The organism is Brucella sp. GW823-FHT04E01 (assembly GCF_058796175.1).
In genome coordinates, this window is the sequence record NZ_JBXAIK010000006.1 from 57,991 (window position 1) to 172,317 (window position 114,327).

Below are 114,327 nucleotides of genomic sequence, written 5' to 3' on the forward strand. Positions count from 1 at the left end.
CTCGAACCCGCGACCTCCGGCGTGACAGGCCGGCACTCTAACCAACTGAGCTACACCCGCGCATTTCTCGGCAACCTTGCGGCTGCGTCGCACCGGCGTTTCCGTCCGGTGTGAGCGGTCGTTTAAGGGGTTCTCGAACAAGTGTCAAGCGCGTGTTTGGAGAAGAATTGCGATATTACAAAAATCATTCACAGGGCATTTCAATGCCCGTTCACGATCAGCAATTCTGGCTTGAAAGAAGCAAAAACGGCGGTAGGCGCCACTTTCGTGTCAACGTTCAATCTATCGATTTGTTGAGAGGAAAGTGGCGCGAGTGACGGGGCTCGAACCCGCGACCTCCGGCGTGACAGGCCGGCACTCTAACCAACTGAGCTACACCCGCGCATTTCTCGGCAACCTTTCGGTTGCGTCGCACCGGCGTTTCCGTCCGGTGTGAGCGGTCGTTTAAGGGGTTCTCGAACAAGTGTCAAGCAAGGGTCACGAAGAAAGAATAAGAATTTTCGATTTTGCTGCAGAACACCCGATTTCCGGGCTTTTTCAATGACATCAAACTTATCCACAAACCCGGCCCTGTACTCGAATCCAAACCAGCTTTCAGAATCATCCGCATCGCGATCACCGACAGCCCTCCCCGCAGCAAATAGTGATACGTCAATTGGTCGCTTGATTTCATACCAACCAGTTGGTATTGTATATCAAGGAGTACGATTATGGCACGCAAACAAAATCCAATGACCCGGTCCAACCTGCTTGATGCAGCATTAAGCGTTATTCGCACCAAGGGTTATGCCGCAACGACGGTCGATGACATCTGCAACAAAGCGTCCTTATCCAAAGGTGCTTTCTTTCATCATTTTTCCAGCAAGGAAGATCTGGCCGTTGCTGCCGCGAATTACTGGTCGGAAATGACCGGCGCGTTCTTTGCGGAGGCCACCTATCATGCTCCCGAAGACCCGCTTGAGCGCGTGCTGGCCTATGTCGAGTTGCGTAAGCAGCTGATTCAAGGCGAGTTGCCTGATTTCACCTGTCTCGTCGGCACCATGACACAGGAGGTCTACGAGACCAATTCCGTGATCCGCGATGCCTGCTGGGACAGCATTTCAAGCCATGCAGACACGCTTGTTCCGGATATCGCAGCCGCGATGGAACGCTATCCGGTTGCAGGTGAGTTCACCGCTGAAAGCCTGGCTCTGCATACGCAGGCGGTCATTCAAGGCGCTTTCATCATCGCCAAGGCAAGCGGTGATCCGCTGCGTGCGGTGGAAAGTGTCGACCATCTCAAGCGGTATATAAGCCTGCTCTTCAAACACCCCGCCAATACCCATTGAACAGAAAACCGACAAAGGGAGGAAACCATGCCCAGCACTATTCGCCTGCACCGTGTATTTGCCACCAAGCCGGAGAAGGTTTATCGCGCATTCGTCGAGCCGGATGCGGTGGCCAGCTGGTTGCCGCCATATGGCTTCACTTGCACCGTCTATGAACTGGACGCAAAGGTCGGCGGCAAACACAGAATGTCGTTCCGGAATTTCACAACCGGCCACAGCCATTCCTTTGGCGGCACATATGTGGAACTCGTTCCGGGAGAACGGCTGGTCTATACGGACAGTTTCGACGATCCGAACCTGCCCGGCGAAATGAAGGTCACGATAACCTTGAAAGCCGTTTCGGTCGGAACGGAAATCAACATCGAACAGCAGGGCGTCCCCGATATAATTCCGGCTGAAGCCTGTTATCTCGGCTGGCAAGAATGTCTGGACAAGCTGAAGAAGCTCGTCGAGCCTGAAATCAACCAGTAACGCTGTTTCGGCGATGACGCATGGCTTGTTGCCGACCGTGCGTCATCGATCCGATAATCCCTACACAGCCTGTGGCTGCCTCACCGAAGAGAGATGGCGAACCACAACCGGCACCAGCAGCAGCAGCCCCACGATCGACGAGTAAATCTCCGGCGCGACCAGAAGAATGGCTGCAAAAATCATCAGGACATTTTCCCAGGCCTTGGTCCGCACCAGGAAGAAACCTGACAATGCGGCACCGAGAGCGGTGATACCTATGGCGCAACCAAGGAACGCCACCAGGAAATCCGGCCAGTTGAAGTCCGATGTAACCAGCAGGAGTGACGGAGAGAAGACGAAGACAAACGGCACGAGCACCTTGCCGAGACCGAGCCGGAAGGCCGTATTGCCTGTCTTGAACGGATCGGCGCCCGCCATACCTGCCGCCGCATAGGCGGCAAGCGCAACAGGCGGCGTGATATCCGCCAGCACCCCGTAATAAAAGACGAAGAAGTGAGCCACAATGGGCTCAACACCCAGCAGCCCCAGCGCGGGCGCGGCAATTGTCGCCATGATGATATAATTGGCTGTCGTCGGAATTCCACAGCCCATCAGAATGCAGACAATCCCCGTCATGACGAGCGTGAAAAGCAGCGTCAGTGTCTGCGGACCGAACCAGGCGGCAGGCAGAATGGTACCGAAATAGGTGGCAAGCTGGCCTGCAGTCGACGTCACGATATAGGAAATCTTGAAGCCAACGCCGGTAAGCGTCACCACGCCGACAATAATGCCGACGGTCGCCGCCGCAGCGCCAACGGCGAGCGCATATTTGGCGCCGTCGCGCAGTCCGTCAAAAATCTCGCCTATCGACATGCGCTTGCGCGGATTAAGCAATCCCACCGCAATACAGAGCGTAATGCCCCAGAACGCAGCCAGATAAGGCGTATAACCCGACAGCAGAACACCGATCAGCACGATCAGCGGAATAACGGTCGGCCAGTCGCGCTTGAATGCTTCCTTCAGGTCAGGCAGTTCTTCCTTCGTCATGCCGCGCAAGCCGTTGCGCTTGGCTTCGAAATGAACCTGCATCAGAACGCCGAAGAAATGCATGAAGGCTGGCACGATGGCTGCCAGAATGATCGTCGTGTAAGGCAGGTTCAGAAATTCGATCATCAGGAACGCCGCAGCGCCCATGATCGGCGGCGTGATCTGCCCGCCTGTCGATGATGCTGATTCCACGGCAGCGGCAAAGTGGCGTTTATAACCGAGCCGGATCATCGCCGGGATCGTCAGCGAACCGACTGTCACCGTATTGGCGACCGATGAGCCCGAAATCATGCCGAACAAGGCGGAGCCAAAAATGGAGACCTTTGCCGGACCGCCCGCGAAACGGCCTGCTACCCAGGCCGCGCAGTCCAGAAACAGCTGACCGAGACCGATGCGGGTTGCAAAAACCCCAAACAGCACGAAATGGAAAACATAGGTCGCGACCACACCGAGCGCGATACCGTAGATACCTTGTGTCGTCAGATAAAGATGATCGACAAGCTGGCTGACCGTTGCACCGGGATGCACGAGAATGCCCGGCATATGCTGCCCATAGAGCGCATAGAGCATGAACAGGACCGATATGATCGGCAGTGGCCAGCCGACGGAGCGTCGCGTCGCTTCCAGAAGAACCAGAATGAGAAGTCCACCGAGAACGACATCCGTGGTCGTCGGATTGCCGACGCGGAAAGCCAGATCGTCGAGCGGTATCATTGGAACGTGGGCGACGGACACGACCGCGATGATTGCCAGCGCCCAATCGATAATGGAAATGCCAAGCGGTCTCAGCCACGACGATGTGGTGGGCTTGTCGTATCCCTTGCGGGAAAACGGGAAAACAAGAAAGACGAGACCGAGTACGAAGGAAAGGTGAATACCGCGATGCACCATTTCCGACAGAAGGCCGAAACCCGCAGTGTAATAGTGGAAGATGGAAAGTGCGATCAGCAGCGCGCCAACGATGCGGGCTGCGAGCGGCCCCAGCGGGCGAAAGCGAATCTCGGAGTCGAATTTCTCTTCTAGCTCGCGCGCCTTGGCTTCATCCAGTTCCATGGGCGACAGTTTCGCCTCTTGCTCGCTCACCATACTGGCCTCTCCATCCAGAGCGCAGCTGATCCACTTGAATCAAAAAACACTCTAATCGCTTGTTTTAAAATGCTTATATACCTGAAAGATGCTTTGTACCGGACTGGAAGCAAATGCACGGAGTTCCGGTGAAACTCCGTGCAACTTGTTCATCCGAACCGGAATGGTCGGCTTATTTCAGAACGCCTGCTTCCTTGTAGAAGCGTTCTGCGCCGGGATGTAGCGGAATGCCAAGGCTGGTCGTTGCCGTATCAAGCTTGATGAGCTTGCCCTTTGCGTGCCCGGCATCGAGTGCTTTCCGGCTGTCGTCGTTAAACAGGGTTTTGGTGATGTTGTAGACGAGTTCATCCGGTTGCTTGGCGCTCGTCACCCATTGCGCCGCGACTGCCAGAGTCTCGGTCTGACCGACATCCTTGTAAGTATCGGCAGGAACAGCATCCTTCGAGAAGAACGAGTATTTCTCAAGAATCTTCTGCGCTTCCGGACCGGAAATCGGAACCAGCGATATGCCGTTCGATGTGGCAAGCTCCGAGATTGCGCCGGTCGGATAGCCGCCAACGAAGAAATAGGCATCGAGCGCGCCGTCCTTCAGACGCTCTCCTGCAGGTCCCGGCTTCAGATGTTCAGCCTTGATGTCGCTTTCGCTCAATCCATACGCTTCCAACACGATGCGGGCATCAACGATCGTACCCGATCCCGGTTCATCGATGGAAACGCGTTTTCCCTTGAGATCGGCAACGGATTTGATTCCTGCATCCTTGCGGGCGACCAGATGAATGGTTTCGGGGTAGAGCGTAGCAATCAGGCGCAGATCTTCGACCTTGCCCTTGCCGTCATAAAGACCGGTGCCGGTATGCGCCCAGTAAGCCACGTCCGACTGGGTGAAGCCGGATTCCAGCGATCCGGACTGAATAGCGTTGATATTGGCGACCGAACCGTTCGATGAAACCGCCGTCGCCACCAGACCGGGAACGCCTTTATCCCCTGCCCCGGAAATCGCGTTGGCGATCAAGCCACCGATCGGATAATAGGTGCCCGCTGTTCCTCCGGTGCCTATACGAAAGAAGGCGGGAGCCTGTGCAAGAGCGATGCTGGCTCCGACAGCCACAATTCCTGCAAATGCAGCAACCACACCGCGCCGGGTGAACTTTCCCATTGTCATATCTGCTCTCCGTTCCCAGAATAATTTTGTTCAAATTGTGTCGCCGAGCATGGAAAGCTGGGCGCGGCTTGTCAAGCGTCCAGTCCGCCATTGGCCAGACCTGCTGAATTTTGATATAATCTCAAAGCTCGAAGCGGTATTCTATCAAAATTACAACCTCGATAAACAAGAAATAACAAGATTTATAAAACTACAATATGATAAATCATCGAGTAATTTAAATAAAAATCAAAAACTATACATATTTACTTGTAACACCACATAAATACCGTCAGAAATCGAATTCCAACTCCATAAACGACTTGAAAGCGCAGAATTTGTCGCTATCTTGGCTTCATGGCGTGTGCTGCGTGCGCCCAGGGATTACCCTGAATACGGAGACTGTTTTTAACCGTTTCTGTCAGGGAGCTGCCATGGCTGGTCGCATTCAAAATACTATACGCAATTTTCTTGATAGTGAGTCGTCAGGCGGCCTGCTGCTTATAGCTTCTGCAGCAGCGGCATTGCTGGTGGCGAACTCGCAGTTTTCAGAAGCTTATTTTGGCGCCCTTCATGCCTATCTCGGACCGCTTTCTGTCCAGCACTGGGTCAATGACGCGCTGATGGCAGTGTTCTTCCTCATGGTCGGGCTGGAGATCAAGCGCGAGATGGTTGACGGCCACCTTTCGTCATGGCCACGCCGCATTCTGCCCGGTGCAGCAGCAGCGGCAGGTATGGCAGTGCCGGCGCTCGTCTACCTTGCCTTCAATCTCAATAACGGTGCTGCCCATGGTTGGGCGATCCCGGCTGCGACCGATATCGCGTTCGCGCTCGGTGTTATTTCCTTGCTGGGGCCAAGAGTTCCGACATCGCTGAAGGTGTTTCTTGCAGCTCTTGCCATCATTGACGACCTCGGCGCAGTGATTGTCATCGGATTGTTTTATACAACCGGCGTTTCACTGATGGACCTTGGTTTGGCTGCAGCAGTCGTCGCTGCCCTGGTCGCCTTGAACCTGAGCGGCGTTAAGCGTCTGACACCTTATCTTCTGCTGGGCCTCGTGCTGTGGTTCTTCACCTATCGCTCGGGCGTTCACGCGACCATTGCAGGCGTTTTGCTTGCGCTGACCATTCCGATCAAACGCACCCCCGCGAAGCCTGAAGCGACCGTCTCCGAAAGCCCGCTGCATCTGCTCGAGCATAGCCTCATCAAGCCGGTTTCGTTCATCATCGTGCCCATATTCGGTTTCGCCAATGCAGGCGTCAGCTTCTCCGGTCTCGGCATGGAAGCCTTCTTCGCACCGGTGACGATGGGTGTTGCCGCCGGTCTGGCCATCGGCAAGCTTGTCGGCATATTTGGCGCGGTGTTGCTGCTGGTGAAAACCGGAATCGTCGGCCTGCCCGCCGGGGCAAGCTGGCCGCAAATGCTGGGAACGACGCTTCTGTGCGGTATCGGCTTCACGATGAGCCTCTTCATCTCGCTTCTCGCTTTCGATGACGTGTTGCTGCAGAACGAGGCGAAAATCGGCATATTGATTGGTTCGCTCGTTGCCGGTCTCGCCGGGTTCATCGTGTTGCGTTTTTCAAAACGTGCCGATGGACGGAATTTCAGCCAGTAAGTCGGATACAAACAATGCCCGGATGCTGAGCATCCGGGCATTGTTTCATTACTCCACCTGAACTTATCGAGGGTCTGCTATCCTCGTTTCGCGTTGAGCGTTTCGTCGGATGGCTTCCAGATTCTATAGCGGATTTCAAAGCCATCTTTCGCATAGATGACGATCGGAAGCCGGCTGTTGTAGCGGAGCATGAAGTTCTCACCCCGAACCGGCACGAAGTCGGTTCGCTTGCTGTCCTCCGGACAAGCCATGAGCGTACCCGACATGCGGTCGCTTGCCGCCAGAGTGAAATAATCAAAGCCCCAGCCCTCGACGGTGCTCGGCGTTAAACTTCCACCAAACCAGCTGATATTGCAGTCCACGGTTGCGTTGCGGCCCGCGATAATTTCAACCTTGGCATCCTGTTCTTTCTCCAGTGGCGGAAGATGGATGACATAACGGTAAGAGCCCGACGGTGCTGCCGGGAAAGCTTCGAGATTCCGTTCAGATTCGGTCTTGTCCTGAGCGCTCGCGCCATTTGGAACGCCGAAGCTGACGGCGACCAGTGCTGTCAGTAAGAAATGTCTGACCTTCATGTTCATGCTCTCATCTGTTGCAGGTTTTATTGCGCTTATTCGGCCAAACCACCGGTTCCGGTGGCGGTTGCGCTATCAAATAAGAGGAAGACGATCGGCGTGCCCGGCTCGCATGAGGCATCGGTACGCCTGGCACCGACTTTGCCCGCCACGGGCGCGGAATATTCAGCCACGACTTCCCCAAATGAATTTCTCTGACTAGCCACTTTTTGTCCCGCTTGCACCTGCTCATTGAGTTCAACGTGATGTTCGATAAACCCGCCATGTGTCGTCAGAACCGGCGCCATTCCATCCGCAGCGAAGAGACCGGAATCCTTGCTGGTTTTACCTATATTGCCTTCAATGACCTTATGGTGTTTGAGAACATTCATGGTGCCTTCGACAAAAAGGGCAATCATCGCATGATCGAAGATACGCGGTCGGCCTATTTCTGGCGTGAAGGCTGGAATACCCTCATCGATCAGTGCATTTGCGAGAAGGCCGTGGGCGCCGAAATTGTCGAAAATCTGCTCTATCGGATAAAGCTCAGCCATCGCCCGAACCTCCGGCAGGTCCATTCGAGCCAGATGAAATGAGGCCATATCCATACCGGTGGCTGCGGTATGAAAATCGATCCCGTAGTCGAGATTCGGTCGCAGCAGGCGATTGAACACCAGCCAGGCGTGGCGTGCCGCCGCTTCCGGTGCGTTCTCGTTACCCGGAAACAGCCGGTTGATGTCGACAAGATCAATCCCGCGTCCTGAACTCGGCCATCGCCTTGCCATTGCTTCAAGCGCCGGGCGAGACAGATCGAAGACAGCGACAACAGAGCCGGACATTTTTTGCGGGTCGAGCTGATTCACGATGGTGTGCAATGTGTGCACTGGGCTCATTTCGTCGCCGTGCACGCCACTGATCAATCCGATCCGCTTGCCGGGCGACTTGCCCTTCATCACCGTGACCGAAACATGCCAATGCTGGCCCGTCGGCATCTGCACGCCCTGGAAATAGAAATTGTGCCGCTTGCCCGCTTCCAGATCGGAAATATCGAGAAAGGAAATCACGCGCTTACCGTCTATGACATCACCGGTATAGACCGTGCCTGAACCCTTGCCGTCGGTATCCGGTTTTGCATCACCCGTCTGGGCCTGTGCCTGCCCGGATGCGAGCGCAACGGACCCTGCTGCCGCAATGGATGCGAGCATGAAATCGCGCCGGTCGATGCTCTGTGATTTTGTCTCGGTCATTCAGTTCCCCAGTATCGGACAATAGGTCGAAGACTCCGTGAGGCTTCACTCATGTACTGTTTCAGATGCGGTATCCTTTTTCTCATCCGTTTGCCGTCCGAGACGCTCGCTCAGACGCTGGATGACGAAGTAGAGACCGGGGGTGAGAATCAACCCAATCGTAGTCGCGGCAAGCATTCCGCCGAAGATCGTCACACCGACAGCCTGACGTGCACCGGCGCCCGCGCCCGAAGACAGCATAAGGGGAAGAATACCAAGGATGAACGATACGGCCGTCATCATGACGGCGCGGAAACGCTGCTCCGCTCCTGTACGGGCCGCTTCTGCGGCTGTCAGGCCGGCCTCGCGTTTTTCCTTGGCGAACTCCACGATCAGGATCGCATTCTTTGCCGCCAGCCCGATCAGCAACACCATCGCGATCTGGACATAGAGGCTGTTCTGCAGTCCGAAGAATGTAAGAGCGGCAACAGCACCGAGCAGCGCGGCACCCAGCGAAAGGATAACCACCGCTGGCAATGCCCAGCTTTCATATTGGGCAACAAGGAAGAGATAGGCGAAGAGGAAGGCAAGCGCGAAGACGATTACCTCCTGACCGCTGCTTCTGCTTTCCTGGAAAGACAGTCCCGACCACTCGTAACCATAGCCATCCGGGAGAGCTTCCGAAGCGACCTGTTCCATGGCCGCCATGGCCTGTCCGCTACTGGAGCCGGGAGCCGGGACAGCATTCACCTGCGCCGAAACCGAGAGGTTGTAGCGAGTGATGACGAAAGGCGCCAATACCGTGGTCAACGACACCACGCTCCGCAATGGCACCATGGTTCCGTTGCGACTTCTGACATGAAGTTTCAGAATATCCTCGCTATGCGCGCGGAAATCGGAATCGGCCTGAAGATTGACCTGAAACACACGGCCATTCAGCGTGAAATCATTGACATAGCGCGAGCCGAAATTCGCACCGATAGAGGCATAGATATCCGACACACTAAGGCCAAGGGCTTCCGCGCGGGCACGGTCCACATCGACATAGATCTGCGGCACATTCGCGTTGAACGTGGTTGCCGCACCACCGATTTCCGGTCGCCGGTTGAAGTAACCGAGCAAAGCGCTGGTCACCTGCGCTATTTCCTGCGGAGGCTGGCCCTGCAAGGCCTGCAGACGGAAATCAAGACCGCCAACAGCACCGATGCCCGCAATTGCAGGCGGTGCAAATACCGAGATATTTGCGCCCGGCACCTGCGAGAACTGCGCGCGCAAGGTGTTGATGATGTTGTTGAGCTGCAGCGCCTCCGTCTCACGATCTTCCCATGGTGTAAGAGCGGCAACCGCCATGGCGCCGTTGGGCGTGCTGGTCGACTGCAGGATGCTGAACCCGGCAACCGTTATGACATCCTGAACGCCTTCGGTCTCGCTCAGAACCTTACGCACATTCTCGACAATCAGGTTTGTGCGGTCGAGCGAGGCCGCACTTGGCAGCTGGATGTCGACAAAGAGCGCGCCCTGATCCTCGTCGGGCAAAAACGTCGCGGGAAGATTGACGAAAACGAAATAGGCCAACGCGAAACAGGCGACGATGCCGGCAACCGGCACTATCCAATATTTCACCAGAAAGCCGACGATCTTGCCGTAGCCGTTGCGGGTTTTCTCCATGAAGCTTGAAAACCAGGCCAGAGGACCGCGCTTGTAGCCTCCCTGACCGCGCTTGAGCAAAAGTGCCGCAAGTGCCGGACTGAGCGTCAGGGCCACGAATGACGAAAGGATCAGCGCCGACGAGATCGTGACTGCGAATTGCCGGTAGAGCTGCCCGCCAATGCCTTCCAGAAACGCCGTGGGCGTGACCACAGCCAGCAGAACCAGCGTTGTGGAAATAATCGGCCCGGTGATCTGGTGCATCGCCTTGCGCGTGGCCTCGATGACCGAGATATCGGGCGTATCATCCAGCACGTGCTTGACGTTTTCCACGACCAGAATTGCGTCATCCACCACAAGCCCGATGGCGAGGACAAGCGCCAGCAGGGAAATCATGTTCAGCGAATAGCCAACGGCGAGCAGCACCGCGACCGCACCCAACATCGAGGCCGGAATGGCAAGCGCTGAAATGAGTGTTGCCCGCCAGTCCTGCAGAAAGATGAATGTAACCACGAGCACGATCACGAAAGCTTCGAACAATGTTCGCGCAGTCAGTTGCAGGCTGGCCTCGACAAACCGGGTCGCATCGTAGACGACATGATATTGCAGTCCCGAAGGAAATCTGGACGACAGACGTTCAAGCTCTGCCTGCACGGCAGTCGCGGTCTGGATCGCATTGGCATCGGGCGACTGGTTGATCTGCAGCATGGCCGACTCATGACCGGCAAAACTTGCGCGCGACGCATAGTTACGTGCGCCAAGTTCAAGACGTGCAATGTCGCGCAGAAACACTTTTGCTCCGTCCGCCCCGGTGCGGATGACAATGCCTCCAAATTCATCCGTATCGCGAAGCCGCCCTTGTGCCACCAGCGTATATTGTAGTTCGGTGCCCACCCGCATCGGCGGCGCACCAGCCTGCCCCAGCGTTGCCTGAATATTCTGACGCTGGATTGCCGCCGACACTTCATCGACGGTTATGCCCAGCGCATCCATTCTTTGCGGGTTGAGCCAGACGCGCATCGAATATTCGGATGCGCCCACAACACTCGCCTCGCCGACGCCGGGCACGCGCGAGATTGCATCGACAATTGTAGTCGTGGTGAAATTGGTGATCTCAAGCGCGTTGAGGCTATCGTCCGGCGAATAGAATGCAATGCCCAGCACGAAATCGGGCGAACGGGAACGGACCGACACGCCTTGCTGCGCCACTGCCGCGGGCAGTCGGGAAATCGCCAGTTGCGCCCGGTTTTGAACATTGATCTGCGCCAGTTCGGGATCAGTCCCGACTTCAAAAGTGACCGACAGCGAATACTGCCCGGCGTTGGAGCTGGTCGATGACATATACATCATGCCATCCACGCCATTGATTGCCGTTTCCAGCGGGCCACCGACAACGTCGGCAATTACCTCCGCACTCGCACCGGGATAGACCGCCGATACGTTCACTGTCGGCGGCGTAATCTGCGGATACTGCTGGATGGGCAATGAAAAGATCGCAATCGCACCGGCGATGGAAATGATGATCGAGATGACGATTGCGAGGCGGGTTCGTCGTATGAAGACTTCAGAAATCATTGCCCCACCCCTGCAGTACCGGAGATCGGGTCACGCGGGGATACGGCCTGCCCATCGGCGATGCGTTGCAAGCCCTCGACGACAATCGTTTCACCAGCCTTGAGGCCATCTGTAACCGACCAGCCATTGTCGATACGCGTGCCGGTCACGATCGCACGCCGGGAAACCGTATTACCCTCGTTGAGAACATAGACATATTTGCCCTGCCGGTCCTGCAACACGGAAGACATGGGAACTATCGGCAACTCACCAACCGTTTCATCCAGCAGATTGACGGCAACCACCTGCCCCGGAACCAGAATATGGTTGGGATTGGCGAACAGGGCGCGCACCGCCACTGTGCCGGTCTGCGCGCTCACTTCATTGTCGATGAACTGGATGTTTCCCCGCTCGCCATATTGCGTACCGTTGGCCAGCATCAAAGTCAGCTTGAAGCTTTCGGGATTGACCGTCCCGCCTCCTGCTTCCTTCTGGCGAATAGCAATCAGAGCGCGGTCCGTGATCGAAAACACAACACGCACGGGATCAAGCTGCACAATGCGCGCGAGCGGTCCCATGCCCGGGCCAACGAGGTTGCCGACGGTAAAGAGCGAGCGCCCTATTGTCCCGTTGATTGGTGATCTGACCTGCGTATAGGAGAGATTGAGCCGCGCATTGTTAAGCGCGGCTTCTGCGTTCCGCACATCCGCAGTCGCGATATCAAACGCTGCCTGTGCATCGTCGAGGGAAGCTTGCGAAGCGGTGTTACGGTTGGCGAGCGTCCGCGTTCGCGACAATGATTGCCGGGCAGCATTCTGGGCGGCTTCGGCACGTGCAACCTGTGCCTCAGCAGACATAACTGCCGCCTGCATCTGGTCCGGCTCAATTTCAAAGAGGAGATCGCCTGCCTTGACCGCAGCCCCCTGCTCGAACGCCTTTTCCTTCAGGAAACCGGTGATCCGCGCCTGAATATCAACAGCTTCAATCGCCTCGACCTGCCCGTTGAAACGAAGCGGTGCGGTCGCAGGTGCCAGTTCCACCTGGCGCACGATCACGGGAGGCGCTGCGCCAGTTGGAGCTTGCTGAGCCAGACTTGGCTGCAGAAGCAAAGGCGACAACACGGCTACAAAGGCAGCGTTCAAAGAACGACGAACGAGAGTCTTCTTCAATTGCGTGTCCTCCCTCCGGTCGGAAATCGACCGATCACTCACGCATTTCGGGTACTCAAGGCTATTCCGATATAGGCGACACCAGCGATCAGCAGTGCAATTCCCGCAATCGATCCTGATGGCAGGTCACGCGTCCAGGGCCATTTTACCACCAGTGCCGCGCTGGCAGTCCAGGCGATCAGGCCGGAAAGCGTAAACCACCACCAGCCGCTTGCCGGTTTGATTTTCCAGGATAGCGCCAGCTGAAGGAAACCATGCACAAACACCACGATGGCAATCAACAGAGTGATGGCAAGGGCACCCTTGAGCGGGTTCAGATAGATCATGATCCCGCCGACAAGCTCCACTGCTCCGGACAGTTCCTGCCAGACAAAGCCCGCCCAGCTTTTGACCCAGAGCGACTGGATTATCTTGACGACGCCGATAGCCACAAGGACGAGGCCAAACATCGTGCTGGCTGCGAATTCAGAGAACACAGGCAAGAACAGGCAAAGTATTCCGCCCGCCATAAGCAAAGCGCCGATCCCGAGAAAACCTTTCCATTTTCTCTGTTCGACAGTTTTGCGTTCCAATACCTGCAGTTGCTGAACGTCCATTATAGACCCCTCTATGTTAAAAGGGATGCGTTACTGCGAATGCGAAAGTATGTGCATGTTTCGATATAATAGTACAGCCCGAAGGCAACAAATTTAGTGGGCTACCGACCAATCGCCATCTTCCAGTTTCAACCAGCTTGTAGACGTGATGCTGGAACGCAAGCAGAGTTGCGCTACCAGCCCTTCGACCAGACGATCGTCTTCCTTGCCGGCGAATAGCGTCGCCTCGACCTCGACTTCATCGCTGCCTTCTATGTGGTGGCTTCGGATCGCGTGGAACCGGAGCTTCTTCAGATCTAGTATCTGGATTAGCAACGCCCTCACAGAAATCTCGCTTTCCGCAGGACATCGGAACTTCACAAGATAGAATTGTTCGATTTCCGGCTCGACAAAGGAATAGCGGTTCACGAGAACCGCAATTTTTGGCAGCGAAACATTGAGGCAGACAATGAAAAATGCCGTCTCCACGGCAAGAAGCCACAGTCCATAACCGGTAAGAACGCCAACTGCCCCCGTGCTCCAGATCGTAGCTGCAGTACTCAGTCCCTTGATGCTTGCGCCATCCTTGATAATCAGCCCGGCACCGAGAAAGCCAATCCCCGTAACGACTTGCGAGCCCATTCTGAGATCGCCTTCAAGTCCAAGAGCGTAGGGTAGAGAAGCATAGGCTGCCGCGCCCAGCGCCACGAGGCCATGTGTGGCGAGACCGGAATGACGTTGTTTGATCTGACGTTCCAGCCCGATTGCAGAACCGAGCAGGAGTGCCAGACCGAGATTGACCATGATGGATGGGATTACGACGTCCGGCATGCAGTCCTCTTTATGCCTCGGACGACCAGGCGAGAAATCGCGCGGAAGCCACAAAGCTGAAAGCGATCACGATATTTTAATTGGCGTTACACTTGAGTGACGCAACCAAAGCCATTGTAGTAAACAGATGGCAGTATAGACATTATTTGGGGAGGTTAGGAAGTCTTCTCACATCAGCCTCATCATATTTTATTATAGTACTTGAATTATTTCATCTAAAGTAGTTTCATCAGTAAATTCCGTACGCATTCTTTCCTACATCGACTGAGGGGTCAGATAGCATGGGTTTGCTTGGAATACTGCTCGGACTAGCTCTACTCATGTGGTTTGCCTATCGCGGCTGGAGTGTGCTTCTGCTTTCTCCTGTAGCAGCACTGCTCGCCGCGCTCATTTCCGGTGAACCTCTTCTGGCGAACTGGACATCGACCTTCATGGGCGGGACGGCCAGTTTCGTCGGCCGATGGTTTCCACTCTTTCTGCTCGGTGGCATTTTTGGAAAGTTGATGGACGATAGCGGCTCCATCACGTCCATCGCGAAGTATCTGACTGAGAAACTGGGCGTAAAACGCACCATGCTTTCCGTCGTGCTTGCATCGGCAGTCGTCACCTATGGTGGTGTCAGCGTGTTTGTCGCCTTTTTCGTGCTGGTTCCCATGGCACGTGAAATGTTCAAGGCGGCCAATATTCCTGCGCGGCTGATGCCAGCCGCCATCGGGCTTGGTGCTTTTACTTTCACCATGTCGGCAATGCCGGGCACGCCCTCCACGAACAATGCTATTCCGATGCCCTATTTTGAAACCACGACCTTTGCGGCACCGGGGCTTGGGATCATCGCATCCATCATCACACTGGCCTTCGGCATGTGGTGGCTGCAGCGCGCCGAAGCTAAGGCGCGGGCCGCAGGCGAAAACTATGTCGACGACACTGGCGATCTCGAAATCACAGAGAAAGTTAGAGAACAATCAACATTGTCGGGCGATTTCGATCCGGCCGAATTCGAACACGGCGCACGTCCCGACAATCAGCCGCCGTTTTTCTTTGCGGTTCTGCCCCTGCTTGTGGTCATCGTCGTCAATTTCCTGATGGCGCTCATCATCCTGCCCCGTATCGATTTCTCGTTTCTGGAACAGGAACCATGGGGAATCGATGTTGGCTCCTCGATCGGCCTGTGGGCAGTTCTGATCGCACTGGCAGCGGCTATCCTGACCCTGATAGCAGTCAATTTCGGGCGACTGCGGGCAATCCGGGAAAGCCTCGACGCAGGCGCCAACTCCTCAGTTCTGCCGATCCTCACCATTGCAAGCCTCGTCGGCTTTGGCGCAGTCGTGGCGGCAATGCCTGCTTTTGCGGTGGTTCGCGACGCAGTGCTTGAAGTACCGGGCGGCCCGCTTGTGTCGCTGGTCGTCGCCATGAACGCGCTCGCAGCCCTCACCGGAACGGCATCCGGCGGCATGGCCATCGCGCTCAATGCGCTGGGTGAAGAGTATATGCGGCTCGCGATCCAGTACGGGATCAATCCAGAACTCATGCACCGCCTGACCGTCATCAGCGCCGGTACGCTGGATGCGCTGCCGCATAATGGAACGGTGCTGCTACTTCTACAGATCAGCAAACAGACCCACGCATCGAGCTATTTCGACATGGTCATGACCGTGATTGTCGGTGTGATCATCTCGCTCGTCGCGGTTTTCGTGCTGGGATCAATGTTTGGTTCCTTCTGAGCATGGCCATTGTTGTTGAAAGGAAGTTGAAATGAAAAGGACTTCTCTCCTGATTGCCGTCCTGCTCTCCTTGATGGCGAGCCCTGCATTCGCGCATCTCAATCCCGCAGAGCACGGTTCGTTCGCCGCAGGGTTTACACATCCCCTCTCCGGTGCCGATCACATACTTGCAATGGTTGCCGTCGGTCTTTGGGCTTCAATGCTTGGTGGACGCGCACTCGTCGTCGTTCCCTTGAGCTTTGTCGGTGTCATGCTTCTGGGATTCGTGGCAGCGCTTGGCGGAGTATCACTCCCCTATGTCGAACCGGTCATCCTTGCGTCAGTGATAGTGCTTGGCCTCCTTGTCGCCATGGCATTCCGCGCATCGACCCTGACGGCGACACTTATCGTCGGCTTCTTTGCATTCTTCCATGGCTATGCTCATGGCGGAGAAATCGGCAGCGCTGCGTTTCTTTCCTATGGCGCCGGGTTTGCTCTTGCGACGGCATTGCTCCACGCGGCAGGCATTGGTGTCGGTCTTGCAGCAGGTCGCCTGCTGCAGGGGCGCACGGGACAGATAGTGATGCGAATAGCTGGCGGCTTTGCTACCCTGAGCGGACTCTACCTTATGGCCGGGTGATGTGAGCATCATCTTGCTGGATCATTCGAAGAGACACGCTGAAGCTGATATTGAACATGATGGGTCAGTGCCGGAAATGCCTATGCATTCTCCGGCGCTGCCTATGCTGCATCTCATGCGGCTTGTCAGTCCCAGCCAGCCAGTTGGCGCGTTTTCCTATTCGCGCGGCCTCGAATGGGCCGTGCATACGGGAACAGTGACGAACGAGGAAAGTTGTGCCGGGTGGGTTTTCGGCCTTCTTGAACACAGTTACGCTGCGCTTGATGGCGCGATTTTCTGGCGCATGATTTCGGCTTTGATGCGAAACGATGACGCCGAATTCTGCCGCCTGAATGACTGGCTTGGAGCAAGTCGCGAAAGCAGCGAACTTGAGCTTGAAGATCGCCGCATGGGCGAATCCCTGCTCACTCTACTGTCGGAACTTGGTGTCGAACGGGCCCGTAGTTTCGCTTCGGAACAGCGAGCCACCTATCCCGCAGCTTTCTCCATTGCAGCATGTCACTGGAATATCGACCCCGTCGATGCGCTACGCGGTCTCATGTGGAGCGTGGTTGAAAGCCAGATCATGGCTGCAATCCGTCTCGTCCCGCTTGGCCATACGGCGGGCCAGAGGATACTTATCGCCGGAGCAGCGAAGATTGAACGGGCCGTCGAAAAGGCCCGGACGCTGAATGACGACGAAATCGGTAATACGGCTCCCGCGCTGGCCATGGCCAGTGCCTGGCACGAGACACAATATAGCCGCCTATTCCGGTCGTGAGTGAAGCGTTTCACGGTATCGCTTGAGATTGTCCTCTGCCGAAGTCGCATCAGCCGGCGCGACCGGCACCAGCGCCTTGAAAGCATACTGACCGATCAGCATGACCCAGGTGACGAGCACGAATGTCGAGGTCAGCACCGGCATTCCAATCGGCTTCAGGAATATGGCGACCGAAGCCCAAAGCCATGTGGCCACGATGGCGCCGAAGATTGCGTAAAGAAAACTGCTCCAGCTGAAAACAAGGAAGAAGCCGCCGAGCGCAATTGCCGTCAACGCCGCGTTATAACCGAAGAGCCCATCGCGAATGGCGCCTTCCGGACCACCGAAGGCGGCGGCAACCACAGCTCCGGTTACGGCTCCCAGAAGCCCCATCAATGCGCTTATTCGCGAATGGATCGCGATACCGGCAAGGATGATGTAACCGGTGATCCAGTTATCCTGAAAGAATATCTGCCCGATGGCAGTGCCGATGCCCATGTACCAGGTCGGAAGCACATAAGGGACGGCGTAGGAAAACTGTTCCGGCGATACCGGCTTTGCCATCGGACCGGCATCTATGGCATCGAATTTGAGTATCGCGAACAGAAAGAGCCAGCCGACGAGTACGAATGGCATTGTCAGGGGTGCCACCTTGTGCGGCCCCAGAAGCGTAGCGATACTGGCGAAAGCCATGGTGGAGAAAGCGGCGCCACAGATGAGATAGATCGTCATGGCGGGCGACGGCAGTGCGCCGCTGCGGAAATCCGCACTGGTAAACGCTATCAGCGCAAGGGCGACCAGAGCGCCGTTGAACCCGAACAAGCCATCCCGGATCAGCCCCTTGTCAGCCTTGAGGATGATTGCCGTCAGCGTGCTGGCAACAACGCCAAGCACGCAGATGAAAGCATAAATCCAGGAATTGACCAGAATGGCGAACAAAATGACCAGCCCCGACAGAGGATTGTTCTGGAACACCACCTGCCCGATACCGCGCAGCGTCCAATCAACAAACCCCAGAGAAGGATGATCCTGCAAGGCATTGAGCTGCATGGATTTATTCCCCGTCTTTCGTGATCTATTTTCCGCTGACTAGAGCATTTTCTGTTTTGATTGAATCACCGGAAAAACTCTATCTCTTTGTTTTTACGTATGTCTCCCGAAACCGGTTCCCACTTTCGGGAGACATGCTCTAAAACAGAAAATAACGCTGCGCCATCGGCAGAACGTCAGCCGGTTCGCACGTGATCAGTTCACCGTCCACCCGCACCTGATAGCTCTGCGGATCGACCTCCAGTTTGGGTGTAAGCCCGTTATGGATCATGTCCTTTTTGCGGATCGACCGGATGCCCTTCACCGCAACCAGTTGCTTGCTGAGTTTCAGCTTCTCGCCGATGCCGTCATCCAGCGCCGCTTTCGAGACGAAGGTGACGCCGGTGGAACCAAGCGCCCGGCCCGATACCCCATACATTGGCCGATAATGAACCGGCTGGGGCGTCGAGATCGATGCGTTTGGGTCGCCCATCGGTGCAATCGCAATCATGCCGCCGATCATGACGAGGCTCGGTTTCACGCCGAAGAATTCCGGCTTCCACAACACCAGATCGGCCCGTTTTCCGACTTCGATTGAGCCGATCTCATGGGCAAACCCGTGTGTGATTGCAGGATTGATCGTATATTTGGCGACATAACGTTTGGCGCGGAAATTGTCATTCCGGCTGCTGTCCTGGCTCAGCGGGCCTCGCTGCACCTTCATCTTGTGAGCAGTTTGCCAGCAACGCAGCGTCGTTTCACCGATACGGCCCATGGCTTGAGAATCCGACGACATCATCGAAAACACGCCCAGATCATGGAGAATGTCTTCGGCGGCGATGGTTTCGCGCCGGATGCGGGATTCCGCGAATGCCACATCCTCGGGGATTTTCGGGCTGAGATGGTGACAGACCATCAGCATATCGAGATGTTCATCGACCGTGTTGATGGTGTAGGGGCGGGTCGGATTGGTTGAGGACGGCAGGATATTTTCTTCGCCCGCCGCTGTGATGATATCCGGCGCATGGCCGCCACCTGCACCTTCCGTATGGAAACTGTGGATGGTGCGGCCTTTCATGGCAGCAAAGGTATCCTTGACGAACCCGCTCTCGTTCAGCGTATCCGTATGGATAGCCACCTGAATGTCTTCCTCATCGGCAACGTTCAGGCAATTATCGATGGCGGCTGGCGTGGTTCCCCAGTCCTCATGCAGCTTCAGGCCGACAGCACCGGCTCTGATCTGCTCGCGAAGCGGTTCCGGCTTGCTTGCATTGCCTTTGCCGAGCAGTCCCACATTGATCGGAAGCGCTTCGACGGCCTCAAGCATGCGATGGATAGCCCATGGCCCCGGTGTAACCGTGGTTGCTAGCGTGCCGACCGTCGGCCCCGTTCCGCCGCCAACCAAAGTCGTTGTACCGCTAGCCAGAGCTTCTTCGGCCTGTTGCGGCGCAATGAAGTGAATATGGGTGTCGATACCGCCAGCGGTGAGAATCTTGCCTTCGCCTGCAATGACGTCGGTCGCCGGTCCGACGATAATGTCGACGCCGGGCTGAATATCGGGATTACCGGCCTTGCCGATCCCTGAGATACGACCTTCCTTGATGCCGACATCGGCTTTGATGATGCCCCAATAGTCAAGAATGATGACATTGGTGATGACCAGATCGGCGGTTTCGGACGAGGGTCGTTGCCCCTGCCCCATACCGTCGCGAATGACCTTGCCGCCGCCGAAGGTTACTTCTTCGCCATAGATGCAGCGATCTTCCTCGACCTCGATGATGAGCTCTGTATCGGCCAGACGCAAACGGTCACCCTTGGTCGGGCCATACAGTTCGGCATAGGCCTGTCTTGAGATCCTTCCCATCTGTCCCTCCTAGAGTTTTCCGTCGATTTTTGCGTTGAAGCCATACACTTCCCGGTTGCCATCCAGCGCTACCAGTTCGACTTCTCGATCCTGTCCCGGCTCGAACCGCACCGCAGTTCCGGCCGGAATATTGAGCCGGAAACCTCTCGTCTGCTCCCGGTCGAAGGCAAGCGCTTCGTTCGTTTCATAGAAATGATAATGCGATCCAACCTGTATCGGCCTGTCGCCCGTGTTCTCCACGGCGATGGTGCGCGTTTCGCGACCATTGTTGAGGTCGATCGACCCGTCTTCGATGAAATATTCACCCGGTATCATGATCGTCTCCTGAGACGCATCCCGAAAGACGTGAAACGTTTCGGACAAGATGCGCATAAAAACAAAAACTCAGAGCGTTTCCGAAGATTTAGGGAATGCTCTACGGAATTGGGTTGTGAACGGTCACAAGCTTGGTGCCGTCAGGAAAGGTGGCTTCCACCTGAATGTCGTGGATCATTTCAGGCACACCCTCCATCACCTCATCGCGGGTGAGAAGCGTGGCACCGTAGGACATGAGTTCCGCAACTGTCTTGCCGTCACGGGCCCCCTCCAGAATTTCGGCGGAGATGTAAGCCACGACTTCCGGGTAGTTAAGTTTCACCCCTCGGGCTCTCCGTCGCTCCGCAACCAATGCTGCGGTGAAAATCAGAAGTTTGTCCTTTTCACGTGGCAATAGTTCCATTTGTAGGCCCTCTCCAAAGTGAGTTATGTTGCCCAGATGCGTGGCGCAGCTGCCGGTTTCCCCAGTCCGGTTTCGCGCAGAACTTCCCAGGCTTTTCGAAACAGTGTCTTGGCTTCCGTCATGCGCCCGCCGAGATAGCGACAGACGATCACCCGCTCGAGCCGCGACACCGAGAACAGATTTCTGGCTGCATCGCCGACCGCTTCGCGAATAGCGTGAAGCGCGCTTTCATCTGCCGGACCGGCATAAACCATCGTCGCGACAATCGGTTTTGCGCAGAAGGCAAAAGCGGCATTCAGCGCCGGGTCGGCGCCATGAAGGCGAAACTGCTCGAACCAGATCGGCTTGCCATCCCTGAATATTTCGACCCTTTGACGGACTTCGCCAGTGTCAAAACTTTCCTGACAGGCCGGCCGTCCAAGACTGATAATGTCCCACCCCAGATAGACCGCATCTCCACTCAGGAATACTTTCGTGCCTATGGAAGCCTTTGCGCCATCAAAAACGATTGTTTCCTGCGGGAGATATTCGCATATGCCGCCCTCACCCACATCGATCCTGGTCGTCTGGGTACTCTGGCCCCTCTCGCTGCGATAGAATTTGGTAGCGCCGGGCGTCGTTAGAACGGTTCTGGCGCCACGTCCTAAAAAACAAGAAATATCAAGGACATCGTCACCAGCCACGCCACCGGGTGGATGAAGAAGATAGACGTGCGCACTGCCATCCTTTTCAGGATAGAACGGTTGTTGCACCGCAAGTGGCCCCACATGGCGTCGCCGCATGAGCCGCGTCACTTCGCGATTATGCTCGAACCGCAGTTCAAGCTCGGCATGCCAACCCGTGCTCATCGACGATTGCCACCTCTATGTTCTCAGGGAACTACGATGCGTTATCGATACCGAACAATAAAACCAAGGCAGGATGAAATATTCAGGCAGATTAACTCGCTGGATCACTATAGACAAGTTCAATTATAGACTTGAGTGATGCACCATCAACTTGTTCAGTCGTGAGCCGCACAAGAATCTTAACCTAGTTTATCATTGAGGGTCCACTGTGACGGTGTGGTGCCCCTATCGTGAACCCAGGCGATCAATCACACGTGCAGGCAGATGAAGGGCCAGCGAGGCCTGTTCGAATGTACCCTGCCCGGCGGCGATGAAAGTATCATCCATGCCTGCATATTCATCTGTAATAAGTCGGCGCAGCAGATAGCCCGAACCCAGAAACTTGATCAGCGTGTTCGAGCTGGCAAACAGACTATGACCACCGCTATCAACCTGAGAAATATCAAGAACCTGAATATTCTTGTTCTGCAGGAAAGCTATATCAAAGCCGCTACCGACCCGCGGCGCCCCACCTGCCAGTCTGCGCGAGATATCGAGAGCCCGATCACGCCGGGATACGACAATCGTGAAAGGCTGAGGCAAATAGTCGATATCATCAATCTGGCTGCGAAAAAGATCCGGATCGAGATCGGGAGCTGCAAGCAGCACCCCCTTGATGCGCTTCAACACGTTAAGGCGTTTATCTGCAGACAGTGTGCGCAAGGCTTCCATAACGACGACAGCGCCCATCGAATGGCCGACAATGACGATGCCGTTGGCTTTTGTCTGTGCTGCAAGTTCGAGTGTTTCCGCCAGTCCCCTACGCGCGATGATCGCACTGTCGCGATCGTAGAGATATCGCGTAAATGCCGCAGCGGATGCCCATGAAAAATGAACAGGCACCGAGGAGACATCATAGTCGTGGACAATCTGCGCATTGCGGAAAAGTCCCTCGGCAAAGTTGTTGTTATAGCCGTGGACGAAAACGAATATCTCACGCTGTGCCGCCGGGCGGCTTGCAAGACGCCGGTTCAACTCCCGGATCATGGCTTGTCGATCAGGCAACGGTGCATAGTTTGAGGCTATGAAATTCCTTCGGGGATCAGGTTTGCCCGACGCAGTCTCTACATTTCCCGGACGGTGCGTTTCCGGGATGTGCACGTCAATCGTCGAGAAGTTCAGTACTTGAGACCTGTCGCGCGAATAGGCGATACTGGGATCGTCTATTCGCTCGCGTACGGTCGCAACCGTAAACGGAACCACCACTTTGGAAAGGGTCTGGTCAGACACATCCATTCCCAGACCAGTGACAGCCCTGTTTCCGGCGCATCCCACTGCGACAAGCAGAACAAATGCGAGGATGAAAATCTGCTTCAAATCATGCCCTCGCTCGATAATCGAGGCAAAACGGCCACGTTGTCGCGATGGTGTCGCATCGCCGGTTTCTGGGCAACACCGCATTTATGAGGTTGTCGGCAACGCTCCCTCGAGTGCTTCCTTGAGGCGCTTTTCCTGTTCTAGAGACAAGGACGTTTTCAGGACCCTGCCGCGCAGGTCAGGGAAATCGGCCATTACCCTATCCCACTGGATTTTGCGCAGGAGAACGAACAAGGCGGACGAATTCTCCGGGATGGTTTCGCCAAGAGACACGATGAACTTGTCATCGATGCCGTAATCGGCGAGCGAACCCGACAAGGCTCCGGCGCCTGCCCCTACAGCGCCACCAAGCGCCATGCCGGCAAGCGGATTGAGGAAAATAAGCCCTACCAGCCCGCCCCAGATCGCTCCGGAAAGCAGCCCCGATCCAGCGCCCATGGCGGGCAGATTATATTTCTGCTTGAGATGAACCTTGCCCTGTTCATCCCTGACGACAATCACGGCGTCCTCAAGATCGACGAGATATTCCTTCTGAAGCTGATTGAGTTTCAAAAGAACAGCATCCGCCTCTCCTACCGTATCAAATCCAATAACAACCAGTTCTGACACAACCGTGCTCCTTTCCTCGACAAGTCTGAAATGAGGATATCACATGGATCAGCGACGCCATCTCACCGTGCGAACATTGGTAATTCTGCCGTCTCTGGCCCGAACCGTTACATCGTAAGTTCTACGAGACCGATCAGCCCGATACAGAAAATGACTCCCGCGGCAATCGAGTGCGCGAACATTGCGAAAACCGCGCATTCTCAGCAATCGGACACCTTCGGAACACCGTATCCTGTGTCCGTTGTTGATCCGCACGCCCACTGTAACCGAATAGCTCTGGCTGAAAGCCGGAACCGTCTCGGCAACGGTTCCAATCGTAAAAATGGCAGTGAATGCAAGAATAGCCCCGATCGAATGCAGCTTCATGTCCCCTCCAAAGTAACAAAGAACCACAACTCACAAGCCGAACCTGTTCGCCGGTTTCATGATTGGCGACAGGCATAAAAAGTCCCGAAGCGGATGAACAGGTTCGGGAAAATGTCATGAAAACAAACTTTTGGAGCGCCTATCTGATACAATCAGATCGAGAGACGCTCCAGATATCCAATGCATAGATGCGGCACAGCCGCATCAGGACCGCAAGTCTCTATTCCAAAACCGGTTCCCGCTTGCGGGAGACATGCTCTAGCGGCAACGTGCTTCGTAAATACGGCCGTGCTGATCGCGATAGCGGCAGTACTGAACGCCATTACGGGTCTGTGCGACGCCTACGAGCGTACCTGCGGCTGCACCGATGGCTGCGCCGGTGAGCGCGCCACGCGTGTCACCTCCAATGGCAGCTCCGGCAAGCCCGCCAATCGCGGCACCGCCAACACCATAGCCGGCTGTTCTTCTTTCGTCGGTTGTGCACCCGCTCGCAGTGGCGCCAATTACGGCCATCGTCAAGACACTGTACAGGATCATTCTCATAGAAATATCCTTCCCATTTTGATTATGCCCATTCCCAGATATTACATAGGCTGCATCTTGAAAGGTCAAGGCACCCGCTTGAGACCCGATTACTGGTTCTTCCATCGTAAAACTTTCAACGTTATTCGCGGGAAAAGCCGAATATTTCGGCAAACCAGCTGGTAGCGGAATATCGCGCGCAGAAAGTCAGGGCGACGATTGTGATCGGCACGCCGATAAAAGCTCCGAAGACACCCCAGAGCGAGCCCCAGGCGAACACGGAAAAGAGCGTTGCAAACGGCGACAGGGAAATTGTCTTTCCCGTCAATCGAGGCTCTATCACGCTTCCGATGACAGATTGTATGATGTTCAAACCGACAAAGACCGCGAGCACCCATTGCCAGCTGGCAAAGTGTGTGAAGGCAAACGCGGTAATAAAGAGCGTGGCGACCAGCGGGCCGAGGAAAGGGATGAAATTCAGGATGAACGCGACAAATCCCCAGGTTTCGGCAAATGGTAAACCGATCAAACGGGTTAGAAGCCAGACAAACGAACCAGTCGCAAGGCTCATCAAAGCCCTAAGCAGCATATAGAACCGGATTTTTGTAGCTGCTGACTGGCTGGCACGCAGGAATGAATTTGCAGCCTCCCGATTTTTCAGCTGCTTGATCCGCGCGCGAAACTCATCGGTTTCGGCAAGCCCCAACAGGACATAGACCAGAGCCACGAGCCAGAAACTGAATGTATTGTTGAGGCGGCTTCCTATCGATTGAAGCATCCGCAAAGTCCAGCTTACGCTGAAATTCTCCGACCACAGAACTGAAGCCGCGATACCATGCCCCTCAAGCCAGATTTTAAGCTGCTCATAGAGGAGCTGATACCGAACTGCATCGATCAATATGCGGCGACCGACCTGCCCGACTGTCCACGCGAGCAGCCAGCCAAAACCGAGCAGAAGGAAAACCACCAGAAGAAAAGTGATCACCAATGCAAGATAGCGCGACATGAGCGATGAAAGTCTGCGCTGGACCGGCCAGACGAGCATAATGATAAACAATGCAAAAACGACCGGCGCAAATACCGCGCCGCCGTAATGGAGCAATGCAATCAGGACGCATCCTGCAATCAGGATCAGGGTTGCATTGCCAGCCTTCAGCATAAAACCTCCCCATCCCCAGCCAAGAAATCAACTCATGATTTCAGGGTATTCTTGTGAATTTGACCGTCTTTCATGACGACCGCCAGCGTCTGTTCCGGCTTTTCAAGCACATGAATATCATCTAGCGGATTTTCGTTCAGAACCAGAAGATCGGCGAAAGCGCCCGGTTCCACGAGGCCGAGCTTGCCGGGATAAGGATTGCGCAGATTGGAAAGGGCGAGCAATTCCGCATTGACCGATGTAGCCGCACGAAGCACTTCCGCATTTGAATACCACTGGCTCAAATGGGTCAGCATGAAATTCTGGCGCGGGGTCAATGCGGGTGAGAACAGAACGTCTGAACCCCAGGCGGTCTTTATCCCGTATTTGCGCGCGAACTCGTAAATCCTTGGCGTGCCTGCGAAAAGCTGCTGAATCCGTTCGGCGCCTGGCCCTGTCTGTGACGCCGCATCCTCCATCGTCAGGAAAGGCTGCATGCTCAACCAGACACTCTTTTCCGCAAACATGCGCGCAGTTTCCTCATCCATCAGGTGCGCATGTTCGACACATGCAACACCAGCTCTGATAGACCGCTGGACCGTATTCGACGCATAGGCATGGACCGTGACATAGGTGTTCCAGTCCTTTGCCACATCGACCGCCGCGCGAATTTCGTCCTCACTGAATGTCGACATGTCAAGCGGACTGCGCGGCGAGGACACACCGCCGCCAGCAACGATCTTGATCTGCGAGGCGCCCTGCAACAGCTGCTCGCGCACACGAAGCTTCAAGCTGCCTGAATCATCGACGATTGCTGAAGCCCCCATCAATTCACCAGTGCTGAGTTTGCCTCCGTCGCGCGGAATTTCCGTTGGCAGCCTCAGATCACCATGACCGCCGGTCGTCGTTATCATCGCACCTGCGGGAAAGATGCGCGGGCCGGAGATGATCCCCGTATCGATCGCGCGCTTGAACGAGAAAGTCGGCCCGCCCATATCGCGCACCGTCGTAAAGCCGCGCAGAAGTGTGCGTTCTGCTTCTGCCGTAGACGCTGCGAAAATTATACCCAGATCTCCCTCCAGAAGCACCGGCAGCGGCACCGCCGCATAAACGGCGTGCCAGTGCGCGTCGATCAGACCCGGCATCAGCACGCGGTCGCCGCAGTCGATGACCGTCGCGCCTTCGGGCGGAGCACTGTTTGTCGTATCGACAGCAGCGATGCGATTGCCCTCGACCAGAACCTGCACACCGGATTTCAGAGTGTCCGCCTTGCCGTCGAAAAGCCGCGCCCGCGTCAGGAGAATTTTAGGAGACTGTGCGAAAGAGCGATCCGCGATCATCGTTGCCGCAGCTGTCGCCGCCGCTCCTGCAAGAAAATGTCTTCGCGACAAGCGATCCAGACGCCGGGAAACCTGTTGCAACATGGGGTTGGAACAACCGCAGCTGTCACCGTGAATGAAATGCTGATATTTTCCACCCAGTCTAAACATGGCAACTCCCGATTGAATCAGTTATTCAAACCAACTATTCGACTATCTTGAAGTAATATACGTCGATGAACCTTCCCCTGACGTCGTTTTCGACACGACCCCGAATTTCAATTTTGTTCTTGGTGTTTATTTCTCTTCCGCGCCAGACTTCTCTTTCGATCCGAACTCTCGTTCGTCCAGTGCGATCCTGAAAAACATACTGAGCCCTCCTGACATTGCTTTTGATCGAACCGGTGAGCACCACACGGGTTCCGACCGGCATCCGGGTAATGGCATCAGCCGTTATTGTATTTCGGGCTTTGAAAGCATCGAGAAATTGTGCACGGGAAACATCAATAGAGCCCAGAGAGAAAAGGCCCAGCATCAACGCAAACTGAATCATATACTGCTTTATCGAGGTCATGGATTTTCACCTCCTCATAGCAATGATTGAATTTCTTCTTCCGTATCAAATAAACTGCTGTCGATGATTAGCTGTATTAGGGGAAGACACAAGACATATTCCCCATGAAATTTCAAAATCGCAAGTACCGGACAGGTAACACCCCAATTTTGGGCACTTGTCACATCAGGCTCAGAGCAACCCGTTGCGCAACTTAAAGCGCCGGAAACCGCCGACATTGACGCTACGGCCCCGATTGAGCAACTCGCGCATGATGGGCTCGCGCTGCTGAGCAGGCATATAGTCCAGAATGCGTGCGCAATCATGTTCGAAAAGAAGACCGCGAAGAAGCAGATCACGCTTGATCAGCGGACTATCCATCGTTCTGTGAAACAGCCCAAAACCATAGTGAACCTGACTGCCATTCATGACGATCCCCATCATGTGATTGACCAGGACCTCTCGCCTCACCTGTTCGCCGACAAGCCTGCCCCGGTCGTCAGCGGGCGATGTGTCAACACGTCCCTTCATCGCCTTTGAATATTGGCTGATGGTTGGCGTCAGGTTCATCTCATCGATAGCCGCAGGCTTTGCGTTCCGCTTACCGGAGCGTTTGGAAAGCATTTTACCGGTATAGATCGCGCCAGCCAGAAGCGGCTCAAGTTCATAGCTGCGAAAAGCGCCATTTGGCAGATAGCGAAGATTGGATACGATATCCGGCATCGCCATTCTGTCGAGTTTGAGAGCCAGCTTGTCAGTGGAGTACAGCACATCGATGTTGTAACCGCAGCGCACGAAGCATTCTGACAGAGCCACCTCACCCTTTCTGATGGCATGAGGTCTGATATCGTATGGGCGATATCGCGACCAGAAACGCCGCACCGCAGCATCGTTGAATACTTTGCCGGAAACGCTGAAGGCATAGCTGCCAACATGGTGGATGAATTCGTGATTCTCGTTCGTGCCGACGACATCATACGCACTATCGGCAAGCGATGCGATCATGTTTCGAAGGCCAGCACCGGGAACATACATGATGCTGTCGTTGAAATAGAGCAGTCGCCGGAGTTGCAGCCCTTCAGCAGCAAGAAGCAATGTAGCTGCGCGATAGGCGCCAAAATCGCGGCCGATATTCTGGCGGACGAGAACGCGTTGGGCCACGGCTTTGATTGCGTCATGCTCCGGTTGCGACAGTCTGCCATTGCAAACAACAATGGGATTGATGTTCTGATGACGCAGTTCATTCAGGAGATGCAGAAAATCGGGCGTAACACCAAACTTGTTATACTTGACGACGATTGCATAGAGATCGCCGTTCGGCTGGCGTGTTGTTTCATCCGATAGAAATCGCGGCGTTTTTTCCATGAAAATATGCGGCGCCTGAACAAGCTTGGCGCTACGTATATAAGCGCGCACAGCCAACCAGTTCATTGCTTTTCCAATGCGCATTCCTGCCCCCCCGGCTCAATTTCTTTGTGAATAACACCGGGCCTCGCTAAAATAAATGGCTCGGATGCGATATTCAGAGAAGATATAATAAAGGGGGCAGGCTATTCATGGATTTCCGGGAGCTGATCAGAAATGAAGTGGGAAAAAACTCTCGCGGCATAGAAATAGGTGCATCTTATGCTCCGATTTTACCAAAGAGAGACGGCTTCAGGACGCTCGTCATAGACCATACCGACACGCAATCCTTGCGTCTCAAGTATAATGGTATGGGCGTCGACACTTCCAGGCTGGAAACCGTCGATGCAATTGACGATGGCGGCGAGTTCAGCGAGCTGGATCTGACCGGGGATGGGTTTGACTTCATCGTTGCCAGCCATGTTTTCGAGCATCTGACAGACCCCATTCATTTCCTTCAGCGTTGTGAGCGCGCGCTCAAGCCCGGCGGCAAGGTTTATCTTCTCGTGCCGGACCGACGTTATACTTTTGATTATCTGCGTCCGAGCACCACAGCAGGTCATATGCTGGCTGCCTACCTCGCGGAACAAAAGAGACATGGAACAGCTGTCCTCTTCGATCACCATGCCTCCAATGCAACACGCGGCGGCATACAGGTCTGGATGGAAGGGCATAAGGGCGATTTCGCTTTTGCCGGCACACCATCGTCCGGCTACGCGAGCGCGACGAGCAAGAATGACGAATACGTCGATTGCCACGCCTGGGTTTTCACACCCTCAAGTTTCCGTCTCGCCATGCAGGATTTGTACAATGCTGGCGTTCTGGGTCTCAAGGAAGAGCTGTTTCACCCAAGTTTCGGCTGCGAATTCTATGTGGTGATGAGCCGCAATCCATCTGTAACGACGCAGCCGGACAGACTTACCCTTGCACTGAATGCGATCAAGGAAGCAGGCCCGGAGGAGCCTTCGTCGGCAGCGGCAACTCCCCCGCAAATTGACATTACGCCGGGCTATGAAAGCACAGCACCTTCGGCACAGAATGCCATGGACATATTCAAGGGTGGCTGGGTATCGGCCTTTCCTTCAGAGACAGGCCTGCGGGCGGGCACCAATGCCCTGTTTGCGGACCCGAGAATCCTCTGGCTCACCGCACAGTTGAAGGATTGGTTCAAAGGAAAAGACGTCCTCGAACTAGGGCCCCTGGAAGGTGCCCATACTGCAACCTTGCTTTCAGAAGGCGCTGCATCCGTTACGGCTATTGAGGCAAAACGGGATTCTTATCTTCGCTGTCTGGTAACGAAAGAAGTTCTGCAACTGCACGGCGCATCTTTCCAGCTGGGTGATTTCCTCCCCTATCTGGAAAGAGAGAAAACGCAATGGCCGCTGATCGTCGCCAGCGGCGTGCTGTATCACATGTCGGACCCGATCCGTACGCTCGAGCTTCTTTCCAGCCGTACTGATCGGCTATATCTCTGGACGCATGTTGTCGATACGGATGCCATGCGTCCCGGTGATCCACGCCTGGATGCCCTCGGCGATCCGGAATTGCGCGACTGGAACGGACGACTGATCAAGCTCCACAAGCGGCCCTATCTGGAACAAAAGGAAAAGACCTTTTGCGGCGGCATGGAGGCGGAACCACGCTGGATCAACCGGGAAGATTTGCTCTGGCTTCTGGCCCAGCTCGGCTTTGACGAGATCATTACCGCACACGATAAGCCCGATGCCGAACATGGACCATCTCTGTCCATCCTGGCTTCGCGCTCCAAAGCGTCTGCTTAGACTGAGCTCTAAAAACGTTGCGTTAAAGCGCCGATCTGACTGGATCAGATCGGCGCTTTAACACTTTGTTTTAACACGCATCCTTGTCTGAAAATCGCATCACATCGGGTAAAGATCATCGCCGAGAGAGGAAAGTGAAACAGGCCAGTCAAGGTTCGTTTCGCCTGTCTTCCTGAAAAAGACCGCTGACATCAAGGCCCCGGTATAGAACTCGCCGAAGCTTGTCGCCAGATTGTGGACTTTCGCCACGATATAGGCGTCACAACCATCAACGGCTTTGATTATTTCAAAGCCCGTTGCGCGATTGAGCAGCGCTTTCCATGAATGGCGCGAGAAGCGGAAGTAATCGCAAGGCTCCTCATGCAGCGGCCAGGTCTGTGGTGCGAGTATGATGCCAATCGCTCCCGGCTTCATCACCCGGTTCATTTCGATGACTGCTTTCCACGGCATCAGCAGGTGTTCAAACACTGCAAATGACATGACGGCGTCGAATTGATTTCTGGGCAGAAAACTGCTCGCTTCGTGGGCATCGCCGACGACGTCGACATTTTCGCCTTCCAGAATATCAAAACCGGTATATTGCCAGGCGGCAGGCAGACGTTCGCGCCACATGGCGCCGGTTCGATTGCGAGAGCCGATTTCGAGCATATGCCCGTTTGAGCACTGATGAATCTCATCGAAGAAACGGTTGACCAGCACCAAAACAGGGTCATGCGGATCCGCTGCGGAAAGCGGCTGTTCCAATCTGGACCCATCAGCCAGGCAAACTTCTATCGTAGCATTCAGCATTTGAGCGGTTTCGAGGCCGGTAAAGATGCGCTCATTGAAACGACATGCTGCCGCCGAGCGCCCATAGACACGGCTCAGGTCCGGGCTTGGCAGGCTGTGCTGTGAGATTACCAGTTCACGCCCGTCCGGCAGTTTGAGATTCAAACCAAGCACTTTGCTGTTTGCCGCGATGACAAATCCGGAAATATGTACAGCGCCCTGGAAACAGGAATTTCGCTCCACGACACAAAGAGGTGCAGCGCCAGTATTCTTTGGACGCAGGTGAAATACTGGATCGAGCGTCATGATGAATGCAGCCGCCCGACTGATGCAGACCCGTTATTGAGCATAGTCACGTGTCCCCCCGAGCGATTCCCCACACCAGATTGCTGTGGCGCCAGCAGTTTTGTCAATCGATCAATATTAGCCAACATCAACAGACCTGACCCACACAAAACCTTCGGCTCATTCATGGATAGCCGCCGCCGACAATATGACGGCAGATTTAGGCATGGTGCCTGCCAAGACGGCATTTTACCGGATGAAGTGCGGCGGGAGATATGACAGCCTCGACGGTCAAGCGGGAACAGAGCAAGACGCAGAACGGAAAAGAAAGTGGGCAAGTCGCAATCGGATGTTCGACTGATTGCACCTGATCACTCACGGAGGTTCTGGACCTGCACTGGCTGTTCGTAGGCAGGATCATCGAAAGGTGACGGGGACGACAAATAATGCGGGGGCGGAACTGAAAACGTTGGAACTGGCTCGAAGTGAGCAAAACTATATGCGTGAATTGCGCAGGGAATTTCATAAACACCCTGAGCTTTCCCTGAATGAGCGACGCACTTCTGCACGTATCAGGGAAGAACTTGATGCAATAGGCATCCCTTATATTTTAGTCGGCGAGTTTGGGATTGTGGCAACAATTGCCGGATCGCAAAGCGAACGGGTTGTCGCCTTGCGCGCCGACATGGATGCTTTGCCAATCGAAGAAGACAACCTTCACCTGGAGTACAGGTCCGGCACGGCTCGCGTCATGCATGCCTGCGGCCATGATGGACATGTCGCCATGCTGCTGGGAGCGGCGCGTATTCTCATGAAATCTCGCGACCAGCTCCATGGAACAGTCAAGCTATGCTTTCAACAAGCCGAAGAAGTTGGCGAGGGAACAGAAGACATTCTGAAAGAACTCGCAAGGCACCCCGTTGAAAGCGTATTGGGCATTCATCTCTGGTCGGAGCTGGAGACCGGCAAAATCTCCATTGAATCAGGCCCTCGAATGGCTACCGGGCAATCAATCGATCTGACAATCCATGGCGTGGGCACGCACGGCGCTTACCCCAACAGAGGTATCGACCCTATCATCGCGACTGCAGCGATCATTTTGAATTGCGCTGCACTCGTCAGCCGTGAATTCGATCCTACGGAACCCGTCGCGCTGACTTTTGGAAGTATCTGCGGCGGCAATGCAGATAATGTCATTCCAGACAAGGTCAGCGTCTCGGGCACGATGCGTGCAACGCGCCCCGAGATAATGAATTATCTCGAAGAAGCGTTGAAGCGGACAGTAACAAGCACGGCCGATGCCTATCGCACCCGAGCAGAAATTAGATTCAGCGGCGGTGTTTCAGCAGTCACTAATGATCCGGCATGCAGCAACGTTGCCCGTCGCGCCATTCAGTCTCTCGGCCTGGAAAAAGACTGCACGAGTTTCAACACGGTAATGGCCTCAGAAAACTTTGCCGATTTCCTTAAAGTCTATCCCGGTGTCTTCGCATTCATCGGCGTGCGAAACGAAGAGATCGACGCCGTCCATCCCCACCACCATCCGAAATTCAATATCGATGAAGATGTTCTTTTCAGGGGTGCAGCCCTCTATGCGCAATATTCTATCGAATACTTTCGATCTGAAAATAAAGAAAAACACAACGGTTAGTATTCTTTCGAACACCTATTTCAATTTCAAACAAAATGGGAGGAAACCATGAAATATTTGAAAACAGCAGCGCTCACACCATCAATAATCGCGATGGCACTCTCTTTAGGAGCGGGCATTGCCCATGGCGAAGAGCCTTTGAAGCTCATCATTGGCACCGAAGGTGCCAATCCGCCGATGAATTATCAATTGGCAGATGGATCGCTTGCCGGTTTCGAGGTTGAAATCGCCAAGGCGCTCTGCGATCAGATGAAGGCGCAATGTGAAATTGTCGCTCAGGATTGGGACGGCGCTATCCCTGCTATCCAATCCGGAAAGTTTGATGCGTTTATCGCTTCCATGTCGATAACCGAGGAACGCAAGAAGCAGGTTGATTTTTCCAATAAGTACTTCAACCCTCCTCCGGGAATGGTGGCATTGAAGGATTCTGACATCAAGGGTGTCACCAAGGACGACCTTGCTGGCAAGACTGTCGGTGTGCAAGGCTCAACGACCCACGCGAACTATGCAGAGGCTTACTTTACCGACAGCACAGTAAAAGCCTATCCGACCTCTCAGGAATTCAAGCTAGACCTGGTGAATGGTCGTCTTGATGCCATTAATGATGACAGCGTGTCGCTGGCAGAGTGGCTCAAGACGCCGGAAGGTGCTTGCTGCAAGATGATCGGCACCTATCCGCCGGTGGCACAATATCATGGCGCCGGTGTTGGAGCTGCTATCAAGAAGGGACGCCCGGAACTGGTTTCAAAGTTCAACGAAGCAATCAAGGAAATCCGGATCAACGGAAAATATAAGGAAATCAACGATAAATACTTTGATTTCGATGCTTTCGGAAATGACGGCTAGTTCAGCTTCGGTGGTGGGAGAAGCACCATCAAGTCTGACTTGAGCGCGGATAACCGCCTCTCGAAATCGTAGGCGATGCGCTATGGGCGACCAACGATCCATAGCGCATTGATTTACCGGGTTCGACGCTGGTGACATTTCGCAAAATCATCTTTCGCTCCATTCTCGCCCAAGTTAACCGACGGCAACCCGATTGACGTTGATTTCAATGGTTCATTCGAGCTTCGGTATCTTGTTAGAAGTGTACCACAAGCCCCAGTATCGGCCCTTTTTGAACCGCATCATAAACGAAACCATCATGACTATAGTCGATACCAAGCGCGCGATAGCCTGCAACAGCAGATAGATTGTTCCTGAACTGATATCTAAGCCTTCCGGCAATATCCCAATCGATCTTGGCTTGCCCCGCCCCCACGACGCCCCAACCACTGAAGAAAACATCATTTGTCAGGAAGTACTTACCGCGTATTCCGGCAACGGCATCGCCCCATGCAGCACTGTCGCGTCCGCTGTGGCCGTCCAATAATCCACCATCAAAAGAGATTTCCGTACTCGCGTACCAGACGCGCGCGCCTGCCACCACACCAAGGCGGCTTCTCCCTTCCTCAAGAAGACTGTAATCCCCGCCGAAAAAACCGGAAAACGTCTCAGATTTAATATCAACGCCGTTGCTCAATACTCCGTAAGGGATCTGACCACCTGTCGATATTTTTGTATAAATGATATCGTTGAACAGACTATAGCGATCATAATGCCCTTCAATGACACCCATGAACGAGAAGTCGAGTTCTTTGAAGAGGCTCCCGAAATCAGATTTCATTTTTGCAGGTGGCAATCCAAATTGGCCCGCAGTGCCACCGATACCAGCTGCACAGAAATATGGGCTTGCACTAAAGCGCCATCCATCCGGTTTGACTTCTTGACTTACAGGCTCTGAGACAGTGGATGCGAACGGAATATCAGCGGCGAAGGCCATATGCTGACTGCCAATCAAAACAGTCAGCGCAATCGCGAAAAATCTATAGTGACGCATTCCCCCCCCGAAATTCCGCTTCGGTCATCAGTTGAGGGAAAGGGTTGTCATTGCATTTGCTCTGAGAGCGCCTGCTCCTCAACAGTGCAATCGACAGACGGCCTGTTCGCTGATTCCAATTCCTTGCGCGCGGCCTGAACATCAGCAAGGAATTCGGGATTGCTGTGCAGTTTGGCGACTGTCGCGGCCCCCATAATGCGTCCCGCATCGACATCGCTTTGCCAGTGCGCGTTACAGATCACCCGGCTTTGTCCAAACGACAACCCGCGCTTGAACAGATCATCGGCGCGCTTTGGATTGACTTCCGCCAATGTGAGCGACCGTGCCCAAATCCTAGCTTTGCTCAACGATGGGGAAGCCTGGTCGAGTTCGGCATTGGCGCTCGCCTTGAACGTGAGCCCACGTACGGTGCAGCGAGCACTCGAAGAGCTTGCTCGCGCTGGCATCGGCCGGCATCTGAACTTTTACGCCCACATTCATCGCTTGACCGGCAGACGCCGGATCAGGCTTACTTCAACGCACTGACACCAATGATGGCGGGCGGCATAATCGAGGCGGAAATCCACTTAGCGAAACGCCCGAAACTGTTCAGACAAACCGAGCCACTTCTCAAGTACAGTTTTTAGTTTTTTGTAACAGTCCATCACAGTCTAGGAAGCGTCTACTGAGGGGCAAGGAGGGGCCGGCCATCTACCCGTTCCAGTCGTTAAAGGCCGAAGATTGCCGATTGGCAATTATGTAATGAGGATGGCAGTGCGAGGTGGAAGCCATTCATTCTGTGACCTAAACTAGTTGCGTCCCGCGCGTTTAGACACAATGCAAAGTCGAGAAAATTGTCGAATAATTCTATTGAGCCATGGTGGTCAGCGATAAAAGCGGCGCATTGACTCCTCTTAAAAACTGGCTATAACCATAAATGCAGACTGAAGATTTAAGACCATCTGCAAGGATGGTCTTATTACGTCTGGAATCCGGATAAGTCCTCTTGCAGATGTCTTAACGACGTTGGGAGGACGCCGTAATGCACGGAAGCAAGATAGCCCTGAGGGGCGTGCCGGATATTATTTCCTACATTGATGCGAATGACGGTATTCGAGGTCGCGCCGGTATCATCTGGTGGCTTGCACTCGGCGGCCTGTTTCTTGATGCCTTCGCCAATTCGGCGCTGAGCGCAGGGCTTGGGCCTATGACACGGGATCTGGGGCTGGATGCGGCGCAGGTTGCGCTTATGACGTCTTTCGCCTCGTGGGTATCGATCGCATTCAATCCAATCGGCGGCTGGATCGCCGACCGCTGGGGCCGTATGCGCCCGCTGATCTTCGCAAAGCTCATTGCGCTCATCGGTGCAGTGCTGGTGATGACGGCCCATTCCTATGAAGTCATCCTCATGGGGCGTTTCTTCGTGGGCGCCGCCTACGGTATCGATTTTGCTATCGCTATGGCCGTACTTGCCGAATTTACGCCTGCGCGCCTGCGCAGCCGCCTCAATACGTGGCAGGGCATCTGGTACACCGCCGTTTGTACAAACGTGCTTCTGGCCATGCTGTTCTACAGCTGGGACGTGGGTGACTCGATTTGGCGCTATTCTGTTGCCGCAACGGGTGTGTTCGCCTTCGCCATCATGATTCTTCAGGCGGTATTCATGGTTGAAAGCCCGATCTGGCTCGCCCGCAAGGAGCGGCTGGAGGATGCTGCCCGTGCGATGACCCGCATCTATCACCGCGATTTTGTTGCCGCCGTGCCTGAAGACCGTTTGCCGGTTCTCAATCAGGCCCGTCGCGGCATCGCCAATGTTGCCCTCATTTTCCGTGGCATCTATCTGCCGCGCACGATTCTTGCCGCAACCGTCCAGATCGGACAGTCGATCCAGTATTTTGCCGTGGGCTGGTATCTGCCGCTTATCAGCGCGGCGTTGTTCGGCAAGGACTTCCTCTACGCCATGATGGGCACGCTGGTGTTCAACGTGTTTGGCATCATCGGTGGCTTCTCTTCGCCAGTCATCGGACGCGTACTCGGCTTGCGCAAGGCTTCCGCCATCGGCTTCGGTGCAGTCTTTGTCATGCTGCTGATCATGGGCCTGTTCCATGACACCATGCCGACCTGGCTTGCGGTGATCGTGCCGTCGCTGTTCATCCTGTTCCATTCCGGCGGTCCCGGTGCGAACGGCAAGAGCCTGTCGTCACTCTCGTTCCGCAGCGAACTGCGTGCTGGCGCCAACGGTGTCATCGGTGCGCTCGGTGCCATGGGTGCGGCTCTTGGCCTGCTGGTCTTTCCGATCTTCCGAGAGACCTACGGTCTCGGCACGACATTCCTGATCCTATCGGTCGTTCCACTGATTGCCTGCATCATCTGCTCGATCATTCAGTGGGATCCGACACGCACCAAGATCAGCCCGGATGACGAGCCGAATGCGCCGCAGTTCGAAGGTGACCGGTAATAACGGAGGATAATGTGAACGGACGCAGACAGGCCATTCTGGCAATTGATGAAGGAACGTCCGGAACCAGGGCCGCGCTTGTCGCGGCCGACGGTTCGGTCTCCGCCGTCAATTACACGACGCTTACCGTATCTTCGCCGCGTCATAACGTGGTGGAACAGGACGCCGATGTTCTTTTGCAAAAGACCATCGAAGTATGCGGCAAGACGATCGCCACGGCGCGGGATGCGGGCGTGGAGATCGCCGCAATGGCAATTGCCACGCAACGCGCAACCGGTGTTCTGTGGGATACCGAGACGGGTCGCGCGCTGGTCCCGGCCATGGTGTGGCAGGATTCACGCTATGCCGAAGAGCTGAAGCCGCTCGGCGCCATATGGGACGCGAAACTCGTGTCGCTTGCCGGGCGTCCGGTTGGCGGACGGGCGATCTATCTGTGGGCGGCGCGCCATATGCAGGAAACGCCTGCTGTGCGCGAGGCGTGGAAAGCGAAAAGACTTGCCTTTGGCACGGTCGACAGCTGGCTGCTGTGGAACCTGTCCGAAGAACGCAAAGCCGTCACGACGCCGACCAATGCGACCTCTGCCGGTGCCTATATTCTTGGTGAACATCGCTATTTCACCGATTGGGTGGAAGCGCAGGATTTTCCGCTGGAACTGTTGCCCGAGCTGAAACAGGACGCCGATGATTTCGGTTTTACGCGGCAGGACATTCTGGGTATCCGCGTGCCGATCAAGGCGTCCTGCGGTGATCAGCTCGGCGGTCTGGTCGGCCTTGGCTGTCACGATGCGGGTCAGGCCATGTGCGTGCATGGCACGGGAAGCTTCGTTGATCTGGTGATTGGAAAGCAGACGCCGAAAAATCCCGGCCTCTACGAGGCAACTTTCACCATGACGGCCTGGCGGAGCGAGAACCTCTCGCATTTCGCGGTCGAGACCTATGCCGCCACAACCGGCTCGGCGCTCAACTGGCTCTGCAATGAAATGCGCTGGTTCGAGAATGCCAGGGAAATTAGCGAACTGGCTGCGACAGTACCGTCTTCCAACGGCCTTTTCTTCATGCCGACCCTGACGGGATTGCGTCAGCCGAACATCGTACCGGATGGCCGGGCATCGCTGACCGGGCTTTCGATGGCCCACAGCCGGGCGCATCTTGCTCATGCCATTCTGGAGGGCATTGCCCATTCGGTTGTTTCCTGCGCAGAGGCAAGCTCTGAAGTGGCTGGCGTTCCGGTGCGGGAAGTGGTGGCAGGCGGGGGGCTTTCGTCCAGCGATACGCTGCTTCAGCTACAGGCTGATCTCAGCGGTGTTCCTGTGCGGCGCATGGCGGATCAGGATCGCGCGAGCCTTCGGGGCACCGCGTTTCTGGCAGGTAGCGACGGATTGCTCTGGAGCGACCTTGCGGAAGCGCGCGCCACGCTGCCCGAAGGCAATCTCTTCATCCCCAAGACCAGCGAAGCGGAAAGACAAGACCGTAGAGCGCGATGGCACTCCCTCACGGATGAGGAAGTCGCACGCGTTCAGTCGGGTCACTATCATTAAACAGGAGTTGAAATGCTGAATCTGCGCTCCCGGCGCGCGGACAAGGATCGCGCCCGGATGATCCGCACCGAGCCGCTGAGGTTGAACCGGTCGGAACAGGAAGACCGTCTTGCCACTGAAACCTACGACATTCTGATCGTTGGCGGTGGCGTGACCGGTGCTTACTGCGCCTTTGATGCAAGCCTGCGCGGCTTTCGTGTTGCGCTGATCGAGAAGGATGATTTTGCATCCGGTACGTCGTCCAAATCCTCCAAGATGGTGCATGGTGGCCTGCGCTATATCGAGCAGGGCAATCTCGGTCTGGTGCGTCACTCGCTGCTGGAGCGTCAGCGCCTGCGCCGCAATGCCAGCCATCTGGTGCAGCGCCTGCCTTTCCTGTTCCCCATTCTGGAACGGGATGGTGTATTCGATTCCCGCTTCGCCAAGGCATTTGAAGGCCTGCTTTGGACATATGATCTGGCTGGTGGCTGGCGCGAGGGCATCCTGCATCAGAAGCTGACTGCGGCGGAAGTGCTGGCGCATTGTCCGACCTTCAAGGACGAACATCTGCGTGGCGGCCTCATGTATTTTGATGCCCGCGTCGATGATGCGCGCCTGACGCTGGCGCTTGCCCGTTCTGCCGGCTTTTATGGGGCCACGGTCCTCAACCATTCGAAGGTAGCAGAGATCACCCGTAGCTCGGGTCGGGTCGACGGCGCTATTGTTCGGACTGTCGAGGGTAAGGAAATCCAGGTGCGCGCCAAGACCGTCATCATGGCGACAGGCGTGTGGCTGCGCGACTGGATGGGGCTCGGCAAGGATGGGGAAAAACCGTTGCATGTGCGCCCGGCCAAAGGCGTTCACGTGGCAATCCCATGGTTGAAAATTCGCAACGACTGCACCGTGACGGTGCCCGTGCCCGGCCGCAGCCGCCGCGCGACCATCACGCGCTGGGGCAACGTCTCCTATCTTGGCACGACCGATGAGGACTATCAGGGCGATCTTGATGATGTGCATTGCACGCGTCGCGAGCTTGATTTTCTGATCGAGGGCGCGTGCAGCGCACTCAATATCGACCTGACGCCGGATGATGTCGTCGGCAGCATTGCCGGGTGCCGTCCGCTGGTAGCCGCTTCGTCTGGTGGTAGCACCATGGACGTCAAACGCGATCATTCCGTGCATGTTGCACCAGACGGCCTCGTCACGATTGTGGGGGGCAAGCTGACGACTTCGCGTCATATGGCCGAACAGACGGTGGATGCTGCTGCAAAAGTTTTGGGTGATCGTCGCCGCTGCACCACGAAGAAGGCGTTTCTGCTGGGTGCAGCCGGTTATGACGCACAGGCAATCGTGGCTTCCGGTGGCATGGAGGCGCATCTGGGCGAACGCTACGGCACGGAATCGCGCTTCGTCAGCGATCTGATGGCTGCTCGTCCTGAACTTGCCGAACCGGTGGTGGAGGGCCTGCCCTATACCGGCGGAGAAGTCGTCTACGCTGCCCGGCATGAACTTGCCCGGACCATCGATGACGTGCTGTCGCGTCGTATGCGTGCCCGCCTGATGGCGCGCGATGCCTCCGCACGTGCCGCCGCAAAGGTTGGCGCCTTGCTGGGTGAAGAGCTTGGTCTCCCCCAGGCCGAAATCGACCGTCAGGTCGCCGCCTATGTGGCCGCGACCGAAAAAGAAAAATCCATTCTCACAGGAGCGAACTGAACATGATCAGCAAGGAAGCCATCAAGCGCGGTTACAATCGCGGAAATTATGTCGTTGGTGCCCCGACCCAGCCGCATTATGCCGGCAGCATCAACGAAATCGGAACCAAGGCCGATCTGGCTCAGGACGCCGTTTCAGTGGACGCCGCCCTTGTCGCGAAGCTGCAGGGCGTTGCAGACGAAGTTCTGACCGCGCGCGAAGATCTCGTTGTGAATACCCGCGACTGGTGGGCGCGCACGATGGTCGCGGAAACGGGCGGAAAGCCCGCAACGGTTGATGGTGTGTTCGTTCGCGTTTCGACGGTGGAGCAGGTTCAGGCTGTCATGCGCCTTGCGCATGAAGCCAAGGTACCCGTCACGGTTTCTGCCGGGCGCTCCAATGTTACTGGCGCGGCGCTGCCGCTGCGCGGCGGTATCGTGCTTGATGTCTGCAATCTCAACCGTTTTGTCGGCTTCGATGCGGACAGCCAGATCGTCGAAGTTGAAGCTGGCATGTTCGGCGATATTTTTGAGGAAATGATCCAGCGCGACTTTGGCATGACCATGGGGCATTGGCCGTCCTCGTTCGGTATCAGCACTGTGGGCGGCTGGATAGCCTGCCGCGGCGCGGGCCAGCTTTCGACGCGCTACGGCAAGATTGAGGACATGGTCTATGGCATGGAAGTCGTGCTGGCCGATGGTTCGCTGGTGACGGTTGGAAACTATGCCCGCGCGGCAATCGGACCTGATCTGCAGCAGATCTTTATCGGTTCGGAAGGTACGCTCGGCATCATCGTGAAGGCGCGCCTGAAACTGCATCGCCTGCCGGACTACGCTCGTGCGATTGCCTATGGGTTCAAGAGCTTTGCCATCGGTCTGGAAGCCTGCCGCCGCATCATGCAGGGCGGTGCCAATCCGGCAGCGCTGCGTCTTTACGACGAGCTGGAAAGCGGCGTGCAGTTCGGTCTGCCGGAAAGCAACGTGCTGCTGATTGCGGACGAAGGCGCGCAGGAAATGGTCGATGCCGTGATGGCGATCAGCGAGAAGGTTTGCGCTGAACTCGGTGACAAGCTTGATGGTGATACGATTTTCGAGAAGTGGCTCGATACGCGTTATCTGACCGGCAAGAGCGCCGAGGGCTTCAAACGCAGCCCCGGCTTTGTTGCCGATACGCTGGAAATGACCGGCTGCTGGCGCGATCTGCCTGCGATCTACGATGAAGTCGTGGCTGCCATCAATGCCGTGCCGGGTACGCTGGCGGGATCGGCGCATCAGTCGCATGCCTATGTCGATGGCGCCTGCCTTTATTTCTCGCTGCGTGGTGACGTGGACGTGGAAAAGCGCGCAGAATGGTATCGCGCTGCATGGGATGCTGCCAATGCCGTTCTAATCAAGTATGGTGCGGCCTTGAGCCATCATCATGGTGTCGGACTGCTTCGCGCGCCTTACATGAAGGATGCTCTGGGATCAGCATTTCCGCTGCTGGAAACGGTGAAGAAGGCGCTTGATCCAGACAATCTGCTTAACCCCGGCAAGCTCGGACTTTCGCTCGACATGCCAAGAGACGGAAAATGATGGAATGACTTTGGACAGAACGATCGGTGAGCGGCTTTTGCGGGCGCCTGTCATGGCAACGCTTTACGGCGTGGATAATCTTCAGGCCTTTCTGGACAGCAAGGCGGAAGTTGGCATCGTTGCCAATATTGCCCTGCGCCATGTGGCTGAAGTGCTGAACGCGCTCAAGAAAAGCAACAAGCTGATCGTTCTGAACATCGACAGTTGCGAAGGCCTGTCGCAGGACAAGGGGGCCATCGAGTTTCTTGCCGAGATTGGCATTTCGGTGCTGCTGTCGACCCGCGTTCCAACAATTCAGAAGGCTGCGCAATGCGGCCTTCTGACCATGCAGAAGGTCTTCGTGACCGACCGTTCCACCTGGCCCCGCAGCCTGAAAGCAATCTCGCAGAGCGCACCCAATCTGGTGCAAATCATGCCATCGCCGATGCTTGGATACCTGTCTGCAGAAGACAAGCGCCGCCTGCCGCCCGTCGTGGCTTCTGGCTTTATCTGCAATGAGACCGATGTTGCTACGGCAATCAAGCAGGGTGCCATTGCCGTTTCGTCAAGCAATAAGTCGCTTTGGGATTACAAGCGATAACCGGCGCTTGAAGGCTGTTTTCAACATTCGCACCTGACACGCAGTTCGGGAATTCTGGCGTGACTACCAAGGAAAGAGGAAGCTTATCTGCGTGCAATGGCCCGCGACGCCATGAAGCAAATAAGGCTGCTGGTCAACAATCCAAGAGAGGTGAGCGAAGCCGACGCTCTGGCTATTCATAAAGCAGCTTGGGGAAGTCGTTGGTACTATCGGCGGCTCGCATAAGCCATCATTTCGACCTGGCGTTAGATCAAAGACCATTGCGGTAACGCAGCTAGTGACGTGCTCCCGTTAAATTAGGCCATTCAGAACTGGAATTTTCCACTTGTGATCCCTTATTGGGAGAAGGAGATTTTCGTGAAAGCATCGAAGTTTTCGGAAGCGCAGACCAAATCCGCTTTTCAGAAGTCCACACATTGAACTTTCTGGGCAACCACTGCCGAATAGCAGCGCAGAATCTGGATCTCACGGATATCGTTTTTAAATTGGATGATGGCGTTCTGGTTGCAGCGCTACCAGATGCGGTGCAGATCACACATTCACAGGCCGTCGCTGTTCAACGATATGCCGCCAGAGAAGCCAGAAATGCGGAACGAGAACAAGATTGGCGCGAAGTCGTTCGTAGACACAGAGGCGCTGCCGCTGCTATCGTGCTTGATGCTCCCAGGTATGGGATGAAAGATATCCCGGTCGCCAAAGAGCAGATGATCGCGCTGCTTCGGGATAAAGGGCACCGCGTCAATCAGATAAACGAACGCCTTTGGCGTCTGGATGACCGTGCCGCGACGCTCGGTGATCTGATTCAGCTGGCTCGTAAATATGAAGATGGTCTCGTCCTGTTGGCAGCGTAACAGCAACAAAACATTGTAATCGCACAGCAGGATTTCATTGCAATTCGACATAAAAAATAGGCTGCTTCGGCGGCCTTTTTCGTTGGCAATTTTCGAGATGGAGCGGTGCCATGTCACCTATAGGTTACAAATTCAAATCGTCCTGATTTTGCTGACTTGATATGAGTTGCACGCTACTCGGGATGCCTCTTTGAAAATTTCAAAGCCGACGTCGCAAATGCCACCGGCGACGACAATTGCGAGGAAACGTTTTTCGTGGCGGTAAAAACAAAGGTCGCCGAGGCGACCATCTAAATAATTGATATCATTATGAAAAAATGGTGGGCGATGAGAGACTCGAACTCCCGACATCTTCGGTGTAAACGAAGCGCTCTACCAACTGAGCTAATCGCCCGACTGTTTCGCCAAGTGTCTGGCCAGTCGCTGTGAGAGCCGTTTAGGCAATTCGCGCGACAAGCGCAAGTGCAAAAATCAGCCTTCGACGTCTTTCTTGTGTTTTTCTGTCGTCCCTTCCATGCTTCCCTCGATAGAGAAGCCAAAGTGAAGCTCGGCCACCCGAAAGGCGCTACAATATCGGCAAAGCGTACACGTCTGACGCCGACATTTGCCGGAGAAGCAAGTTGTGGGAGCGGCGAACATTCAGCCGCCGCCTTGGATATTATCCAGCCAGTCGTTCGGGCGAACGCAAGATGGATGCACCGCCGGCTGCCTGCACGGCAAGGCTTCCATATTCGATACCGGCAGCAAGTGCTCGGTGAGAATCATGACCTTCGAGCCACGCATCGATGAAGCCGGCATTAAAAGCATCGCCTGCCCCGGTCGTATCGATAACCGGCACGTCCTTTGCCGCCATATGGAGGTCCGCATCGGCAGTGCGCAGCCACGCCCCTTCTCCACCGCCCTTGAGAGCCACGATTGGAAAGTGCTTCGCAAGCGCATTGAGCGCCTTTGCCGGATCGTCGTGGCCAGTGATGGCCTGCGCTTCCTCGCGGTTGGGAAGGAATATATCGACGCCCTCACAGGCCGCGAGCAAACCCGGATCGTAGATCAGCGTTTCATCCCAGCTTGGGTCGAGCGAGACTGAAAGGCCTGCCGCCTTTGCCTGCTGTACGAGCTTGGGGATTTCGTGCAGCGTTGCGAATTCAGCAATGTGCAGATGCCCCGCATCCTTCCATTGCAACGCGGCTTCGAGCGTCGAAGGCAGCGCCGAACCGGCACGGCGCGAGAGGAATGCGCGGTCGTTGCCGATCACGCTTGCCACCGTCACCTGCGGTCCGGCATCGTCGGCACGTTCCAGAAAGCGCAGATCGACACCGTCGATCTTCAGGTCCGGTTCAAGCCCGCGTGACAGGCCGTCAAAGCCGAGACGTGCGACCAGCGCCACCGCCCTGCCCGCATGGGCAAGATGGGCAGCCGAAATGAAGGCCCCTCCACCTGCCGCCATCTTCATGTTTTCGGCAAAAACCTCTCGTCCGGGCTGCGGCAGTGATTGTAGCCCGGTGAAGATAAGATCGCAGTAAATCCGCCCGATACTGAGGACAGCCGGAGACTTGAAATGCCGTTTGAATTGTTGCGGCATCATAGGCGGCCCAGACTTTTCTCGGTCTTGGCATCGAAGAGATACAGGCTTCCGGCAGGCGCGGACACGGAAAGCGTGCCGCCCGTTGCGGGAATGATCTTCCCCGGAGCAGTTGCAATCACCGAGACGCCGTTAACGTCCAAATGAACCAGCGTTTCGGCGCCGAGAGGCTCAACGGCCGTCACAGTGCCCGTGAGCGAAAGGGCATCGGGTGTGCCTTCCTCAACTTTCAGATCATGCGGGCGGACGCCGACTAGAATGTCGCCATCAGGTGCAAGTTCCACGCCTGATCCATTGCGGCGACCCGCAATCAGGTTCATCGACGGGCTGCCGATGAAGCGCGCCGTAAAAACATCGGTCGGATTTTCATAAAGCTCGGTCGGCGTTCCGGTCTGGAGAATGCGACCGTCACGCATGACAACGATACGGTCGGCCATGGTCATGGCTTCAACCTGGTCATGTGTCACGTAAACGGTCGTCGTCTTGAGACGCTGATGCAAGCGTTTGATTTCGATGCGCATCTGCGCGCGAAGCTGAGCGTCGAGGTTTGACAGCGGCTCATCGAAAAGAAAAGCAGACGGATTGCGCACCATGGCGCGACCGATAGCGACGCGCTGGCGCTGACCACCGGACAATGCTGCCGGTCGACGGTCGAGATAGGGTTCCAGCCCAAGCGCCTTGCCGGTTTCCTCGATGCGCTTGTCCTTCTCGGCCTTGGACAGTTTCGACGTGTAAAGCCCAAAACCGATGTTCTGACGCACGGTCATATGCGGATAAATCGCATAATTCTGGAACACCATGGCGATGTTGCGTTGCTTTGGATCGCGTTCATTAACGACCTCGCCACCGATCTTCAGGTGGCCGCCGGAAATATCCTCAAGCCCTGCGATCATGCGCAAAGTCGTGGACTTGCCACAGCCGGAGGGGCCGACAAAAACGACGAACTCGCCGTCCTTGATCTGGAGATCGATTGCCCGGACCGCCTCGACCTTGCCATAACGCTTGACCAGCTTTTCAAGTTCGATGGTTGCCATCAGCGTGCCTCCACAAGTGCACTGAATTTTTCATTGAGTTCGCGGGCAGCCTTTGCTTCAGCGGCTGCATGGTCAAAAGCGACTGCCTTGAAGCGATCAGCTTCCGCCTTATGCCGCGCAAGTGCTGCATTCATCGCTGTCGGTGCCGGACCGCCGAGACGATCACGCACAGCCACGAAATGTTGCGGGGAGACTAGTTCCTCAAACTTTTCGCGCCCGAAGGATGGCTCGCGCCCGGCGGACTCGCGGAAAGCGTCAAGGAAAGGTTCAAACCCATCCTTCTCCAGACCGCCGCCCATGGCGACGACAGCGCGCGCAACCCTGGCTGCGATTTCATGCGCCTGCCGGAACGAAAGACCTTCGATGCGCACCAGCGAATCCGCCAGTTCGGTGATCGTGATGCAGGAGCGACGGATATTTTCTGCCACACGGGCCGGATCGATACGGATCGCGCCGATGAATGCGGCCAGAAGATCAAGCACGCGACCAGCGGAGGCGAATGCCTCGTAGCCCATCTGCTGCGTCTCGCCCTCACTGTCATTCATGTCGGTGAACGGCGTATTGTGCATGACGTCCAGAACGGTGCGGGCACGGCCCATGGTCTGGCTCGCCAGATGGCGCATATGTTCGATCGGAACCGGATTGCGCTTCTGCGGCATGATTGATGAAATCTGCACGAAGGCATTCGGCACGTAAATCTGGCCGACCTCGAAACTGGTCCAGAACTGGAAGTCCTGGATGAGGCGTCCCAGATGCACGAACATCAGCTCCAACGCCGAATAGGTCGAGGTGATGTAATCCACCGCTGCAATGCAGCTGTAGGAATTCGGCAAGGGGGCAGCAAAGCCCAACAGGCTCGCCACTCGTGCGCGATCGATCGGGAAGCCTGAGGTGGTGATGGCCGCCGCCCCCATGGGTGACAGGTTGACGATGGCGCGCGCGGCTTCCATCCGTTCCATATCCCGGATGAGAACCTCGACTGCCGCCGAAAGATAGTGACCGAAGGTCGATGGCTGTGCAGGCTGACCATGCGTATAGGCGACGATCAGTGTCTCCTTTTCACGCTCGGCAGCAGCAATCATCGCATCAAGCACATTGCGCGCCTGCGTCATCAGCGTATCGATACGATCCTTCAGACCAAGCTTGAACAGCGTGTGGTCAATATCATTGCGTGAGCGCGCCGTGTGAAGACGACCGGCGGTGTCGGCACCAATGCGCGCCTTCAGCTCCTTCTCGATGAGGAAGAAAAAGTCTTCCACCTCACCCGTATAAGTGAGCTTCGAAGGATCGATTTCCTTGTCGATAGCTTCCAGCGCACCCGCAATGGCCGCTGCCTGCGCACGGTCGAGAATGCCGGTTTCGGTCAGCATAACGAGATGGGCGCGGTCGATGCGGCGGAAGCCGTCGACATGATGGGTCTTGGCGCCGTCAAAAAGCGGGCGAAGCACGGTTTCCTTGTAAACCGGATCGGGGAAGACGCTTTTATCGGACAGCCGTGGATCGAGATCGGACATGGTTCAACCCTTGAGGCCAGCAAGCATGACACCGCGCACGATGTAACGCTGGAGAAGAAGAAAGACGACGAGCGTGGGAAGCGTGGCGATTGCCGCGCCGGTCATGATCATTTCCCACTGGATGGATTGCTCGACGGCGAAGCTCGAAAGCCCGACCGGCAGCGTGTAAAGCTCCGGGCTGGTCGCAACAATCAGCGGCCAGAAGAATGCGGTCCAGTTGCCGAGGAAGGTGAAGATCGCGAGCGCCGAGAGTGCTGGCGTCACCAGCGGCATGGCAACTTTCCACCAGATTTGGAATTCGTTGAGGCCGTCGACGCGGGCAGCTTCCAGAAAGTCGTTGGGAACTCCTTCGAAGAATTGCTTCATGAGGAACGTGCCAAAGGCAGTCATCATGCCGGGGAACATGATACCCCAGTAGCTGTCCAGCCAGCCGAGCTTGCTCGACATCAGATACCATGGGATCACCAGCATTTCGGTGGGGATCATCAGCGTGGACAGGATGGCGAGGAAGATGAAATAGCGACCGCGGAACTGGAATTTCGCCAGCGTATAGCCGACAAGACTGTCGAAGAAGACATTCGACAAGGTGACCACGACCGCAACGATCATGGAATTCAGGAACCAGCGCAGGAAGCGCCCATCGGCAAGGATAGTGACATAGTTCTGCAATGTCGGCTCTGCCGGGATCAGGCGCAGGTCGTAGACCTGACCTGCCGTCTTGAGCGAGGTGGAGAACATGAAGGCCAGTGGTGTGACCATGATGAGGCCGCCGATGAGCAGCAACGTCCATGTCAGGATGCGGCCGGGCCGCAGATTCTGGAACGGGAGCGGTTTGTTTTGAGCGGACGCTGTCATTTCTTTTCCCTCAGGATCCAGAGCTGCAACAGCGAGACGCAAAGCAGGATGGTGAACAGAACGACGGTTTGCGCGGCCGCATAACCCATCGCATAGGAGGAGAAGGCCGTCTGATAGATCATCAGCACCAGCGGCTTGGTGGAGCCGAGCGGTCCGCCGGGATCGTTCGTAGTCATGTTGTAGACCTGATCGAAGATGCGCAGGAAACCGATGGACGAGAAGACGACGAGGAACACCGTGGTGGGCTTCAGAAGCGGGATCGTGATCTTGCGCAGGATCGCCCATTCGCCGAGGCCATCAATGCGTGCGGCTTCATAAAAAGTGTTGGGAACAGCGCGCAGGCCAGCCATGAAGATAATGATCTGGAAGCCAAGACCGGCCCAGATGGACGTCGCCATGATGGCATAGAGACCCTGATCGACCGAGCGCAGGAACCCCTGCTGCGGGAGCCCCACTGCACTCAGAATATTGTTGATGAAGCCGATGGGTGCGGGCTGATAGAACCAGCGCCAGACCCATGCCATGGCCGCTGCCGTGGTGAGATAAGGCAGGAAATAGAGTGCACGGATAAAGCCGTGCATGATGCGCACGCGATCCAGAAAATAGGCGATTGTAAACGCCACCACGAGGCTTATCGGCGTGCCGACTAGCAGATAGGTGAAAGTGTTCTTGAACACTTTCCAGAATTCCGGATCAGCGAAGAGCTTCTGGTAATTGGCGAAGCCGATGAACTTCGGTGGGTTCATCAGGTCCCAGTCGGTGAGAGAGAGCCAGAAAGCCTCTATCGTCGGGTAAAAGCGGATGACCGAATAGAACAGTATCGGGAGAGCCAGAAAGCTCCACACCCAGATCAACCGTCTTGTGCGCATGGAAAGACGGTCCGTCAGGCGGTTGCCCGAAGGCCCCTTCCCCGCGCCGCCTGTTTCAGCCGTCCCGGCTTCTACAGTGATTGTCATGTTTTAGTATCCTTCGGCTACGGATTAGCCGTGCCGTCAACAGGCAGGAGAAGATGAAGCAGCGGGAGCCGCTTCATCTTTCGCGTTTGCCTTACTTGGCTGCGTCGAGCACATCCTGCTCGGCCTTGGCTGCCTGATCGAGGGATTCCTTGACCGGCTGCTTTTCGAGAATAACGCGATTGGCCATATCGACAGCGATCTGGCGCTGCTTCAGCTCGTCCACGAACATGGTCGTGTGCGCATATTCCAGACCCTTCAGGAACGGGCCGTAGATCGGATCGGCAAGGTTCGTTTCCGTCAAGGCTGCCGAACGGCGCGCAGGCAGTTCGCCAACATCCTTCAACCAGATTTCCATGGCTTCCGGCGAGGAGATGTAGTTCAGGAACTTCTTGGCAGCTTCCAGTTTCTCGCCGCTTGCCTTGGCGCTAATGCCGTTGGCGAAGTAGCTCGCATAGTTGGAACGCACGCCTTCGGCATTGGCCGGAAGCTCGGTCACACCCCATTCGAAGTCCTTGATGGTGCGGAACGAACCGAGACGGAAGGTGCCGTCGATGGTCATGGCCGCCATGCCAGCGCGGAAAGCAGCCTGCCCTTCATCCATGAACTTGACTTCGCCGACCTTATGTTCGGTCTGGAGGCCAGTATAGAAGGCAAGCGCCTTTTCACCGGCGGCGTCGTTATAAGCAACCTTGCGGTCATTGTCGGTATATGGCTGGCCGCCGAACTGGCGCACCAGAACTTCACGCCACCAATGCTGGTCCTGTCCCGGCATGTCGAGCGTGATGCCTTCGGCCAGAAGATTGCCGGAAGCGTCGCGCTTCGTCGTCTTCTTGGCAGCTTCGACCATTTCATCTAGCGTCTTGGGCGGATTGTTCGGGTCGAGACCAGCGTCGGTGAAGAGCTTCTTGTTGTAGAACAGGGCCAGCGAGCGCACAGCAGTCGGCAGACCGTAATACTCATCGCCGCGCTTCATCGCCGAAACAATCGGGAAGAATTCGCTCTCAATCTTGTCATGCGGGAACGTGTCCTGCGGCAGCGGCTGCAGAATGCCGCCAGCCACGAATTTGTCCAGCCAGCCGTAGAAAAGCTGCATCACGTCCGGGCTCTTGCCCGCCATCTTCGCTGCGATTACGCGCGTCTGATAGTCGTCGTACGGGAACGTGACCTGCTTGACCTTGATGTCCGGATTGGCCTTCTCGAAATTCTCGATCAGCTTGTCCATCGCCTTGACGCGTGTCTCGAAGACATACTGCCAATATTCGATTTCGACAGCCTGAGCGGCATTGATCGCAAAGGTGCTGAGCCCCGCAACCAAACCTGCCAATAACAGCTTACGCATTTAAACCTCCCTAATGCCCCGCCCACCGGTTCGAATGCGGTCGCCAGGCACGGCTGCGGCAGTGCTTCGCACAATCCGCATATTCCACCACATGCCGCGCAGATGATGCGCAGCGCCCATTTTTTCCCATGCAGGAACCCACTTCCCCGACATGAGCCAAGGCGGTTCTTCACCACCCTGCCCTTACGGTTCAATGTTGCGAGCGTTTTGTCAATAAGATAATTTAGTTGAATTAATATATTGCTGTTAAAAGCGGCTCGCGTTATCTGTTTTGACGGGAGACAGGAGGGACCATGACATCGAAATCAGATGGGCAATCCGAAGACGGGCGGGCCAATACGCCTGCCGCCGTACAAGGTGGGTCGCTTGCGGTCACTCTGGGCAAGAATCCCGAGCGAATTCGTGACCATAACCGACGTGTAGTGCTTGATGTCGTGCGCCGCCACGGTCCTCTCGGCCGGATGCATATCGCCCGCCTGACGCATCTGACCGCACAGGCCATCGCCAATATCGTCGATGAGCTGGTTTCAGAGAATCTGCTCATGCAGCTGGGGCGACTGAAAACGGGGCGCGGCCAGCCGCCGATCCAGTTTGCCGTCAATCCCGAAGGCGCGATGACCATCGGTGTGGAAATGGGTTCGACGCATATGGTGACGACGGTGCTTGATCTTTCCGGCAAGCCGCGCACGCAGCACGTGCGCCCCATTCAGGATGTCAGCCCCGACAGGCTCTCCACACAATTGCGAAAAGAAGTCGATGCGGTGAAGACTTCGTTTCCCGCGCGCCTGCTCGGCATAGGCGTCGTGATGCCGGGTCCTTTTGACATTGAAGGCATGAGTTCTGTCGGTCCGACCACCCTGCCCGGCTGGTCCGGGATCGATGCAGCGGCGGTTCTGAGCGAAGCCTGCGGCGAATCCGTTCTGGTCGAAAACGACGCGAATGCCGCCGCTGTCGGCGAACGCCTGTTCGGCGCGGGACACGCGATTTCCAATTTCGCCATGATCTATTTCGGTGCCGGTATCGGGCTTGGCATGATTCAGGACGGCGCACCGTTTCGAGGCGCTTTCGGCAATGCCGGTGAAATCGGTCATATCGTCATCACGCCTAATGGGCGCAGCTGCGCCTGCGGCCAGAAGGGTTGCCTCGAAACCTATGCCTCCCTTCATACCTTGCGCGAGAAGCTTCACGCGGCAGGGATTGAGGACACCAATTTCGACGCGCTGGAAAAGCTGCATGAAGGCCGCAACCCAGTTCTGATGGGCTGGGTACAGGAGGCCGCCGACCATCTGGCTCCGATGATTGCCATGATCGAAAACATTCTCGATCCCGAGACGATCATTCTGGGCGGCATGTTGCCCGATGCGATCATCGATGACCTGATCTGGCATATGGGTGGTCTGCCGATTTCGGTTGCTAGCCGCCGCGCCCGTGCGTTGCCACGGGTCATTCGAGGGCAGACGGGACAGTTCACCGCCGCCCTGGGCGCTGCATCACTGCCGATGTTCGAGGCCATGACGCCGAAGCTTGATACCAATTCGGAAATCTGACCATGCTCACCGCCCTTCAGCGCATCGAGCGCCAGAAGTCGTCTCCTGCCCTCGTCCGTCTGCATCGCGCTCTAAGCAGGCTGCGCTCGACCGTCACGCTGATGCATACGGGTGCGCACCCTGACGATGAGCAGAGCGGCCTGATGGCCTATTTGCGGTTCGGACTTGGTATACGGGTGGTGATCGCCTGTTCGACACGCGGCGAAGGCGGGCAAAATGCGCTTGGCCCGGAACGCGGTGGTGCGCTCGGCGTGATCCGCAGCCGTGAGATGGAAGAAGCAGCGCGCATTCTCGATTGCGACGTGCATTGGCTCGGCCATGGTCCAGACGATTCCGTCCACGACTTCGGTTTCTCCAAGGATGGTGACGGTACCTTTGCCCACTGGGGTGAGAAGAAAACCGTCGAGCGGCTCGTACGCGCCTATCGCACCGAGCGTCCGGATATCGTGCTGCCGACCTTTCTCGATGTTCCCGGCCAGCATGGCCACCACCGCGCGATGACACGGGCTGCGGAAACGGCCATAGGTGTCGCCGCCGATCCCGATGCCTTTCCCGAACATTTTGCCGAGGGATTGATGCCGTGGCAGGTGGCAAAATTCTATCTCCCTGCCTGGTCAGGCGGCGGCGACACCTATGATGACGAGCTTCCTCCGCCCGACACCACATTGACCGTTCACGCGGCGGGTCGCGACGCTGCGACCGGTGCCGATTACGACCGTATCGGTGAATGGTCGCGTGCCTGTCACGCCACGCAGGGCATGGGGCGCTGGCCGGAAACGCCCAAGAGCGAATGGCCGCTGCATCTGAAACTGCCGGAAAGCTGTGCTGAAACAACAATTCTTGAAGGTATTCCGGAATCTCTCGCAACACTGGCTGAGGTCGATGGGCTGACACTTGAAACCCGGAAGCAGCTTCTTGACGCTCATTTGTCTGTCGAGCGGACTATTGCGGCTTTTCCTGAGCGCGAAACCATTGTCAATAATCTTCTCGGTGCTGCAAAAAGCCTGAAAACTGTACTGACCGGCGCACCGCAAGGTTTCCTCGTGCAGCACGGGCACAGGCTGGAACGCAAGCAGTGGGAAATCGACGCCGCCTTGATCGAAGCAGCGTCTTTGTTCGAGCGGGCTTATCTGGAAGAAGCCATATTGCCTACAGGTGGAGAAACCCGCCTTGTTGTCGAATACGGCCCCGGAGCGATGGCCGTCGCAATAACAGCCGACCCCATATTGCCAGAAAGCTGTTCGACCGCTTGCGAGTACGTGACGCCCGAGAGGGAAATTCTGGCTGTGTCACTGGCAAAGGAGGCAGCACTTTCCCCGCTTTTTGAACCGGCTTGGCGGTCACTCGGCGGCAACGGACAGGCCTATATCCGATTAAAGGCGCAGTTTGACGATCACCTGGCTGCGTGCAGCTTCGATCTCGAAGAGCCGCTTGCCATTGTTCCATCTGCCTCGTTAAGGATTGATCCGCCAGCAGTCATCATATCGGGCAAGCAGTATCCCTCGCCGATCCGGCTTGTGGTCGATGGCGAGACCGGCCAAGTCACATTCACAGCGCAAAACGGTTGGAGCGTCGGCGTAATCGGGCAGGATGCTGTTCTACACGGGCCTTTCGATCCAGAGCCCGGCTTGACTGCGCTACAGGCCACGATCAACGGACGTCTTGCATGGCAGACGCAGGTAGCCAGCTACCCGCATATCGGTAAAACCGTCTGGCGTGAGCCTGCCGTGCTGCCTGTATTGGCACTCGACGTGAAATTGCCTGATGCGCGTATCGGCTATATCGGCGCTGGGGCAGACAATGTTGGTCTTTGGCTGAAACGCATGGGATTTGATGTCACCGATGTCGAAGCACGCCATCTTTCCGGTGATCTTTCGCAATTCACCACCATCGTGGTCGGTATATTCGCCTTCGGCCTGCACGCTGATCTCGCCGCAGCAACGGACAATCTGCATCGATTCGTCGAGAATGGCGGACATCTGGTGACGCTCTATCATCGTCCATCCGATGGTTGGCATCCGGATCGGACACCACCGCGAAAATTAGCCATCGGTTCCCCGTCATTGCGCTGGCGCGTTACGAATCCCCATGCCGCAGTTACAGTTCTCGATCCAGAGCATCCCTTGCTCGTCGGCCCCAATATTATCAGCGAACGTGATTGGAATGGATGGCACAAGGAACGTGGGCTTTATTTCGCTTCCGCATGGGATGACGACTATCAGCCGCTGCTTTCCATGCATGATGAGGGAGAACAGCCGCTCTTCGGCGCGCTTGTTTCAGCCAGTATCGGTAAAGGCCGCCATACGCATACGAGCCTCGTCCTGCATCATCAGCTCGACAAGCTTGTGCCCGGTGCATTCCGGCTCATCGCCAATCTGGTACAACCTGTGAGATAATTTCGTGCATATCGTTATGTTGAAATATTTATCACGTTTATGTCGCTCCGGACAGAAACTATTTTCGTTATATTTCATTTCACTAATTAATTTTTCTTGAGTTCCCTTCGCCGGAAAATTCGCTCTATCTCAGCGTGTATTTGACTCATGGAGATGAATTATCATGCGCAATCTGGTACGTGTTTCTTTGACCGGTCTTTTCCTCGGTGCAAATCTTACGATGGCTTTTGCACAGGCAACGCCTGAACAGATGGAGATGGCCTATAACGCAGCTCGCAACCAGCTTGGCGTACTCCAGTACTGCCAGGAAAAGGGTTATACCGATGGCGGCGCCATCGAAATCCAGACAAAAATGATTGCGCTGATCCCCGCCCCATCCGACACCACCAAGGCCGACGCTGCCGAAGCAACCGGTAAGCAGGGTAAGGTCTCTGCGATGGGCATGGAACAGGATATTGCCACCAGCGCAAAAGCACAGAATGTCTCCGAGGAGAAGCTCTGCCAGACCATGGCTGATGCCGTTAAGCAGGCTGGCGCCCAGCTGCCGCAGTAAGGCAGATCGCAGCTTCCAAGAAAAAGAGAGCCTCGCGTAAGCGGGGCTTTTCCTTGCCTGAAGATTTATATTCGATATCGCTTAAATACAACGTACGACGCTATTGCAGTTTTCGTTTTTAATTCAGCACTTTATTAATCATATGCGATACTCACCTTCCGTTTACCATGCAACTTAAGAGGGTGCACATATTTGCCGGGTAGTTTGCTCTCAGGTCACAGAGACCACTAAACAAGCAAGAATGATCTCAGGAGCAACACATGACCAAGCTTATTGCACGCTTTCGTAAAAGCGAATCCGGCGCTACCGCCATCGAATACGGCCTCATCGCGGCTTTGATTGCTGTCGTCATCATCGGCGCAACGACGTCTCTCGGCACCACCATCCGCACCCAGTTCAATGCCATTGCGACCGCTATTGGTGGTGCTGGCGGCAGCTAATAGGCTCTGCAAACGCGACAATAATGCCACCGCCCTTCGGGGCGGTTTTGCTTTTTGCGGAGACGTTCTGCCTTCTCAACAGCAACTTTTGAAATCCCCACGCGTTTACTAAGTATGTGTGGAACATATTTCACGGCCTTATGCGGAGGTTTGATCGCAGCTAACCAAGCTAACGCTCTGCAATCTTTATTGATTATGGGCTTCAGATAGAAACGCGCATAATCCCTCTAAATAGTGGTTCGCCGCGTGGTTATTGCGTATTCCAGCGCTGGCCCCGGCTTTTCGGGAGTAGCGAACATGTCATTGAAATCCATTTTACTGGCGCTCGGCATCGGCGCTGCCAGTCTGACGCTCAGCGGTTGTGTCTCCGAGGGCTATTACGGCTCTGGCTATTCTGATCCCTATTATGTTCGCGGCGGTTATGTCGGCACGGGGGTCGTTTATAATAGTGGCGGCTATTATCGGAACTACCCACGTTATCCACGCTACTATAGAGATTCACGCTACTATCGTGACCGTGATTACTATCGTTATCGCGACCGGGACCGTCCACGTCGTCCTGACACCAACAGACCGGATCGTCCGCGTCCACCGCGACCGGACCGTCCGCCATCAGGCAACGATGGTGCAGGTCGTCCTAACCCGGGCAATCTGCCAGTTATCCAGCCGATCAGGCGTGGTCCGCATAACTGAAACAAAAACACCCGCCGAAATTCGGCGGGTGTTTTGCATAGAAGGAACCAATGTCAGAGCTTGATGACATATTCCTTGCGGGTGGTCTCTATGACTTCCCAGCTTCCCTTGAACCCCGGTCGGATGACAAAACTGTCGCCTGCAACGACTTCGCGGCTTTCACCGCCCTCTTCGCTGATGACCGACCGGCCGGACAGGATGTGACAGAACTCCCATTCATCATATTCGATGCGCCATTTACCCGGCGTGCTCTCCCATATGCCAGCAAAGAGCGTGCCCTCGGTATTCTCCTCCAAATTCCACGTGCGGAATTTCGGGGCACCGGAAATAATGCGCTCCGGTAGCGGCGCGCCTTCCTCCGGTTCGATGCCGGTCAGGTCGAAATCGAGAAACCGGCTCATGGATCAGACCTTTGCCAGCGCCTGCTCAATATCGGCAATGATATCGTCCGCATCCTCGATACCGATAGACAGGCGCACCACGTCCGGGCCAGCGCCAGCCGCCACCTTCTGCTCATCACTCAGCTGACGGTGGGTGGTGGATGCCGGGTGGATGACCAGCGAGCGCGTGTCGCCAATATTGGCCAGCAGCGAGAACAGGTCGAGGCTGTCTACGAACTTTACGCCCGCGTCGTAACCGCCCTTGAGACCGAAGGTAAACACCGAACCGGCACCCTTCGGCGCATATTTCTGCTGGAGCGCATGAAATTTATCATGCGGCAGCCCGGCATAATTTACCCACGACACTTTCTCGTGGCCATGCAGCCAGGATGCGACCTTCAGAGCATTGTCGCTGTGACGCTGCATGCGCAGCGGCAGGGTTTCCGCGCCGGTGAGAATCTGGAAGGCGTTGAACGGCGAAATCGCCGGGCCGAAATCACGCAGACCCAGCACTCGGGCAGCGATTGCAAAGGAAATATTGCCAAAGGTCTTGTGCAGTTCCAGACCCGCGTAATCCGGACGCGGTTCGGTCAGAAGCGGATAATTGCCGGACTTCGCCCAGTCGAATGTACCGCCATCGACCAGAATGCCGCCCATGGAATTGCCATGACCACCGATAAACTTGGTCAGCGAGTGAACGACGATATCCGCACCATGTTCGATCGGGCGCACCAGATAAGGCGATGCAAGCGTGTTGTCCACGATCAGTGGCAGGCCGTTTCTGTGCGCAATTTCGGCGATAGCCTCGATGTCCACCACGATGCCGCCCGGATTGGCGAAGCTTTCGATAAAGATAGCACGTGTCTTGCTGTCGATCTGCTTTGCGAAATCGGTCGGGTTGGTGGCATCGGCCCAGCGGACCTGCCAGCCGAAGGACTTGAACGACTGACCGAACTGATTGATCGATCCGCCGTAAAGCTGGCGCGCGGCGACGAAATTGTCACCCGGTTGAAGCAGCGTATGGAAAACAAGCAACTGCGCTGAGTGACCGGATGCAGTCGCTACAGCCGCCGTACCGCCTTCGAGTGCGGCAATGCGCTCTTCCAGAACTGCGGTCGTCGGGTTTGTGATGCGCGTATAGATATTGCCGAACGCCTGCAGGCCGAACAATGAAGCTGCGTGGTCCGCATCTTCAAACACGAACGAGGTCGTCTGATAGATCGGCGTTGCACGGGCACCTGTCGTCGGATCGGGCTTTGCCCCTGCGTGAACGGCAAGTGTTTCAATTCCGGGAGAGCGTTTCGACATCATTTCCTCCTGTGTCCCAAACCCCAAACAGGTCTGGAACCTAGGCTCTACAGCGAGGAAAGCAAAGGAGGATTTTCCGCCAAATACTGGATTCGCAGAAATTAAATCCGAAAGCTCTTATCAACCGATCAGGCGGGGATATTCGATTGCCGGACAGCGGTCCATGATGACGGTCAAACCTGCTTCGCTGGCACGATTTCCAGCCTCTTGGTGCACGACACCCAGCTGCGTCCAAAAGATCTTCGGGCGGTGCTTCATTGCAAGAACTTCGTCCACGATACCCGGCAGCGAATAAGGCTCACGGAAGACATCCACCATATCGACTGGCTCTTCGATATCAGCCAGACGCGCCACGACACGCTGGCCATGAATGTGTTTTCCCACCTGCCCCGGATTGACCGGAATCACGCGGTATCCCTTGGAAAGCAGGAATTCCATCACGCCATTGCTCGGGCGTTCCGGCTTCGGTGATGCGCCAAGAAGCGCAATCGTTTTGACGGAACGGAGGATCTCGCGAATCTGATCGTCGGAAGGGTTTTGCATTTTATCCTCTTCGGTCGCTGGAGCGAGCGCTTGCATGAAGGGTGGCGCTCCCTTTATTGATAAATAAATTTGGGAGGAGCGCATGAATATCAATACCGCGCAGGAGCGGAATGCCGCCATGGTGGCAAGCCGGTCGTTGAGCCCTGTCATGAACATTGAAGAGCTGCGCGCATTCATGAAGCGCGAGTTTCCGCAACTTGGCAACGCTTTCGAGATCACGGCAATTGGTGACGGTTCGGCAACCATGCAGCTTAATGCCGATGCACAACATCTGCGCCCCGGCGGTACTGTGTCCGGCCCTTCGCTTTTTGCACTCGCCGATGTGACGGCCTATGCAGCCATACTGGCCCATATTGGCCCGGTGGCACTGGCCGTGACAACGAACCTGAACATCAACTTTCTGCGTAAACCCTCTCCCGGCACGGTCGAGGCCGTCGCACACCTCCTGAAACTCGGCAAACGGCTTGCTGTACTCGATATCAGTCTGACCGATGGTACAAGTGGCGAGCTGGTGGCCCATGCAACGACAACTTACTCGATCCCGCCGCGATAAAGCATCTAAAAAAGATACGGTATTATAATACCAAACATTTAACATATTGATTTTACTGTGTTTTTAAAACAACGCTCTGAATATAGGACTTGACGCCCACTCGGACATTGTGTATCGACCCGCCAGTGAGTTGAGCAGAAGTTATCTTTTGCCCGCTCGTTCGGGTTGGACACGATCCAACACAAGCAACAAAAAAAGCCCTGATTTTCAAGATCGGGGATTAAGTCAAGGAAGACTTCAATGGCAACTTTCTCTCAGAAGCCGGCTGAAGTGGTGAAGAAGTGGGTGCTGATCGACGCCGAAGGCCTCGTGCTCGGCCGTCTCGCCACCATCGTCGCCAATCGCCTGCGCGGCAAGCACAAAGCAACCTTCACCCCGCACGTTGACGATGGCGACAATGTCGTAATCATCAATGCCGACAAGGTTGTTCTGACCGGCAAGAAGTACACCGACAAGGTCTATTACTGGCACACCGGTCATCCGGGCGGCATCAAGGAGCGCACTGCTCGCCAGATTCTCGAAGGCCGTTTCCCGGAACGCGTCGTCGAAAAGGCCATTGAGCGTATGATCCCGCGCGGTCCGCTCGGCCGTCGCCAGATGAAGAACCTGCGCGTCTATGCAGGCCCGAACCATCAGCAGGAAGCTCAGCAGCCGGAAGTCCTCGACGTCGCCGCGCTGAACCGCAAGAACAAAGGGAATGCATAATCATGGCTGAGCAGCTCAACTCGCTCGAAGAACTCGGCACTGTTGCCAAGACCGAAGCTGCCGCTCCGGTTCATGTCCAGAAGCTGGACGCACAGGGCCGCGCTTATGCCACCGGCAAGCGTAAGGACGCCGTTGCACGCGTATGGGTCAAGCCGGGCACCGGCAAGATCACCGTCAACGACAAGGAATTCGAAAAGTATTTCGCACGTCCGGTCCTGCAGATGATCCTGCAGCAGCCGATCGTTGCTTCGAATCGCGCTGGTCAGTTCGACATCGTTGCCACCGTTGCCGGTGGCGGTCTCTCCGGTCAGGCCGGTGCTGTTCGTCACGGCATCTCCAAGGCCCTCACCTACTACGAGCCGGGCCTGCGCACGGTTCTCAAGAAGGGTGGCTTCCTGACCCGCGATAGCCGCGTTGTTGAACGTAAGAAGTACGGTAAGGCCAAGGCTCGCCGTTCGTTCCAGTTCTCCAAGCGCTAACGCGCTTAGGGCCAGTTCTCCAAGCGCTAGTATCTATCGCTTCAGAGCTTACGGAAAAGCGGACCTTCGGGTCCGCTTTTTTGTTTCATTCAATGCCGGATTTCAGCCGCCCCAACTGCGGATGGACTTGCGGTTGATCTCAAGCTGTTTTTCAGGCGATTGTTTGTAATAATCGGGTGCCAGCCCGGAAACCCAGTCGCCATAGCTCGGATTGGGTAGCATGAAGAACTTCGTCCCGAAGGCTTCGCGATTGGCTTCTACGAATGTGCGTCGCTGCTGATTGTTCTTGTGATAGGTCGCAGCTCCAAAGTCGTTGAGATTGTCACCGACGTAAACGACAACATCAAAGCCATCTGCTTTGACAGCATCGAAACGGCTCTGCTTGTTGGACTGACCGCCATTCAACAAAAGTGTTTTCGCAGATACGCCGGGGAACCCCAGTTTTCTTATGTTTGCTGCCGTTGACTCAAATGACTTCGCATCGCGGTTCGTGACATAGAACATCGTGCCGCCATTCGCGTTGACATGTCTGGCAAACTCCACGGCACCTGCAATTGGACCTGCCTGTTCGGCAGCCATCCAGCGCGCCCATGTCTTCTCCGTGTAGGGCACGCTTTGTTTGACACGCCATCCGGCATAGGCGGTATTATCGATCATGGTCTCATCGAGATCGACGATCACAGCCTTCCGCCTTCCCTTTGTCGGTTTTACTGCATCGAAAGCCTGACGCGCACCGTTGAACGTCTGATAGGCCAGCGCATCATACTCGCCTGACTGCTGCATCCAGTTGATTGCGCTTACATTCTGCTGCTCGAGCTGAAATCTGGCCGTACGCTGATCCGTTGCACAACCCGCAAGGGAAGCAGAACAAGCAACAATGACCGAAATAGTAAGTAAAGTTCTTCGCATAATGTCCCTCTTTGAAAGAGGGACATTAGCGCCGATGAATTCCCGCGCCTCAATCGCCGATATGTGCCCTCAACATTGTGGGCGGCAGTGCGGCTTCATCACAGTTGCAAGCCGGTTCGATAGTCGTCATGAGTATAAAAAAGCTGAAGCCTCTCCGACCACTTTCACGAACGGATAAGCCCATGTCCTCGTCTGCAGCACCAAGCCGCTTTGCGGTCACACCGGAGCCTCCTTATCTGATCGTCACCTTCGCTTCGCAGCGTATCATCGGCGAGGATGATGGCTATGGCGAGATGGCGGTTCAGATGGGAGAACTTGCAGCGAAGCAGCCGGGCTATCTCGGCATTGAAAGCGCGCGCGACGCGGAAGGCTTCGGCATCACCAATTCTTTTTGGGCAGACGAAGCCAGCATCCATGCATGGAAGCGCGAAGTGGACCATCTGGTGGCGCAGAAGCTCGGACGCCAGAAGTGGTATGAAACCTATCGCGTACGTATCGGTCGCGTAGAGCGTGCTTATGGATTTGATGCCAAAAGCGAATGAAACCGCTATAGAAATCTAACCTTATCCGGGTAACAGCCATGCCTTCAAAGACTATCGACCACGCGATTACTGCCCGCAGCCTGACAAGCGCAGCAACGGACCCGACCCACGCCGGTGTATTGTCGTTCATGCGGCGTATGTACACGAAGTCGTTGAAGGGCGCAGACGCCGTTGTCTGGGGTATTCCGTTCGATGCAGCCGTATCCAATAGGCCCGGCGCACGTTTCGGTCCGCAGGCGATCCGGCGGGCGTCGGCGATCTTCGACAATGATCCGCAATACCCTTTCGAGCGCGACCTTTTCGAGAATCTCTCCGTCATCGACTACGGCGACTGCCTGCTCGACTATGGCAATCACACCAAGACCCCTGCCACTATTGAACGCGAAGCTACAAAAATCCTGAAATCGGATGCGTTTCTGCTAACGCTTGGCGGCGATCATTTCATCACATGGCCGCTGCTCAAGGCCCATGCCACGAAATATGGTCCGCTGGCACTCGTTCAGTTCGACGCGCATCAGGATACGTGGTTCGACGATGGCAAGCGCATCGATCACGGCTCTTTCGTGGCCCGCGCGGTGCGCGATGGCATTATCGATCCCGCTCACTCGATCCAGATCGGTATCCGCACGCACGCGCCAGAAGATTGCGGCATCAAGATCATTTATGGCCATGAGGTCGAGGACATGTCGGCGGCGGCGATTGCCGATGAAATCCTGAAACGCTCCGATGGCAGGAAGACATATTTGACATTCGACATCGACTGCCTTGATCCGGCCTTTGCGCCGGGAACCGGCACACCGGTCGCAGGTGGACCGTCGTCTGCAAAGATGCTGTCCATCCTGCGCAAGCTGACGGCTCTTGACTTTGTGGGCGCGGATGTGGTCGAGGTTGCACCGGCTTACGATCATGCCGATATAACAGCAATCGCGGGAGCGACGATCGCAATGTATTATCTGGGCCTTCTGGCTGAGAAGAAAGAACGACGATGAGCCGCTTGTTCATAAATTGATTCAAGCAGCTCGAAAACTGATTCCGAATATTGTCGTAACTTTCTGAATTCAAAGGCAAAATGCATGAAACCTAAAATCTTCATCGATGGCGAACACGGCACCACCGGCTTGCAGATCCGCACCCGTCTGGCCGAACGCGACGATCTTGAAGTGATCTCCATTCCGGAAGCCGAGCGGCGCAACAAGGACTTGCGCGCCGACTATCTGCGCGCAGCCGATATTGCGATCCTGTGCCTGCCGGATGATGCTTCCAAGGAAGCGGTTTCCCTGCTCGAAGGCCATAACTCAACCCGTATCATTGATACTTCGACTGCTCATCGCGTGCACCCGGACTGGGCCTATGGTTTCGCCGAACTGGCCAAGGGCCAGCGTGAACGTATCGCCGGCGCCCGCCTGGTCGCCAATCCGGGTTGCTATCCGACGGGTGCAATTGCGCTTGTCCGCCCGCTGCGCGATGCGGGCCTGCTGCCTGCCGACTATACGGTCAGCGTCAACGCCGTTTCGGGCTATACGGGCGGCGGCAAACAGATGATCGCGCAGATGGAAGACAAGAACCATCCGGAGCATCTTGCTGCAAACAATTTCCTCTACGGCCTGCCGCTCAAGCACAAGCACGTGCCGGAACTGCAATTGCATGGCCGTCTGGATCGCCGCCCGATCTTCAGCCCCAGCGTCGGACGCTTCCCGCAGGGCATGATCGTACAGGTCCCTCTGTTCCTGACCGGACTAGAGGGAACGCCGTCGCTTGCAAAGGTTCATGCCGCACTGACAGAGCATTATGCCGGTCAGGACATCGTTGAAGTCGTGCCACTTGAAGAAAGCACCAGTCTGGCGCGTGTCGATGCGGAAGAGCTTGCCGGCAAGGACGGTATGAAGCTTTTCGTCTTCGGCACTGAAGGCGATGGAGAGGTCAATCTGGTGGCGCTGCTCGACAATCTCGGCAAGGGCGCATCGGGCGCAGCCGTTCAGAACATGAATCTCATGCTCGGCAAAGTCTGATGATGAAGAAGCCGGTATTTCCTATCGAATGGAGTATCGGCTCATTCGAGCCTCTGGCGGATACGCATTCAAGCCTCGTCTGGAAGGTCGAACGCACTGATCATCCAGGCGAGGTTTTTGTCATCAAGCAGTTGAAACCAGCCGGAATGGAAGAGCTGCGCGGCGCGCATTATCTCGACTGGCAGAACGGCCATGGTGCGGCGCGATTATACGACCTCAATGGTACATCAATGTTGCTCGAACATGCGGGCGACTATCACCTTGATGAGCACCTGAAACGCGGCAAGGATGCCGAATGTCTGCTGATATTCGGCGAGGTTCTGAACGCGCTGCATACGCCCTCTCCCGCCCCGATACCGGCTGATTTGCAACCACTGGACAAGCATTTTTCCGGTCTCTTCGCCGTAACGAATGAAAGTCCGATCTATGCGGAAGGCACGGCGGTCGCGAAACACCTGCTGGCAACGCCGCACGAGGCCATTCCGCTACATGGCGATATTCACCATGAGAACATCATCAAGGGACCGCGCGGCTGGCTCGCCATCGACCCGCATGGACTTGTCGGCGACGCAGCGTTCGACGCGGCCAATATCTTCTACAATCCGCTCGACCGGGACGATCTCTGCCTGGACCTTGAACGCGCCCGGCATATGGCCGAGCATTTCGCGCCGATCATCGGGCGCGAACCCGCCTACATTCTGGATTATGCCTTCGCCTATGGCTGTCTCTCAGCCGCGTGGCACCGCGAAGACGGCAATGACGCAGACGAAGCGCGGGAACTGAAGATCGCTTCCGCGCTCAGGCACCTGCGCCAGACGGTTTATCCTTCATAGGCACCTTTGGTTGCACGCCAGTGCGCAACCGCGAAAGCCAGCACGATTAGCGCAAAGAACTGGTGCGTCAGGCCCAGATGCAGTGGAACGCTCATCAGAAGCGTGGCAATGCCGATGACAGCCTGTATGAGAACCAGTCCGACGAGAACGATAGTGCGGCGCGCATGGGTCGTGCCCGGGGCCTGCTTCCAAACCTGCAAGGAATGCAGGACCGTCAGAACCAGAACCGTATAGGCGAACATGCGGTGCACGAACTGCACCGTCTTCGGGTTTTCGAACAGGTTGCGCCACCATGGCGACTGGATGAACAGGTCGGACGGGATGACGGCGCCATCCATCAGCGGCCAGGTATTATAGGTCAGACCGGCATGAAGCCCGGCCACCAGACCACCCAGATAAATCTGCACTAGCACGGCAAACACGATCCATCCGGCAAAGCGCTGGATCGACCTTTCTGCCGGTCGCTCACTGTAGGTGACAAGCCCGCGCGCAATATAGAACACCGCTGTGATGATGATACAGGCTGTCGTCAGATGGATCGCCAGACGATACTGGCTGACACTTGTCAGCTCACTGAGACCGGAAGCGACCATCCACCAGCCGATAGCGCCTTGCAGGCCGCCGAGTGCAAGCAGGCCCAGCATGCGGTATTTGAGGCCACCCTTGAGACGCCCTGTCACCCAGAAGAAGGCCAGCGGAACCGCAACCAGAAAGCCGACAAAGCGCGCCAGCATACGGTGCGCCCACTCCCACCAGAAGATCGACTGAAAGGCTTCAAGGGACATGCCCTTGTTGATCTGCTGGTATTGCGGAATCTGGCGGTACTTGTCGAACTCCTCCAGCCATTCGGCGTGGTTAAGCGGCGGAATGACACCATGAATGGGCTTCCATTCGGTGATCGACAGACCTGATCCCGTCATGCGGGTAGCCCCGCCGACCATCACGATGGCAATCAGCACGACGAACACCGCATAAAGCCAATAACGCACAAGGCGACGGTCGTGGTCCTCTTTCGATGACCTGGAACCCTGTCCTACACGCTGCGCCGTTGCTGCCGTCATGCCATTCACCCTTCAATATTGAGCAGAAGGATACATGCCGCATAGGCGAACCCGTTACAAGTTGCCACCACGCGACATGCCGCCGCGTTTTTGCCCTTTCGCTACCCCTTCTCACGCGCTAGTGATGTGCCGGGAAAAGGAGAACTGCGCCATGCCCGTTCGGCTGAAGAAACTGATCGGTACTTTTTTGCTGGTTTCACTGGTCATCATCTATGCGGTGTTCGCGACCATTATCGCCGTGGCGCATCTCGCTGAATCGAGCGCATGGGTGCACCTCCTTTATTTCTTCGTGACCGGCATTCTCTGGGTTCTGCCAGCCATGGGCATCATCTGGTGGATGGCGCAACCGCCACGCAAGAAGCAACATTAATCCCATTTGAGGATGCTGCAGACGATGGCGGGTGAAGTTGCAGCGTACATTCTTACAGATTTCAGCGATATTAGCCGGCTCTGGAGCGATCCCGCGGCTATTCACGGTGCGCCACAATCGTTCGCATGGATCGATAGTTGGCGCGCAATCGTCAATGCCGACAGTTTCGTCATCGGGCTCTTTGACGGCGATGGTCCAATCCTGCTCGTGCCGCTGGAAGTCGTAAGCCAGAGCGGCGCGAAAATTGCGCGCTATCCCGGCGGGAGCCACGCCAATTGCAATTTCCCGTGGCTGCGAAAGGAATATGACGGCCTCCTCGGACCCGAGATGGTCCGGCAACTGATCGAGAAAATCCGCAAAGCACGGCCCGACATCGACGCACTGTCACTGACACGCCAGCTATCGGAACTGCAAGGCGTGACCAACCCGCTGCTCACTCTTAGAAAAGCGCCCAACCCAAATCCGGTTCTCGCCGCCTCGCTTGGTGGTGGCTTCGATGCCGTGCTTGATCGCGCCAATCGCAAGCGAAAGCTGAAAAAGCATCGCCAGCACAGTCGTCGCTACGAAGAAAGCGGTGGCTGGAGAATTGCTGAGCCTCAGAACCAAGCGGAAGCAAACACGGTTCTCGATCTTTATTTTGCGATGAAGGCCCAGCGCTTCCGGAAGATGGGAATCCGTGATCCTTTCGCCGATGAGAATGTGCGCAATTTCTTCAAAGCTTTCTTCGGCGAAGGATTGGTGAAGGGGCGGAATCTGCATGAGCTGCGCTTTCTTGAAGTTGGCGGAACCCTGCGTTCGATCATCGGAAAGCTGTTTGGCGATGCAGGCCCTACCGTCGAGTTCGCCGCGATCGCAGAAGACGAACTGACTTCCGCCAGTCCGGGTGAATTTCTCTTCTTCGAGGATATCAGCCGCAGTTGCGACGAAGGCCGTTCGATCTACAGTTTCGGTATCGGTGATGAGCCGTACAAGCGCGAATGGTGCGACATCGAGCTCACGATCTATGACACGCTGGTACCGCTTTCCGCCAAAGGAAAGCTTTTCACGGCGCTGCAATCAGTCCGCAATGCCATTGCCGGAAGTCTCAAGCGCAATCCGCGTCTTTGGGGCCTTGCCAAGACACTGCGCAGCAGGTTCGCAAGAAGGTAGAGGTGCTTAGCAATCTGATTCAGAAACAAGGTCTAAGACGCTGTTCCAGAATCGTATTTGGCAATCAGACGGTTTCGTCCATCAGAATGACGACGTCTTCATAACCACCCTGATCGAGATCGAGAGCAGCCAGCGCAACGCCCTTGTCATCCGGATCGACGATACTCATCACGACGGACGCAGGTCCATCGGCAATGCGTCGAATCTGCTCCGAAGATGACGGACCGCATTCCACCACAACGAAATCATAGACCGTTTCCAGCGCATCCAGAATGAGCGGCAGGCGATCAGCAGAACGCATGGCGGTTTCAGGATCGGCCTCGCCCAGCGGAACGACATGAGCCTGCGAGAACCGGTCACTGTGGATGACCTCATTGAAGCGGCGCTCGCCGGACAGAAGCTCGGTAATGCCGGGCAGATGCGTACCGTCCAGCATGGCAAGCCCAACAGTCCCTTGCGCGGTCATATCCACGAGAATTGCACGTTTGCCACGGTCGGCAAATTCACGCAGCAGACGCACCGCTCCCGCTGATGCTTTATCGCCTTCTGGAGACACGACCACGATACGTTTCAGCTTTCCGCCGGACAGCAGATCGGCAACAGCCTCCACACCATTGGGATTGCGTGGTCTCATCTCGCGTTGCTTGGTCTCACCTTGCTTTATCATGGGAAACTCCTCCACGGATTTCCTCGTTTCGGAAACCGGCGGCTTCGCCGCAAACGGCATAGTCCATGAACGGCGTCGCGCCAGAATTGTTTCCTCGGAAACGCCATCACGGCGTTCAGCTCTGGACGGCGGCACGGCAGCCGCTTCAGCGGCAGCAGCAATAACCGGCATTTCGATTTCCTCGACGGCCGCAACCCTTTGACCATCCGTCGTCATGAACGCACGTCCGCTGAACAATTCACGCAAGAGAACGAAAATCGACAGCAAAAGCAGGCCAGCCGCAAAGGTTGAACCGACAATCGGCAATATCATTGGATAATAGGGAACTGCTGGTGCTTCGGCGGAAGAGAAAACCCGAGCATCAACCGGCACATAATTGCGGTCGGTACGCGACGCAGCTTCGCGATAGCGCGTCAGATAGGTTTCCAGAAGCTGGCGCTGTGCCGTCGCCTCGCGCTCCAATGCGCGCAACTCAACTTCCTGATCGCCCGCTTGCGCCGCCTGTGCCTTCACGCGGTTGAGTTCACGATTGAGTTCTTCTTCGCGCAGCTTTGCCGTTGAGACTTCATTATCAAGACTCGCAACGAGCTTGCGGCCTTCAATCCTGATCTGCTGGTCGAGATCGGCAAGCTGCGAGCGTAGTGCCTTGATGCGGGGATGCCCTTCCAGAAGTGTCGTCGAAAGGTCGGCGATCTGGGCGTTGAGCTGAATGCGTCTTTCCGCAAGGCGCTGCATCATGCCGGAAGCAACTACATCCGGCAGCGTATCGATGGGAGCACCGGAGGCCAGCGATTTACGAATGCTTTCCGCCTTTGCTTCTGCGGAAGCGCGGCTGGTGCGGACCCGTGTCAGTTCGGTCGAGACTTCCGAGAGCTGTTGTGTCGCAATCGTACTGTTGCTCTGCCCGGTCAAAAGCCCGCGCGAAGCACGATAATCCGCAACCTTCTTTTCCGCATCGCGAACGCGGTTGCGCAGATCGTCAATCTCGGGTGCGAGCCAGCCGGTGGCATCGTCATTCGACTCCAGCTTCGCGGCCTGCTGAAACAGGATGTATTGATTGGCAAGCGCATTGGCGATGGTCTTCGCCGTCTCAGGACTTGCCGAATTATATTGCACCACGATGACGCGCGAAGCGGTGACGGCAAAAACCTGCATATTCTTGCGAAGCTTCTGTAGAACGCGCTCTTCCGGGGTCAACCGTGCGGGATCGGTCCGCATGCCGAGCATGATGAGAACGCGGGTCCACGGCTTCACTTCCGTTGTCGTGAAGGCTTCGTTGCTGGTCAGCTTGAGTTCGTCGGAAACTTTTTTTAGGAGATCGCCGGAAGAGAACACTTCAACCTGGCTCTTCACGCCTTCGGCGTCGAAGACAGGTCGCTCGGCTGCTGTTTCGCCATTGGGGCGGGTATAGATGGATTCGCGGGCCTCGATCATGATGCGCGCTTCAGCGCGATAATCCGGCGTCAGGAGAAGGCAGATGGCCCACGCTGCTGCCGCCATGAGAAGCGCACCAACGACAATGAACAGCCAGTGACGGCGCAAGCTGGAGAACAGCGCGCCGATATCAATATCTGCGTCCCTTGATAACGGATCGACTTCTGCCATTCCCCATTCTCCATGGACTTCGCGAGTGCGCTTGCGCGCGTGATCGCTCTCGCCCGCGTGGGGTAATGCACCCCCGAATCTGGCCGGAAGGTAAAGGAACAAGGTAACCAGAGGGTTAAGCAGGATAAGTTCCCAACAGTTGGCGAGCTACAAAGATTTTGCGCCGAACCCCGTCTTCTTTACCAGCCATTAACCCTAATCAATCGATAACGCTTGCAACCGATATTCGTAATCGCGCTGTCAGTACCGCGTCGATTGCGTTCGTAAGAAATATTGCTTTTCGGAAGAACCGAGGCGGAAGATGACGGCGAAGACAATTCATAACAAGCGCAAAGGCCACGCTCTGCTCGTGGCGCTAGGCCTTGCCGCCATGACGCTTTCCGCATGCTCCAGCTATCGCCCTGCCCCGCCTGCGTTCCACGAGGCGCTGAACCAGCCTTACATGCTGGATGCTGGTGATCGCATACGTATTACGGTGTTCGAGCAGCCGAGCCTCACAAATACCTATAGCGTCGATCAGGCTGGCTATATCGCCTTCCCGCTCGTCGGCAGCATTCCGGCACGCGGCAAGACGTCCAAGCAGCTTGAAGGCATCATCGCATCAAAGTTACGTGGCGGTTATCTGCGTGACCCCGACGTCAGCGCGGAAATCGACCGCTATCGCCCGATATTTGTGATGGGTGAAGTCGGCGCCGCTGGCCAGTATTCCTATGTTCCGGGCATGACCGCGCAAAAGGCAATCGCCGCTGCTGGTGGTTTCAGCCCACGCGCCAATCAGGAGAATGTCGACATCACGCGCCAGTTCAACGGCAAGGTTCTGACTGGTCGCGTGCTGATTTCCGATCCAATCCTGCCGGGCGACACGATCTATGTGCGCGAACGTCTGTTTTGATGGCGATTGATGGCTGATGACACCAATGCCTCCCCACTGCGTATCATCCACTGTTTCCGCGAACCGACCGGCGGGCTCTTCCGTCATGTTCGCGATCTCGTGGGCCTGCAGGCGGAAAAAGGCCACGCGGTCGGCATCGTCTGCGATGCCACGACAGGCGGCCCGCGCGAAGACGCGCTTCTGGAAGAATTACGGCCAAAGCTCATGCTCGGCCTTCATCGCATTGCCATGCAGCGCCATGTCGGACTGGGCGACGCAGCGGCAGCGTACAAAGCATATCGCATCATCAAGAAATTGCAGCCAGACATATTGCACGGACATGGCGCCAAAGGTGGCGTCTATGCACGTTTGTTCGGCTCAGTCTTACGGGTTTTTAGGTCTCGCGTAGCCCGTATCTATTCACCGCATGGCGGTAGTCTGCATTTCGACCGGAAGACGCGCCGCGGCGGCGCTGTCTTTCTGGTTGAGAGAATGCTGGCTCCTATGACCGATGCAGTGATGTTCGTTTCCAACTTCGAAAAGCGTATCTACGAAGAAAAGGTAGGGCGGCCCTATGGCCTCCACGCCGTCGTTTGTAACGGCCTGGCCGAGGACGAGTTCATCCCGGTTGCCGATGCGCCCGATGCCAGCGATTTTCTCTTTGTCGGCACGATGCGTGAACTGAAGGGACCAGACCTTCTGATCCGTGCCCTTGCACGCCTGCGCGACCAGCACCAGCGCATTTTCACTGCAACGATGGTGGGAGATGGTGCGGAAAAGCCCGATTTCATCAACCTGACCGACGAACTGGGAATTTCCGGACAAATTCGCTTTCTGCCCGGAATGGCTGCGCGAGAAGCTTTTGCTTTGGGGCGAATAATGGTGGTTCCATCGCGTGCCGAAGCATTTCCCTATATCGTGCTGGAAGCGCTCGCCGCCGGAAAGCCTGTCATCGCCAGCAATGTCGGCGGCATTCCCGAGGTGTTCGGACCTCGTTCCTCGGCGCTGGTGGAGCCCGAGGAGGAGGCACTTGCGAACAGGATGCTGGACGCTGCAGATGATCTCACAACGTTTCGAGCCGCGATGCCGGAGGTGACCCGGCTGCACGAGCGCTTCAGCCAGCAATCCATGGCGCACTCGATCGAGACAATCTATTACGAGGCGCATCCGGATCGAGCCATCCCGGAAGACTGACGGATACTTCCCTCAGCCCACCATCGCAGCGAAGGGTTCGGACGCAGATACCGACCGCTCGAACTGTGACCGAAACCCGCCACGCGCCGCAAAATAGATATAGTGGAATGCGTCGGCACGCCCGCCGATGAGCGAAATATCCTCGCGTTGCCATTCCCAGGGTAGCATGTCGAGCTTGTCTTCGAATGGGTCTGATATGGTTGCCGACCAGAAAGCAGCAATGCCATTAGGCTTCAGTGCCCTTTTCACCAGCCTCAGACCGTCATCTTCATAGATTGCGCCATTGGCATCGCGGACGGTAAAATCCGGTCCATTATCCGTGTCCATCAATATGGCATCATATCGACCAGGCTCTGCGCGAAGAACATCCATCACGTCGGCGACCCGAACATCGACACGCGGATCGTTCAATGGATGGTTGGCCAGATGACCGATATGGGTCCGGTTCCACTCCACGATCTCGGGGACGAGCTCGCATACCGTGGCTCTGGCATCGGGTCCAAGCAGATCGAGTGCTGCCCGAAGTGTGAAGCCCATGCCAAGTCCGCCAATAAGCATATGCGACACTTTCCGTCCGTGCAGGCGAAGCGACCTTTCAGCCAGCACGGTCTCGGACTGGAAATTGACGTTGGACATCAATTCCAGGCCGTTATAGCGAATTTCATAGATGTGATCGCGTTTTCGCAACAAAATTTCATCGCCGGCATGATTGCCCGCTCTAGCCAGTTCGGCCCAGATAGTCATGATCAACCCTAGAGCGCCCTCCAAAACACTAGAACGGTTTAGATAAAGCGCTTTAAAACAAACAGTTAATGCGACCTTGAAAGATCGCAGCGTGAATTGCTGTCATCAGGATTTTTTGGGTCGCTGAGCGGTCAGGCGCGCAGCAACCCCATGACATCGTCTGATCTGGTGCCGATCAGGAGCGGAAACAAAGCTGGTCTGTTGGCGGCAACATGTGCCGAACAGTTTGACGGCAAAATGCCGCCCGCAGCTTTATCTTCCAACGGTTTCATATCACCGTCCTAGGCAATATAATGAGACAAGGCAAGCCTTGCACTGGCTTGGCTTGCGACAACTGGCGCGTATCGGTTCCTGCAGCCAATGCTGTATCAATACGGACGGAGATCATGCTATTTTAGCCGTTACTAACAGTAACAGCTTTCAACCGAGTATTTAATTGAGTGTTTACCTAAGTCAAAAGCTTGTCACGCGACATTTATATTCTGCTTAGGATTCTCGGTCTAATTACTACGCTGTCATTTTACGATCAGGGGCAATGTTGTGCGAGATAATGATGCGCTTTCTCCTTTTGGCCGCAAAGCCATAGAAGCCAGCAGCAAGCAGGAGACCGGACAAGATTCCAAGCCGAAAGGCCCGGTGAAGCTTAGCCCACTGGCGCGCCAGATGGCTGAACAATATCAGCACGATACGTTTTCGCCGCTGATGCTGAGCGGCGTCATGCGCATGGTGGAGTTCGGGCTTGTCTTTTGCTCCGGCATTCTGAGCTTTCTGCTTTATGTCGGCATCCGCACACATCTGGTTTTCTACTATCCCCTTATCATGATTGTGGGCGGCGCGCTTTTTGTCCTGCTGATGGAAATCAACGACGGTTACCAGATCAATATATTGCGTAGTCCCGGTCGCTATCTGCGGCGGCTTTTCATTAGTTGGGCAGCCGTGCTTGGTACCCTTGCCATTGCCGGTTTTCTGCTCAAAGCATCGTCCGATTTCTCGCGCGGCTGGTTCCTTTATTGGGCGCTCAGCGCCTGTGTCCTGCTTTTAATTGCCCGTATCTTCGTCGCCTGGAAAATCAAGCGCTGGGCACGCAATGGCACAATGGAGCGCCGCGCTGTCATCGTCGGCGGCGGCCCCAATGCAGAAGCGCTTATCCGCTCGCTCGAACAGCAGCCCGACAACGATATCCGTATCTGCGGCATCTTCGATGACCGCGACGACAAGCGCTCTCCCCCCATCGTTGCTGGCTATCCCAAGCTCGGCAATATCAACGAACTGATCGAATTTGCCCGTATCGCCCACATCGACATGCTGATCGTATCGCTACCGATCAGCGCCGAAGCCCGCGTGCTGGCACTACTCAAGAAGCTATGGGTTCTCCCGGTCGATATCCGGCTGTCAGCGCTCAACAACCACCTGCGCTTCCGCCCGCGCTCCTATTCCTATGTCGGCGCGGTGCCGATGCTGGATATTTTCGACAAGCCTATCAACGATTGGGATTCTGTTGCCAAGCGCATCTTCGACGTTGCCTTCAGCATTGTTGGCATCGTTCTTCTGTCGCCGATCATGATCGGCACGGCGATTGCCATTAAGCTGGACAGCAAGGGCCCTGTGATCTTCAAACAGAAGCGGCATGGCTTCAATAATGAAGTTATCAATGTCTGGAAGTTCCGGTCCATGTACACCGAGATGTGCGACCCCACCGCCAAGCAGGCCGTTACCAAGAACGATCCTCGCGTCACCCGCGTCGGACGCTTCATTCGCAAAGCCTCGATCGATGAGCTGCCGCAGTTCTTCAATGTTCTCGCCGGTTCCCTGTCGCTCGTCGGCCCGCGCCCGCATGCAGTCGCCGCCCATTCGCACAATGTGCTCTATAATGAGGTGGTCGATGGCTATTTCGCGCGTCACCGCGTGAAGCCGGGTGTCACCGGCTGGGCGCAGATCAATGGCTGGCGCGGCGAAATCGACAATGAGAACAAGATCCGCATGCGCACAGAGTTCGACCTTTACTATATCGAAAACTGGTCGCTCTGGCTCGATCTGAAAATCCTGTTCCTGACACCGATGCGACTTCTCAATACGGAAAACGCCTATTGACCAGCATGGCGCAACGGTTTGACGGCAGTTCGCGTCCAGCCCTGATGCTGTCGGCAGATTTGGCGCGCAAACGCGCGCTCAACCGCCTCATCGCCAATATCGCAATCGGCTTCGGCGTTTTTCTGCTCGGCTTCGTGATGAGCGAGCCTGCGCCTTATGAACTCTATATGGTCGGCCTGATTGCGCTGGCACTATTGTTCGGATTGCGGCTGACCCGCACAAGTCTTGTGCTGCTCGCCCTGCTTGCTGTCTTCAATTTCGGCGGCATGATTTCGGTCATGCAGATGGCTGACGTCAAGAAAGCACCGCTTTATATCGCCGTCTCGCTGTTTCTGGCTTTCACATCGGTATTCTTCGCCGCTGTCATCGAAGGTGACCACCGGCGTCTGAAGACCATCTTCAACGCCTATCTTCTTGTCGGCGTGCTTTCTGCCGTCCTTGGCATTGCCGGTTATCTCAGCCTCTTTCCGGGCGCAGAAATCTTCACGCGCTACGGACGTGCGCAGGGCGCATTTCAGGACCCCAATGTCTACGGACCTTTCCTTATATTGCCGCTGACCTGGACGCTTTACCGCATCATGCGCGGGGGCTTTCGCGATATGGCCGTCTATCTGCCTTTCTGCTGCCTGCTGACGCTCGGCGTTCTGGTATCCTTCTCGCGCGCGGCTTGGGCGATGGTTCCCCTCTCCTTTGCCGTTCTGTTTGGCGTGCTCTTCCTGCAAAGCAACAGCAATCGTTTTCGGTTACGCCTGATAGTGATTGGTCTGCTTGCAGTTGTAACAATTACTCTCGCGATCCTGATTATTCTGCAAATCCCCGGCGTCGGCGATTTCTTCCGTGAGCGCGCGCGTCTCGAACAGAGCTATGACAGTGCAAGGCTTGGGCGCTTTGCGCGGCACTGGCTTGGAATGATCCTTGCAACACAGCATCCGCTTGGCATCGGGCCGCTCGAGTTCGGGCCGATGTTCGGTGAGGATACACACAATGTCTGGCTCAAAGCCGTCCTCGACTATGGCTGGATCGGCTTCATCGCCTTTCTGACGCTGACATTCCTGACACTCGGGATCGGTTTCAAGCTTCTGTTTCGCAATCGCCCCTGGCAGCCTTATCTTCTGGTTGCCTACGCAACCTATCTCGGGCATGTCCTGATCGGCAATGTCATCGACACCGATCACTGGCGCCACTTTTATCTGCTATTCGGGATCATCTGGGGTTGTGCAGGGCTGGAATACAAGTATCAGTTTTCGCTCAAACTTGGAGAACGCTCAGGAGAGCAGAAACTTGCAATTCGCGATATACGCCGCAGCAGCCCTCTTTGAAATTGCCGGATGCTTCGCCTTCTGGGCATGGCTGAAGCTCGACAAGTCGCCGCTTTGGCTGGCACCCGGCATGGTGTGCCTCGCATTGTTCGCCTATCTGCTCACCCTGATTGAAAGCAACGTGGCCGGTCGCGCTTACGCAGCCTATGGTGGCATCTATATCATCGCGTCGATTTTGTGGATCTGGTTTGCCGAAGGAGCGCGCCCCGATCGCTGGGATGTGGTCGGCGCATGCACGGCTTTCGCAGGCACATGCATCATTCTTTTCGCACCGCGATCCTGATGCTCAGAACCATGCATGAATGTTATGTGCAATTTGCCAGTTTCGAGAAATTATCCCTTGCGTGCCAAGTCGTTATAATCTACGGCTTTCCCAGGCTCGGAGCGTAGCGCAGCCCGGTAGCGCACTTGACTGGGGGTCAAGGGGTCGTGGGTTCGAATCCCGCCGCTCCGACCATTTTTCTTCCCCAAACCTTTATTTTCATACGATCTTTCCTTTGCACACAACGTGCAAATCGGATTAGCTCTGCCATGAATTGCATGGAGGAGAGTATGAAGAACGCCCTGATCACTGGTGGCAGTCGCGGCATTGGTCGCGCTACCGTTCTGCGCAGCGCAGCGCAAGGCTGGTCTGTGGCTCTGAACTATGCGGGGAACGAACAGGCTGCGCAGCAAACGGTGGCCGAAGCAGCGAAGCTTGGTGCGAAGGCGCTTGCGATCCAAGGCGACATATCCAGAGAACAAGACGTGATCGCCATGTTCGACAAGGCGGAGGCCGATCTTGGTCCGCTGAAAGGCGTTGTCCTGAATGCCGGTATCGTTGCTCAGACCATGCCGCTTGCGGATATGAGTGCTGATCGTCTGAAAATGATGTTCGACGTGAATGTTTACGGCACCTATCTAAGCGCCCGCGAAGCAGCCCGGCGCTTGCAGCCTGACAGTGCCATCGTCATCGTGTCATCGATGGCATCGCGACTTGGATCGCCGTTTGAATATGTAGATTATGCCGGAGCGAAAGGCGCACTTGATACGCTGACCACTGGCCTGTCGAAAGAGCTGGCGCCGAAAGGCATTCGCGTCAATGCCGTGCGTCCAGGCCTGATCGATACCGACATCCATGCCAGTGGCGGCAATCCGGATCGCGCGGCGAGGTTGGGCGCCGGTACACCTATTGGACGCGCCGGCAAGGCAGAGGAAGTCGCGGAAGCCATTTTCTGGCTGCTCAACGACGCCCCCGCCTATGTAACCGGAACATTCATCGACGTTGCCGGTGGGCGTTAGTACTAAACCGCCTCAATCTATTTCTCACGCAGCTGATAGGTTTCCGCAACGTAGCGATAGCCCTCGCCTTCCCGCTTGAGATAGGCCAGTGCCGGAAACGGCATATGATAACCGATGAAAGGAAGCCTGTCGGTGGCGATCATGTCAAACATGCGCTTGCGGGTCTGGACGGCAGCATCCTTGTCGATATCGAAGGAAACGTGCCATTCGGGCCGCTGCAACGTAATGACGAAATGGTTCGCCGTATCCGAGACCAACATCAACGACTTGCCGCCCGTTTCGACCCTGAAAGCCAGATGACCCGGCGTGTGGCCATAAGCTGCCACCGAATGAATACCGGAAATGACTTCGCTATCATCGCCCAGGAACGTCATCTTCTCCGCGAGAGGCTTGACGTTTTTGGCCACCATTTCAGCAACGGTCTTGGCGGGGCTGTCGAGCCGCGCGGGATCGGTCCAGAAGTCGAATTCTTTCTGTCCGGTGACGTAGCGCGCATTGGCGAAGGCTGGCTTGCCGTCTTCCATCAGTCCACCAATATGATCAGGGTGGAAATGGCTCAATACGACCAGAGACACATCGTCCGTCTTGTAGCCCGAAGCTTCAAGAGCACTGGCCAGTTTGCCCAATCCCGCTCCGCGAGCACCTGCTCCCATGCCGGTGTCAAACAGGACAAGCTCCTTACCTGTATTGATGAGCACTGGCGTGAAGCTGTTGACGAAGCGGTCGGCGGGCAGAAGATTTTCCTCAAGAAGTGCGGCAACCACTTTCGGGTCCTGATCGACCGCATATGTCTTTTCGGGCGCTTCGCCTGCTCGGCGCCCATCGGAAAGCGTGGTGATCTCGAAATCACCAAACTGAAAGCGATGGAAGCCCGGATTTTCTACCTGTGAAGGGGTTAGCACTTTAGGACTGCCTGTTTCGGCTGCCGCCTTGTTGAGCTCCAAAGGCGATAAAGCCAATCCGGCCCCGGCAGCAGATGCTGTAACAATGAAATTACGTCTTGAGATGGTCATCAATCGATCTCCCGGCATAATCTATGGATAAGAACGACAGGATACCCGAAAAAGCTCCCTGATCCATGGGATACGCGATCAAGTTTCTGTTGGCGCGATATGGACGACGCCCTCTTGCCTCTCCGTTCAAGAATCACTATTTTCAGGGCCGCGCGGGACGACCCGCGCCAGTGTTCGCATCGGGGACGGCCCCATAGGAGGGTGTCCTATGGCAGGGCCGATCGAACAATTCGCAATCAAGCCCATCGTTGAACTTGGCGAAATCGGCGGTCAGCCGGTTGCTTTCACCAATTCGGCACTCTTCATGGTGCTGACGGTGCTGGGCGCGGCTGCGTTCATGTTCCTATCGTCCCGCAGGGGCACCGTTGTGCCGGGGCGCTGGCAGTCCTCAGCCGAGATCCTCTACGAATTCGTGTCGAAGACATTGCGCGAGAACGCCGGGGAAAAGGGTATGGCTTTCTTCCCCCTCGTCTTCTCGTTGTTTCTGTTCATCCTGTTTGCCAATCTGATCGGCATGTTCCCCTATGCCTTCACCGTGACAAGCCACATCATCGTAACGTTCGCGCTTGCGATGCTGGTCTTCCTGACGGTCACGATCTACGGTCTCGTTCGACACGGGTTCAAGTTCTTCCGACTGTTCATGCCTGCGGGCGTACCGGTTGTGCTGGCGCCGATCATCGTGCCGATCGAGATCATGTCCTATATCTCGCGTCCGGTCAGTCATTCGGTTCGTCTGTTCGCCGTCATGCTTGCAGGACACATTACGCTGAAAGTCTTTGCGGGGTTTGTCATCGGGCTGGGCAGTCTCGGAACGCTCGGCATGCTAACCGCTGTACTGCCGCTTGCAATGACCGTCGCGCTAACCGCACTCGAATTGCTGATGGCAGTTATTCAGGCTTACGTATTTACTATGCTGACCTGCATGTATCTCAATGATGCACTGCATCCATCACACTGATTAGAGCGCCGTGCGCAGTGACTTCGCGGGAAGGACGGCCTTCCCGCTTCTTCAACGAACGGGACGGCCCGTTCAGAACCCTTGTGAGGGAGCATTAGAATGGCATGGATTTATCTGGGACTGGCTGGAATTCTTGAGGTCATCTGGGCCTATTTCATGAAAAAGTCGGAAGGCTTTTCCCTTCTGACACCGAGCGCCATCACCATCGTGACGATGATCGGCAGTTTCATTCTGCTTTCCATCGCCATGCGCAGCCTGCCGCTTGGAACAGCCTATGCGATCTGGACCGGCATCGGGGCAGTGGGTGCGTTTCTGGTGGGCATATTCATTCTCGGCGAAGCTGCAACCTTCTTCCGCGTTGCAAGCGTGACACTGATCCTCGCCGGCATCATCGGATTGAAACTCTCGTCCAGCTGATTCAATCCGCGTACAAAAGCAAAGGGAGGCGAAAGCCTCCCTTTTTCATGCGGTCCGAAATCGATCAGCGCACCTGATCGAGAAGACGCTTGCATTCGAGAAGATCGAACAACGCCTCCTGCAGAAGCGAGCGGTTGTCCTTTGAAGGCCGCTTTCCATCAGCTCCGATGGGGCCATCCTCCTCGCCCTTCAAGAGACCGAAGAGCTTGCGCGCCGGTTGCGGCGCCTTGATGCCGCTCGGCAGAGCCATTTCATTGTCAGCCGCCTCTTCGGCAGCCCGCTTATCAGCGGCAGCCTGCTTCTGGCGCGTAATCGCCTCAATCGCCTGAACGTCGCCATTGCCAAGCGCGATGATAAACTGTGCATTGTTTTCGCGAAGAAGACGCTGCACACCCTTGATCGTATAGCCCTGATCATAGAGCAGATGGCGAATGCCCTTGAGCAATTCGACATCGAGCGGCCGGTAATATCGGCGACCGCCGCCCCGCTTCATAGGCTTGATCTGGGTAAAGCGCGTTTCCCAGAAACGCAGCACATGCTGCGGAAGATCAAGATCATCCGCTACTTCACTGATCGTCCTGAATGCATCAGGGCTCTTGTCCATCCACTTGCCCTTTCCAGTGGTTCAGGTTTCGCCGTTGCGGCGCAACCTCGCCGATCCAGATAGTTCAACTCGCTGCCAACGCGAACGCGTCTGTAACACGAAAGGCGCTTGTTACCATCGGATTTTAGAAGACGGGAGTTAACAAACTCCAGCGTGCGGAAAGACACGGCGCAAACGTCATTCAAAACCGGACGGTGTGCAACACGAACTCTCTCTGAAAAGCCAGCCGCTTTCCAGATTTCAATATCAGCGAAGCGATTCGCTCCACTGAATCCATTATATAATATCAGAGCTTTATAAGCATCCCTTCATGCGAAGCCGAAAGCAGCATGGCCAGTTCGTGGCAAAAGACTATTATGACGGTTGCAACCAACACAAAAAACAGCCGTCCTGCACGCGACCATAAGTCGGGGGCAAAAGCGATGTCAGTTTTACAAGGATGGTGCCAAAACAAAATGCTGCCCGATGGGCAGCATGCTAGTGGTCTGATTCCGACATTTGCATCCCTCGGATATGAGCGCTGAGCAAATGTCGGGATCAAAAAGACCACTGGTAACGTTATGAATCTAGTAGATTTTTCGAGCTTGACGTTTGAAACGTGATTTATATCGGACGGGTATCAAACGTCAAATTCAATCCACTAGCAATTACTTCTGGCTTTTGGTTTCACGCTTCTGATGTTCCTGCAGAATACGCTGCTTGAGAACGTTGGAAGCTTTGAAAGTCATCACACGACGGGGAAGAATTGGAACCTCCTCGCCTGTTTTCGGATTACGGCCAATGCGCTCGTTCTTGTCGCGAACCTGAAATGTCGCGAAAGACGACAACTTCACGGTTTCACCGTTGACGATAGCGTCACAGACTTCATCGAGAATCATCTCGACAAGAGCCGCCGACTCCGTTCTGGAAAGGCCTACCTTCCGGTAAACAGCCTCTGCCAGATCAGCTCGCGTGACCGTCTTACCTCCCATGACCGAACCTGCCTGGTTAGCGTTTGAACAGATAATATCCTTACGTGACAGGACGTTACACAAATAAAAGCGCAACGGTCAAGCCGCGAGTTTCCTCACGGCAGATCAAATTTGTCGCTTACCAGCGCAACAGAACCGCGCCCCACGTGAATCCGCCACCCATTGCCTCCAGAAGAACGAGGTCGCCCTTCTTGATGCGGCCGTCCGCAACGGCGGTCGCGAGCGCCAGTGGAACCGACGCCGCAGACGTGTTGCCGTGGCGATCCACTGTGATGACAACCTTGCCTTCAGCGATATTCAGCTTCTTGGCGGAAGCATCGATAATGCGCTTGTTGGCCTGATGCGGGACGAACCAGTCGATATCCTCGGCTGTAAGGCCGGTTTCCTCGAAAGATGCCTCGATAACGTCCGTAATCATGCCGACTGCATGTTTGAAGACTTCGCGGCCTTCCATGCGCAGGTGACCAACAGTCTGGGTCGTTGACGGGCCGCCATCCACAAAAAGTTTTTCCTTGTGGTTGCCGTCCGAGCGCAGATTGGCGGCGAGAACGCCACGATCCGAGGTCAGCCCGTTACCTTCGGCAGCTTCGAGAACCAATGCGCCGGCACCATCGCCAAACAGAACGCAGGTCGTGCGGTCATTCCAGTCGAGGATGCGCGAGAAGGTTTCCGCGCCGATGACCAGAACGCGCTTCGCCATGCCGCCGCGAATATAGAGATCAGCCGTCGTGATGGCATAGATGAAGCCGCTGCACACAGCCTGCATATCGAAGGCAAAACCCTTGGTGATTCCCAGTTCGCGCTGGATTTCCACGGCACTTGCCGGAAAGGTATGGTTAGGCGTCGAGGTTGCCAGCAGAACAAGATCGATATCAGTCGGCTGCAAGCCGGCATTCTCGATTGCTGCGCGGGCCGCAGCCGTGCCAAGCGAAACCGTGGTTTCGTCATCGCCTGCAATGTGGCGCTCACGGATACCCGTGCGCTGCACGATCCACTCGTCGGAGGTTTCGATAATACCTTCGAAATCGGTATTCTTCATGACCCGCTTCGGCAAAGCCGAACCGATACCCCGCACGACAGATCTTATCATCTCTTATTTCCTGTCCTTACATGCGACCGGCGCGGCGAACATTCACGCGCGCAGTCGAAAATTCTGGCCCTACACATACTCGGTAAAAGTTACTTCACCGCTTCGGCGCCGAAAAATAATCGGCAACCGCAAATCTTGTCGAATTCCGTCTTCCGGATGGCTTTGCCGGAATTATGCCTTTGCAGCCTCGCCACCATCATTCGATACATGCGGATGACTGTGGTGGAAATGCGCCAGATCAGCCTCGATCTTTTCCAGAAGACGATTTCTCACCATGTCATAGCCGACTTCCACTGCCGAGCAGAAGCCTTCTGCATTGGCGCTGCCATGGCTTTTGATGACGATTCCACTGAGACCGAGGAAGACGCCACCATTGACCTTGTTCGGATCCATCTTTTCGCGCAGGCGATCAAACGCACCCTTGGCGAAAACATAACCGATTTTGGCAAGCAGCGTCCGGCGCATGGCCTGACGCAGCAGTTCACCCATCTGGCGGGCCGTACCTTCCGCAGCCTTAAGCGCGATATTGCCGGTAAAGCCTTCGGTCACCACCACGTCCACCGTACCCTTGCCGATATCATTGCCTTCAACAAAACCGGAATAGGCAAGTCCGTCGAGCGGTGTGTCGCGCAGAATCTGACCTGCTTCCTTGATCTCGTCGAGACCCTTTACCTCTTCCGTGCCGACATTCAGGAGCCCGACGGTCGGTTTGCGCACCTCGAACAGGGCCCGCGCCATACCAGCCCCCATAACTGCGTAATCGACGAGCTGGCGCGCATCGGCGCCAATGGTGGCTCCAACGTCAAGCACGATGCTTTCACCGCGCAGCGTCGGCCAGATGCCAGCAATCGCCGGGCGCTCGACGTCCGACATCATACGCAGACAAAATTTGGACATGGCCATCAATGCACCGGTATTACCGGCGGAAATACACGCCTGGGCGTCGCCGGTCTTCACTGCCTCGATGGCCTGCCACATGGAAGATTTACCGCGACCGGCCCGCAGCGCTTGGCTCGGCTTGTCATCCATGCTGATGGCAACCTGGCTCGCGCGGAACTCGGATGCGGCTTTCAGCTTCGGATAACGTGCCAGCACGGGCTCCACCTGTGCGGGGAGACCGAAGAATATGAAACGGATGTCAGGATGGCGCTCAAGCGCCTTCGCTGCGCCGGGGATGACCACTTCAGGGCCAAAATCACCGCCCATCGCGTCAATCGAAATTTTGATCACTCTTGATTGTTCCTGTGCGATCCCTGCCCCTGCTCTGCTTTTTGCAGCAGACAGGTTTTCGGCGAAAATAGTGTTTTTGCGTTTCCGCACAACCAAATTCTGTCAAACCACTCTGAATTACGGCTTCTTTTGCCATTCTGAAAGCTTCGCAAACGGCGAAACGGGCTTCTCTTCACCGTCGTCGTCCCCGAAAACCTTAGGCTCACTCTCGTCCGGCAAACCCGGCTTGCGAGGATAAGGATCGATGGCGAGATCGAAGAATTCCTCGGCAATTGCGCCGACATCGATCCTGTCGCCGACAAAAACTTCCGGAATGTCCGCGCCTTCGGCATCGAGCAGCATTTCGCCGCTTTCATCAAGCTCAATCCGTGCAAGCCTCGAATTTTCCGGCACGAAGATCGTGTCGACGTCTTCGGCAATGCTGTTGGTCAGCGGCTCCAGCGTCACGATGCAGGACTGGACGATTTCCGCATCGATACGACCCCGCACCCGGATGCCGTCCTTTTTCCAGGGTGTAATCAGAAATTCCGCAGCAAAGGCATTTACAGCCTCTAGCCCATGGGCTGCCGCGAGTGCTGCGCGCTCTTTCTCATCCGTGCCTATTTTCACCGTCACGCCCTTTTGCGGCAGGTGAAGAACCGGAACAGGATAGGTGAGCGCCGGTTTGTCAGTCATTCTCATTGGCCTTTTCAGCATTGTTTTTTGGCGCAAAGTCCATTTGATCCGCATCCATATAGGAAATGTCGCCTGCCGCCAAAGCATCGTCCGCAATTTTTTGCAGCCGGTCACGGCATCCCAGAACATATTCACTTAAATGGTGGGCATGCGGCCAGAATTCGAGGTCCGGGCGGATATTTCGCGTGAGTGCGGCAGCCAGCGCGTCTGCATCATTTGCATCCAACGCCTCCCCATAAGCTGCGACCCGACCATAGAACATGCGTGCAAGCTTCTTCATGCGCTTCGGGACGCCCTGGTCACCGATACCGAGTTCGCGCAGCGAATGATCGACATCCTTGAAAAACTCGTCGGCGATTTCCTGTGCCAGATCGGCAAGCGCCTTGTTTTCTCCCCTCATCCGATGCAGGGCGAGGAAAATATGCAGCGAAAGCATTTCATAGCGGCCAAGCGGCGTATCAGGCACCTGAAATTGTGCATAAAACCGTTTTTGCCGCGCCGCCGCCACGATCACCTCGTAAACGCGAAGCATAATTGCCTCGTTTGCTTTCGATTTGCGGCGGAATAGTTGGAGAATCATGTCCGTACGACCGTTCCAGTTGCATAAATAAGCAAGGTGGTTTACCGAAGTTCTCCCGACGGCGAAAGTGCCGCGCTGATTTAGAATGTATGGAGAGGTCTTTGTTGCAGCGAATTTTTCCAAGTGCATCCTCTGGCGTACGCAAGCAGGGTGCCCTTCTCGCAGGCACGGCAATTCTCGTCGCAGTAGCTCTTGCCGGATGTAACACTGCATCCACGCTCAATCCGTCCGAAACGCTGACAGAGGGTTACGTACTCGATCAGGGTGCGCTTGATTCGGTTCCTGTCGGCTCCAGCCGCGAGCAGGTGCTTCTGGCGCTCGGTACGCCGTCCACCACCGCGACCTTCGACAATGAAGTGTTCTACTACATTTCGCAGAAGCGTTATCGCGCCGCGCAGTTCATGAAGCCGAAGATCATCGAGCGGCAGATCCTCGCCATCTATTTCAACAAGGACGGCAAGGTCGAGCATATCGCCAATTACGGCCTGAAGGACGGTAAGCTGTTCGACTTCGTGTCGCGCACCACGCCGACAGGCGGCAAGGACCAGACCTTCCTCGGTCAGATCATTCAGGGCGTTTCCAAGGCCCCGACATCGTTGCCGGGAGCTGCAGGTGGCGCCAGCAACTGATCCGGTCATATCCTGACAAAAAGAAAACCCGCCTTTACGGCGGGTTTTCTTTTTTCACAATGCATGTCCGTCAGGACATATGCGCCAACACAGCCAACAGAAGAAGGGCCACGATGTTGGTGATCTTGATCGCCGGATTGACAGCCGGACCGGCCGTATCCTTATAGGGATCACCAACCGTATCGCCGGTCACTGATGCTTTATGCGCTTCCGACCCTTTCAGGTGCTTCACGCCGTCGGCATCGGTAAACCCGTCCTCGAAGCTCTTCTTGGCATTGTCCCATGCGCCACCTCCGGACGTCATGGAAATCGCGACGAAGAGGCCGTTGACAATAACGCCCAGAAGCGATGCGCCGAGCGCTGCAAAGGCTGCAGCCTTCGAGCCTGAGATAAGCAGCACGCCGAAATAGACCACAATCGGCGCCAGCACAGGCAGGAGCGACGGGATGATCATCTCGCGAATGGCCGCCCTGGTCAGAAGATCGACCGCACGGGCATAGTCCGGGCGCTCCTTGCCGGTCATGATGCCTGGCTTTTCACGGAACTGGCGGCGCACTTCCTGCACGACCGCGCCTCCGGCCCGGCCCACGGCGGTCATCGCCATGCCACCGAACAGATAAGGGATCAGGCCGCCAAAGATCAGCCCCGCAACCACATAAGGGTTGGAGAGATCGAAGGAAACCGGCCCCATATCGGCGAAATAAGGATAGGTCTGTCCGTTGGCGGCAAAGTAGGCCAGATCGTTGGAATAGGCCGCGAACAGCACCAGTGCGCCAAGCCCTGCCGAACCGATAGCATAGCCCTTCGTGACGGCCTTGGTAGTGTTGCCAACGGCATCGAGCGCATCGGTGGCCTTGCGGACTTCCGGGTCGAGACCGGCCATTTCCGCAATGCCACCCGCATTATCCGTGACCGGACCGAAGGCATCGAGCGCAACGATCATCCCGGCAATACCAAGCATGGCAGTGACGGCGATTGCCGTACCGAACAGACCAGCCAGCTGGTAGGTCGAAATAATACCGCCGACAATCACGATCGCTGGCAGAGCCGTGGATTCAAGCGAAACCGCCAGCCCCTGAATGACATTCGTACCGTGCCCTGTTACCGAGGCCTGCGCGATGGAATTGACCGGACGTTTGTTGGTGCCGGTATAGTATTCTGTGATCACAACGATCAGACCGGTAACGATCAGACCGATCAGTCCGCAAATGAAGAGATTGGTGCCGGTAATGCTTTTACCAGCCACAGTACCGATTTCACCCCAGCCAACGGTCAGCGTATTGGCAATAGCAAGACCAACGATGGAAAGCAGGCCCGTCGCTATCAGCCCCTTATAGAGGGCACCCATGATGGAGCCATTGACGCCGAGCTTGACGAAAAATGTGCCCACGATTGACGTGATGACACAGGCGCCGCAGATCATCAGCGGATAGAGCATGACGCTCGAAAGAATGTCCGATCCGTTGAAGAAGATTGCGCCGAGAACCATGGTTGCGACGACTGTCACCGCGTAGGTTTCGAAAAGGTCGGCAGCCATGCCTGCGCAATCGCCGACATTGTCGCCGACATTATCCGCAATGGTCGCTGGGTTGCGCGGATCATCCTCTGGAATACCGGCCTCGACCTTGCCGACAAGATCGCCGCCGACGTCAGCGCCCTTGGTGAAGATACCACCGCCAAGACGCGCGAAGATCGAGATCAGCGAAGCACCGAAGCCGAGCGACACCAGCGCATCGATAACCGTGCGGTCGGACGGCGAATAACCAAGCCAGACAGTGAGAATGAAATAGTAAACGGATACGCCGAGCAGCGCGAGCCCTGCCACCAGAAGGCCGGTAATGGCCCCTGACTTGAAGGCCAGCTCAAGCCCTCCGGCGAGGCTGAGTGAAGCTGCCTGGGCGGTGCGCACATTGGCGCGAACCGAAACGTGCATTCCGATAAAGCCGGTAACGCCCGACAGAACCGCGCCAATCAGGAAACCGATTGCGGCACTGATCGACAACAAATACCAGGCTGCCAGAAAGACCACGACGCCGACAATGGCAATCGTCGAATATTGTCTTGTGAGATAGGCTGAGGCACCCTCGCGGATGGCTTCAGCAATTTCCTGCATGCGCTGCGTCCCCTGATCGGCTGCAAGAACCGAACGGATCGCCCATATGGCGAAAAGAACGGAAACCACGCCGCAGGCAATGACGAGAACTAAGACTGCCACTCCCATTTGCATAAAGGCCAACTCCCATTGAGCTCGCGCTGGCTACCGTCAGACCGCGAGCCGCGATTGTCGGCAGGCACATGCGCAGGTTAGGCCCGAAAACCCCTCCCCGGACCCGATTGAGCGGCATGGAAGTGCCTGAAGCCAATGCAAGATACCGGGCTTCTTCGGTATATTCACGTCTGGAACTTACGCCTAAAGCGGATCGCGATCTTTCAGATTCGCTCTCAGCGCTTTATGTCTCTGATTTCAGGCCTGTCGTTCTCGCAAAACTGCTACGCACTTTTGCGCGACATGCCTGAGAAATCAATCAATTGGCGCGATTCCTTGCATTTCAGCATTCTCAATGCCGCGTACCCAACATGCGAAACGGTTTAACAAACGTCAAGTCGTTCTTTGCCAGCGTACAATGAAAGAAGGGCTGCGATTTCTCACAGCCCTTTTTTCATGATTATTGTCAGGGAAGCCGGATCAGCGCGGTTTCACACCGCGGCTCTCGCCACGAATGACGAATGCCAGGCGATCAAGTACGGCATTGACCAGCTTCGGCTCGTCTTCTGTGTAGAAAGCCTTGGCGATATCAACATATTCCGACACGATAACAGCCGTCGGCACGTCTTTGCGTGTCTGCAATTCCCAGGCGCCAGCACGGAGAATGGCGCGCAGGGTCGAATCGAGACGCGACAGCGGCCAGTCTTCCGTCAGCGCCTGATGGATCATCGGATCGAGCTTCAGCTGTTCATCGACGACACCAGCCACGATTGCGCGGAACCATTGCGGATCGGCATCAAGATACTGCGTGCCATCCACTTCCTTGCCGAGACGGAAAGCTTCGTACTCAGCCACCACTTCCAGAACACCTGTTCCGGCAACATCCATCTGATAAAGCGCCTGGACTGCAGCAAGACGGGCAACACCGCGCTTGTTCGCCGTGCGTGGGAGATTGGGGGTTGGGCGGCCTTCGGTAGAAGAATTCATAATGATCAGACTCCGAACTTCTTGCGCAGGTCGATCATGGTCAGCGCAGCGCGGGCGGCAAAACCGCCCTTGTCCTTGTCTTCACGGCGGGCGCGTACCCATGCCTGCTCTTCGTTTTCGACCGTCAGAATGCCGTTGCCGATGGCGATGCTTTCCTCGACCGAAAGATCGGTGAGTGCGCGGCAGGATTCATTGGACACGATATCAAAATGATAGGTTTCGCCACGGATAACCGTACCAAGCGCAACAAAGCCATCATATTCCTTGCCGCCATTGTCTTCACCATCGAGTGCGAAAGAAATGACCGCCGGAACTTCCAGCGCGCCAGGCACCGTCACCACGTCGTAGGTGGCCCCTGCCTCATCCAAGGCTGCCTTTGCGCCATCCAGAAGCGCGTCGGCGAGATCATCGTAGAAACGCGCTTCAACAATAAGCAAATGCGGCGCATGCGCCTCGTGCTTGGACATGAGAGACTCCATGACAAATTTTGCGGACCGCAACGATTGCGGTCAACGCTTAAAATCGGGATATGCTTTTACAGCCTGGGAATTTAGGCTGTAAGCCTATTTCTGATATTGCGCAAGCCTTGCTGCGTAACGTGCCAGCTGGTCGATCTCGATATTCACCTTGTCGCCTGCTTTCCGCTCGCCCCAGGTCGTGACTTCAAGCGAGTGGCGGATCAGAAGCACATCGAACTCGTTGCCATTGACGCCATTAACCGTCAGCGAGGTTCCATCGAGAGCGACCGAACCCTTCTGGGCGATAAACGGGGCCAGTTCTTCCGGCGCACGCAGGGTGAAGCGCACTGCATCGCCTTCTTCCTTGCGCTCGACGATTTCAGCCTGCCCATCGACATGGCCGGAAACGAGGTGGCCGCCCATTTCGTCGCCAAGTTTCAGAGAACGTTCCAGATTGATGTTCCGTCCGCTCTGCCATTTGGAGATTGTGGTCAGGCGCAGCGCTTCTTCCCATGCCTCGACCTCGAACCAGCGGGCATTCGTGCCTTTTTCTGGCAGCGCCACCACTGTGAGGCAGACGCCTGAACAGGCAATCGATGCACCAAGCTCAATCGTTTCGGGATCATAGGCAGTTTCAATGCGCAGAAGAACGCCTTCATTCAGCGGCTTGATCCGGTCAACCTTGCCGATATCGGTAATAATGCCTGTAAACATCAAGTCTCCTTCGTGCCTGATCCAAAATTCGCCATGTCTTGGCTCGCAAATAGCGGTTTCCTGCGCTTCCGGCGCTCATGTACTTAAGTACACTGCGCTCCGGTTCTCGAAAACCACCATTTTTGCTGCGACCTGACGCTTTTACATTCTGGCACTTACATATTCCGCATAGGCATCGTCGCCGTAGCGAGCCTGCCTTAAGATTTTGAACTTGTCTGCGATATGGGTTTCAAGCCCGTCCACGGCAACCCCAAGTTCTGAGCCGATTTCAACCGGCGAACGGAAGATGGCAAGCCGGTCCACCAGCCCCTCGCCCAGAAAGCTCTTCGCAACACCTGCTCCGCCTTCAACGAGAACCGAGGAAATGCCTTGCGCAGCGAGATCGTCCATCAGTTCGGGCAGAGCGATGCGGCAATCATAAGCTTCGGTCGCGAGAATCCGGCAACCGGCCGCCTGCAACTCGTAGCGCCGCTCCGGCAACGCTTCTTCACCACAGGCGATCCATAAGGGCTGGGCATCAGCGGTCTGTACAAGTTTCGAGGAAAGCGGCAAACGCAATCCGCTATCGAGCACCACCCGAACAGGCGAACGCTGTTCCAGCCCCGGCAGGCGGCAGTTCAACACCGGATCGTCGGCCAGGGCGGTTTCGATGCCAATCAGGATAATATCGGTCTGGGCCCGCAGGATATGCGACTGGGCGCGCGCAACCGACCCCGTTATTGCAAGCTGTCCCTCGCCCCGACGGCCGATCATGCCATCGGCAGAAAGTGCAAGTTTCAGAATCACTTCCGGGCGCTTCTTCGCAGATCGATTCAGATAGCCCGCAAGATCATCGGCAGCCTGTTCGGCAAGAATGCCTGGCACAACCTCAATCCCTGCCTCGCGCAGAATGGCAAAGCCTCTTCCGCTGACCCGTTCGTCCGGATCGGTCGCGGCAACCACGACACGCGCCACACCCGCCCGCACCAGCGCTTCCGCGCAAGGCGGTGTGCGTCCGTGATGCGCACAAGGTTCCAGCGTCACATAAGCCGTCGCGCCACGCGCCGCTTCTCCCGCGTCTGCAAGCGCCTGCGGCTCGGCATGAGGCCTGCCGCCAATTGCAGTCACGCCACGTCCGACGATGACGCCATCCTTGACGATGATCGTGCCGACGGCCGGATTGGTTCCCGTCAGCCCCTTGTGACGCCGTGCATAACGGATCGTCGCTTCCATGAAGCGGACGTCATCCGCAGTTGCATTCGAAGGCGGAAATTTGCTGCCACTCATGCCTAAACGTCCAGATCGTCCTCGGTTTCAGCAACTGTCAGTTCATCAATGACATTGTGGAAATCGACGGCCTTGCTGAAATTGCGATAGACCGAAGCAAAGCGGATATAGGCGATATCATCGATGCCTTTCAGCGCATCCATGGCCAGCCGCCCGATTTCGTCGGACGTCACCTCCGCCTCACCCGAACTTTCAAGCTGGCGGACAATGCCGGAAATGGCGCGTTCCACCCGGTCATTATCGACGTCGCGCTTGCGTAGCGCCACTTCGATAGACCGCGTAAGCTTGTCGCGATCGAAAGGAACTCGGCGCCCGCTTTTCTTCACAACCATCAGGTCACGCAACTGTACGCGCTCAAAGGTCGTGAAACGGCCTCCACACACCGAACAGACACGACGCCGGCGAATGACCGCACCGTCTTCCGCCGGACGGGAATCCTTCACTTGCGTATCTTCAGACTGGCAATAGGGACAACGCATGGAACACTTTCGATTTCAATATCGGCAATTTCAATATCGGCAGCTTTAGCACTGGCGACGAACAGCTCATATGTGGGGACACCCCCGCCAAAAACTCAAGAGCTTTGCCATCGTCAACCGATTCCCGGCGATCATAGCCCATAAGCGGTAAGCTACCTACCAGATGCGACAATGAAAAAGCCCCGCTCAACAGAGTTGAACGGGGCTTCATCTCAATCATGGAAGCAGGCTTAACCCTGATAGCCATACATCGGGAAACGGTCGGTCAAGGCCATGACCTTTTCCTTCACGGCCTGTTCGACAGCGGCATTGCCTTCATCGGAATTGGCAGCCTTCAGACCATCCAGCACTTCGGCGATCAGCGAACCAATTTCCTTGAACTCGGTTACGCCGAAACCGCGCGTGGTGCCAGCAGGCGTGCCGAGGCGGACGCCGGACGTGACAAACGGCTTTTCAGGATCGAACGGAATACCGTTCTTGTTGCAGGTGATGTTGGCGCGGCCAAGAGCAGCCTCTGCACGCTTGCCGGTTGCGTTCTTCGGACGCAGATCGACCAGCATCAGATGGTTATCGGTGCCACCCGAGACGATGTCGAGGCCATTGGACTTCAGTTCTTCGGCGAGCGCGCGCGCATTGTCGACGACGTTCTTGGCATAAAGCTTGAACTCCGGCTTCAGCGCTTCGGCAAAAGCAACAGCCTTACCGGCGATGACGTGCATCAGCGGACCACCCTGAAGACCCGGGAACACAGCCGAATTGATCTTCTTGGCGATGTCGGCGTCGTTGGTGAGGATCATGCCACCGCGTGGTCCGCGAAGCGACTTGTGCGTCGTCGTGGTGCAGACATGCGCATGCGGAACCGGCGAAGGATGGACGCCACCGGCAACGAGACCGGCAATATGCGCCATATCGACCATGAGATAGGCACCGACTTCATCGGCGATCTCGCGGAAACGCTTCCAGTCCCAGACGCGCGAGTAAGCAGTACCGCCTGCGAGGATGAGCTTCGGCTTGTTCTCGCGTGCGAGGCGGGTAACTTCATCCATGTCGAGCAGATGGTCGTCCTTGCGAACGCCATAGGACACGACATTGAACCACTTGCCGGACATGTTGACCGGCGAGCCGTGGGTCAGGTGACCACCCGAATTGAGGTCGAGGCCCATGAACGTGTCGCCCGGCTGAAGAAGCGCAAGGAACACGGCCTGGTTCATCTGGCTGCCCGAGTTCGGCTGAACGTTGGCAAATTCGGCGCCGAAGAGCTTCTTGGCGCGTTCGATGGCCAGTTCTTCCACGACGTCGACATACTGGCAGCCGCCATAATAGCGCTTGCCCGGATAGCCTTCGGCATATTTGTTGGTGAGGATGGAACCCTGCGCTTCGAGAACAGCGCGCGAAACGATGTTTTCCGAGGCAATCAGCTCGATTTCATGGCGCTGACGACCGAGTTCGTTGCGGATTGCTCCGAAAATCTCGGAATCGATATCCTCGAGGCTTGCATTGAAGAAAACGTCGGACGACGCGTTCTTGGCGGCGGCGTTGGCTTGAGACATGTTTCACACCCTCCGGGTTAGCCGGTAAAAGCTATATGGATGAGGCGCATTATCACACTTGAATGCACAAGGCCAATGGTCGCAAAGCGAAAAGCTTATTCCAAAATGCGGCAAACCGATTTGATAAATGCCTTGCAACTAAAAAGCCGCCCGGAACGGGTCCGGACGGCTTTGGAAAATCAAACTCAAGATGAGAATCAGGTGTCGGTGCCAAGAGCGAGTTCGGTTGCGCCATCCATCTTGTAGATGTCGTCGCGGAACTGCACCACGCCGTCGCCGGTAGACCATGCAGTAATGTAAACAAAGTGCAGCGGAACCGGATCGGCGAGCTGGATCGGCGTGTTCGTGCCCGACTTGATCGTGCTTTCGATGTTCTGACGATCCCAGCCTGCGGTGTTCTTCAGCAGCCACACATCGAGGTCGCGCACGTTCTGGACGCGAACGCAGCCCGACGAGTCGAAACGCATGAGCTTGTTGAAATAGCTCTTCTGCGGCGTGTCGTGCATGTAAACGGCGTACTGGTTGTGGAAGTTGATCTTGGTCGAGGACATGGCGTTGATCTTGCCCGGATCCTGACGGAACATCAGCTTCACTGCATCGTCCGTATTCCAGTCGATGCTTTCCGGCGCCACTTCCTGACCGGACTGGTCGTAGAGGCGGATCTTGTTCTTCGCCAGATATTGCGGGTCTTTCCGCATCAGCGGAATGATATCCTTCTGGATGATCGACTTCGGCGCAGTCCAGTAAGGATTGAGAATGACTTCGTGAATCTTCGAATTGAGGATCGGCGTCTGACGGTCGATCTTACCGACAACTGCCGTATGGCGCTGCATGACGCTGCCACCTTCAACGGCCTCGATACGCGCAGCCGGGATGTTGACCATCACGAAACGCTGTTCCTGCAGGCCCTGATTGGCGAGAGGCGAGAGACGCTGCAGATTGGTCTGGAGCTGGCCGAGGCGCGTATTCGCGTCCACATTCATGGCCGCATAGGTGAACTGTCCCATGACGCCGTCGGCCGGCAGACCATGACGGGACTGGAAGCGCTTCACGGCAGCATCGACATAGGTGTCGAAAGAACTGGAAAGCCCGGCTTCCTGTGGCAGATCGCCAGAAATCATGAGGCGCTTGCGCAGTGCCTGGACAGACGGATCGGTGACGCCGATCTGGAGTTTTGTATTACCCGGAACGCTCGGCCAGCCACCGCGACCGGCAATGTCGGTATATTGAGCGATAGCGGTCTGGAGATTGCCAACCGTCTGCGGGCTCAAAACCGGCTGGTTGGTTGCGACCCGCTGGCCACCCGTCGCGCGGGCATCGAACTGGTCAGCCCAGTTGCCGCGACGCGACGATGAGATAACATCGGTCAGAGCTTGTTGAGCGTAAGCCGAGGAAACCATGGCGGAGGCTGCCACGGAAAGGCCGGCGGTTGCCGCGCCGCGCAGGAAACTGCGGCGGTCTACTCTTAAAGTATCGGCTGGTCTGTCGGTCTTGGTCATTTTGCTTAGTCCCAAAAGGCTAACCGCTCACGCGGGATCTTCCCAGAGAATATCAGCAATAGGTCAACAAGGCGATATCCGGACTGCAGGCGATGCAAAGCTGCTCGCTCATCCGAAATTCGATTTCGAGCCCATTCCTGACTGAAGGTGGCACAATATTGCCCGTGCCGCTCTAAAACGCTTATGTCGTTTTTTATGGCTTAATCATGTCGCATGGCCGGAATTTCAAGCCATGCGCCTTACGATTGGGAGCTTCACAGCGCCTTATTCTTCTCAATGGCAGCCTGTTGTGACAGTTCTGCAACAAAGCAGTCAGTCAGTTAACACCGACCCGCTTTCTTTAGAGCCGGTAAGCGATGCTGTCGTTCCAGAAACGGTCGAGACGCTGTAGCGACTTGTTCATCGCCGTGAATTCTTCGACCTGAATACCGCCAACCTGTTCGATCGAGGAGATATGGCGTTCGTAGAGCGAAGCCACCTGATCGGCAATAGCATTGCCCTTGTCCGTCAAGCTGACGCGCACCGAACGACGGTCAACGCGCGAGCGCTGATGATGAATGAAGCCCATTTCGACCAGCTTCTTCAGGTTGTACGAAACGTTTGAGCCGAGATAGTAACCGCGCGAGCGCAGTTCACCGGCGGTCAGTTCCGAATTGCCGATGTTGAACAGCAGAAGCGCCTGCGTCGCATTGATGTCGCTCTGGCCATTGCGGTCGAACTCGTCCTTGACGACATCGAGCAGGCGGCGATGCAGGCGCTCGACCAGCTGGAGCGCTTCCAGATAAAGCGAACGAAGTGCGGTTTCCGGTGTCGTGAGCGGAGCGGATATGTCCGTCTTGCGCTGTGCGTTGATCATTTCTTTTGCCTCTCTGTCGGAGCCGCATTCCATGAAACCATGATGCAGCTCTCTGTCCTGTTTTATGCGGTGTATTGTTTCTCACCGTGTCTTGAGAGGAATTTAGGGGAGATGCATAAAATTCGACTTAAAAGTCAGCCTTAACAGTAACTTACCGGACAGATTGACCATTCAGGCTTAATGTTTGCTTACTCCGCGCCATTTGCGGGACCGCGCCCGGATACATTGTTACAGCGCAAGAATGCCGGTTTTCCGGGCGTTGGAAAGGCCTGCTACATTAAACTTTCGTCATTTGAGAAGTGTCTGGATAGTGGCTAAATACGAGCCATCAACAATCCATTGGAGGGACCATGGCGCTTCGTCTTGCACATTATTTCGTGGTCGGCGGGCTGTTAAGCTTTACCGGCTTTGTGAGTTTCGCTCATGCTGAACCGGTTACCGCGGCTCCGCAAATGATCATGTATAAAGATCCCTATTGCGGCTGCTGCGAGGGCTGGGCTGAACATATGAAAGCTGCTGGCTTCAATGTGACGGTTAAAGTCGAGGAAGCGATGGACACCGTAAAGGCAAAGTATGGCGTTGGTGCCAATCTCGCCTCATGCCACACGGCAGTCGTCGATGGATATGTCATCGAGGGACATGTTCCTGCCGGTGCGGTCAAGCGGCTGCTGGCAGAACGTCCACAGGCAACGGGGCTGACTGCACCCGGCATGCCGATGGGATCGCCGGGCATGGAAATGCCGGGCAGCAAAGCCGATACCTATGATGTTCTGCTTTTCAAAGGCCAGATGACGAAGCCCTTTGCCCGCTATGAGGGTACGCAAGCGCTCTAGAAGCTAGATCGGCAGGCTCGCACGGGCCTGCCGTCTCTTTTCGAAGAAGAGCAGAATACGAAAAGCGATAAAAATGACGATGCAGGCCGCGTTGAAACCAACTGTCAGCGGCTTGTATTCGAAATGCCGGGAAAAAACGGAATAGATGGCGATTTCGCCGAGTGCTGCTACGAACCAGAGCACAGGGCCCCACGGTGCGCGCATCCACAGACCTGTCGCAGCAACGGGCATCAGAACGGCCAGAGCCACAACCGCAGTCTGCCAGGGCCATGGCATCAGATCGAAACGCCATAGAAGTCCCGGTTGAATACCGATCAGCCTGATCCAGTAGAAAACACCACTTGCCAGCGCCACAAGGGCGAGTATCCGAACGAACCATGTGAAGGCCCATTCGGTTCCGCTCGGCTGGGTATGCTGGCGCAGCTCGTTCATATGCATCAGCCGATCCTCACCACAAGGTCAGTTCCTTGTCACCCAGATTTGCAAAATAGACATTGACCTGTTCGGGCTTCACTTCGTCGAGCGTTGCGGGTTTCCAGTTCGGCGCACCGTCCTTGTCTATGAGCAATGCGCGAACGCCTTCATAGAAGTCGTGCGCTTCCAGCATCCGGTTGGCAATGCGGTATTCCATGCGCATGCAATCATCGAGATCGAGCGGACGACCATCGGCAATCTGGCGGAAAGTAACCGCGACACTGGTTGGTGAACGCGTGGCGATCACCTTCACGATGTCCATTGCGGCCTTGCTGCCCGCTTCGGCTTCCTTTTCCAGCGAAGCCATGCAATCGGCAAGCGTTGCGCCGGAAAAGCATTCCGCAATGATCTGGCGCGTTTCAACAGCGGTTTCAAAATCGGGATACTGGCTGCGCGTCAGAGCCGCATCAATGTCGGCGGTTGCGATGATGTCGTCCCGCACATCCTGCAGATCACTTGCGGCGATGGCATGTGTCGCAATCCCGCTCTGCAGGCAATCGCCCCAGCGGATTCGGTTGCCGGTCAGCGCAAGATAATATCCGAAATTGTCGTGCAGATGCGGCAGGAAAGCGCTGCCGCCCACATCCGGGAAGAAGCCGATGCCGGTTTCCGGCATGGCAAACATGGTGTTTTCCGTCACGATGCGGTGCGAACCGTGAACGGAAATGCCCGCACCACCGCCCATGACGATCCCGTTGATCAGCGAGATATAAGGTTTTGGAAACCGGCCAATGCGCGCATTGAGCCGATATTCGTCGCGGAAGAATTCGTAAGCAGGTGTTCCGGCCTGACCGGCCTTGTAGGCGGCAACCACATCACCGCCTGCGCAGAATGCGCGCCCTTCGCCTTCGAGAATCACACAGGCCACTTCAGGATCGTCTTCCCAGGCCTGCAATGCGCGATCCAGCGCCAGAATCATTTTATGCGTGAGCGCATTGAGGGCCTCGGTCCGCGTGAGCTTCACAAGCCCCGCTTTTCCCTTGCGTTCAAAGCTGATTTCGCTGCCGCCGCCGAAGTCAATCTGCATATCGTGTCTCCCGTTCCATCAAATGGGTAGAAAGTGAGACGCCCCGCGTCAATCCTGCACAGGTCAATGTTCTTGGTTTCATCACTTTTCCCATGATAAACGGTGCGCATCCGATATCAGCCTCCAAAATTTGGGAATTAAGGCTTCACTTCTCGGGATTATTCAAATGACCGACCGCCAATCCAAATATCTGCCCACCAATATCAGCCAGCATGTCGATGACGTTACCGGCAGCAGACGTCTGCGCCGTATGCGCAAGGCCGACTGGTCGCGCAGGCTGGTGCAGGAAACCCGGCTGACAGTTGATGATCTCATCCTGCCGTTCTTCCTGACCTATGGAACCGGTGTAGCAGAACCTGTGGAAGCAATGCCTGGTGTCGAACGCTATTCGGTCGATATGGCTGTTCGCATGGCGGAAAAAGCCGCCAGGCTCGGCATTCCCGCCATTGCCCCATTCCCGCGCGAAAAGCTGGAAGTGAAGACTGAGGACGGCGCTTTCGTCGCAAGCCCGGACAATCTGATCAATCGCGCCGTGCGCGCAATCAAGAAGGAAGTGCCTGAAATCGGCATCATCACCGACGCGGCGCTCGATCCCTTCACCACGCACGGCCATGACGGCATTTTGCGGAACGGCGAGATCGTCAACGACGAATCGGTCGCCATGGTGGTTCGTGGTGCGCTTTCGCAAGCTGAAGCCGGTGCGGATATCATTGCCCCGTCCGATATGATGGACGGTCGCGTCGGCGCCGTGCGTCAGGCGCTGGACGAACATGGGTTCTGCCATCTGCCGATCATGTCTTATGCCACCAAATTCGCTTCCGCCTTTTATGGTCCTTATCGCGATGCCATCGGCACGCAGGGGCTGCTGAAGGGCGACAAGAAGACCTATTATCTCGATCCGGCCAATCCGGAAGAAGCCGTGCGCGAAGCCGAGCAGGATATTGCCGAAGGCGCAGATATGCTGATGGTCAAGCCGGGCTTGCCCTATCTCGACATCATCCATCGCCTGAAAAGCGAATTCCGCCTTCCCACCTATGCCTATCAGGTGTCGGGCGAATACGCGATGATCAAGGCCGCCGGGATCAATGGCTGGATCGACGAAGAAAAGGTGATGATGGAGAGCCTTATGGCGTTCAAGCGCGCCGGTTGCGACGGAATTCTTACTTACTTCGCAATCGAAGTGGCTGAAAAGCTTAAGCAACAGGGTTAAACGGCAAGTCCTTTCGGCAGGAAATCTTCAAATTTCCTTGAAACCGCCGGTTTTGGTTACCATGTTGATGACTGTTCCGCTGAGGTAGCGGGACAGCGCCGGTTGTCACACTCCCCCGGACGCTTCCTTGGAAACGACTGGAAGGAAAAATGTCCGACCATATTCTGCACGGCGAAGTCATGGGCCCGCGTTATGAAAGCCGCGCATTCTTTGAAGGCGTGCGCACGCGCCGTATTATGGCTTTTCTTATCGATTACCTGATTGTCTTTCTGCTCTGCATCCCGGCAGCAATCGTCATTGCAATCCTCGGCATCATTACGCTCAGCCTTGGCTGGATGCTCTATGGCATCATGTTTCCAATGGTGGCGTTGTTTTACATTGCACGCACTCTGGGTGGACCGCAGCAGGCCACCAAAGGCATGCAGATGATGAACATCAAGCTCGTCCGGCTCGAAGGCGGCACGGTCGATCCGATGCTCGCAATCGTGCACACGGTTCTGTTCTGGGGTCTCAACGTGGTGCTGACACCGCTGATCCTGCTCGCTTCGCTGGTTCTCGACCGCAAGCGCACGGTGCATGATCTTCTGCTCGGCACGGCTGTGATCCGTTCAGATCGATAAACGCATAGAGTTGAATCAACGCATCGACCCCAAAGTCTATTCGGATTTTCGGGTCGATGCTTCAGATCAAAAAAATTCAGAGCCGGCTGCGCAAAATGCCTATTGACGTTTTGTGCCGTCGGCTCAATCTTTAGAGATAGTATCGTGATGGTTTTGCCAGAGCATTTCCAGCAAAAGTGCGAAGCGGTTTTGTGTAGGAAAACGCGTCAAAGCGAATAAGTTAAGCCATTTCGTGGATATTGAATGACCCATCAACCGCAACAGTCTCCGCAGTTCTTTCTGACAGCTCCGTCGCCTTGTCCCTATCTTGAGGGTCAGATGGAGCGAAAAGTCTTTACGCATCTGGTCGGCGACAAAGCGAACGAGATCAACGATCTTCTGACCCAAGGCGGCTTCCGCCGTTCCCAGAACATTGCCTATCGTCCGGCTTGCGAACTGTGCAGGGCCTGCATATCCGTTCGCATCCTTGCCGGAGAGTTCAAGATGACGCGCAACATGCGCCGCGTCTGGACGCAGAATAATGACCTGATCGGGCGCGTGCACAAGGCACAGCCCAGCACCGAACAATATGCACTTTTTCGCGATTATCTCGACGCGCGCCATCGTTCCGGCGGCATGTCGGACATGACTGTCCTCGACTATGCGATGATGATCGAGGATACGCATGTGAACACGCAGATCATCGAATATCGCAAGCGCGGTCCGGAAAGCTTCATCAGCGCCAAAGGCGACGGCGAGCTGATCGCCGTAGCTCTCACCGACGTGATGGCCGATGGCCTGTCGATGGTTTACTCGTTCTTCTCACCGCATATGCATGACCGGTCGCTTGGAACCTACATGATCCTCGATCATATCCAGCGCGCACACGCCGCCGGTCTGCCGCATGTCTATCTCGGCTATTGGGTCGAGGGATCACGCAAGATGCAATACAAGATCCGCTTTACCCCGCAGGAGCATCTGGGCCCCCGCGGCTGGCAACGGTTTGAGGGTTAGACATAAAAAGCGGCGAAAGCCGCTTTTTTATTGATCCGTTTGCGCAGTGTCTGAATCAAAAAGCGGCAGGCCGTGGTGAAAATGGTGATTTCGAGAACCGCAGCGCAGCGTACATAAAGGTACGTGAGCACCGGAAGCACAGAAATTGCCATTTTAGACCGGCATGGCGACTTTTAGATCAGACACTTAGAACTTGCCTGAACGCGGAAAGCCCTTCGGCACCAGACGGCCCGCAGAGGCGCGTGCGCCGATCCACTCGACAAGCTCTTCCTTGTTGCGATTGAAGGTGCGCTCTGCCGAATCCTGCCAGGAAAGCCCCTCGGCAAGTGCAAAGGTGCGGACATCGGAAACACCGCCATCCTTGTATTTTTGCAGGCGCACGCCCTTGCCGCGTGTCATTTCCGGAATGTCGGAAAGCGGGAAGACCACCATCTTGCGATTCTCGCCGACGACAGCGATATGATCGCCGGAAACGCGCTGGCAAAGCTTTGCCTCGTCCGGCGCCTTGACGTTCATCACCTGCTTGCCCTTGCGGGTGTTGGCGACCGCTTCGTTTTCCGGAACGATGAAACCGTTACCTTCATGGCTGACAAGCAGCAGTTTCGCTGATGGATCATGCACGAAGGCCGTCAAGATATCCTGATCGTTTTCCATGTCGACAAGGATGCGGATCGGCTCGCCATGGCCACGACCACCGGGAAGCGTGTTTGCGCCGATGGTGAAGAACTTGCCGCCCGTCGTGAAGAACAGAAGCTTGTCCGTCGTCTCCGCATGGAAAGCGAGCTTGAGCTTGTCGCCTTCCTTGAAGGCGAGCGTCGAGAAATCGGCCAGATGCCCCTTCATCGCGCGCAGCCAGCCCTTTTCCGAAACCACGATCGTGACCGGCTCACGCTCGATCATCGCCTGATGAATATCTTCCAGATCATGGGTCGGCGCATCAGCAAAGGTCGTGCGACGCGCGCCGAGCTTGGTCTTCGGACCGAACTTTTCGCGCACCGACTTGATTTCGGCGCTGATCTTCTTCCACTGGCGTGTGCCCGAAGCGAGCAACCCTTCGAGATCGGTCTTCTCGACGGTGAGATCGTCGAACTCCTTGCGGATTTCGAATTCCTCGAGCTTGCGCAACGAACGCAGGCGCATATTGAGGATCGACTCGGCCTGAACGTCGGTCAGCTCGAAGGTCCGCATCAGGTCCTGCTTCGGCTCATCCTCCTCGCGGATGATGCGGATCACTTCATCCAGATTAAGATAGGCGATCAGGAAGCCGCCAAGGATTTCCAGGCGTCTTTCGATTTCCGCCAGACGGAATTGCGAACGGCGGACAAGCACTTCCTTGCGGTGGTCGAGCCACTCGCGCAGAACGCTGCCCAACGACAGAACATTCGGCACCTTGCCATGTGACAGCACGTTCATGTTCAGCGAAACGCGGCTTTCCAGCTCGGTCAGCTTGAAAAGCGATTCCATCAGCAGTTCAGGATCGACCGTCCTGTTCTTCGGCTCCAGAACGATACGGATGTCTTCCGCCGACTCGTCACGAATGTCGTCGAGCAATGGCAGCTTCTTTGCCAGCAGCAGCTCGGCAATCTTTTCGATCAGGCGCGATTTCTGAACCTGATAGGGAATTTCGGTGACGACGATCACCCAGGTGCCGCGATTGCCCTCTTCCTTCTCCCAGCGGGCGCGCACACGAAATGCGCCGCGGCCCGTGCGATAGGCTTCCAGGATATTGCCATGCTCTTCGACAAGGATGCCGCCGGTCGGGAAATCCGGGCCACGCACCTTGCACTTCAACAGAGCAGCCGGGTCGGTCTCGGCTTCGCGCTTCAGTTCTTCCCATTGCTCCGGCGAGGTAACGAGTTCCTCAACCGGCGCGTCAGGATGATTGATGATATAGAGCGCCGACGAGCAAAGCTCCGCCACGTTATGCGGCGGAATATTGGTCGCCATGCCGACCGCAATACCCGCCGAACCGTTTGCAAGCAGGTTCGGGAAAGCGCCCGGCAGAACGATCGGCTCTTCGTCCTCTTCATTATAGGTCGGGCGGAAATCGATGGCGTTTTCGTTGATGCCTTCCAGCAGCAACGTCGCCACTTCCGTCATGCGCGCTTCGGTGTAACGCATGGCAGCCGCGTTATCGCCGTCGATATTGCCGAAGTTGCCCTGCCCGTCCACGAGCGGATAACGCACCGCGAAATCCTGCGCCAGACGCACCAGCGCATCGTAGATCGACGCATCGCCATGCGGATGGAACTTACCCATCACATCACCGACGATACGGGCGCATTTTGCATAGGCCTGATCAGGATTGAGACGCAGCAGACGCATGGCGTGCATGATGCGACGATGCACCGGCTTCAAGCCGTCGCGCACGTCCGGCAGCGCACGATGCATGATCGTCGACAGCGCATAAGCGAGGTAACGTTCCTCGAGAGCCGATTTGAGATCGACCCGTTCGATGTGTTCTTCGCCGTCATCCGGCGGAATCAGACTTTTTCCCATGTCTCTCAGTACCAACTGCGCGATTCGCCAGCAAGACTTCAGGAGAACCAATCCAGTACATTAGTGTGTAATAGTCGCAATCCTGCCGCCATTTGTGTCCTATAGAGCTATTGGGGGCAAGTTTCCCCGGCTGCAATCGCAGGCTGAGGAAATCATGTTGTTATTGCGAGTGATTTCCGCCTATGAATGCCGCGCTATATTAGAGATTAGGCAGGAGCTTCGAATGCAGGTTTTCGTCAATATCAAGCCAGCGGCACGTGTTTTGGCTGCAGGTACAGCGCTTTCGCTGATTTTCGGCAGCGCGGCCATGGCAGCTGACGCCAATGCAGTCGCCGAGCGTATCAAGGCACTTTATGCGAAACAGGGCGGCGAACTGAGCTTCGCCAATGTTCAGGCGAACGGCTCCGACATCGTGCTCCAGGGCACCAAGATCAAGCTGCCGACGGTGGGCGAAAAAGAAACCGCCCTCGGCGACGTGACGCTCCAGAACGTTCAGGATGCGCCGGACGGCGGCTACAGCATCGAACAGGTCACCGTGCCCGATCTTGCCTTTGCTGGCGAGGAAGACAAGAACGACAAGGCCGAGATCAAGGGCCTTGCCATGCAGAACGTGCATATTCCGTCGGAAACCGCCAAGGGTCCGCTCGACAGCATGGTCATGTATGACAAGCTGAAGATTGACGAAATCCAGTTCGGCACCCCCGGCACGGATGGCGCCACTGTAAAGGGTTTCGACCTGTCGCTCGACACCTCCAACAAGGCCGAGAAGATCGGCTATGTCTGGACCATCGCCAATATCGACGCGACCTTTGAGAAGGGCGGCAAGAACCCGCTTGCACCGCTCGACATGAACACCTTCAACGGCTCGCTGAACTCCAAGGGCAGCTGGTCGCCGACTTCGGGCGACACATCGCTGGACCAGCTGGAACTTCAGGCCGAGGAACTTGGCAAGATCAACATCACCGGCAGCCTCGGTGGCTATGATCTGGCCTTCCTCGAAGCCGTCCAGAAGACACAGGAAAACATGAGCAAGGCCGACGCAGACAAGGATGCTGCCGGACTTGCAATTCTGGGTCTGGCGGAACAGCTGAACCTGAAGAACCTGTCGATCCGCTTCGACAACGAAACCCTGACCCAGAAGCTTCTCGACTATTACGGCAAGCAGCAGGGCGCGGATGGCAAGCAGCTTGGCGAGCAGATGAAGATGATGGTTCCGCTGATGGCGACACAGCTGAAGAACCCGGATTTTGCCCAGCAGCTCAAGGCCGCATCCGACAAGTTCTTCGACGATCCGAAGTCGCTGACCATCAGCGCATCGCCGGACCAGCCGGTGACCTTCGCTTCCATCGTTGCCACCGCATCGCTGGACCCGACGAAGATCATCCAGCTTCTCAAAGTCAGCGTCGACGCTAACAACTAAAATGAAAAAGCCCGGTGAGAAGACTCACCGGGCTTTTTTCACCTAATAAAAAACCCGGCTCAAGGCCGGGTTTTTACTTTTTATAGAGGTCGTTTAGCTCTTCTGTACGGGAGCCAGACGAATATGCAGGTCGCGCAGCTGCGCGGGCGACACATCCGAAGGCGCGTTCATCAGAAGATCAAGTGCCTGCTGGTTCATCGGGAACAGCGAGATTTCGCGCAGATTCTTTGCACCGACCAGAAGCATGATGACGCGGTCGATACCGGCAGCCATGCCGCCATGCGGAGGTGCACCGTACTGGAACGCACGATAAAGACCGCCGAAACGCTCTTCCACATCCTGCTGGCTCAAGCCAACCTTTTCAAATGCCTTGACCATCACGTCAGGCAGCTGGTTACGGATCGAACCCGAGGCGATTTCAAAGCCGTTGCAGACGAGATCGTACTGGTAAGCCTTGATCGCAAGCGGGTCCTGGTTTTCCAGAGCGTCCATACCGCCCTGCGGCATGGAGAACGGATTGTGTGCGAAGTCGAGCTTCTTGTTGTCTTCGTCCCATTCGTAGAACGGGAAGTCGATGATCCATGCCAGTTCGAAACGATCACGATCGACGAGGTTCAGTTCTTCACCAGCGCGCGTGCGGGCATCGCCAGCGAACTTGTAGAACTTGGACGGCAGACCGGCAACGAAGAAGCAGGCATCGCCGTCTTCGAGACCCATCTGCGTGCGGATCGCTTCCGTACGCTCTTCACCGATGTTCTTGGCAATCGGACCAGCGCCTTCAAGCTTGTCGCCTTCCTTGCGCCAGAAGATATAGCCGAGACCCGGCTGGCCTTCGCCCTGCGCCCAGGAATTCATGCGGTCACAGAATGCGCGCGAACCGCCGGTCTTGGCCGGAATTGCCCAGACTTCGACCTTCCGATCGTTGGAGATCATGTTTGCGAAGACCTTGAAGCCCGAACCGGCGAAATGCTCGGTCACAGCCTGCATTTCAATAGGGTTGCGCAAATCCGGCTTGTCCGAACCATAGGTGCGGATCGCATCGTCATAGGCAATGCGACGGAACTGCTGCGTCACCGGCTTGCCTTCGGCAAACTCTTCGAAGATGCCGCGCATGACTGGTTCCATCGTTTCCCATACTTCTTCCTGGGTCACGAAGCTCATTTCGAGGTCGAGCTGGTAGAACTCGCCCGGCAGACGGTCTGCCCGCGGGTCTTCGTCGCGGAAGCACGGCGCGATCTGGAAGTAGCGGTCGAAACCGGCAACCATCAGAAGCTGTTTGTACTGCTGCGGCGCCTGCGGCAGCGCGTAGAACTTGCCTTCATGAATACGGCTCGGCACGAGGAAATCGCGCGCGCCTTCCGGCGAGGAAGCTGTCAGGATCGGCGTGGTGAACTCATTGAAGCCGATTTCGGTCATGCGGCGACGCATCGCGGCAATGATCTTGGTGCGGCTCATGATGTTCTTGTGCAGCGTTTCACGGCGAAGGTCGAGGAAACGGTACTTCAGGCGGATATCTTCCGGGTAGTCCGGCTCGCCGAATACAGGCAGCGGCAGTTCCTTGGCAGCGGCCAGCACTTCGATTTCGGTTGCGAAGATTTCGACTTCGCCGGTCGGCAGATTGGTATTGACCGCATCGCCTGCGCGGGCCTTCACTTCACCATCGACACGGATAACCCATTCGCCGCGAACGGTTTCGGCAACCTTGAAGGCGGGCGAATCGGGATCGGCCACGATCTGGGTAATGCCATAATGATCGCGAAGATCGATGAAGAGAATGCCGCCATGGTCACGGACGCGGTGAACCCATCCGGAAAGGCGAACGTTCGAACCAACGTCCGTCTTGCGAAGGGCTGCGCAGGTATGGCTGCGGTAACGGTGCATGATTTCTGCCTTTGGAATAATAAGTCAGTCCTTGCTGACGGAAACGCTTTAAATTCTCGCGGAAAAGCGCATTTTGACCGGGTTTTGTCAAGTCTGCATTCCCTGCGGGTTTTGGTGTTAAACCACCTTGACGTAACGTGTCGACAAAAAACACTATGTGCGTATTAAGTGGAGCGCCAGTTCCTGATTATTTCGCGACAAGCGGCAAAGCTCTGTCTCTTTGTTTTGTCGCATTATCCGACGCAAAACCGCTTCGCACTTTTGCTGGAAATGCTCTAAAAGGTAGACATGCATCTGATTACGACAACACAGGCTCTCGAAGAGGCCGTATCCGCCCTCGCCAAATCCGATTTCGTTACAGTCGACACGGAGTTCATCCGTGAAACGACGTTCTGGCCGGAATTGTGCCTTATCCAGATGGCCTCGCCTGACCATACGGCGCTTGTGGATGCGCTTGCGCCGGGGCTCGACCTCGCGCCGTTCTTCCGCTTGATGGCCGACGAGACGATCGTCAAGGTTTTCCACGCAGCACGGCAGGACATCGAAATCGTCTTCCACCTCGGCGATCTCATCCCGTCGCCTGTCTTCGACAGTCAGGTAGCGGCAATGGTTTGCGGGTTTGGCGATGCCATTTCCTATGACCAGCTTGTGCAGAAGGTCACCGGCAAGCAGATCGACAAGTCGTCCCGGTTTACCGACTGGCGCCGTCGCCCGCTTTCAGACAAGCAGCTCGACTATGCACTGGCCGACGTTACCTATCTGCGCGATATCTATCTCTATCTGAAGGAAGAACTTGAGAAAGAAGGTCGCAGCGAGTGGGTGAACGAGGAAATGGCGGTGCTGACTTCCCGTGAAACCTATGACATGCACCCTGACGATGCGTGGCGCCGGGTCAAGGCACGCGTCCGCAAACCGCTGGAACTTGCGATTGTGCAGGCTGTCGCCGCCTGGCGCGAACGCGAAGCGCGCGAGCGCAATGTGCCGCGTGGACGTATCATCAAGGACGACACCATAGCCGAAATCGCACAGCAGCAGCCGCGTGACGCGGAAGCACTGGGCCGTCTCCGCTCGATCCCGAAGGGTTGGGAGCGTTCGGCACAGGCTGCAGGGCTTGTCGCAGCGATCCAGTCCGCGCTTGAAATCCCGAAGGAAGATTTGCCAAAATTGCCGAAGCCGTCGCATTCGCCGGAAGGCAGCGCCGCCGCTGCAGATATCCTCAAGGTTCTGCTCAAGCTTGTGACGGAAGAGCACGGCGTCGCGGCAAAGATCGTGGCGAATTCCGACGACATCGACAAGATCGCCTCGGAAGGCGACAAGGCCAATGTGCCTGCCCTGCATGGCTGGCGTCGCGAGGTTTTCGGTCAGAAAGCCCTCGATCTGATCGACGGCAAGATCGTCATCAAGTTCGAGAACCGGCGGATCAGGGCGGTTGAGTTAGGGGAGTAAGGCAATAGGGCAGTAAGGCAGTGTGTTTAACGCGAGCATTAACATATTGCCTTACTGCCCTACTCACTTACTGCCTTATTCCCGCGTCCCCTCGATGGCTGCATCACCAACCGCGAAATAGATGTTCTTTCCGGTCAGCTTGGAGAGCTGCTGCAAGCGGCCTTCGGGACGATCCGAAATCAGATCGGCCAGGTCTCCCGGTACGACAAGCGCAATGCCGCTTTCTTCCTCACGCCAGATAAGGCGTGGGATGACGCCCGGCATCGAAGCCGACAGAAGGTAGACCACCCGCAGCAAGGCTCCAAGCAGCTTTGCCCGTTCACGCAGGCGCGGCGTGGCGAGCTGCATGATCTCCGGCGCAATCTCGTCTTCGATCAGCCCTTCATGGCGATAATAATTGGCAAGCGCCATGAAGGAACGTCCGGCGTGGTCGATACCGCCGAACGAGCCGTGAGCGATGATGTTCAGCGCCTGCGATCCGCGATAATCGGGATGCGCACGCCAGCTTATGTCGGCCACGAGGCAGGCAGCCTGTCGGTAGCGCGCTTCATCCTCGGTTTCGTCAAACCCGAGGACCGGCAAGGACAATGTTGTCCAGGTTGCCAGTTCGCGGGCATGACGCGGAGAGCGCGAGCGCAGAATGGACAGTTCGTCTGCCGAGGCCAGCAGCGGATCGAGCCGCTGCTCGTTCTTCGGCAGAAGCGAATAAAGATAGCCTTCACGCACGCCGAGCGCCGAGAAAACGATCTTGGAGGGTTTCATCAGACGGATCGTCTCAAGCAGCACCGTGGCGCCATAAGACAAAAGTTGACGGCGGTTTTTCGAAACAGCTTCAATGCCGCGCATCGTGTCGAGATTGCCCTTGGCAACGCGCTTGAGGAAGCTCTGCGCGTCCACCGGATTCATCTCGTAGCCGTGCATGACGTGCAGGGGATAGTTCTTCGCCGTCATATGCAACTTGGCAAGGTTACGCCAGGTGCCGCCGACCGCATAGAAAACCTGGCCCTGATGGGCTTGCAGAAGCGTCGCCTTTGCGAGTTCCGTGCGCGCAATCTTGGTTGCCTCTGGCAGCCGTCCATCGGACATATCCTGCAAGCGCAGGCCACCGAGCGGCAAGGTGATCCCCTCGCCTACCTCGTGGTCGTCCACCGCGATCAGCTCAAGGCTGCCGCCGCCGAGATCGCCCGTGACACCCTTCGGCTGGAAGAAACCGGAAATAATGCCGAGCGCTGAGTAATAGGCTTCTTCCTTGCCGGACAGCACCTCGATGTGCCGGCCGAGAATGGCTTCCGCCTGTGCGATGAAATCCGGACCGTTTTTCGCTTCGCGTGCAGCCGCAGTCGCCAGCGCGTGAATGGAAACCGCGCCGGCCTGTTCGGCCAGAGCGCGAAAACGCTTCAGCGCACGAAGGGCCGCTTCAACGGATTTCTCGTTGAGCTTGCCGGTTTTCGCGAGGCCCTTTCCGAGGCCGCAAAGTATCTTTTCATTGAAAAGCACCGTCGGCGAACGGACGATGCCTTCATAGATGACGACACGGATCGAGTTCGAGCCAATGTCGATGACCGCGACGGGCTTGAGTCCCTTGAGGCGGCCTTGTGCTACAGCTGGACTCATGCAGTCGTTTTTCTTTCCGCCTGCGCGCGCTTGCGATGCGCGATAAGGCGGGGGGCCGAAGACTTCAGCGACTTTCCGCGACCCGACAGGCTAGGATTGGTCATGAAATATTCCTGCGCGTTGAAAGCTTCCTCTCCTGCTTCTTTTTCTATCCGGCGAGAGGTGCCGTCCGCAAGTAGCTGATAGCTCTGTTGGTTATCAATTATGTTGGCAAACATGATTTGCGACAGGATTTGTTGATGCACTGTTGCATTTGTGATCGGAACAAGCGTCTCCACGCGGCGATCAAGATTGCGCGGCATCATGTCGGCGGAACCGATATAGACGATTGCCTTGTCGGAAGGCAGGTCATTGCCATTTCCGAAGCAGAAAATGCGGCTGTGCTCGAGAAAACGTCCGACAATCGACTTGGCGCGAATATTGTCGGAAAGCCCCGGAACGCCCGGACGCAGGCAGCAGATGCCACGCACGACCAGATCAATCTGCACGCCCGCCTGGCTCGCCACGTAGAGCGCGTCAATAATCTGTGGATCAACCAGCGAGTTCATCTTCATCCAGATCGCAGCCGGACGCCCCGCCTTCACATGCGCAACCTCGTCCTCGATGTGCTTGAGGATTCGCGCGCGAAGTGTGAAAGGTGAAATCGCTATCTTCATCTCTTCGGCAGGCTGGGCATAGCCCGTGATGAAATTGAAGATATGCGCCACGTCGCGAGCAATATCCGCGTCCGACGTAAAGAACGACAGGTCGGTATAGATACGCGCCGTGATCGGGTGATAGTTGCCCGTGCCCAGATGCACATAGGAGCGCAGCTTCTGATCTTCACGGCGTACCACGAGCGACATTTTCGCGTGGGTTTTCAATTCGATGAAGCCGAACACCACCTGAACGCCCGCGCGCTCCAGATCGCGTGCCCAACGAATATTCGCTTCCTCATCGAAGCGTGCCTTCAGCTCGACCAGCGCCGTTACCGACTTGCCCGCTTCTGCAGCATCGACCAATGCGCGCACGATCGGGCTGTCATTGGAGGTACGATACAGCGTCTGCTTGATCGCCAGCACATCCGGGTCGGCTGCAGCCTGCCGCAGGAACTGCACCACCACGTCAAACGATTCATAGGGGTGATGGACCACAATGTCCTTTTCACGAATCGCTGCAAAGCAATCGCCGCCATGCTCGCGAATACGCTCCGGGAAACGCGGATTGTAGGATACGAATTTGAGGTCATCCCGCGGGATCGAAACGATCTCCGAAATCATGTTGAGCGCCAGAAGACCTTCATGCACGCTGATGCGGTTTTCCGAAACGCCAAGTTCCGTCGCCACGAAGACGCGCAAGGCTTCTGGCATTTCGCCGTCAAACTCAATGCGGATAACCTGACCGCGACGACGGCGTTTCAGTGCTGTCTCGAAGAGACGAACGAGATCTTCCGCCTCTTCTTCCACTTCGATATCGCTGTCACGGATGATGCGGAACGTACCGGCGCCGCGCACTTCGTAACCGGGGAACAGTCGCCCGATGAACAGGCTCACCGCGTCCTCGATGGTGATGAAGCGGTAGGTGTTTTGCTGGTCTGTCGGCAGCTGAATGAAGCGCTTGAGCGCGACCGGAATACGCAGAAGGGCCGTCATCGGATGATTGTCGGCGCGGCGCGCAAGCTGCAGGGCGATGGAAAAGCCGAGGTTCGGAATGAACGGGAACGGATGCGCCGGATCAATGGAGAGTGGCGTCAGAACAGGGAAAATCGTTTCGAGGAAGTGGTTTTCAAGCCATTCCTTTTCGGGCTTTGAAAGCGCCGACGGGCGAACAATCTCGATGCTGTCCTGTTCCAGTTCCTCGCGCAGCATACGCAGGCGTTCCTGCTGTTCTTCCTGCAAGCGCCCTACTTCGTCCAGAACGAAGTCGAGCTGTTCCTGCGGCGTGCGTCCATCGGCGCTGCGCATCGCCACACCGGCGCGCACCTGAGCGGCGAGACCGGCAATGCGGACCATAAAAAATTCATCGAGATTGGCGGCGGAGATAGACAGGAAGCGCAGGCGTTCAAGCAGAGGCTGCCGCATATTCGCGGCTTCTTCGAGAACACGCCGGTTGAATTGCAGCCAGGAAAACTCGCGATTCACAAAGCGGTCGGAACTTTGCATCAATTCGCCGTTCAAAGCTTTGTGAACGTCAGGGGCTACGTCCACATCGGGAACGACGGTTGGGTTGGGGGCTAGTCCGGCTGTCATTTCGTGTGTCCCGCCTTCAATCGCGTTGGGGGTTTCGCTCGCCATAACGCTGTTTTCGCTCATTTTTCCTGTCCCGACTTCCACCGGAACATTCCGGCTCTGCCTTAAGCCTATGGCTGTCATATGACAGTTTGATAGCAATTAGCTTCAAATGTCCTCAGAATTGATGAAAACGCTTCCGGAAACAAGACTTTCGCGGTACACGCATGCCAATGTCTATGCATGATCCTGTCCGGGACCCGGTTCAGGATCATGCTCATACCGCCCATCGACCAGAACCGGAGCATATTATGTCCGATCACATTATTCCTCACTTTCAGAACGACGCCGGCCATGCGGCCATCGAAATCGGCGTGAAGGAATTCATGTGCGTCGGTGCAAACCCGCCTTTCGATCATCCGCACGTGTTTCTCGACATGGGTGATGAAAGTGAAGTCGTTTGCCCGTATTGTTCGACCCTCTATCGCTACAACGCCAAGCTCCATGCCGACGAAACCGTTCCGGCTGGCTGCGTTTACGAAGCACCCGCCGACAAAGCCGCCTGATCTGGGCAGCCTCACGGGGCTGAATGCCGGATGATCTCATCGACATGAGCAAAGGGCGCATATTGATTGCCGGGGCCGGAGTTGCCGGTCTGTCGGCAGCATTGGAGCTGGCAGCGCGCGGCTGGAATGTCCGGCTTGTCGAAAAGGCCGAGACCCTTTCGGAAGTCGGTGCTGGCCTGCAACTTGCACCCAATGCGATGCGTCATCTGGAACGGCTCGGCGTTGCCGGCCGTCTTTCTGCACAAGCCATAACGCCGGAAGCGCTCTACCTCATGGATGGGCGCAAAGCGCGTCCGCTGATGGAAATGAAGCTTGGCGACAAGGCTTCTCAGCGCTGGCACCATCCCTATGTCGTTTGCCATCGCGCCGATCTGCAATCCGCTTTGCTCGACGCCTGCTGTGAAGAGCCCGGCATCGACATCAGCCTCGGTGCTGAAATCACAAATCATCGCGTCGAAAACGGCGCTGTTGTAGCCACTATCCGCCGTGGCAATTCCGAAGAATCTGTCGACGCTGCATATCTGATCGCCTGCGATGGCGTCTGGTCGGCGGAGCGCTCGAAGGCAGGTTTCAGCAAGGCAAGGTTCAGCGGCCATATTGCCTGGCGCACTACGCTCGCGGCGGATGCCCTCCCCGCATCGTTTTCGTCCGCTGTTGTAACAAGCAACGCAGTTTCAGCATGGCTCGGCAGGCAAGCGCATTTCATCGCCTATCCGGTCAAGGGCGGCAGTTTCTTCAATTTCGTCGCCATCACGACGGGCGAAAACCCCGGCGAAGTCTGGTCCAGAACCGGCGATCCGGCGCGCTTGCGCTCCATCTACGCGGAGTGGGGCGCTCCCGTTCGCGATGTGCTGGCGGCTGCCAATGAGTGGACCTATTGGCCGCTTTTCGAAATGCCAGATGCTCAATTCGTCGGGCCGGACCGGACGATTTTTCTCGGCGACGCTTCGCATGCGGTCACACCTTTTGCTGCACAAGGTGCCGCCATGGCGATCGAGGATGCTGCGGCCATTGCCGAGGCACTGGACAGTGGCGACCACGAAGCAGGGCTGAAGCGCTTCGATACCGTCCGCAAGGAGCGGATTGCTGCGGTTGCCAAGCGCGGCCAGTTGAACAGGTTCGCCTATCACGCCACCGGCATTTTCGCGCTTGGCCGCAACACGCTCTTCGCCATGCGCAGTCCGGATAGTTTCCTGAAGGATCTGGACTGGCTCTATGGCTATGATGCCATTGCGGCAGTGCGGAATTAAGCTGCGTCGCGCGCAGCTTCGAGCGTCGCAACGTCGAGCTTGACCATCTTCATCACGGCATCGGCCACGCGCTGGCGTTGTTCGGCTGTGCCGTTCTGCAGGACATCCAGCAACATCTGCGGCACGACCTGCCACGAGAAGCCATACTTGTCCGTCAGCCAGCCGCATTCCATCGGCGCGCCGCCCTCCATCAGTTTCTCCCAGAACATATCCAGTTCCACCTGATCCTTGCATTGGACGAAAAGCGAAACTGCCGGGGAAAACTTGAAGGTCGGCCCGCCGTTGAGGCCGGATATCGCCTGCCCGTCGAGCGTGAAGTTCGCCACAACCACATCCGTGCCTTCGGGCTGGTGTGCATGCTCAAATCGAATGAAGCCATCGACGGAAGCCGATCTTCCGCAAGCGCGGAAGATCGAGACATAGTGGTTCGCCGCTTCTTCGGCCTGCTTGTCGAACCAGAGACAGATTGTCAGACCTGACATTGTTTCCTCCTCAGCCCATAACCTTCTTGGCTTCTTCCATATCCATCCACATTATCTCCC

General features: G+C 56.1%; 107 protein-coding genes, 4 tRNA genes and 1 pseudogene (2 of these 112 cut by a window edge). 48 read left to right on the top strand and 64 right to left on the bottom strand.

All coding sequences use genetic code 11. The features are described from left to right. Together AC1RHM_RS21160 and AC1RHM_RS21165 are read right to left on the bottom strand one after the other, a co-directional pair. Positions 1–60: transfer RNA gene (locus AC1RHM_RS21160), tRNA-Asp, on the bottom strand; it reaches 117 nt to the left of the window's first position. A 245-nt stretch (positions 61–305) separates the two neighbouring features. Then, positions 306–382 (bottom strand) — tRNA-Asp (locus AC1RHM_RS21165). Between the two features lie 328 nt (positions 383–710). Between AC1RHM_RS21165 and AC1RHM_RS21170 the strand changes: the two genes are divergently transcribed. Both AC1RHM_RS21170 and AC1RHM_RS21175 read left to right on the top strand, forming a co-directional pair. Further along, entirely contained in the window at positions 711–1,328 is a 618-nt protein-coding gene (locus AC1RHM_RS21170) for a TetR/AcrR family transcriptional regulator (protein WP_012092263.1), read from the top strand. Between the two features lie 27 nt (positions 1,329–1,355). Then, positions 1,356–1,799 (top strand): SRPBCC family protein, encoded by a 444-nt coding sequence (locus AC1RHM_RS21175; RefSeq protein ID WP_012092264.1) that lies wholly within the window; start codon positions 1,356–1,358, stop codon positions 1,797–1,799. 60 nt (positions 1,800–1,859) lie between these two features. Here the strand turns inward: AC1RHM_RS21175 and AC1RHM_RS21180 are convergent, their stop codons facing one another. After that, positions 1,860–3,911 carry a TRAP transporter permease gene (locus tag AC1RHM_RS21180; RefSeq protein WP_010661167.1) on the bottom strand — a complete coding sequence of 684 codons (2,052 nt, stop codon included), beginning with the start codon at positions 3,909–3,911 and terminating at the stop codon, positions 1,860–1,862. A gap of 172 nt (positions 3,912–4,083) precedes the next feature. Further along, positions 4,084–5,073 carry a TAXI family TRAP transporter solute-binding subunit gene (locus tag AC1RHM_RS21185; protein WP_010661166.1) on the bottom strand — a complete coding sequence of 330 codons (990 nt, stop codon included), beginning with the start codon at positions 5,071–5,073 and terminating at the stop codon, positions 4,084–4,086. A gap of 413 nt (positions 5,074–5,486) precedes the next feature. On the opposite strand from AC1RHM_RS21185, the gene nhaA reads away from it, so the two are divergent. Beyond that, positions 5,487–6,668, top strand: a complete 1,182-nt coding sequence (gene nhaA / locus AC1RHM_RS21190; protein ID WP_010661165.1) for a Na+/H+ antiporter NhaA — start codon at positions 5,487–5,489, stop codon at positions 6,666–6,668. 77 nt (positions 6,669–6,745) lie between these two features. Here nhaA and eco read toward each other — a convergent pair whose 3' ends face one another. The 6 genes from eco to AC1RHM_RS21220 form a co-directional block, all read right to left on the bottom strand. Continuing rightward, the gene (gene eco / locus AC1RHM_RS21195) at positions 6,746–7,243 is read right to left on the bottom strand and encodes a serine protease inhibitor ecotin (RefSeq protein WP_231771373.1); all 498 of its coding nucleotides are present in this window, start codon (positions 7,241–7,243) and stop codon (positions 6,746–6,748) included. Between the two features lie 35 nt (positions 7,244–7,278). Then, complete coding sequence (locus AC1RHM_RS21200; protein WP_029925028.1) at positions 7,279–8,469, bottom strand: succinylglutamate desuccinylase/aspartoacylase family protein; 1,191 nt, start codon at positions 8,467–8,469, stop codon at positions 7,279–7,281. Positions 8,470–8,514: 45 nt separating this feature from the next. Then, the gene (locus AC1RHM_RS21205) at positions 8,515–11,670 is read right to left on the bottom strand and encodes an efflux RND transporter permease subunit (RefSeq protein ID WP_122241992.1); all 3,156 of its coding nucleotides are present in this window, start codon (positions 11,668–11,670) and stop codon (positions 8,515–8,517) included. Continuing rightward, positions 11,667–12,818 (bottom strand): efflux RND transporter periplasmic adaptor subunit, encoded by a 1,152-nt coding sequence (locus tag AC1RHM_RS21210; protein ID WP_029925030.1) that lies wholly within the window; start codon positions 12,816–12,818, stop codon positions 11,667–11,669. Before AC1RHM_RS21210 ends, AC1RHM_RS21205 begins: the two co-directional genes overlap by 4 nt. 38 nt (positions 12,819–12,856) lie before the next feature. Continuing rightward, entirely contained in the window at positions 12,857–13,414 is a 558-nt protein-coding gene (locus tag AC1RHM_RS21215; protein ID WP_010661160.1) for an HdeD family acid-resistance protein, read from the bottom strand. A gap of 93 nt (positions 13,415–13,507) precedes the next feature. Continuing rightward, positions 13,508–14,224, bottom strand: coding sequence for an MgtC/SapB family protein (locus AC1RHM_RS21220; RefSeq protein WP_122241993.1), 717 nt, complete (start codon positions 14,222–14,224; stop codon positions 13,508–13,510). A gap of 281 nt (positions 14,225–14,505) precedes the next feature. On the opposite strand from AC1RHM_RS21220, the gene AC1RHM_RS21225 reads away from it, so the two are divergent. The 3 genes from AC1RHM_RS21225 to AC1RHM_RS21235 all read left to right on the top strand — a co-directional run bounded on the left by AC1RHM_RS21225 (position 14,506) and on the right by AC1RHM_RS21235 (position 17,324). After that, positions 14,506–15,945, top strand: a complete 1,440-nt coding sequence (locus tag AC1RHM_RS21225; RefSeq protein ID WP_010661158.1) for a GntP family permease — start codon at positions 14,506–14,508, stop codon at positions 15,943–15,945. A 31-nt stretch (positions 15,946–15,976) separates the two neighbouring features. Then, on the top strand, positions 15,977–16,564 hold the full coding sequence (locus tag AC1RHM_RS21230; RefSeq protein WP_151607493.1) for a HupE/UreJ family protein: 588 nt from the start codon (positions 15,977–15,979) through the stop codon (positions 16,562–16,564). A 76-nt stretch (positions 16,565–16,640) separates the two neighbouring features. After that, on the top strand, positions 16,641–17,324 hold the full coding sequence (locus AC1RHM_RS21235) for an urease accessory protein UreF (protein WP_029925031.1): 684 nt from the start codon (positions 16,641–16,643) through the stop codon (positions 17,322–17,324). Here AC1RHM_RS21235 and AC1RHM_RS21240 read toward each other — a convergent pair. From AC1RHM_RS21240 to AC1RHM_RS21295, 12 genes are all read right to left on the bottom strand, one after another. Next, positions 17,310–18,353, bottom strand: coding sequence for an urea transporter (locus AC1RHM_RS21240; RefSeq protein ID WP_010661155.1), 1,044 nt, complete (start codon positions 18,351–18,353; stop codon positions 17,310–17,312). The genes AC1RHM_RS21235 and AC1RHM_RS21240 overlap by 15 nt on opposite strands. A gap of 139 nt (positions 18,354–18,492) precedes the next feature. After that, on the bottom strand, positions 18,493–20,196 hold the full coding sequence (gene ureC / locus AC1RHM_RS21245; RefSeq protein ID WP_151577008.1) for an urease subunit alpha: 1,704 nt from the start codon (positions 20,194–20,196) through the stop codon (positions 18,493–18,495). 9 nt (positions 20,197–20,205) lie between these two features. Then, positions 20,206–20,511, bottom strand: a complete 306-nt coding sequence (locus tag AC1RHM_RS21250; protein WP_029925033.1) for an urease subunit beta — start codon at positions 20,509–20,511, stop codon at positions 20,206–20,208. Positions 20,512–20,611: 100 nt separating this feature from the next. Then, a complete protein-coding gene (gene ureA / locus AC1RHM_RS21255) occupies positions 20,612–20,914 on the bottom strand; it encodes an urease subunit gamma (protein ID WP_010661152.1) in 303 nt (100 codons plus the stop codon). Positions 20,915–20,937: 23 nt separating this feature from the next. Further along, positions 20,938–21,762, bottom strand: coding sequence for an urease accessory protein UreD (locus AC1RHM_RS21260; RefSeq protein ID WP_029925034.1), 825 nt, complete (start codon positions 21,760–21,762; stop codon positions 20,938–20,940). Positions 21,763–21,987: 225 nt separating this feature from the next. After that, a complete protein-coding gene (locus tag AC1RHM_RS21265) occupies positions 21,988–23,037 on the bottom strand; it encodes an alpha/beta hydrolase (RefSeq protein WP_235822930.1) in 1,050 nt (349 codons plus the stop codon). 165 nt (positions 23,038–23,202) lie between these two features. Beyond that, a complete protein-coding gene (locus tag AC1RHM_RS21270; protein WP_010661149.1) occupies positions 23,203–23,727 on the bottom strand; it encodes a DUF1269 domain-containing protein in 525 nt (174 codons plus the stop codon). A 624-nt stretch (positions 23,728–24,351) separates the two neighbouring features. Next, positions 24,352–24,636: a YMGG-like glycine zipper-containing protein gene (locus AC1RHM_RS21275; protein WP_012092279.1), complete on the bottom strand. Its 285-nt coding sequence runs from the start codon at positions 24,634–24,636 to the stop codon at positions 24,352–24,354. A gap of 121 nt (positions 24,637–24,757) precedes the next feature. Further along, positions 24,758–25,774, bottom strand: a complete 1,017-nt coding sequence (locus AC1RHM_RS21280; RefSeq protein ID WP_029925036.1) for an AI-2E family transporter — start codon at positions 25,772–25,774, stop codon at positions 24,758–24,760. Between the two features lie 32 nt (positions 25,775–25,806). After that, positions 25,807–27,243 (bottom strand): metal-dependent hydrolase family protein, encoded by a 1,437-nt coding sequence (locus AC1RHM_RS21285; protein WP_122241994.1) that lies wholly within the window; start codon positions 27,241–27,243, stop codon positions 25,807–25,809. A 34-nt stretch (positions 27,244–27,277) separates the two neighbouring features. Beyond that, on the bottom strand, positions 27,278–27,646 hold the full coding sequence (locus AC1RHM_RS21290; RefSeq protein WP_010661145.1) for a NirD/YgiW/YdeI family stress tolerance protein: 369 nt from the start codon (positions 27,644–27,646) through the stop codon (positions 27,278–27,280). 171 nt (positions 27,647–27,817) lie between these two features. Next, the gene (locus AC1RHM_RS21295; RefSeq protein ID WP_235907510.1) at positions 27,818–29,056 is read right to left on the bottom strand and encodes a rhamnan synthesis F family protein; all 1,239 of its coding nucleotides are present in this window, start codon (positions 29,054–29,056) and stop codon (positions 27,818–27,820) included. Positions 29,057–29,181: 125 nt separating this feature from the next. Between AC1RHM_RS21295 and AC1RHM_RS21300 the strand changes: the two genes are divergently transcribed. Then, positions 29,182–30,810, top strand: a complete 1,629-nt coding sequence (locus AC1RHM_RS21300) for a methyltransferase domain-containing protein (RefSeq protein ID WP_151577007.1) — start codon at positions 29,182–29,184, stop codon at positions 30,808–30,810. Positions 30,811–30,909: 99 nt separating this feature from the next. On the opposite strand, the gene AC1RHM_RS21305 is transcribed toward AC1RHM_RS21300, so the two are convergent. After that, positions 30,910–31,884 carry a methyltransferase domain-containing protein gene (locus AC1RHM_RS21305; protein WP_010661142.1) on the bottom strand — a complete coding sequence of 325 codons (975 nt, stop codon included), beginning with the start codon at positions 31,882–31,884 and terminating at the stop codon, positions 30,910–30,912. Positions 31,885–32,290: 406 nt separating this feature from the next. Between AC1RHM_RS21305 and AC1RHM_RS21310 the strand changes: the two genes are divergently transcribed. After that, on the top strand, positions 32,291–33,514 hold the full coding sequence (locus AC1RHM_RS21310; protein ID WP_235907508.1) for a M20 metallopeptidase family protein: 1,224 nt from the start codon (positions 32,291–32,293) through the stop codon (positions 33,512–33,514). A 48-nt stretch (positions 33,515–33,562) separates the two neighbouring features. Beyond that, positions 33,563–34,360 carry a transporter substrate-binding domain-containing protein gene (locus AC1RHM_RS21315; protein ID WP_036586876.1) on the top strand — a complete coding sequence of 266 codons (798 nt, stop codon included), beginning with the start codon at positions 33,563–33,565 and terminating at the stop codon, positions 34,358–34,360. A gap of 235 nt (positions 34,361–34,595) precedes the next feature. On the opposite strand, the gene AC1RHM_RS21320 is transcribed toward AC1RHM_RS21315, so the two are convergent. Beyond that, a complete protein-coding gene (locus tag AC1RHM_RS21320) occupies positions 34,596–35,393 on the bottom strand; it encodes a hypothetical protein (RefSeq protein ID WP_051517818.1) in 798 nt (265 codons plus the stop codon). A gap of 47 nt (positions 35,394–35,440) precedes the next feature. Beyond that, a complete protein-coding gene (locus AC1RHM_RS21325; RefSeq protein WP_051517819.1) occupies positions 35,441–35,704 on the bottom strand; it encodes a phosphatase PAP2 family protein in 264 nt (87 codons plus the stop codon). Between the two features lie 13 nt (positions 35,705–35,717). Here AC1RHM_RS21325 and AC1RHM_RS21330 point away from each other — a divergent pair. The 7 genes and pseudogenes from AC1RHM_RS21330 to AC1RHM_RS21360 form a co-directional block, all read left to right on the top strand. Continuing rightward, positions 35,718–35,929 (top strand): annotated as a pseudogene (locus tag AC1RHM_RS21330) (HTH domain-containing protein); the annotation flags it as partial. 485 nt (positions 35,930–36,414) lie between these two features. Continuing rightward, a complete protein-coding gene (locus AC1RHM_RS21335) occupies positions 36,415–37,830 on the top strand; it encodes an MFS transporter (RefSeq protein WP_029925044.1) in 1,416 nt (471 codons plus the stop codon). A gap of 14 nt (positions 37,831–37,844) precedes the next feature. Then, positions 37,845–39,368, top strand: coding sequence for an FGGY-family carbohydrate kinase (locus AC1RHM_RS21340; RefSeq protein WP_151607491.1), 1,524 nt, complete (start codon positions 37,845–37,847; stop codon positions 39,366–39,368). A 12-nt stretch (positions 39,369–39,380) separates the two neighbouring features. Next, positions 39,381–41,060 (top strand): glycerol-3-phosphate dehydrogenase/oxidase, encoded by a 1,680-nt coding sequence (locus AC1RHM_RS21345; protein WP_492332614.1) that lies wholly within the window; start codon positions 39,381–39,383, stop codon positions 41,058–41,060. Positions 41,061–41,062: 2 nt separating this feature from the next. Beyond that, complete coding sequence (locus tag AC1RHM_RS21350) at positions 41,063–42,613, top strand: FAD-binding oxidoreductase (RefSeq protein ID WP_122242000.1); 1,551 nt, start codon at positions 41,063–41,065, stop codon at positions 42,611–42,613. Between the two features lie 4 nt (positions 42,614–42,617). Continuing rightward, positions 42,618–43,193 (top strand): glycerol-3-phosphate responsive antiterminator, encoded by a 576-nt coding sequence (locus AC1RHM_RS21355; RefSeq protein ID WP_080692101.1) that lies wholly within the window; start codon positions 42,618–42,620, stop codon positions 43,191–43,193. A 338-nt stretch (positions 43,194–43,531) separates the two neighbouring features. Further along, positions 43,532–44,044, top strand: a complete 513-nt coding sequence (locus AC1RHM_RS21360; RefSeq protein ID WP_036588454.1) for a hypothetical protein — start codon at positions 43,532–43,534, stop codon at positions 44,042–44,044. A 318-nt stretch (positions 44,045–44,362) separates the two neighbouring features. On the opposite strand, the gene AC1RHM_RS21365 is transcribed toward AC1RHM_RS21360, so the two are convergent. From AC1RHM_RS21365 to AC1RHM_RS21395, 7 genes are all read right to left on the bottom strand, one after another. Next, positions 44,363–44,438, bottom strand: a tRNA-Val gene (locus AC1RHM_RS21365). Between the two features lie 264 nt (positions 44,439–44,702). Continuing rightward, positions 44,703–45,626, bottom strand: coding sequence for a carbohydrate kinase family protein (locus AC1RHM_RS21370; RefSeq protein ID WP_036588456.1), 924 nt, complete (start codon positions 45,624–45,626; stop codon positions 44,703–44,705). After that, the gene (locus AC1RHM_RS21375) at positions 45,623–46,657 is read right to left on the bottom strand and encodes an ABC transporter ATP-binding protein (RefSeq protein WP_010661136.1); all 1,035 of its coding nucleotides are present in this window, start codon (positions 46,655–46,657) and stop codon (positions 45,623–45,625) included. The genes AC1RHM_RS21370 and AC1RHM_RS21375 overlap by 4 nt, the downstream gene beginning before the upstream one ends. Continuing rightward, positions 46,657–48,171, bottom strand: coding sequence for an argininosuccinate lyase (argH, locus tag AC1RHM_RS21380; RefSeq protein ID WP_029925056.1), 1,515 nt, complete (start codon positions 48,169–48,171; stop codon positions 46,657–46,659). Before argH ends, AC1RHM_RS21375 begins: the two co-directional genes overlap by 1 nt. A 3-nt stretch (positions 48,172–48,174) precedes the next feature. Beyond that, positions 48,175–49,026, bottom strand: coding sequence for a carbohydrate ABC transporter permease (locus AC1RHM_RS21385; protein WP_010661134.1), 852 nt, complete (start codon positions 49,024–49,026; stop codon positions 48,175–48,177). Further along, positions 49,023–49,895 (bottom strand): carbohydrate ABC transporter permease, encoded by an 873-nt coding sequence (locus tag AC1RHM_RS21390; RefSeq protein ID WP_036564035.1) that lies wholly within the window; start codon positions 49,893–49,895, stop codon positions 49,023–49,025. The genes AC1RHM_RS21385 and AC1RHM_RS21390 overlap by 4 nt, the downstream gene beginning before the upstream one ends. Before the next feature lie 178 nt (positions 49,896–50,073). After that, positions 50,074–51,321, bottom strand: coding sequence for a sugar ABC transporter substrate-binding protein (locus tag AC1RHM_RS21395; protein ID WP_010661132.1), 1,248 nt, complete (start codon positions 51,319–51,321; stop codon positions 50,074–50,076). Between the two features lie 293 nt (positions 51,322–51,614). On the opposite strand from AC1RHM_RS21395, the gene AC1RHM_RS21400 reads away from it, so the two are divergent. From AC1RHM_RS21400 to AC1RHM_RS21420, 5 genes are all read left to right on the top strand, one after another. Continuing rightward, positions 51,615–52,868: an ROK family protein gene (locus tag AC1RHM_RS21400; protein WP_010661131.1), complete on the top strand. Its 1,254-nt coding sequence runs from the start codon at positions 51,615–51,617 to the stop codon at positions 52,866–52,868. A gap of 2 nt (positions 52,869–52,870) precedes the next feature. After that, positions 52,871–55,264, top strand: a complete 2,394-nt coding sequence (locus AC1RHM_RS21405; RefSeq protein ID WP_036588459.1) for a PIG-L family deacetylase — start codon at positions 52,871–52,873, stop codon at positions 55,262–55,264. A 163-nt stretch (positions 55,265–55,427) separates the two neighbouring features. Further along, positions 55,428–55,817, top strand: coding sequence for a pore-forming ESAT-6 family protein (locus tag AC1RHM_RS21410; protein ID WP_010661129.1), 390 nt, complete (start codon positions 55,428–55,430; stop codon positions 55,815–55,817). A 260-nt stretch (positions 55,818–56,077) separates the two neighbouring features. Further along, positions 56,078–56,257, top strand: a complete 180-nt coding sequence (locus tag AC1RHM_RS21415; RefSeq protein WP_010661128.1) for a Flp family type IVb pilin — start codon at positions 56,078–56,080, stop codon at positions 56,255–56,257. Positions 56,258–56,554: 297 nt separating this feature from the next. Then, the gene (locus AC1RHM_RS21420) at positions 56,555–56,950 is read left to right on the top strand and encodes a hypothetical protein (RefSeq protein WP_010661127.1); all 396 of its coding nucleotides are present in this window, start codon (positions 56,555–56,557) and stop codon (positions 56,948–56,950) included. Between the two features lie 53 nt (positions 56,951–57,003). On the opposite strand, the gene AC1RHM_RS21425 is transcribed toward AC1RHM_RS21420, so the two are convergent. The 3 genes from AC1RHM_RS21425 to AC1RHM_RS21435 form a co-directional block, all read right to left on the bottom strand. Next, positions 57,004–57,351: a cupin domain-containing protein gene (locus tag AC1RHM_RS21425; RefSeq protein WP_010661126.1), complete on the bottom strand. Its 348-nt coding sequence runs from the start codon at positions 57,349–57,351 to the stop codon at positions 57,004–57,006. A gap of 3 nt (positions 57,352–57,354) precedes the next feature. Beyond that, the gene (locus AC1RHM_RS21430) at positions 57,355–58,638 is read right to left on the bottom strand and encodes an O-acetylhomoserine aminocarboxypropyltransferase (protein ID WP_010661125.1); all 1,284 of its coding nucleotides are present in this window, start codon (positions 58,636–58,638) and stop codon (positions 57,355–57,357) included. Positions 58,639–58,758: 120 nt separating this feature from the next. After that, positions 58,759–59,181, bottom strand: coding sequence for a CoA-binding protein (locus tag AC1RHM_RS21435; protein WP_029376237.1), 423 nt, complete (start codon positions 59,179–59,181; stop codon positions 58,759–58,761). 82 nt (positions 59,182–59,263) lie between these two features. Here AC1RHM_RS21435 and AC1RHM_RS21440 point away from each other — a divergent pair, with 82 nt between their 5' ends. The 3 genes from AC1RHM_RS21440 to rpsI all read left to right on the top strand — a co-directional run bounded on the left by AC1RHM_RS21440 (position 59,264) and on the right by rpsI (position 60,918). Continuing rightward, positions 59,264–59,734, top strand: a complete 471-nt coding sequence (locus AC1RHM_RS21440) for a PaaI family thioesterase (RefSeq protein ID WP_010661123.1) — start codon at positions 59,264–59,266, stop codon at positions 59,732–59,734. A gap of 240 nt (positions 59,735–59,974) precedes the next feature. Beyond that, on the top strand, positions 59,975–60,439 hold the full coding sequence (rplM, locus tag AC1RHM_RS21445; RefSeq protein WP_010661122.1) for a 50S ribosomal protein L13: 465 nt from the start codon (positions 59,975–59,977) through the stop codon (positions 60,437–60,439). Positions 60,440–60,441: 2 nt separating this feature from the next. After that, the gene (gene rpsI, locus AC1RHM_RS21450) at positions 60,442–60,918 is read left to right on the top strand and encodes a 30S ribosomal protein S9 (RefSeq protein WP_006466519.1); all 477 of its coding nucleotides are present in this window, start codon (positions 60,442–60,444) and stop codon (positions 60,916–60,918) included. Positions 60,919–61,020: 102 nt separating this feature from the next. Here rpsI and AC1RHM_RS21455 read toward each other — a convergent pair whose 3' ends face one another. After that, entirely contained in the window at positions 61,021–61,827 is an 807-nt protein-coding gene (locus tag AC1RHM_RS21455; RefSeq protein ID WP_036588461.1) for a 5'-nucleotidase, lipoprotein e(P4) family, read from the bottom strand. Between the two features lie 182 nt (positions 61,828–62,009). On the opposite strand from AC1RHM_RS21455, the gene AC1RHM_RS21460 reads away from it, so the two are divergent. The 4 genes from AC1RHM_RS21460 to AC1RHM_RS21475 all read left to right on the top strand — a co-directional run bounded on the left by AC1RHM_RS21460 (position 62,010) and on the right by AC1RHM_RS21475 (position 65,211). Next, a complete protein-coding gene (locus AC1RHM_RS21460; RefSeq protein ID WP_029925081.1) occupies positions 62,010–62,369 on the top strand; it encodes an antibiotic biosynthesis monooxygenase family protein in 360 nt (119 codons plus the stop codon). A 38-nt stretch (positions 62,370–62,407) separates the two neighbouring features. Then, a complete protein-coding gene (gene speB / locus AC1RHM_RS21465; protein ID WP_036588464.1) occupies positions 62,408–63,358 on the top strand; it encodes an agmatinase in 951 nt (316 codons plus the stop codon). An 84-nt stretch (positions 63,359–63,442) separates the two neighbouring features. Further along, the gene (gene argC, locus AC1RHM_RS21470; protein WP_036588466.1) at positions 63,443–64,378 is read left to right on the top strand and encodes an N-acetyl-gamma-glutamyl-phosphate reductase; all 936 of its coding nucleotides are present in this window, start codon (positions 63,443–63,445) and stop codon (positions 64,376–64,378) included. Next, on the top strand, positions 64,378–65,211 hold the full coding sequence (locus AC1RHM_RS21475; protein WP_080692102.1) for an aminoglycoside phosphotransferase family protein: 834 nt from the start codon (positions 64,378–64,380) through the stop codon (positions 65,209–65,211). The genes argC and AC1RHM_RS21475 overlap by 1 nt, the downstream gene beginning before the upstream one ends. On the opposite strand, the gene AC1RHM_RS21480 is transcribed toward AC1RHM_RS21475, so the two are convergent. Then, positions 65,199–66,272, bottom strand: coding sequence for a COX15/CtaA family protein (locus tag AC1RHM_RS21480; RefSeq protein WP_036579935.1), 1,074 nt, complete (start codon positions 66,270–66,272; stop codon positions 65,199–65,201). The two genes, AC1RHM_RS21475 and AC1RHM_RS21480, sit on opposite strands and share 13 nt — an antisense overlap. Positions 66,273–66,423: 151 nt before the next feature. Here AC1RHM_RS21480 and AC1RHM_RS21485 point away from each other — a divergent pair, with 151 nt between their 5' ends. Next, a complete protein-coding gene (locus AC1RHM_RS21485) occupies positions 66,424–66,642 on the top strand; it encodes a DUF2842 domain-containing protein (protein WP_010661115.1) in 219 nt (72 codons plus the stop codon). 24 nt (positions 66,643–66,666) lie between these two features. Next, positions 66,667–67,791, top strand: coding sequence for a GNAT family N-acetyltransferase (locus tag AC1RHM_RS21490; RefSeq protein WP_036588524.1), 1,125 nt, complete (start codon positions 66,667–66,669; stop codon positions 67,789–67,791). Between the two features lie 64 nt (positions 67,792–67,855). Here AC1RHM_RS21490 and AC1RHM_RS21495 read toward each other — a convergent pair whose 3' ends face one another. Continuing rightward, a complete protein-coding gene (locus tag AC1RHM_RS21495) occupies positions 67,856–70,063 on the bottom strand; it encodes a GumC family protein (RefSeq protein WP_036588468.1) in 2,208 nt (735 codons plus the stop codon). 301 nt (positions 70,064–70,364) lie between these two features. Here AC1RHM_RS21495 and AC1RHM_RS21500 point away from each other — a divergent pair, with 301 nt between their 5' ends. Beyond that, the gene (locus tag AC1RHM_RS21500) at positions 70,365–70,955 is read left to right on the top strand and encodes a polysaccharide biosynthesis/export family protein (RefSeq protein WP_010661112.1); all 591 of its coding nucleotides are present in this window, start codon (positions 70,365–70,367) and stop codon (positions 70,953–70,955) included. Between the two features lie 9 nt (positions 70,956–70,964). Continuing rightward, positions 70,965–72,128 carry a glycosyltransferase family 4 protein gene (locus AC1RHM_RS21505; protein ID WP_492332615.1) on the top strand — a complete coding sequence of 388 codons (1,164 nt, stop codon included), beginning with the start codon at positions 70,965–70,967 and terminating at the stop codon, positions 72,126–72,128. A 12-nt stretch (positions 72,129–72,140) separates the two neighbouring features. On the opposite strand, the gene AC1RHM_RS21510 is transcribed toward AC1RHM_RS21505, so the two are convergent. Continuing rightward, a complete protein-coding gene (locus AC1RHM_RS21510) occupies positions 72,141–72,872 on the bottom strand; it encodes a spermidine synthase (RefSeq protein ID WP_010661110.1) in 732 nt (243 codons plus the stop codon). Between the two features lie 131 nt (positions 72,873–73,003). Then, on the bottom strand, positions 73,004–73,144 hold the full coding sequence (locus AC1RHM_RS21515) for a hypothetical protein (protein ID WP_155243290.1): 141 nt from the start codon (positions 73,142–73,144) through the stop codon (positions 73,004–73,006). Positions 73,145–73,412: 268 nt separating this feature from the next. Here AC1RHM_RS21515 and AC1RHM_RS21520 point away from each other — a divergent pair, with 268 nt between their 5' ends. The 5 genes from AC1RHM_RS21520 (at position 73,413) to AC1RHM_RS21540 (ending at position 77,563) form a co-directional block, all read left to right on the top strand. Continuing rightward, positions 73,413–74,963 (top strand): undecaprenyl-phosphate glucose phosphotransferase, encoded by a 1,551-nt coding sequence (locus tag AC1RHM_RS21520; protein WP_036588474.1) that lies wholly within the window; start codon positions 73,413–73,415, stop codon positions 74,961–74,963. Then, on the top strand, positions 74,960–76,282 hold the full coding sequence (locus AC1RHM_RS21525; RefSeq protein WP_036588477.1) for an O-antigen ligase family protein: 1,323 nt from the start codon (positions 74,960–74,962) through the stop codon (positions 76,280–76,282). Before AC1RHM_RS21520 ends, AC1RHM_RS21525 begins: the two co-directional genes overlap by 4 nt. Continuing rightward, positions 76,245–76,565 carry a YnfA family protein gene (locus AC1RHM_RS21530; RefSeq protein WP_006466505.1) on the top strand — a complete coding sequence of 107 codons (321 nt, stop codon included), beginning with the start codon at positions 76,245–76,247 and terminating at the stop codon, positions 76,563–76,565. The genes AC1RHM_RS21525 and AC1RHM_RS21530 overlap by 38 nt, the downstream gene beginning before the upstream one ends. A gap of 97 nt (positions 76,566–76,662) precedes the next feature. Then, positions 76,663–76,739 (top strand) — tRNA-Pro (locus tag AC1RHM_RS21535). Positions 76,740–76,834: 95 nt separating this feature from the next. Beyond that, entirely contained in the window at positions 76,835–77,563 is a 729-nt protein-coding gene (locus AC1RHM_RS21540) for an SDR family oxidoreductase (protein ID WP_036588479.1), read from the top strand. A 17-nt stretch (positions 77,564–77,580) separates the two neighbouring features. Here AC1RHM_RS21540 and AC1RHM_RS21545 read toward each other — a convergent pair whose 3' ends face one another. Beyond that, positions 77,581–78,576: an MBL fold metallo-hydrolase gene (locus AC1RHM_RS21545; RefSeq protein WP_010661106.1), complete on the bottom strand. Its 996-nt coding sequence runs from the start codon at positions 78,574–78,576 to the stop codon at positions 77,581–77,583. Between the two features lie 208 nt (positions 78,577–78,784). On the opposite strand from AC1RHM_RS21545, the gene AC1RHM_RS21550 reads away from it, so the two are divergent. Then, a complete protein-coding gene (locus tag AC1RHM_RS21550; RefSeq protein ID WP_010661105.1) occupies positions 78,785–79,534 on the top strand; it encodes a F0F1 ATP synthase subunit A in 750 nt (249 codons plus the stop codon). 99 nt (positions 79,535–79,633) lie between these two features. After that, positions 79,634–79,951, top strand: a complete 318-nt coding sequence (gene sugE / locus AC1RHM_RS21555) for a quaternary ammonium compound efflux SMR transporter SugE (protein ID WP_010661104.1) — start codon at positions 79,634–79,636, stop codon at positions 79,949–79,951. A gap of 64 nt (positions 79,952–80,015) precedes the next feature. On the opposite strand, the gene AC1RHM_RS21560 is transcribed toward sugE, so the two are convergent. The 6 genes from AC1RHM_RS21560 to AC1RHM_RS21585 form a co-directional block, all read right to left on the bottom strand. Further along, complete coding sequence (locus AC1RHM_RS21560; RefSeq protein ID WP_010661103.1) at positions 80,016–80,555, bottom strand: MerR family transcriptional regulator; 540 nt, start codon at positions 80,553–80,555, stop codon at positions 80,016–80,018. Between the two features lie 647 nt (positions 80,556–81,202). After that, complete coding sequence (locus AC1RHM_RS21565; RefSeq protein ID WP_010661102.1) at positions 81,203–81,526, bottom strand: integration host factor subunit alpha; 324 nt, start codon at positions 81,524–81,526, stop codon at positions 81,203–81,205. 118 nt (positions 81,527–81,644) lie between these two features. Then, positions 81,645–82,616, bottom strand: a complete 972-nt coding sequence (locus tag AC1RHM_RS21570; protein WP_010661101.1) for a beta-ketoacyl-ACP synthase III — start codon at positions 82,614–82,616, stop codon at positions 81,645–81,647. 171 nt (positions 82,617–82,787) lie between these two features. After that, a complete protein-coding gene (gene plsX / locus AC1RHM_RS21575; RefSeq protein ID WP_010661100.1) occupies positions 82,788–83,846 on the bottom strand; it encodes a phosphate acyltransferase PlsX in 1,059 nt (352 codons plus the stop codon). Between the two features lie 117 nt (positions 83,847–83,963). Continuing rightward, complete coding sequence (locus tag AC1RHM_RS21580) at positions 83,964–84,521, bottom strand: YceD family protein (protein ID WP_010661099.1); 558 nt, start codon at positions 84,519–84,521, stop codon at positions 83,964–83,966. Further along, positions 84,514–85,101 carry a ubiquinol-cytochrome C chaperone family protein gene (locus AC1RHM_RS21585; RefSeq protein WP_010661098.1) on the bottom strand — a complete coding sequence of 196 codons (588 nt, stop codon included), beginning with the start codon at positions 85,099–85,101 and terminating at the stop codon, positions 84,514–84,516. The genes AC1RHM_RS21580 and AC1RHM_RS21585 overlap by 8 nt, the downstream gene beginning before the upstream one ends. A gap of 101 nt (positions 85,102–85,202) precedes the next feature. Here AC1RHM_RS21585 and AC1RHM_RS21590 point away from each other — a divergent pair, with 101 nt between their 5' ends. Beyond that, entirely contained in the window at positions 85,203–85,730 is a 528-nt protein-coding gene (locus AC1RHM_RS21590; protein WP_029376233.1) for an outer membrane protein assembly factor BamE, read from the top strand. Positions 85,731–85,800: 70 nt separating this feature from the next. Here AC1RHM_RS21590 and AC1RHM_RS21595 read toward each other — a convergent pair whose 3' ends face one another. The 9 genes from AC1RHM_RS21595 to ldtR all read right to left on the bottom strand — a co-directional run bounded on the left by AC1RHM_RS21595 (position 85,801) and on the right by ldtR (position 95,745). Then, a complete protein-coding gene (locus AC1RHM_RS21595) occupies positions 85,801–87,957 on the bottom strand; it encodes a sodium-translocating pyrophosphatase (RefSeq protein ID WP_010661096.1) in 2,157 nt (718 codons plus the stop codon). A 459-nt stretch (positions 87,958–88,416) separates the two neighbouring features. Beyond that, positions 88,417–88,923: a transcription antitermination factor NusB gene (gene nusB, locus AC1RHM_RS21600; RefSeq protein ID WP_010661094.1), complete on the bottom strand. Its 507-nt coding sequence runs from the start codon at positions 88,921–88,923 to the stop codon at positions 88,417–88,419. Between the two features lie 5 nt (positions 88,924–88,928). Next, a complete protein-coding gene (locus tag AC1RHM_RS21605) occupies positions 88,929–89,390 on the bottom strand; it encodes a 6,7-dimethyl-8-ribityllumazine synthase (RefSeq protein ID WP_010661093.1) in 462 nt (153 codons plus the stop codon). 96 nt (positions 89,391–89,486) lie between these two features. Beyond that, positions 89,487–90,095, bottom strand: a complete 609-nt coding sequence (locus AC1RHM_RS21610; protein ID WP_010661092.1) for a riboflavin synthase — start codon at positions 90,093–90,095, stop codon at positions 89,487–89,489. Between the two features lie 141 nt (positions 90,096–90,236). Continuing rightward, positions 90,237–91,361 carry a bifunctional diaminohydroxyphosphoribosylaminopyrimidine deaminase/5-amino-6-(5-phosphoribosylamino)uracil reductase RibD gene (gene ribD, locus AC1RHM_RS21615; protein ID WP_036588481.1) on the bottom strand — a complete coding sequence of 375 codons (1,125 nt, stop codon included), beginning with the start codon at positions 91,359–91,361 and terminating at the stop codon, positions 90,237–90,239. A gap of 2 nt (positions 91,362–91,363) precedes the next feature. Then, positions 91,364–91,840: a transcriptional regulator NrdR gene (gene nrdR, locus AC1RHM_RS21620; RefSeq protein WP_010661090.1), complete on the bottom strand. Its 477-nt coding sequence runs from the start codon at positions 91,838–91,840 to the stop codon at positions 91,364–91,366. Between the two features lie 230 nt (positions 91,841–92,070). Then, the gene (gene glyA / locus AC1RHM_RS21625) at positions 92,071–93,390 is read right to left on the bottom strand and encodes a serine hydroxymethyltransferase (protein ID WP_036588484.1); all 1,320 of its coding nucleotides are present in this window, start codon (positions 93,388–93,390) and stop codon (positions 92,071–92,073) included. A gap of 197 nt (positions 93,391–93,587) precedes the next feature. Further along, positions 93,588–94,889, bottom strand: coding sequence for a L,D-transpeptidase family protein (locus AC1RHM_RS21630; RefSeq protein ID WP_010661088.1), 1,302 nt, complete (start codon positions 94,887–94,889; stop codon positions 93,588–93,590). Between the two features lie 340 nt (positions 94,890–95,229). Further along, positions 95,230–95,745, bottom strand: a complete 516-nt coding sequence (gene ldtR / locus AC1RHM_RS21635) for a transcriptional regulator LdtR (RefSeq protein WP_010661087.1) — start codon at positions 95,743–95,745, stop codon at positions 95,230–95,232. Positions 95,746–96,095: 350 nt separating this feature from the next. Between ldtR and AC1RHM_RS21640 the strand changes: the two genes are divergently transcribed. Beyond that, positions 96,096–96,578, top strand: coding sequence for a DUF411 domain-containing protein (locus AC1RHM_RS21640; RefSeq protein ID WP_036588486.1), 483 nt, complete (start codon positions 96,096–96,098; stop codon positions 96,576–96,578). A 3-nt stretch (positions 96,579–96,581) separates the two neighbouring features. Here AC1RHM_RS21640 and AC1RHM_RS21645 read toward each other — a convergent pair whose 3' ends face one another. Continuing rightward, positions 96,582–97,016 carry a DUF6163 family protein gene (locus AC1RHM_RS21645; protein WP_012092343.1) on the bottom strand — a complete coding sequence of 145 codons (435 nt, stop codon included), beginning with the start codon at positions 97,014–97,016 and terminating at the stop codon, positions 96,582–96,584. A gap of 10 nt (positions 97,017–97,026) precedes the next feature. Next, positions 97,027–98,079: an enoyl-CoA hydratase/isomerase family protein gene (locus tag AC1RHM_RS21650; RefSeq protein ID WP_029925130.1), complete on the bottom strand. Its 1,053-nt coding sequence runs from the start codon at positions 98,077–98,079 to the stop codon at positions 97,027–97,029. Positions 98,080–98,245: 166 nt separating this feature from the next. Between AC1RHM_RS21650 and hemB the strand changes: the two genes are divergently transcribed. The 3 genes from hemB (at position 98,246) to AC1RHM_RS21665 (ending at position 100,902) form a co-directional block, all read left to right on the top strand. Next, positions 98,246–99,289, top strand: a complete 1,044-nt coding sequence (gene hemB / locus AC1RHM_RS21655) for a porphobilinogen synthase (RefSeq protein WP_012092345.1) — start codon at positions 98,246–98,248, stop codon at positions 99,287–99,289. A 149-nt stretch (positions 99,290–99,438) separates the two neighbouring features. Further along, on the top strand, positions 99,439–99,909 hold the full coding sequence (locus tag AC1RHM_RS21660) for an RDD family protein (protein ID WP_010661082.1): 471 nt from the start codon (positions 99,439–99,441) through the stop codon (positions 99,907–99,909). 243 nt (positions 99,910–100,152) lie between these two features. Then, entirely contained in the window at positions 100,153–100,902 is a 750-nt protein-coding gene (locus tag AC1RHM_RS21665; protein WP_012092346.1) for an arginyltransferase, read from the top strand. 186 nt (positions 100,903–101,088) lie between these two features. Here the strand turns inward: AC1RHM_RS21665 and AC1RHM_RS21670 are convergent, their stop codons facing one another. Next, complete coding sequence (locus AC1RHM_RS21670; RefSeq protein ID WP_010661080.1) at positions 101,089–103,401, bottom strand: DNA topoisomerase IV subunit A; 2,313 nt, start codon at positions 103,399–103,401, stop codon at positions 101,089–101,091. 223 nt (positions 103,402–103,624) lie between these two features. Here AC1RHM_RS21670 and AC1RHM_RS21675 point away from each other — a divergent pair, with 223 nt between their 5' ends. Beyond that, a complete protein-coding gene (locus tag AC1RHM_RS21675) occupies positions 103,625–104,821 on the top strand; it encodes an aq_1923 C-terminal domain (RefSeq protein ID WP_010661079.1) in 1,197 nt (398 codons plus the stop codon). Positions 104,822–104,914: 93 nt separating this feature from the next. Here AC1RHM_RS21675 and aspS read toward each other — a convergent pair whose 3' ends face one another. After that, positions 104,915–106,702, bottom strand: a complete 1,788-nt coding sequence (gene aspS, locus AC1RHM_RS21680; RefSeq protein WP_036588488.1) for an aspartate--tRNA ligase — start codon at positions 106,700–106,702, stop codon at positions 104,915–104,917. 288 nt (positions 106,703–106,990) lie between these two features. Between aspS and rnd the strand changes: the two genes are divergently transcribed. Beyond that, positions 106,991–108,148, top strand: a complete 1,158-nt coding sequence (gene rnd / locus AC1RHM_RS21685; RefSeq protein ID WP_010661077.1) for a ribonuclease D — start codon at positions 106,991–106,993, stop codon at positions 108,146–108,148. Between the two features lie 75 nt (positions 108,149–108,223). On the opposite strand, the gene ppx is transcribed toward rnd, so the two are convergent. Together ppx and AC1RHM_RS21695 are read right to left on the bottom strand one after the other, a co-directional pair. Continuing rightward, entirely contained in the window at positions 108,224–109,762 is a 1,539-nt protein-coding gene (gene ppx / locus AC1RHM_RS21690) for an exopolyphosphatase (RefSeq protein WP_036588491.1), read from the bottom strand. After that, the gene (locus AC1RHM_RS21695) at positions 109,759–111,990 is read right to left on the bottom strand and encodes an RNA degradosome polyphosphate kinase (RefSeq protein ID WP_043062647.1); all 2,232 of its coding nucleotides are present in this window, start codon (positions 111,988–111,990) and stop codon (positions 109,759–109,761) included. Before AC1RHM_RS21695 ends, ppx begins: the two co-directional genes overlap by 4 nt. 290 nt (positions 111,991–112,280) lie before the next feature. Between AC1RHM_RS21695 and AC1RHM_RS21700 the strand changes: the two genes are divergently transcribed. Together AC1RHM_RS21700 and AC1RHM_RS21705 are read left to right on the top strand one after the other, a co-directional pair. Next, entirely contained in the window at positions 112,281–112,535 is a 255-nt protein-coding gene (locus AC1RHM_RS21700; protein ID WP_010661074.1) for a zinc-finger domain-containing protein, read from the top strand. A gap of 44 nt (positions 112,536–112,579) precedes the next feature. Further along, a complete protein-coding gene (locus tag AC1RHM_RS21705; protein ID WP_036588525.1) occupies positions 112,580–113,785 on the top strand; it encodes an FAD-binding protein in 1,206 nt (401 codons plus the stop codon). Here AC1RHM_RS21705 and AC1RHM_RS21710 read toward each other — a convergent pair. Together AC1RHM_RS21710 and AC1RHM_RS21715 are read right to left on the bottom strand one after the other, a co-directional pair. Further along, positions 113,782–114,267 (bottom strand): VOC family protein, encoded by a 486-nt coding sequence (locus tag AC1RHM_RS21710; RefSeq protein ID WP_010661072.1) that lies wholly within the window; start codon positions 114,265–114,267, stop codon positions 113,782–113,784. The two genes, AC1RHM_RS21705 and AC1RHM_RS21710, sit on opposite strands and share 4 nt — an antisense overlap. Before the next feature lie 10 nt (positions 114,268–114,277). Next, positions 114,278–114,327, bottom strand: the 3' portion of a protein-coding gene (locus tag AC1RHM_RS21715) for a VOC family protein (RefSeq protein WP_010661071.1). It continues 367 nt past the right edge of the window; the window shows 50 of its 417 coding nt (coding positions 368–417); its start codon lies off the right edge, out of view — the gene reads right to left on this strand; the stop codon is at positions 114,278–114,280.

What these genes read in the sequence shown, in the direction of transcription:
- nusB (WP_010661094.1), bottom strand. Translation starts at nt 88,923, where the DNA reads ATGAATTCTTCTACCGAAGGCCGCCCAACCCCCAATCTCCCACGCACG.
- AC1RHM_RS21605 (WP_010661093.1), bottom strand. Translation starts at nt 89,390, where the DNA reads ATGTCCAAGCACGAGGCGCATGCGCCGCATTTGCTTATTGTTGAAGCG.
- AC1RHM_RS21430 (WP_010661125.1), bottom strand. Translation starts at nt 58,638, where the DNA reads ATGTCGAAACGCTCTCCCGGAATTGAAACACTTGCCGTTCACGCAGGG.
- AC1RHM_RS21300 (WP_151577007.1), top strand. Translation starts at nt 29,182, where the DNA reads ATGGATTTCCGGGAGCTGATCAGAAATGAAGTGGGAAAAAACTCTCGC.
- AC1RHM_RS21250 (WP_029925033.1), bottom strand. Translation starts at nt 20,511, where the DNA reads ATGATACCGGGTGAATATTTCATCGAAGACGGGTCGATCGACCTCAAC.
- AC1RHM_RS21410 (WP_010661129.1), top strand. Translation starts at nt 55,428, where the DNA reads ATGCGCAATCTGGTACGTGTTTCTTTGACCGGTCTTTTCCTCGGTGCA.
- AC1RHM_RS21170 (WP_012092263.1), top strand. Translation starts at nt 711, where the DNA reads ATGGCACGCAAACAAAATCCAATGACCCGGTCCAACCTGCTTGATGCA.
- ureC (WP_151577008.1), bottom strand. Translation starts at nt 20,196, where the DNA reads ATGGGAAGGATCTCAAGACAGGCCTATGCCGAACTGTATGGCCCGACC.
- AC1RHM_RS21640 (WP_036588486.1), top strand. Translation starts at nt 96,096, where the DNA reads ATGGCGCTTCGTCTTGCACATTATTTCGTGGTCGGCGGGCTGTTAAGC.
- AC1RHM_RS21345 (WP_492332614.1), top strand. Translation starts at nt 39,381, where the DNA reads ATGCTGAATCTGCGCTCCCGGCGCGCGGACAAGGATCGCGCCCGGATG.
- AC1RHM_RS21305 (WP_010661142.1), bottom strand. Translation starts at nt 31,884, where the DNA reads ATGACGCTCGATCCAGTATTTCACCTGCGTCCAAAGAATACTGGCGCT.
- AC1RHM_RS21675 (WP_010661079.1), top strand. Translation starts at nt 103,625, where the DNA reads ATGCAGGTTTTCGTCAATATCAAGCCAGCGGCACGTGTTTTGGCTGCA.
- AC1RHM_RS21440 (WP_010661123.1), top strand. Translation starts at nt 59,264, where the DNA reads ATGAATATCAATACCGCGCAGGAGCGGAATGCCGCCATGGTGGCAAGC.
- ldtR (WP_010661087.1), bottom strand. Translation starts at nt 95,745, where the DNA reads ATGATCAACGCACAGCGCAAGACGGACATATCCGCTCCGCTCACGACA.
- rplM (WP_010661122.1), top strand. Translation starts at nt 59,975, where the DNA reads ATGGCAACTTTCTCTCAGAAGCCGGCTGAAGTGGTGAAGAAGTGGGTG.
- AC1RHM_RS21335 (WP_029925044.1), top strand. Translation starts at nt 36,415, where the DNA reads ATGCACGGAAGCAAGATAGCCCTGAGGGGCGTGCCGGATATTATTTCC.
- AC1RHM_RS21595 (WP_010661096.1), bottom strand. Translation starts at nt 87,957, where the DNA reads ATGCAAATGGGAGTGGCAGTCTTAGTTCTCGTCATTGCCTGCGGCGTG.
- AC1RHM_RS21220 (WP_122241993.1), bottom strand. Translation starts at nt 14,224, where the DNA reads ATGCCGGACGTCGTAATCCCATCCATCATGGTCAATCTCGGTCTGGCA.
- AC1RHM_RS21265 (WP_235822930.1), bottom strand. Translation starts at nt 23,037, where the DNA reads ATGGATGTGTCTGACCAGACCCTTTCCAAAGTGGTGGTTCCGTTTACG.
- rpsI (WP_006466519.1), top strand. Translation starts at nt 60,442, where the DNA reads ATGGCTGAGCAGCTCAACTCGCTCGAAGAACTCGGCACTGTTGCCAAG.
- AC1RHM_RS21405 (WP_036588459.1), top strand. Translation starts at nt 52,871, where the DNA reads ATGCTCACCGCCCTTCAGCGCATCGAGCGCCAGAAGTCGTCTCCTGCC.
- AC1RHM_RS21460 (WP_029925081.1), top strand. Translation starts at nt 62,010, where the DNA reads ATGTCCTCGTCTGCAGCACCAAGCCGCTTTGCGGTCACACCGGAGCCT.
- AC1RHM_RS21205 (WP_122241992.1), bottom strand. Translation starts at nt 11,670, where the DNA reads ATGATTTCTGAAGTCTTCATACGACGAACCCGCCTCGCAATCGTCATC.
- AC1RHM_RS21695 (WP_043062647.1), bottom strand. Translation starts at nt 111,990, where the DNA reads ATGACAGCCGGACTAGCCCCCAACCCAACCGTCGTTCCCGATGTGGAC.
- AC1RHM_RS21225 (WP_010661158.1), top strand. Translation starts at nt 14,506, where the DNA reads ATGGGTTTGCTTGGAATACTGCTCGGACTAGCTCTACTCATGTGGTTT.
- AC1RHM_RS21285 (WP_122241994.1), bottom strand. Translation starts at nt 27,243, where the DNA reads ATGTTTAGACTGGGTGGAAAATATCAGCATTTCATTCACGGTGACAGC.
- AC1RHM_RS21320 (WP_051517818.1), bottom strand. Translation starts at nt 35,393, where the DNA reads ATGCGTCACTATAGATTTTTCGCGATTGCGCTGACTGTTTTGATTGGC.
- nhaA (WP_010661165.1), top strand. Translation starts at nt 5,487, where the DNA reads ATGGCTGGTCGCATTCAAAATACTATACGCAATTTTCTTGATAGTGAG.
- AC1RHM_RS21560 (WP_010661103.1), bottom strand. Translation starts at nt 80,555, where the DNA reads ATGGACAAGAGCCCTGATGCATTCAGGACGATCAGTGAAGTAGCGGAT.
- AC1RHM_RS21290 (WP_010661145.1), bottom strand. Translation starts at nt 27,646, where the DNA reads ATGACCTCGATAAAGCAGTATATGATTCAGTTTGCGTTGATGCTGGGC.
- AC1RHM_RS21665 (WP_012092346.1), top strand. Translation starts at nt 100,153, where the DNA reads ATGACCCATCAACCGCAACAGTCTCCGCAGTTCTTTCTGACAGCTCCG.
- ribD (WP_036588481.1), bottom strand. Translation starts at nt 91,361, where the DNA reads ATGAGTGGCAGCAAATTTCCGCCTTCGAATGCAACTGCGGATGACGTC.
- nrdR (WP_010661090.1), bottom strand. Translation starts at nt 91,840, where the DNA reads ATGCGTTGTCCCTATTGCCAGTCTGAAGATACGCAAGTGAAGGATTCC.
- AC1RHM_RS21260 (WP_029925034.1), bottom strand. Translation starts at nt 21,762, where the DNA reads ATGAGCACGGGTTGGCATGCCGAGCTTGAACTGCGGTTCGAGCATAAT.
- AC1RHM_RS21505 (WP_492332615.1), top strand. Translation starts at nt 70,965, where the DNA reads ATGGCTGATGACACCAATGCCTCCCCACTGCGTATCATCCACTGTTTC.
- argH (WP_029925056.1), bottom strand. Translation starts at nt 48,171, where the DNA reads ATGTCCGATCTCGATCCACGGCTGTCCGATAAAAGCGTCTTCCCCGAT.
- AC1RHM_RS21650 (WP_029925130.1), bottom strand. Translation starts at nt 98,079, where the DNA reads ATGCAGATTGACTTCGGCGGCGGCAGCGAAATCAGCTTTGAACGCAAG.
- AC1RHM_RS21610 (WP_010661092.1), bottom strand. Translation starts at nt 90,095, where the DNA reads ATGTTTACAGGCATTATTACCGATATCGGCAAGGTTGACCGGATCAAG.
- AC1RHM_RS21565 (WP_010661102.1), bottom strand. Translation starts at nt 81,526, where the DNA reads ATGGGAGGTAAGACGGTCACGCGAGCTGATCTGGCAGAGGCTGTTTAC.
- AC1RHM_RS21580 (WP_010661099.1), bottom strand. Translation starts at nt 84,521, where the DNA reads ATGACTGACAAACCGGCGCTCACCTATCCTGTTCCGGTTCTTCACCTG.
- AC1RHM_RS21670 (WP_010661080.1), bottom strand. Translation starts at nt 103,401, where the DNA reads ATGGGAAAAAGTCTGATTCCGCCGGATGACGGCGAAGAACACATCGAA.
- AC1RHM_RS21455 (WP_036588461.1), bottom strand. Translation starts at nt 61,827, where the DNA reads ATGCGAAGAACTTTACTTACTATTTCGGTCATTGTTGCTTGTTCTGCT.
- AC1RHM_RS21660 (WP_010661082.1), top strand. Translation starts at nt 99,439, where the DNA reads ATGTCCGACCATATTCTGCACGGCGAAGTCATGGGCCCGCGTTATGAA.
- AC1RHM_RS21390 (WP_036564035.1), bottom strand. Translation starts at nt 49,895, where the DNA reads ATGCGCACAAGACGGTTGATCTGGGTGTGGAGCTTTCTGGCTCTCCCG.
- AC1RHM_RS21500 (WP_010661112.1), top strand. Translation starts at nt 70,365, where the DNA reads ATGACGGCGAAGACAATTCATAACAAGCGCAAAGGCCACGCTCTGCTC.
- rnd (WP_010661077.1), top strand. Translation starts at nt 106,991, where the DNA reads ATGCATCTGATTACGACAACACAGGCTCTCGAAGAGGCCGTATCCGCC.
- AC1RHM_RS21275 (WP_012092279.1), bottom strand. Translation starts at nt 24,636, where the DNA reads ATGAGAATGATCCTGTACAGTGTCTTGACGATGGCCGTAATTGGCGCC.
- AC1RHM_RS21490 (WP_036588524.1), top strand. Translation starts at nt 66,667, where the DNA reads ATGGCGGGTGAAGTTGCAGCGTACATTCTTACAGATTTCAGCGATATT.
- AC1RHM_RS21585 (WP_010661098.1), bottom strand. Translation starts at nt 85,101, where the DNA reads ATGATTCTCCAACTATTCCGCCGCAAATCGAAAGCAAACGAGGCAATT.
- AC1RHM_RS21480 (WP_036579935.1), bottom strand. Translation starts at nt 66,272, where the DNA reads ATGACGGCAGCAACGGCGCAGCGTGTAGGACAGGGTTCCAGGTCATCG.
- AC1RHM_RS21630 (WP_010661088.1), bottom strand. Translation starts at nt 94,889, where the DNA reads ATGACCAAGACCGACAGACCAGCCGATACTTTAAGAGTAGACCGCCGC.
- AC1RHM_RS21355 (WP_080692101.1), top strand. Translation starts at nt 42,618, where the DNA reads ATGACTTTGGACAGAACGATCGGTGAGCGGCTTTTGCGGGCGCCTGTC.
- AC1RHM_RS21200 (WP_029925028.1), bottom strand. Translation starts at nt 8,469, where the DNA reads ATGACCGAGACAAAATCACAGAGCATCGACCGGCGCGATTTCATGCTC.
- AC1RHM_RS21370 (WP_036588456.1), bottom strand. Translation starts at nt 45,626, where the DNA reads ATGATGCCGCAACAATTCAAACGGCATTTCAAGTCTCCGGCTGTCCTC.
- AC1RHM_RS21705 (WP_036588525.1), top strand. Translation starts at nt 112,580, where the DNA reads ATGAGCAAAGGGCGCATATTGATTGCCGGGGCCGGAGTTGCCGGTCTG.
- AC1RHM_RS21475 (WP_080692102.1), top strand. Translation starts at nt 64,378, where the DNA reads ATGATGAAGAAGCCGGTATTTCCTATCGAATGGAGTATCGGCTCATTC.
- AC1RHM_RS21230 (WP_151607493.1), top strand. Translation starts at nt 15,977, where the DNA reads ATGAAAAGGACTTCTCTCCTGATTGCCGTCCTGCTCTCCTTGATGGCG.
- AC1RHM_RS21350 (WP_122242000.1), top strand. Translation starts at nt 41,063, where the DNA reads ATGATCAGCAAGGAAGCCATCAAGCGCGGTTACAATCGCGGAAATTAT.
- AC1RHM_RS21570 (WP_010661101.1), bottom strand. Translation starts at nt 82,616, where the DNA reads ATGATAAGATCTGTCGTGCGGGGTATCGGTTCGGCTTTGCCGAAGCGG.
- AC1RHM_RS21495 (WP_036588468.1), bottom strand. Translation starts at nt 70,063, where the DNA reads ATGGCAGAAGTCGATCCGTTATCAAGGGACGCAGATATTGATATCGGC.
- AC1RHM_RS21515 (WP_155243290.1), bottom strand. Translation starts at nt 73,144, where the DNA reads ATGAAACCGTTGGAAGATAAAGCTGCGGGCGGCATTTTGCCGTCAAAC.
- AC1RHM_RS21280 (WP_029925036.1), bottom strand. Translation starts at nt 25,774, where the DNA reads ATGCTGAAGGCTGGCAATGCAACCCTGATCCTGATTGCAGGATGCGTC.
- AC1RHM_RS21700 (WP_010661074.1), top strand. Translation starts at nt 112,281, where the DNA reads ATGTCCGATCACATTATTCCTCACTTTCAGAACGACGCCGGCCATGCG.
- argC (WP_036588466.1), top strand. Translation starts at nt 63,443, where the DNA reads ATGAAACCTAAAATCTTCATCGATGGCGAACACGGCACCACCGGCTTG.
- AC1RHM_RS21425 (WP_010661126.1), bottom strand. Translation starts at nt 57,351, where the DNA reads ATGAGCCGGTTTCTCGATTTCGACCTGACCGGCATCGAACCGGAGGAA.
- AC1RHM_RS21540 (WP_036588479.1), top strand. Translation starts at nt 76,835, where the DNA reads ATGAAGAACGCCCTGATCACTGGTGGCAGTCGCGGCATTGGTCGCGCT.
- AC1RHM_RS21645 (WP_012092343.1), bottom strand. Translation starts at nt 97,016, where the DNA reads ATGCATATGAACGAGCTGCGCCAGCATACCCAGCCGAGCGGAACCGAA.
- AC1RHM_RS21295 (WP_235907510.1), bottom strand. Translation starts at nt 29,056, where the DNA reads ATGAACTGGTTGGCTGTGCGCGCTTATATACGTAGCGCCAAGCTTGTT.
- AC1RHM_RS21435 (WP_029376237.1), bottom strand. Translation starts at nt 59,181, where the DNA reads ATGCAAAACCCTTCCGACGATCAGATTCGCGAGATCCTCCGTTCCGTC.
- AC1RHM_RS21240 (WP_010661155.1), bottom strand. Translation starts at nt 18,353, where the DNA reads ATGCAGCTCAATGCCTTGCAGGATCATCCTTCTCTGGGGTTTGTTGAT.
- AC1RHM_RS21315 (WP_036586876.1), top strand. Translation starts at nt 33,563, where the DNA reads ATGAAATATTTGAAAACAGCAGCGCTCACACCATCAATAATCGCGATG.
- AC1RHM_RS21545 (WP_010661106.1), bottom strand. Translation starts at nt 78,576, where the DNA reads ATGACCATCTCAAGACGTAATTTCATTGTTACAGCATCTGCTGCCGGG.
- AC1RHM_RS21175 (WP_012092264.1), top strand. Translation starts at nt 1,356, where the DNA reads ATGCCCAGCACTATTCGCCTGCACCGTGTATTTGCCACCAAGCCGGAG.
- AC1RHM_RS21415 (WP_010661128.1), top strand. Translation starts at nt 56,078, where the DNA reads ATGACCAAGCTTATTGCACGCTTTCGTAAAAGCGAATCCGGCGCTACC.
- AC1RHM_RS21510 (WP_010661110.1), bottom strand. Translation starts at nt 72,872, where the DNA reads ATGACTATCTGGGCCGAACTGGCTAGAGCGGGCAATCATGCCGGCGAT.
- AC1RHM_RS21485 (WP_010661115.1), top strand. Translation starts at nt 66,424, where the DNA reads ATGCCCGTTCGGCTGAAGAAACTGATCGGTACTTTTTTGCTGGTTTCA.
- hemB (WP_012092345.1), top strand. Translation starts at nt 98,246, where the DNA reads ATGACCGACCGCCAATCCAAATATCTGCCCACCAATATCAGCCAGCAT.
- glyA (WP_036588484.1), bottom strand. Translation starts at nt 93,390, where the DNA reads ATGTCTCAAGCCAACGCCGCCGCCAAGAACGCGTCGTCCGACGTTTTC.
- speB (WP_036588464.1), top strand. Translation starts at nt 62,408, where the DNA reads ATGCCTTCAAAGACTATCGACCACGCGATTACTGCCCGCAGCCTGACA.
- AC1RHM_RS21235 (WP_029925031.1), top strand. Translation starts at nt 16,641, where the DNA reads ATGCCTATGCATTCTCCGGCGCTGCCTATGCTGCATCTCATGCGGCTT.
- AC1RHM_RS21385 (WP_010661134.1), bottom strand. Translation starts at nt 49,026, where the DNA reads ATGACAGCGTCCGCTCAAAACAAACCGCTCCCGTTCCAGAATCTGCGG.
- AC1RHM_RS21215 (WP_010661160.1), bottom strand. Translation starts at nt 13,414, where the DNA reads ATGGACGTTCAGCAACTGCAGGTATTGGAACGCAAAACTGTCGAACAG.
- ureA (WP_010661152.1), bottom strand. Translation starts at nt 20,914, where the DNA reads ATGGAACTATTGCCACGTGAAAAGGACAAACTTCTGATTTTCACCGCA.
- AC1RHM_RS21185 (WP_010661166.1), bottom strand. Translation starts at nt 5,073, where the DNA reads ATGACAATGGGAAAGTTCACCCGGCGCGGTGTGGTTGCTGCATTTGCA.
- AC1RHM_RS21395 (WP_010661132.1), bottom strand. Translation starts at nt 51,321, where the DNA reads ATGCGTAAGCTGTTATTGGCAGGTTTGGTTGCGGGGCTCAGCACCTTT.
- AC1RHM_RS21400 (WP_010661131.1), top strand. Translation starts at nt 51,615, where the DNA reads ATGACATCGAAATCAGATGGGCAATCCGAAGACGGGCGGGCCAATACG.
- aspS (WP_036588488.1), bottom strand. Translation starts at nt 106,702, where the DNA reads ATGCACCGTTACCGCAGCCATACCTGCGCAGCCCTTCGCAAGACGGAC.
- AC1RHM_RS21180 (WP_010661167.1), bottom strand. Translation starts at nt 3,911, where the DNA reads ATGGTGAGCGAGCAAGAGGCGAAACTGTCGCCCATGGAACTGGATGAA.
- AC1RHM_RS21420 (WP_010661127.1), top strand. Translation starts at nt 56,555, where the DNA reads ATGTCATTGAAATCCATTTTACTGGCGCTCGGCATCGGCGCTGCCAGT.
- sugE (WP_010661104.1), top strand. Translation starts at nt 79,634, where the DNA reads ATGGCATGGATTTATCTGGGACTGGCTGGAATTCTTGAGGTCATCTGG.
- eco (WP_231771373.1), bottom strand. Translation starts at nt 7,243, where the DNA reads ATGAAGGTCAGACATTTCTTACTGACAGCACTGGTCGCCGTCAGCTTC.
- AC1RHM_RS21550 (WP_010661105.1), top strand. Translation starts at nt 78,785, where the DNA reads ATGGCAGGGCCGATCGAACAATTCGCAATCAAGCCCATCGTTGAACTT.
- ppx (WP_036588491.1), bottom strand. Translation starts at nt 109,762, where the DNA reads ATGAGTCCAGCTGTAGCACAAGGCCGCCTCAAGGGACTCAAGCCCGTC.
- AC1RHM_RS21375 (WP_010661136.1), bottom strand. Translation starts at nt 46,657, where the DNA reads ATGGCAACCATCGAACTTGAAAAGCTGGTCAAGCGTTATGGCAAGGTC.
- AC1RHM_RS21710 (WP_010661072.1), bottom strand. Translation starts at nt 114,267, where the DNA reads ATGTCAGGTCTGACAATCTGTCTCTGGTTCGACAAGCAGGCCGAAGAA.